This window comes from Flavobacterium chilense (genome assembly GCF_001602525.1).
GTDB lineage: Bacteria > Bacteroidota > Bacteroidia > Flavobacteriales > Flavobacteriaceae > Flavobacterium > Flavobacterium chilense.
Genome location: NZ_LSYT01000001.1, coordinates 115,343 through 230,685, shown reverse-complemented (window position 1 = coordinate 230,685; position 115,343 = coordinate 115,343). Strand labels below are relative to the sequence as shown.

The window sequence follows — 115,343 nt, the reverse complement described above, 5'->3', positions numbered from 1 at the left end:
TGCCGGTTCATTCATATCATTCCAGACTCCTTTTACGCCAATCTCTGAAATCAATTCTTTAAATAATCCTGCCCACCATTCTCTCACTACGGGATTTGTATAATCAGGAAAATTGCATTCACCCGGCCAAACTTTTCCTTTCATATAAGGTCCATCGGCTCTTTTACAGAAATAATCTTTTTCCAGAGCTTCCTGATAAACCCAGTAATCTTTATCAATTTTTATTCCCGGATCAATAATAACAACAGTTTTAAAACCATCTTCGGCTAATTCTGCCACCATTCTTTTTGGATCAGGAAAATAGTTTTTATTCCAGGTAAAACATCGAAAACCATCCATATAGTCAATGTCAAGATAAATAGCATCACAAGGAATTTTTAATTCTCTGAATTTTGACGTGATTTCTTTTACTTTACTTTCCGGATAATAACTCCATTTACATTGATGGTATCCTAAAACCCAAAGTGGCGGAAGTTCCGGTTTTCCTGTCAAATCAGTATATGTAGCGACTACATCCTGCATTTGAGGACCATAAATAAAATAATAATTCATTTCTCCGCCTTCTGCCCAAAAACTGGTTACATTTCTTCTTTCCTGACAGAAATCAAAGAAAGTTCTAAATGTATTATCAAAGAAAATTCCGTAGGATTGCTTGTTTTGTAAACCAATGTAAAAAGGGACTACTTTGTATAACGGATCTTGTTCTTTTTGATAAGCATATTGATCTGTGGCAAAATTTTCTACTCTTTTGCCTTTTAAGTTCATTTGCGTTGCTTTGTCTCCTAAACCGTAAAAACATTCACCATCTTTAGAGGATTTACTCATTTTTACGATATTACCTCCATATTCATAACTTTCTTCCCAGTGAAAACCAAGTTCATCTTCAAGAATCAAAAGATCATTTAAGTCATAAATAGACAAACGAAGATCAGCTTTCTGGATTTTACATTTTACCTTGCTGGTTCTTATCTGAAAATATGTTTCTTCCTCTGTAAGTTCAAGAAAATTATAACCATGAAGCTGGGTTTTGTCTATGGCATACGAAAAATCATTGCTAAAATAACCTTTTGTAGTAAAACGAAACCGGATTAGACTGTCTCTAAGAATGGTTACTTTTAATATTACTTTATTGTCTGTATTAAACAATATCGTATCTCCTTCTTGTTCATGCGAAACAATTTTTGATGGATATAAATCGCCTTTGTATTCTAATGATGTATTTGTAATCATATCACTAATGATTTAATTTTTATAAGCCTGATCTCTATTTTCAAACATACAAAAAAACTGGATAAACCTCTATGAATAAAAGGTTTATTCACGAAAACGTTTTTTCTGAATGAGTTCTGAATTACATCTCAAAAAATCAGGAATTCGATAATTTAAGAACGCTAAACTAATAAAATGATATTGCTGAAAATAATTCCTCTTTTGTTAAACAAAAGAATAAACCGTTACACTTAAAGGGGGTAAAAGTAATTCGACTGAAAAGTCTCTGCCATCATAAGATTTTGATTCTGTATTTAAGATTTGAGCACTTGCTACGCCACTACCGCCATAAATTACGGCATCACTATTAAAAATTTCTTTTAGTTTAGCTTTTTTAGGAATTCCAATTCTGTAATTTTCTCTTACTACCTGTGTGAAGTTGCAGACAACAATTAAATCTTCATCTGAATTATTTCCTTTTCGGATATAAGATAAAACAGCGTTTTGATGGTCTGAGTAATTAATCCATTCGAAACCCTCTCCGCTAAATTGTTTTTCATACAATGCAGGATGGAATTTATATAACTGGTTTAAATCTGTAATTAACTTTTTAACTCCTGAATGATAATCGTATTGAAGCAAATGCCAATCTAAACTACTTTCAAAGTTCCATTCATTACTTTGTCCAAATTCAGATCCCATAAATAATAATTTAGTTCCGGGATGTGTAAACATATAACCATATAACAACCTTAAGTTTCCAAATTTTTGCCATTCATCTCCGGGCATTTTATTGGCAATAGATTTTTTACCATATACTACTTCATCATGTGAAAAAGGCAACATAAAATTTTCTGTAAATGCATACGTCATCGAAAAAGTCAAGTCATTTTGATGGTATTTTCTATAAACCGTTTCTTTTTGAAAGTATTTTAAAGTGTCATGCATCCAGCCCATCATCCATTTCATTCCAAAACCTAAACCACCTGAAAATGTTGGTCTGGAAACCATAGGATAAGAAGTACTTTCTTCTGCAATGGTTTGAACTCCTTCAAAATTAGCATAGATTACTTCATTAAATTCTTTAAGAAAACTAATTGTATTGAGATTTTCTCTTCCGCCATAAATATTAGGTTCCCACTCTCCTTCTTTTCGGGAATAATCCAAATAAAGCATTGAAGCTACAGCATCAACCCTCAATCCGTCTACATGATAATGTTGCAACCAAAAAACGGCATTGCTAATCAAAAAAGCACGAACTTCATTACGTCCGTAATTAAAAACTAAACTTTTCCAATCCGGATGATAGCCTTTTCTGCGATCCGGATGTTCATATAAATGTGAGCCATCGAAAAATCCCAAGCCATGTGCATCATCAGGAAAATGCGACGGAACCCAATCTAAGATTACTCCAATTCCAGCCTGATGCAGCTTGTCTACTAAAACCATAAAATCCTGTGGTTTTCCAAAACGGGAAGTTGGTGCAAAATATCCGGTTAGTTGATATCCCCATGAAGGATCATAAGGATATTCCATAACAGGCATAAATTCTACATGTGTAAAACCAGTTTCTTTAAGATAAGAAACCAGATCTTCTGCCAGTTCTAAATAAGTTAAAAACCGATTATGATCACCACGTTTCCAGGAACCCAAATGAACTTCGTATACAGAATAAGGTTTATCCAATGCATTTTTTTCCTTTCGGGATTGCATCCAGTTTTCATCTTTCCACTTATAATCCACATCCCATACAACAGAAGCTGTGTGAGGTGGTTTTTCGCAGTATAATGCAAATGGATCTGCTTTTTCAGTTACAATTCCATCAATATTAGACTGGATTTTATATTTGTATAATGCCCCTTTTTCAATATTAGGAATAAAACCTTCCCAGATTCCTGATGAATCCCAACGTACTTGCAATAAATGTTCGCCTTGTGTCCAATAGTTAAAATCACCTACAACAGAAACTGATTGCGCAGTGGGAGCCCAAACTGCAAAATAAACACCTTTTACTCCATCAACCTCTATTAAATGTGCCCCTAATTTTTCATATAATCTGAAATGCTTTCCTGCTTTGAACAAATCTATATCAAAATCAGTGAATAGAGAATGCGTGATTACTTTAGTCATATTTGGTTTTTAAGGCAATAATTAATTTTGATTTTATTCAATTCTAAAGTTATCTGATAATGTAACTCCTTTTTTAATCACAACAATTCCATCTTTAATACTGTATAATTCATTGGTAAAATTATCCAGATGCTTTCCGCCACTAATGTGAACGTTGTTTCCAATTCGCACATTTTTATCAACTAAAGCATTTTTAATAAAACAATTTTCGCCAATACCTACATGAATTTTACTAATACTGCTCTCGTAATTTAATTCATCTAGATCCTGATAGAAATCATTTCCCATAACGTAGCAGTTTTCGAGAACAGTTCCTTCACCAATTCTGGAACGAATTCCTATCACAGAACTTTTAATTTCTTTTGCGTTAATAATACATCCTTCTGAAATTAAGGATTGATTGATAATTGAATTTCTGAATTTTGACGGAGGCAGTAATCGTGGTCTTGTAAAAATTTTATTTTCATTATCGAACAAATTAAACTCCGGAATATCAGCAGTTAAACCAATGTTTGCTTCGAAGAATGATTCGATATTTCCGATGTCTGTCCAATATCCTTCATACTGATAACTCAAAATCTTGTGTTTTCCAACAGCGTGGGGAATAATTTCTTTTCCAAAATCTTTCGTATCCGGATTCGCCATTAATTTTTCTAATAATGACTTATTAAAAATATAAATTCCCATAGAAGCGAGGTATTTTTTACCTTTCTCCTGCATATGTTCGCTTACTTCAGATTCCCATTGTGGCAATAACGAAGCGTCTGGTTTTTCAATAAAAGCATGAATATTATTTTCATGATCTGTTTTTAAAATTCCAAATTCCGGTGCATCTTTAGCATTGACGGGTAAAGTTGCAATAGAAATTTCAGCATCGGCAGCAATATGAGCTTCCAACATTTCGTTAAAATCCATTTGATATAATTGATCACCAGAAAGGATTAAGGCATGATCGAAATCGTGTTTTAAGAAATGTGACATACATTGTCTGACGGCATCTGCTGTACCCTGGAACCAGGTTGGATTATCAGGAGTTTGTTCAGCCGCTAAAATATCAACAAACGACTGACTGAAAATGCTAAAATTAAACGTGTTTTTAATATGAGCATTCAATGAAGCTGAATTAAACTGAGTTAGAACAAATATTTTAAAAATATCTGAGTTAATACAATTTGAAATAGGAATATCTACCAGTCGGTACTTTCCACCAATTGGTACTGCAGGTTTTGATCTTGTTTCTGTTAACGGGAACAAACGTGACCCTTGTCCTCCTCCTAAAATAATAGCAACTACATTTTTCTTTTTAAATTTCATTTTTCTCAATTATTAGGTTGTATATCTCGATATATTCTTGGCAAACACTTTCCCAGGAATGATCTGTTGCCATTCCCTTTTTTACTATTTTATTAAAATGTATTTTATCACTATACAACTTAACAGCACGATTTATAGAATAACAAATATCCCCAACCGAAGCCTGATCATGACAAATCCCGTTTCCGTCATCACCAAAATCAATTACAGTATCTCTCAAACCTCCGGTTCTTCTCACAATTGGGACTGTTCCATATCGCAATGCATACATTTGATTTAAACCGCAAGGCTCCACTCTCGAAGGCATTAAAATATAATCCGAGCCAGCATAAATTAAATGTGCTAATTCTTCGTTATAACCTATAAAAACATTGTAATTTCCATTATAATCATTGCGCAACTGAACCAACTGTTCTTCTATTGCTGAATTCCCAGATCCCAAAATCAGGATATTGATGTTTTCAAAATTTTCAGAAAGTGCAAGAGCTGAAGCCTGAGGCAATAAATCACCTCCTTTTTCTTCAAATAAGCGTCCAATAAAACTAAACAGAGGCTTTGTAGCATCCAGTTCAAATTGCTCGCAAAGCTTTTCTTTATTCTTTTGTTTTCCAGATTCAAAACTATCTATAGAATAGTTTTCTGCAATCATTTGATCTTTTGCAGGATCCCAAACTTCAAAATCAATTCCGTTTAAAATTCCTTTTGATTTACTTCTTACCGAATTAAATAAAGATTCAAGTCCATTTGCCGCATGATTGATTTCATCCAGATAACTTGGCGAAACCGTCGTTACTGCATGGGCACATTTTATTCCGACAGCTAAGGAGTTGATAGCATGATCCCATTCTAAAAAGCCTGCATGGATCAAATTAAATTCTGGCAAATAATGCAATTTATCAAATCCAAACCAACCCTGATATAAACCATTATGAATTGTAATAACTGTCCTTATAGATTGTAAACTCTCATATTTATAGGCAAATTTTATCATAAACGGAATTACTCCCGTATGATGATCATGACAGTTTATAATATCAGGAACTGTATTTCTAGCCAATATCCAGTCTAGTGTTGCAATTTGAAAAGATAAAAATCGTTCAATATCATCTTCATAATCGTAAACATTCGGACGATCAAATAATTCATTAATTTCGATCAGATATAATTCATATCCCAATTTATCTGTACTCTCTTTTAAAACACTAAAGGGAAAATTAAAATTTCCTAATATGACAGTTCCCCAATGAACACATTCAAAATCATTTTCCTTTCTAAATTTAGTATCATAACAAGGAACAACAACTCTAACCTTATGTCCTGCATTTGTCTGATATTTAGGCAATGCACCAACAACATCGGCCAAACCGCCCACTTTTGCCATAGGATAACATTCTGCACTGATATGAAATATTTCCATTGAAGATTTTATAAACACATTATTAAACTAAATTTTCGATCTGTTTTTTCTGGTAAACATCTCTTATTATGCTACTTTTATGTTTTCTAAATTTAGGAAAAAATAAGTAAAAGTAAGGCTCCAAATAAAAATTATTGAAATGGCAAAAAAGGCTAACAATCCTACAGAATCTTTAAAAATTCCACAGTTTATAATACTTTCCTGTAAAATATGCGCTTTAATCTCGACTAAATTGGTCACTTCTTATGCTGCCAGATTATTTACAACACCAATAAAACACAAGGTTCCTAAAAGAGAATTAGAAATGGAGCGTAACAGCATTCAAAAAACATTTTTTGTTCCTGCTATCCAAAAAAATGTAGTTGTTTATGAATATGGAAAAAGTAGCCGTAAAATCTTATTAGTACACGGCTGGTCTGGACGTGGAACACAACTTTTTAAAATCGCTGATGAACTATTAAAAGAAGGATATGCAGCCATTAGCTTTGATGCACCCGCACATGGAAAATCTCAAGGAAAAACAACAATAATGTCTGATTTTATTTATTCGATTCTAGAAATCGAAAAACAATATGGCCCTTTCGAAATTGCCATTGGGCACTCATTAGGCGGAATGTCTGTTTTGAATGCTATAAAAGATGGCTTAAAAGTAAAAAAAGCAGTAATTATTGGTAGTGGAGATATTGTTCAGGATATTTTAGATGAATTTGTTTCAAAATTAGGTTTAAAACAAGAAATAAGTATTCGCCTGCGTGATCAGTTTGAGGCTAAATATCAAACTAAGATGAATGACTATTCTGCCTATATTGCAGCACAAAAAGTTAAAACTCCCGTTTTGGTTATTCATGATGAAAATGATCCTGAAGTAGCTGTAAAAGCCGGAGTTCACATTAATGAACATTTAGAGAACGGGACTTTGTATTTAACTCATGGATTAGGGCACAGAAAAATTTTAGGAAATCAAAATGTGATAAAAAAAATCATGCAATTCATCAAAACTACCTAATTTTGTATGAGTTATGTTTTTATTATAAAACTTAAAGAAAAATTAAAATGGACTTATTTGGAGAAACATCTGATTGGGAGTCTAAATTAGATCCCATTTTAAAAAAATATAAGGGTAAAAAACATCCTTTGGAATATCAAAATACTTACCAATTATTGGTCATGGTAGTATTATCTGCACAAGATTCTGATGCCAATATCAATTCTATTGCTCCTGCTTTGTTTGAAAAATTTCCAACGCTTAATAGTTTGTCTAAAACTGATTCTGAAACTTTTAAAGCCTATATAAGTAAAGTTCGAAATTATCCCACAAAAGCAGAGTGGTTATTGGAAATCGCTAAAACTATTAAAAATGATGAAGCTATTCCTTTAACCATGCAGGGATTAACAGCATTAAAAGGAATTGGCAGAAAATCTGCTAATGTTATCTTACGGGAGACCCATAAACCTGCTGAAGGAATTATTGCTGATTTACATGTCATTCGAGTTGCTCCAAGAATTGGAATCATAAAAGAGAACAAAGACGGCAATAAAGTTGAAAAAGATCTAATGCAGGTATTACCTAAAAATATCTGGTCAGAAATTGGAATGGCAATTTCTTTTTTAGGAAGAGAAACCTGTAGACCAAAACCTAAATGTGACGAGTGTATATTGGCTGATATCTGTTATTATTATCTCACAGAAGTAATTTGAAAAGATTATTTTCTTCTTGTATCAATTAGATAGATAATTTTCCAAATATTACCTTCTTTAAATAAAGTAAAAGTATTTACACCCGAATGGCTCAATTTATCATTCAGATAAAACTCATATGGAGCCCAAACATGAGCCATTGAACCATCAATCTGGATATTATAATTTAATATCTTTTCCTGAAATTTCATACTTGACGGAATTGAAGCAATAGATTTATAAAATTCTTGTGCCATTTCGTCTGATAATTTATTTCCTTTAGTTGGGCTTTCGCTGATAGATTGTAGAATAATCCCTGAAGAACAAACCGATTTCATTTTTATAGTATCTTTTTGATGAAATCCTTCAAAGAATAATTCAATACTTTTTTGAACGTCCTGCTTTTGTGCGTGAGAGACCAATCCTAAGCAAATAAAAAAGAAGGTAAAATAAATTCTCATAAAAATTCAGTTTTAATTAAACTCCAAATTGTGTAAGATGATGATCCAAATGTTTTGAAAACATATTATTCCATTCAGTAGAAGTTAGCCTTCCAAAAGAATGAGATTCTTTTCCTTCAAATTCTTCTCTTCCTAGCTCCAGAGTTTTATTAATATATGCTATTAACCGGCCTTTCTCAATTTCGAAATCACGATCATTTTTAATGATAAACTGTGGTGCTGTACCAACATTTCTAGGATAAGGTTTGTCACCTACTACCGTTTTTTTTGCTAGCAATTTTAAAATAAATTTCATGAACCCATTAGGCTTCGGATGAATATTATCATAAACCATTTCGTAAGTGACATTACAATGTGCAAGCATTTGACCGACACTCATCTTACCCCAAAGTCCTTTTGAATCTGGTGTAAGCTCGTTTATTCTGTTTATTAATTGATTACAATCTTCTTTTTGAAAAATATTTTGCATGATAACGCGATTCGATTAGAAAACAAAAATATAAAATTAAATGAATACAGAATAAAAATACTTAGGGCGTTTCCCTTCAGGCCATCCCTAGGCTTTGGGATCTGCCGTATCTTTTAGGGAAGAGGTTACAGGCAAGACAATCAATTATCGGTTTTCCACAAAAGGATACCGCTAGCATCACTGGCGCACCCGGTTTCTGGAAGAAGCAAGAAGAATAAAAAAAATGTTATAAAACAAAAAACCCCGTTTCGTTAGAAACAGGGTTTTAAAAAGAAAGGCGACGACATACTCTCCCACATAACTGCAGTACCATCTGCGCAGGCGGGCTTAACTACTCTGTTCGGGATGGGAAGAGGTGAGCCCCGCCGCAATAACCACCTTAAGGTTTTTAGTCTAAAGTCACAAGTCTTAAAGTTTAAAAGTCTTTTGACTTTACCACTTTAATCTTTCGACTTAAAGACTGCTCGCGTCGAGCAAATATTTTAACATACTGAGATAAAGAAAAGAAGTATTTATTTAGAAAGTTTCCTCCCCCGACTTGCATCGGGGGAAAAGGGTGTACATAAGCTTACGGATTATTAGTACTACTCGACTATGACATTACTGCCTTTACATCTATAGCCTATCAACGTGGTCATCTTCCACGATCCTTAAAAGAAATCTCATCTTGTGGTGGGTTTCGCGCTTATATGCTTTCAGCGCTTATCCCTTCCCAACGTAGCTACTCTGCGGTGCCCCTGGCGGGACAACAGATACACTAGAGGTTAGTCCAATTCGGTCCTCTCGTACTAGAATCAGATCCACTCAAATTTCTAACGCCCACAGTAGATAGAGACCGAACTGTCTCACGACGTTCTGAACCCAGCTCGCGTGCCACTTTAATGGGCGAACAGCCCAACCCTTGGGACCTTCTCCAGCCCCAGGATGTGACGAGCCGACATCGAGGTGCCAAACCCCCCCGTCGATATGAGCTCTTGGGGGAGATCAGCCTGTTATCCCCGGCGTACCTTTTATCCTTTGAGCGATGGCCCTTCCATGCGGAACCACCGGATCACTATGCTCTACTTTCGTACCTGATCGACCTGTATGTCTCTCAGTCAAGCTCCCTTATGCCATTGCACTCTACGCACGGTTACCAAGCGTACTGAGGGAACCTTTAGAAGCCTCCGTTACTCTTTTGGAGGCGACCACCCCAGTCAAACTACCCACCAAGCAATGTCCCCCACAATATGGGGTTAGGCCTCAGATAAACAAAGGGTTGTATTTCAACAATGACTCCACAACGCCTGGCGACGCCACTTCACAGTCTCCAACCTATCCTACACATCATTTATCCAAGGTCAATACTAAGCTATAGTAAAGGTGCACAGGGTCTTTTCGTCCCACTGCGGGTAAACGGCATCTTCACCGTTACTACAATTTCACCGAGCTCATGGCTGAGACAGTGTCCAGATCGTTACACCATTCGTGCAGGTCGGAACTTACCCGACAAGGAATTTCGCTACCTTAGGACCGTTATAGTTACGGCCGCCGTTTACTGGGGCTTCAATTCAATGCTTCTCCGAAGATAACATCTCCTCTTAACCTTCCAGCACCGGGCAGGTGTCAGGCCCTATACTTCATCTTACGATTTTGCAGAGCCCTGTGTTTTTGATAAACAGTCGCCTGGACCTCTTCACTGCGGCCCTGATTGCTCAGGGCGACCTTTCTCCCGAAGTTACAGGTCTATTTTGCCTAATTCCTTAGCCATGAATCTCTCGAGCACCTTAGGATTCTCTCCTCAACTACCTGTGTCGGTTTACGGTACTGGTACTAATTACCTGAAGTTTAGAGGTTTTTCTTGGAAGCCCTTAGGCGCACTATCTCTTTGTCCGAAGACTCCGAGTACTATCGTATTTCACCAAAATCTACGGATTTGCCTATAGATCTTATAGCTAGGTACTTTAACGAACTATTCCGTCAGTTCGCGGCGCTTTCATCACTCCGTCACCCCATCACAGTAATTAGTAGTACGGGAATATTAACCCGTTAGCCATCGACTGTCCCTTTCGGGTTCGCCTTAGGACCAGACTAACCCACAGCTGATTAGCATAGCTGTGGAAACCTTAGTTTTTCGGTGTGCGGGTTTCTCGCCCGCATTATCGTTACTTATGCCTACATTTTCTTTTCTAACCAGTCCAGCATACCTGACGATACACCTTCAACCCTGTTAGAATGCTCCCCTACCACTTACAATTGCTTGTAAATCCATAGCTTCGGTAATATGTTTATGCCCGATTATTATCCATGCTCGTCCGCTCGACTAGTGAGCTGTTACGCACTCTTTAAATGAATGGCTGCTTCCAAGCCAACATCCTAGCTGTCTGGGCAGACAAACCTCGTTCTTTCAACTTAACATATATTTGGGGACCTTAGCTGATGGTCTGGGTTCTTTCCCTCTCGGACTTGGACCTTAGCACCCAAGCCCTCACTGCTGAGAAACATTATATAGCATTCGGAGTTTGTCAGGAATTGGTAGGCGGTGAAGCCCCCGCATCCAATCAGTAGCTCTACCTCTATATAACTTTATGCTCAGCGCTGCACCTAAATGCATTTCGGGGAGTACGAGCTATTTCCGAGTTTGATTGGCCTTTCACCCCTACCCACAGGTCATCCGAAGACTTTTCAACGTCAACCGGTTCGGTCCTCCACTGTGTGTTACCACAGCTTCAACCTGCCCATGGGTAGATCACACGGTTTCGCGTCTAACACTACTGACTAAAGCGCCCTATTCAGACTCGCTTTCGCTACGGATCCGTGACTTAATCACTTAACCTTGCCAGCAACGTTAACTCGTAGGCTCATTATGCAAAAGGCACGCCGTCACCCCACGAAAGGGCTCCGACCGCTTGTAAGCGTATGGTTTCAGGATCTATTTCACTCCGTTATTCACGGTTCTTTTCACCTTTCCCTCACGGTACTGGTTCACTATCGGTCTCTCAGGAGTATTTAGCCTTAGCGGATGGTCCCGCCAAATTCAGACAGGGTTTCACGTGCCCCGCCCTACTCAGGATACCACTATCTATTATACTTGTTACCCATACGGGACTATCACCCTCTATGGTCCGACTTTCCAGTCAGTTCCGGTTCCTTGTACATAAAATCTCGTGGTCCTACAACCCCAACGATGCCGTAACAACATTGGTTTGGGCTAATCCGCGTTCGCTCGCCACTACTTACGGAATCACTTTTGTTTTCTTCTCCTCCGCCTACTTAGATGTTTCAGTTCAGCGGGTTTGCCCACCTATCGGTGTACTATGTCTTCAACATAGTGGGTTGCCCCATTCGGATATCTACGGATCAATTCGTGTGTGCCAATCCCCGTAGCTTTTCGCAGCTTATCACGTCCTTCTTCGCCTCTGAGAGCCTAGGCATCCCCCATACGCCCTTATTTTGCTTATTGTACCAATCATAAAATTAATTATGACCGTTTTTTTTTTGTTTTTTACAATAAATTGTAAAAAACGCTTTCTACTTTTTATTATTTTCTTATCTCAATATGTCAATGAACTTTATTTAGCCGAAGGTCAAAAGTCTTAAAGTATTTTACTTTGGACTTTATGACTTTAATCTTTATGACTAAAATCGTGGAGAATAACGGAGTCGAACCGTTGACCTCCTGCGTGCAAGGCAGGCGCTCTAGCCAGCTGAGCTAATCCCCCATTTTAATTAAAAATTAAAAATCGTGAATTAAAAATTATGAACTTTTGATCCTAAATCTTTCAACTTCTAAAATTTCCTTGTTTTTTAAGCTTTTCAGTCTTTTTAATTATCAATTCTCAATTATTAATTGTCAGTTGATTTTTAAAAAGTAGTCCCGGGCAGACTCGAACTGCCGACCCCTACATTATCAGTGTAGTACTCTAACCAGCTGAGCTACGAGACTCTGTTTTACTTAAAAATTTATTATTTGAACTAACAGCAAGAGTAATACAATCTTCTTATTCAGAATTTCCTATATAATCGTCTTTTTTCCTCAGCGTGTCTTACAACTAACACTAAGGCTCTAGAAAGGAGGTGTTCCAGCCGCACCTTCCGGTACGGCTACCTTGTTACGACTTAGCCCTAGTTACCAGTTTTACCCTAGGCAGCTCCTTGCGGTCACCGACTTCAGGCACCCCCAGCTTCCATGGCTTGACGGGCGGTGTGTACAAGGCCCGGGAACGTATTCACCGGATCATGGCTGATATCCGATTACTAGCGATTCCAGCTTCACGGAGTCGAGTTGCAGACTCCGATCCGAACTGTGACCGGTTTTATAGATTCGCTCCTGGTCGCCCAGTGGCTGCTCTCTGTACCGGCCATTGTAGCACGTGTGTAGCCCAAGGCGTAAGGGCCGTGATGATTTGACGTCATCCCCACCTTCCTCACAGTTTGCACTGGCAGTCTTGTTAGAGTTCCCGACATGACTCGCTGGCAACTAACAACAGGGGTTGCGCTCGTTATAGGACTTAACCTGACACCTCACGGCACGAGCTGACGACAACCATGCAGCACCTTGTAAATTGTCTTGCGAAAGATCTGTTTCCAAACCGGTCAATCTACATTTAAGCCTTGGTAAGGTTCCTCGCGTATCATCGAATTAAACCACATGCTCCACCGCTTGTGCGGGCCCCCGTCAATTCCTTTGAGTTTCATTCTTGCGAACGTACTCCCCAGGTGGGATACTTATCACTTTCGCTTAGCCACTGAAATTGCTTCCAACAGCTAGTATCCATCGTTTACGGCGTGGACTACCAGGGTATCTAATCCTGTTCGCTACCCACGCTTTCGTCCATCAGCGTCAATCCATTAGTAGTAACCTGCCTTCGCAATTGGTATTCCATGTAATCTCTAAGCATTTCACCGCTACACTACATATTCTAGTTACTTCCTAATAATTCAAGTTCAGCAGTATCAATGGCCGTTCCACCGTTGAGCGATGGGCTTTCACCACTGACTTACTAAACCGCCTACGGACCCTTTAAACCCAATGATTCCGGATAACGCTTGGATCCTCCGTATTACCGCGGCTGCTGGCACGGAGTTAGCCGATCCTTATTCTTACGATACCGTCAAGCTCCAACACGTTGGAGTGTTTCTTCTCGTACAAAAGCAGTTTACAATCCATAGGACCGTCATCCTGCACGCGGCATGGCTGGATCAGGCTTGCGCCCATTGTCCAATATTCCTCACTGCTGCCTCCCGTAGGAGTCTGGTCCGTGTCTCAGTACCAGTGTGGGGGATCTCCCTCTCAGGACCCCTACCCATCGTAGCCTTGGTAAGCCGTTACCTTACCAACTAGCTAATGGGACGCATGCTCATCTTTCACCGTTGTGACTTTAATTATTAAGTGATGCCACCCAATAATACTATGAGGTATTAATCCAAATTTCTCTGGGCTATCCCTCTGTGAAAGGTAGATTGCATACGCGTTACGCACCCGTGCGCCGGTCTCTAGCTCCGAAGAACTATACCCCTCGACTTGCATGTGTTAAGCCTGCCGCTAGCGTTCATCCTGAGCCAGGATCAAACTCTTCATCGTATATTTTTTATATTATATTGCGACGATTTATCTAGTGGTTCTTTTTCGAATCTTACCGATTCTATTACTCTTATTCTTTTGTTTTAACATCTCTGTTAAAACGGCTGTCAATTCAATATGTCTACGAACGTGTTTCTTTTTTAATCTCGCTTGTTTCTCAAAGCGGGTGCAAAAGTAGAAAACTTATTTCTAACTGGCAAATGTTTTTTGAAGTTTTTTTTTAGAAAATTTACTTTCTTTTTCCTTCTCAAACCCTGCCAATCTATCAATGAACTTTCCCAGTATTTGCGGGGTGCAAATCTAAAAATTCCTTTCCATTCCCACAAGCTTTTTTAATCTTTTTTTTTCGAAATTTTATTTCCGTTTGATTAAACTATCTTGCCAGTATATCAGTGAACTTATTCGTTGTTGCGGGTGCAAAAGTAGCACCTTTATTCAGTTCTACAATACCTTTTACAAACTATTTTTATTCTTTTTTATAAGTCACTGGTTTGATGCTTCTTACAATACGAAGTTTTTTTGATGTTTGTCGGATTTTAGGTGGTTTTGCTCATTTTTGGCAGTTTTGGGTGGTTTTGCCACGAAAGCGCTAAGGCACGAAGGGTTGGTTTTGTTTGCTTTTTCTGGATTGGCACGGATCTCAATAAGGACACAAAGCTGGGTTTTATTCTTTTTTTTTAATCTCGCAGAGACGCGAAGTCACTAAGTTTTGATTTTTTTGGCGGTTTTTCTTTTCTTTTGTCTCGAATGTTTCTTTTGAAAACTGCTCTCCTAGCCCCGATAGTAGTGGAAATCCTTTTGTGACGGGGTTCGGCACAAAAGATTGAAACGAATAGCGGGATTAAGCTCCTGATCTTTATTTGAAAAACTCTCGGAAATTCAAAAAAGCTTCTCTTATATATATGTATAAAAAAACGGCTACTTATATAGTAGCCGCTTTTGGTTATTAGAAAAAACTCTTTTATTTAATAATTAGTTTTTGAATAGCTGTGTTACCATCCTGTTCAACCTTTATTAAATATACTCCGCTTGAAAGACCGGAAACATTTACTTCTTTTTTATCTGATTGAACTGAAATCAGTTTTTTACCAGACATATCAGATATTAAAATGTTTTTTGGACTACCAGAAGATGTTTCTATGTATACTTTTCCTTCTGTAACCGGGTTCGGATGCAATACAAAACCTTTAATAGTATTCTCCGGTAATCCTAAAGTACAGTTTGTAGCAGATACATTTACGGTACGTGTAACAACGGATTCGTTTTGCAACGCATCTTTTACTGTATAGGTTATTATATATTGTCCTGTTGTGTTTACATCAACATTACCTGAAACAATAACTGAAGCAGTAATATCTGTATTTAAATTATCTGTAGCCGTATAACCTGGCTCAGTAAATACACAACCTTTATCTATGGAAACTGTTGCATTGCCTAATAAAGTAATCGTTGGCTTAGCTGCCTCGATTGTTACTGTCCAATATTCTACAGTTCCGTTTTGAGCTGTTACATTATAAACAACCGGAGCGGTATAGCTTAATGCAGTTACCCCACTATTTTGAAGATAAGTACCTATACGTAATGTTGCAAAATCTGAAAGCTGTACATTAGGAATCAATGTGCTTAAATTTGCATTATTATTTACCAGAACTTTTACTGTTTTTGCTACAGGATCAATTACTGCAGCTCCTATCTGATTTGCGACTGTGTAATTAAGAATAGCTGCTTCAGAATTTTTCGCATTAATTGTAACAACATAATTGGTTTGAGAAAGTTTATTTTCTGAAACTACTGTTACAAAAAGACTATTTCTATAATCTGAAGCGGTTACTTTCGAGTTTAATTGTTTTACCCCGTCTACATAAAGTTCTGCTCCAGGAGAAACACTAAAATCTGCTATTAGATTTGAAACATTATAACCAAATGGTACTGTCTTACTTGCGTTGTTTCCAACAATATCTGTATTGATTTCCTGTACCAATCCAGGGTTTGAAACTGTTTTAAAATCATACGCCAGTAATTTACTTTCGTTACTCAAACCTGTAATAACTTTAATTGTATAGGTTTCAGAAATTCCCGTATTGAACCCAACACCTTCAACTGTTAAAGTAACAGGGTTTGTGTAGTTGTTTGGTGTTACTCCGTTAACTTGCGTGATACCATTTATTTTTGCAATACTTTTCATTCCTAAAGAATAATTGGCAATTGCAGTAGTTATATCTGCCCCGTCATTTAACAGAACTGAGAACGTTTTTGTTGCAGCATCATAAGATGACGATAACTGATTTACAAATTCTAATTTTTGCAATAATACTGGGATATTCCAGAATTTACCTGCTCCTCTGCCATCAGTATCTGCATTTGTAACTACAGCTGTATTATCACTTATAGTACTATCAAAAACAAACGGTTTGTCTCCTTCTGAAAAAGAATAGTAAGCTAATAAACCTGGTTCGTTCCCAATGTATCTTGTCGTAGAATTTGCAGCAATTGTAGCTTGATTTCTAACTCCTGCCCATATACGAACTTCATCTATGTTACCAATTAAACCACGAGCTAAACCTGCGTTATTACCAATGTAAGCTGGTGCTGAAGCATTACTAGAAGCTGCTCCGGCTGTACCAGTACTTGTATAAGGAACCGAAACTCCGTCAATATAAACAGTATAAACATTAGCAGCACTTACTGTATAAGCAATATGATGCCATGTATTTTGCTTAATAGAATTTAATCCTGTGTTTATAACATATGAGCCTGTAGCAGTTGTAATAGAAATTACTAAACTGTTTTCTTTATACAGTGACAAACTATTATTATTATGTATAAAAACCAGTGCTGTACTCTTATCTAATAATCTTCCAAAAACTGATGGTTTGTTTTGATTTACCCATAATTCATAGGTGTAATTATTAGTAAGATTTAAAGCAGGCGTAATATCTGTTTTAATAAAATCATTTACGCCATCAAAAGTCCCTGCTACATTTACAGAATAATTTGCAGCATGCGAAAGTGTAACTGATTTTAAATCATTTGTAGGATCAGTATCTCCTGATAGCTTTGTATATACATCAATTGTATAATCTCCTGGAGCTCCTAAATCTGCTTTTGTTGTAAATGTAAAGTTAGCTGTTGCAGCTGCTGCAATTGAAGCAGTGAAATTTTGCACAACCTCAGTACCATTATTAATTTTGTAAGCTACCGGGAAATTTGAAATTGCCGAATTTGAATAATTGCGAATCAAAGCAGTTACAGATACTGGTGCATTACCAGGTTTAATTGGTGCAACTATTCTTTCTACACTTGCATCAGCTGCTGTAAAAGGCAATACATTAATAGTATATTCTTCTACTTCAAAATCTCCTCTTGAGCTTGTTAATCCATCAATAGTAGGTCCCAAATTAACATTATAGTATTCAGATGGAGAACGGAACATATGTATTACACGCATTAACTTTTCACCTGAAGTTGTACCTGCCGGAATAGTTAATCCTCCTACCAAAGTAGAATTATTTCTAAAATAATGTGTGCTTGTTGTTGATGCTATCGCTGGTGATCCAGAAGTTGGGACTGTATTTACCCAAAATGTTCCTGCATAGAATTCGTCTGTTAAATTACCATCTCCATTTAAATCGATCACGATCATTGTAAATATTCCAGCTGTACTAGTTTGATCTTTATTAATTGGAGTTTCAGGTTTAGTAATTGTTACTTCTGGCTGATATGTAAAACCAGCATAAACCGGAATTTTTACATTTTTAAAATCAGAATAAGCTGTCGTTCCTGAATTGTTTACAACATCGTTCCATTTTAATCTTGAAATTGCATATCCATCTGTGTTTGTATGAACTGGTAATTCATTTTGATTGTATACAATTTTTTCACGTGTATCATTTGCAGGATTATCATCTGCTATATCAACTCCACTTTTAATCGTGTAAGTTGCACCAATGGTAGATAAATCCGCTTTAGTAGCAAAAGTAAAACTAACCGTAGAATAAGCAGCTATTAAAGGAACAATATCAGTAACTTTTGTTCCTCCGTTAACCTGATAAAATACTGGATGGTTTATTAAATCATTAGGCCCTAAATTAGTAACTCTGATTGTAATATCATTAGCATTTGTCTTTTTCCCTAAAACCTCAGGGGTTACAATAGAAGCTATAGTTGCATCATTAACAATTGGTTTTGCAACACAAGTAATATCTGCAATCCATCCTCTTCCGTTTTCAATCTGATCAGAAGTAAATCTAAAAGTCAATTCCCCTCCAAGAGCTGTAGAAGTTAATGACGCAGGCAAACTACTTCCTGTAAATGTACCTATTAAAGGAGAAGCCGTTGTTGGACCATTATAAACATATAAGAAGTCATAATCCTGTTCCAAATCAAAATCAGTAAAATCCACTTTAATACTGCTTCCAACTGTTCCCGGTTTAAAAGTAATAGTTTGTGTAAGCTGGTCTCCATAGTTTGTATAACGGGTTCCGCTATCTGTAAATACAGCTGAACATGTAGTTTCAGAAGCTTTAGACCCCATTACAATATCAGATCCAACATTATAAACTACTTTATTAATTGTATTATTTGTAATAAGAGCATCATTTGGATAGTTTACTTTTCCAATTACGTTATATACACCCGGAGCTGAAAAATCTGCTTTTTGCACGAAATCGTAAGAAACTTCACTAAGCGGATTTACCGGACCAGGAATCGTTTCAACTACTTCTGCCCCTCCATTAATTTTATAAGAAACCGGAATATTACTTACTGCAACAGGAGAATGATTGTATACTTTCACTTTCACAGTTTCTGCAGCTGTAAGCCCTGTATTGGTAGTAAATGAAGATAATTCAAGATCTGTAGCAGTTGCTTCAAAAATTGAAACATTGTCAATAAATACTGAACTATAAACATTATCATTGCTTACTACTATTACATCATTATCTATAACTGATTCAAAAGCTATATTAAATGTTGTTCCTGCATAAGCAGATAAATCATATATCAACTCTTTACTTCCTGACAAAACAGTTCCTCCATAAACTCCCACATTTTCATGACTGTTTAGTGGAATTCCGTTTACTGTAAGTCTAAAAAAGTTTTTATTTGCTGGCCCAACACTATTCCAAATCATATTAAATTTAACACGAATTGATTTTCCTGTAAGACTTGTTGCATCGATATTACAAAAAGATACTTTTTTAATAAAATTTGGGTTGTTTGCAAAAGCATTAACAGTAGTACTTGCTACCCATGGAGATGAAGACACATCGCCAGATCCTGCCATTTTTGCTCCGTCTAAAAATGTTGGGTCTATATATTCATACTTCACAACACCTGTTGTTCCTTTAGAAAACACATAATTGGTTGCTTTTCTTGCATTGAAATTTTCTGAATATGGTAAAGTTACTGCGCTTAGCACTGGTGCAGAAACCGGTTCTACATTTACAGCTCTAACTCTTTCAGAAACAATTCCGGTTGCAATATCTACAGTTCGCACTGAAAACCAGTTATCATTTCCTGAAGTTACATTAGTAAAAGTATATGTAGGATCTGTTACTGTTGCAACAACATCAAACTTATAGCCATTCATTTTAAGAACTTCATACTTTGCCCCTGCAATTGGATCCCAATCCATTTTATAAGAAGAAACACCACATGCAGAAGGTGCAATAACTAAATTTTTAGGCTCAGTAATAATATTAAAAACTGCTGTTGAAACATCTACCTTTGTACCAGCACTAACTCTTATTTTTGCATTGGCAACAATTCCTGCAGGTACTTTCCATGCAAAATTTCTTGCCGCTGAAGGAATATCTTTTGCTATTAACTGGTAAGTTACTCCGCCATCTACTGAATATTCAACTGTAAAGTTTTTTGGTTCACCTTCATAATCCCAACGAATATATTCTGTAGTCTCTGTATTAAATTTTTCTCCGCCTACAGGATAAGTCAAAATTAATTCAGGAGCTACATAATCATATACAACAGAGAATTCCTGAGTTGCCAGAGGAACTTTTGTACCTGTAATGATAATTTTATAAGTTCCCGGTGCAGGATTATCTAAAGTTACCTGCTCAATATTATTCATATTATCTACTCCGCGCACAGCATTTGCATTTGGCGTAGTTGGATTTAAAATCCATGGTAAAGTAGTTACTCCGTCTTTTACAATCTTGATATCTAAGTCATTTACCTGAATTGAAGTTGCTCCAGGAGTACCTTGTACATCAGAATAAGCAAGCATAACTTTTAAACCAACTAATCCTGCAGGAACTACAATATCCTTTTCAAAACTAGCTCCATTTGCGACTGTTCCGGTATAAAACATTTTGTTATCTAAAACTTTAACTGCTCTTAAACCATTCAGATTACCAAAACCGTATTTATAATCAGGACCTGGATTACCTGCATCTTTTGCTGTATTTGCAACCAAAGCTTTCATTAATGAAGCCAGAGGTTTTGTCCCGTAAATATTTTTATATCTTTCGTAAAGTAAAGCTACAGTACCTGTAGTTCCAGGTGTAGCCATTGAGGTTCCGCTCATTACCTGATAAGAATTGCTATAATCCAAAGAATATACATCTGTACCAACTGCAGCAATCTGAGGTACCAAACGACCATCAATAGTAGGTCCAAAACTACTGTAACTACTAATTAAATCATCTGGATTGTTTGCCGCAACGTGCAAAGCATTTTTTGAATTTTTTGTTGATGTATTAAACCCGCCCGGATAAGCTGTTTGCGCATTTCCGTTAGAATAAATCGTTAAAAGATAAGGGAACAAAGTTGTAAGATTATCATCTCCACGATCTCCGGTATTATATCTTCCTGTGTTGTATCCGGAAGTTAGATTTACTCCGAATGAATTTGATGTAATTTCAATACCATCCTGATTAGCAGCTATAACTCTCTCTTGTTGAACTGATAAACCATTAGACTGGGTATTAAAATTCCATCCGAACATTTGTACTTCCGGTGCCATACCTTTGGCTTTTGGATCTAACAAACCGGCACCGCCAATTGTTCCTGAAACGTGATCACCATGCGAAGAATTATATTCATACTCTCTATTGATTACTCTGCCTGTATGATCTTTATGTTGTTCAAGATTTCCATCCCAAACACCTATTTTCACACCTTTACCTGTTAATCCGTAACCAAGTCCAGGGATTAAAGAACCTAAAACATTTGCTTTGTGCGAACTTACGCCAGGTTTATTATCGCTTTCAACCGGTGCAGGAACTAACTCAATATTTTGCACCCAGCTAAATTTTGCTATTTCTTCCAGTTTTTCTTTGCTGGCCTGAACATAAACCTCGTTAAAAGTAGTGTCATTTTTACTGTCTCTTAAAAACAGACTCGCTAAATCCTGTGAAATAACTTTAGTATCTACGCCTTTAAAATAACTAATCACGACTTTAATTCCGTTTATACCTTCAGCAGCATAATCCGGTATCGCATTATCAACAATCATTGGATCTAATTTGTACGTAGGATCGATTGTTATTGCTGCTCTTATATTATCAGATGCACTGCTCTTATTGTAAAAGTCAGAATCTATCGCAGCATAATAAGCATTATTAGACAAATAACTCAATAAAGTTATTCCTTGTGATTTCAATTTCTCCTGTTCTTCTACTGAAGGAATTTTTGAGAACTGTAACAGCGTATACTCCGTTGTAGGATTTTGCTTGCTCGTACTTTTCTTTGCTTTAAACTGCTGTTTAAAGTTTGCTGTAGTAGTAATCTTATGTCCATTTACCGAGACTGTATAATCTGAATCAGATCCCTTTTGCGACCATAGATGAATGGCCAGTAATAGCATAAATACACTAAGTAATTTTTTCTTCATAAAGGTAATATTTTGGTTAATAAATGGTTGAGAGAAAGTAAACCTACAAATTAAACTATAAATAACAAATATTATTTACCAATTATTTGTTAAAAACAGAACATAAAACCATGAAATACGCTAAATATCTAACAAAAACACAGGTTTTTTATTTGTCGATCAAATGCATGAATTAAATAAAATAATAAGTTAATTCTTATATTTACAATTTAATGATCAAACCAAGAATATTCCCATAAAAAAAAAGACCCACAAATAATTTGTGGGTCTTTTTTTTGTAACAACGAAGAGTTTTAATTTGCAGATTTTTGCTGCTTTGCTTTTTCTTCCCAATGAGTCATTAATTCGTCATAATTAATTGGGTTAGCCGGCTTTTGATTTACCAGTCGACCAGACTCAAATGCCCGAAGAAGAATAGTCTCTATCAAATAATCTTCATTAGATTCAAAAGGTTTATATTCTGCTTTTAAAGTAATATCAAATAAGTTAGCTGTGGTATTCGAAACAAATGCTTTAAAACCACTTTTTAAAGTTTTTATTAATTCATAAGTTGTAATTCCGGTTTGTCTGTGGACCAGTTTCACTAAAATCTGTCCCTGTTTTCGGGATAATTTTTTAAGCCTGTCTTCAAATTCATTATTAAGATAATCTTCAACAATCTTAAAGTATTTTTTCTTTTCACGATTGGTTTTCAATCGGGCCATTCCCTGATTCAAAGCCGTCAGACGATCTGCGGCTAATTTTGCATAAGGATATACTTTATAGACCCGATTTTGAAGGATCAGAAATTGTTTCTGACTTTCGGGATCTAATTTTTCTTTTGAAATAATTATTTCAGGTAACTCGATTGTATCGTTTAAAATAGAATCCTGTTCCGTCAATATATAACCCATTTGCTGGTTTTCTTTTGGCTTTACCTGAGCCTGAGCAGAAAACGAAATCAATGCAAAGAATAAAATACAGTAAGTAAATCTCATCGAATCATAATTTAAGTGTAAAATTATATATTTATACACAACTCTAATACCAAATTTATAAATTAGCAAAAAAATATTTTTATGAGTACAGAATCTATCTTAAAAGATACCTCTATTGCTTTCCTGGAAAGCTATCTTAATAACGCCTCACCTACAGGTTATGAAAGTGAAGGGCAAAAACTTTGGATGAATTATTTAAAACCATATGTAAATACTTTTATCACGGATACTTACGGAACGGCTGTTGGAGTAATCAATCCTGATGCGCCTTTTAAAGTTGTTATTGAGGGGCATGCTGATGAAATTTCATGGTATGTAAATTATATTACTGATGATGGTTTGCTGTATGTAATAAGAAACGGGGGTTCTGATCATCAGATTGCACCTTCGAAAAGAGTTCACATTCACACCAAAAAAGGTATTGTAAATGGCGTTTTTGGATGGCCGGCAATTCATACCCGTTTGCGTGATAAAGAAGAAACACCAAAAATTAGCAATATATTTATTGATTTAGGCTGCGAAACCAAAGAACAAGTTGAAGCAATGGGTGTTCATGTGGGTTGCGTTATTACCTATCCGGATGAATTTATGATTTTAAACGAAAATAAATTTGTTTGCCGTGCTATCGATAACAGAATGGGTGGTTTTATGATTGCAGAAGTTGCACGTTTATTACATGAAAATAAAAAAACACTTCCGTTTGGTCTTTATATTGTAAATTCAGTTCAGGAAGAAATTGGTTTACGTGGTGCCGAAATGATTGCACAAACCATAAAACCAAACGTTGCTATTGTAACAGATGTTTGCCATGATACCACTACCCCAATGATTGACAAAAAAGTTGAAGGTGATCTTAAAATGGGAAAAGGTCCAGTAATTGCTTATGCTCCGGCCGTACAAAATAAATTACGTGATCTGATTGTTGATACTGCAGAGGAAAAGAAAATTCCGTTTCAGCGTCACGCTACGTCAAGAGCTACAGGAACTGATACTGATGCTTTTGCATACAGTAATGGCGGTGTAGCATCAGCATTGATTTCTTTACCGTTGCGATATATGCATACCACAGTAGAAATGGTTCAGAGAGAAGATGTAGAAAATGTGATACAATTGATTTATGAATCTCTACTGAAAATTGAAAATAACGAAACTTTTTCTTATTTTAAATAAAAAGAAGTTTTAAAAAATGCCAATTCGGTTATTTATAAAAATGACCGAATTTGCCAATAAACAATTAAATGAAAATACTATTACTCGAAGACGATTTTACTTTATCAAAAGAGATCTCAGTATTCTTTGCTTCAAAAGAATTCGAGTGTTTCCCCTACTATGATGGCGCTTTATTATTAAAAAAATATTTTCCGTATGAATATGATTTAATCATTCTGGATATAAATGTTCCCGGAATAAACGGAATAGATGTTTGTAAAGGGATTCGTGAAATTGATAAAAAAACGCCTATTATCATGCTTACCGCTTTTAGTGAGATTGATGATAAACTGGCTTCGTTTGATAATGGTGCAGATGATTATCTCGTTAAGCCATTTCATTTTCAGGAATTATACGCCAGAATTTCTTCATTACTGAGACGAAAAGAAATCCCGCAACAAGTTGAAAAAAAGATTATTGTTCAGGATCTTGAAATTTTCGAAACAGAAATGAAAGTATATCGTTCAGGTAAAGAAATTAAGCTTACTCCAAAAGAATTTAAATTAATTTTGATTTTGGCTCATGCCAAAGGAAAAATACTATCGAAACAATTTATAGCCGAAAAACTGTGGGATTATCATATCGAAACCAATCAGAACACGATTGAAGTCTACATCAATTTCCTTAGAAAAAAGATAGATAAAAACCACGACACAAAACTCATTCGAACCAAAATTGGTTATGGATATTATTTGAGCGATCGCGAATGACATTAAAAAACCGAATATCACTTTTAGTCAGTTTGCTGTTTACAATCCTTTTTGGGTTGGCATCTACCGTTATTTTCTTTTTATATTCTAATTTTAGAAAAGAAGAATTTAGGGATCGTCTGGAAATAAAAGCATATTCGAATATCAAACTTTTGGTAGATGTTAAAGAAGTAGACAATCAGCTTTTAAAGTTAATTGATCAAAACTCTATTAATGAACTCTATGACGAAAAAACATTAATATTCGATTCGAATTATAAACTCATTTATAGCAGTATTGATGACACCAAAATAAACTGGTCTGTAGAGGATTTAAAATTTCTAAAAGAAAACAACAGTTTTTTTAAACAAGAAGAAGACCATGAAGTTTATGGCGTTTACTACCATAATAACAATCAGGATTTTTATGCCTTAATTTCTGCTTCTGATAATTACGGTAAACGAAAACTCCTTTTTTTACGCTACACACTTGTTGCCTCTTATCTCTTTTTTACCTGTCTTTGCTGGATATTAACTTCTTTTACCATCAAAAAAGTAATGAGCCCTTTAAGTACTTTTCATCAAAGGATCAGAGATATTAACGAAAACAACCTCGATACACGTTTAGAATCAAAAAGCCGAAATAATGAAATCGATTTGATTGCCAACGAATTTAATTTTATGATGGACCGTATTGAAGTTTCCTATCAAAAACAAAAAGAATTCACCGCAAATGCCTCTCATGAACTTCGGACACCATTATCCAGAATTACGTCTCAAATAGAGAATATGGTTTTAGATCCTAATACATCGATTAAGGGTCAGACTTTTTTAAAAATAATTCTAAACGATATCAATCAATTAACAGAGTTGATTAATTCACTATTGATTCTATCCAAACTGGATAATAAAAAATATGAGAACAATGAGTTTCACAGAATGGATGAAATTCTTTTCTCAGCAATAGAGAAATTAAAAAGAAGTTTTCCTGACTTTACCATTTTATTTGAAATGGAAGAAAATGAAGACTTAGATACTGCACTCGAAGTTAGAGGTAATAAAAAATTATTAGAAGTGGCTCTCAGTAACGTGCTTAAAAATGCCTGTGTATATTCAAATAACAAACAGGCAAGAGTAAAAATAAGTACAAAAAATAATGACCTGATTATTTCTGTATCAAATACTGGAAATACACTAAACGAAAACGAGCAAAAAAATCTTTTTCAACCCTTTATGCGTGGCGAAAATTCAAAAGGAACATCTGGTTTCGGCCTTGGATTACGTATAGTTCAGCGTATTTTAACACTACACAACGCCACAATAACTTACAGTGTACCAAACATTAACACGAATTTATTTCAATTATTTTTTCGTTTATAAATTATTTTAAGGTATTTTTAAGGTAGATTTTAAGGAGTATTAAAGTCTGCTGATAGCATATTTGTGTAAAATAAAAAAATACCATGAGAAAACTATGTACATTCCTACTTGTACTTTTAGGTCCGGTAGTTTTGGCTCAAAAGACAGTTACTCTTCAAGACTGTGAAAGCCAATTTCTAAAAAATAACCTTTTTTTACTTGCATCGCAATACAATATCGATGCATCAAAAGCGCTTACCATTCAGGCTAAAATTTGGGACAATCCATCTATTACTGCAGAATTAAATGCTTACAATCCTGATCGAAATCAATATTTTGATATTGGAAAAGAAGGACAAAAAACATTTGGTATTGAGCAATTAATTTATCTGGGCGGAAAAAAACGCAATGAAGTAAAATTAGCTCAGGCTAATGAGAAACTGGCAGAATTACAATTTAATGACTTATTAAGGACATTAAAACTACAACTCCGAAAAAGTTTTTTTACGGTTTATTACAACACCAAAAGTCTTGAAACAACAGACAGACAACTTGTACATATTGAGGATTTAATTAATTCCTATACTGTTCAGGCTCAAAAAGGAAATATTCCTTTGAGGGATGTGGTACGTTTACAATCATTGTATCTCAACTTCAAAAATGAGCGTATGGAAGTAGTCAATGATAATATCGAAGAGCAGGCCAATTTAAAACTATTATTAAATTCTGCTGAGAATATAGTCCCGGAAGTTTCTAAAGAAGAGTTTAACCGTTATATCAAAGTTATTCCGTTTGATCTTAAAACTTTTCAGGATGAAGCCATTGCAAATCGTCCGGATTACTTGTCGAAACAAAAAGATATTGAAGCAAACGAAATCAATGTAAAATGGCAAAAATCGCTTTCTATTCCTGATATCACCGTTGGTGCAACATACGATCAGCGAGGCGGAGCATTTAATAAAGAAGCCAATTTAACTCTTGGAATCCCTTTACCACTCTGGAACAAAAACAAAGGGAACATTAAATATGCACAAACGATTTTAGAACAATCAAAAATTGAAAAACAAAATTTTGATTTGCAACTGCAAACCGAGATTACTTCGGCATGGAACAAATGGGAAGAATCCCGTAAAAACTATGTAGTCATAAAACCTACTGTTAACTCAGACTTTGAAGCCGTTTATAACGGAATCTTAACCAACTTTCAAAAAAGAAATATCAGTTTATTAGAATTTACTGATTTTATGGAAAGTTACAATCAGGCTTCTATTCAGGTAAATGAATTAAAGAAAAAAGTAGTCCTTTCAGGCGAAGAATTAAATAGTACCATCAACAAAGACTTATTCTAAAACTAAATAAAATGAAATATACACTAATTATAGGAATTGCTCTCGTGAGTTTATCAATCACAAGCTGCAAAAAAGAAGTTGAAAACCCTCAGACAAATACTTCTTTTGTTTTAAGCGATGCGATGCTAAAAACAACTTCCACAGCAGAAGCAAAAACAGAACCTGTAAAAAATGTACTGAGTTTTTACGGAAAAATTACTGCTGACAACAATAAAATGATTGATGTTTACCCGCTTGTAGGAGGAAATGTAATCAAAGTAAATGTTGAATTAGGAGATTACGTTCGTAAAGGTCAAGTTTTAGCTACCATAAAAAGTACTGATATTGCTGATTTCGAAAAGCAGTCTATTGATGCTAAAAATGATCTATTGGTAGCAAAAAATCATTTAAAAGTAGCTCAGGAATTATTTGATGGGAAGTTAAATTCTGAAAGCGATGTCCTACAGGCAAAATCAGAAGTAAATAAAGCACAATCACAATTAAGTAAAGTTCAGGAAACTTATAAAATATACAATATCAAAGCAGGATCAATCTACGAAGTTACTGCTCCTATTAGTGGTTTTATCATTCAAAAAAGCATCAATCAGGATATGCTTTTAAGAAGCGACCGTTCTGAAAACATTTTTGATATTGCAGAAATCAGCGAAGTTTGGGCATTAGCCAATATTAATGAAATCGACATTAATAAAGTAAAATTAGGAATCGATGCAGATGTAACCACATTAAGCTATCCTGATAAAGTTTTTAAAGGAAAAGTTGACAAAATCTTCAATGTTATTGATCCTGAAACCAAAGCAATGCAGGCACGTATAAAACTGGAAAATCCAGGTTATATGCTAAAACCGGATATGAACGCTAATATAAAACTATCATACAGCGAAGGCGAATCTATGATAGCTGTACCAAGTAAAGCAATTGTGTTTGATAAAAGTAAAAACTTTGTCATGATATTTAAAGATCGTAACAATATCGAAACAAGACAAGTAGATGTATACAGAGTTGTGGGAGATATCACATATATTTCTAAAGGATTAAAAGAAAACGAAAAAGTCATTACCAATAATCAGTTATTTATTTATCGCGCTTTAAACGAATAAATGAAATGGAAAAACCTGTAAACATATTGAGTTTTGCAGCGTTATTTATCTCGGCATTTGCATTTTCACAAGAAACAGATTCGATACGAAAATATAGCCTGAGATTTCAAATGACGTCTATATACCAGTATCATCCTAACTTTCATGCTAAATATTCAGGAACAAACAGTATGGATCCAAAAGAAGAAGGAGCTTTATCTTTAACATCAACATTGTATTTAGATGTTCCGCTCTGGAAAGGAGCAACTGTTACTTTTAATCCTGAAATGTCAGGAGGAGAAGGTTTATCGCAAGCCAGAGGATTAGGAGGTTTTCCTAATGGAGAAACGTTTAGAATTGGAGATCCCAAACCTGTTGTTTATGTCGCAAGAATGCTGTTAGAACAAAAGTTTCAGTTTAAAAACAATAAATCGTTACAATTGGTTTTTGGAAAATTCGGATTAGCAGATTATTTCGATAATAACAACTATTCTCATGATCCCAGAACTCAATTTATGAACTGGTCATTAATGACACATGGTGCCTGGGATTATGCAGCAAATACCCGAGGATATACAGACGGATTATATGCCAATTATCAATTTGACAGCTGGCAGGTTAGAGCTTCCTTAAGTGCTTTGCCAACTTATGCTAATGGACCAAACGTCGAGTTTAATTTTAAAGACTCTAATGCTGTAAACGTAGAAATTGAAAAACAAATCGTTTTTAATAACAATGATACGAGTACTATTAAATTATTAGGATTTCGAAATATAGCAGGAATGGGGAATTACGATGAAGCAAACACAAGTTTTACAACAATTCCGGATATTAAGAGCACCCGAAAAAGTGGTCGTACAAAATACGGAATCGGTTTAAACATGGATTATACACATGGTGATAACTGGGGACTTTTTGCCAGAATGAGTTACAATGACGGAAAGAATGAAACCTGGGCATTTACAGAAATTGATAAATCGGCACAATTGGGGATTAATCTCAAAGGAAAAATGTGGAACCGAAAAGATGATTTTGCTGGTATTGCTTTAGTTGCCAATGGACTGTCAAACCCACATAAAGAATATCAAAAGCTGGGAGGAGATGGATTTATGATTGGCGACGGGACTTTAAATTACGGAACAGAACAAATTGTAGAAGTTTTTTATTCCTTTTTAGTTCCTAATACCAAAATCACGCTTTCTCCGGATTATCAGTTTGCTATGAATCCGGCGTATAATAAAGACCGTGGTCCGGTTCAGTTTTTGGCTCTCCGTTTTCATACAGAGTTCTAAGGCACCACATCAATAAAAATATTTATGCTTAAAATAAAAGCATCATAATTATAAAATAAAAATTCATCATTAAAAATACTTTTTAAAATGAACAAATTCATAAGAAACATTATTGCTTTTTCCCTTAAGAACAAAGCGTTTACCTTTTTCTGGGTGGGAATATTGGCTGTTGCAGGATTCATTTCTTTCAAAAACATGCCAATTGATGCTTTTCCGGATGTAACGAATACACAAATTATCATCATTACACAATGGAACGGAAAAAGTGCCGAAGAAGTAGAACGTTTTGTAACCTCTCCTATTGAGATTTCTATGAACTCGGTGCAAAAAAAGACTAGTGTTCGTAGTATTACGATGTTTGGTTTATCTGTGATCAAAATTATTTTTGATGATGGAGTCGATGACACTTTTGCACGATTACAGGTAAACAATCTTTTGAAGAATGTTTCGCTTCCTGATGATGTAGAACCGGATGTTCAGCCACCATATGGACCTACAGGAGAAATTTTCAGGTATATTGTAAAAAGTAACAGCAGAGATAGTCGAGAATTATTAACTTATCAAAACTGGGTAATCGACAAACAGCTTCGCTCTGTTCCGGGTGTTGCAGATTTAAATGTTTTTGGTGGGCAAACCAAAACTTATGAAGTTGGAGTTGACCCTATAAAATTAGCCAAATATAACATCACGCCGCTTCAGGTTTATAATGCCGTAAATGGAGGAAACCTAAATGTTGGTGGAGATATTATTGAAAAAAACGGACAGGCTTTTGTCGTTCGTGGAGTTGGTCTGCTTAAATCTATTCAGGATATTGAAAATATTATTGTAGACGATGCCAAGGGAAACCCAATTTTAGTCAAAAATTTAGCAACCGTTTACGAAAGTGCCATGCCAAGAGTTGGACAAACCGGTTTAGCCAATAATGATGACGTTGTTGAGGGGATTATTGTAATGCGAAAAGGTGAAAATCCTCAGGAAACACTGGCATTAATAAAAGCAAAAATAAAAGACTTAAACGATAACATTCTTCCCAAAGATATCAAACTGGAGACTTTTTACGATCGTGATAATCTAATGAATTTCACGACCGAAACCGTAATGCACAATTTATTCGAAGGAATTATTCTGGTTACCTGTGTCGTGTTTCTTTTCATGGCCGACTGGAGAACTACTTTTACCGTTTCAATCGTTATTCCGTTATCCTTACTTTTTGCGTTTTTATGTTTGAAAATGATGGGAATGAGTGCCAACTTACTGAGTTTAGGTGCAGTCGATTTCGGGATTATTATCGATGGTGCTGTGGTTATGGTCGAAGGATTGTTTGTCGTCTTAGATCACAGGGCACATCAATTAGGAATGGAGGCTTATAATAAAATTGCAAAAGGCAGCCTGATCAAAAAGACCGGAGCCGAAATGGGTAAAGCTATTTTCTTCTCTAAATTAATCATTATTACAGCCTTATTACCTATATTCTCTTTTCAGAAAGTAGAAGGAAAAATGTTCTCTCCTCTTGCCTATACTTTAGGGTTTGCGTTAATGGGAGCATTACTTTTTACTCTGACATTGGTTCCTGTATTATCACACATTCTTTTAAATAAAAATGTAAAAGAAAAAAACAATCCGTTTGTTAATTTCTGGGACAGAATTGTAAGCAAAAGTTTTGCCTGGACCTTTAAACATAAAGTACAAACCCTTATTGGTTCTATTTCACTTCTGGCAGTTGTTTTCTTTTCGGCTACATTTTTAGGAACTGAGTTTTTACCCCAATTAAACGAAGGGGCTTTATGGGTAACCGCCGAGCTGCCAATGAGTACATCATTGCCCGAGAGTGTTAAAACTGCAGCAATAATAAGGAAAGATCTCGAAAGTTTTCCTGAAGTAAAAAAAGTGCTGTCGCAAACAGGACGAAGTAATGACGGAACAGACCCAAATGGTTTTGGTTTTATACAGCTTCAGGTGGATTTGAAACCAAAATCTGAATGGAAACGAAAGATTTCTATGGATGATTTAATTAATCAAATGGATGAAAAACTAAAAGTTCATCAGGGAATTACCTATAATTACTCACAACCTGTAATTGATAACGTTGCTGAATCTGTGGCTGGTTTTAAAGCCTCTAATGCCGTTAAAATTTATGGTGATGATCTGGATAAACTGGACGAATTATCAAATGAAGTTTTAGCACAAATAAGGAACATTCCGGGTATTAAAGATGTCGGAATCTTAAGAAACGTAGGGCAACCTGAAATTAGTGTAGTTTTAGACAGAGACAAAATGGCCGCTTACGGAGTTACATTAAGTGATGCTCAGGCAGTTTTAGAATTGGCTTTTGGAGGAAAAACTGCCACTCAAAAATATGAAGATGACAAAAAATTTGATGTGCGTGTTCGTTTTTCTAAAGAATATCGTAAAGATGAAAATGACATTGCCGAACTAAAAGTACCCACTATTAGCGGAATCAAAATTCCGTTAAAAGAAATTTGCGACTTAAAAACAATTACTGGACCGGCATTTATTTACAGGGATAATACAAAACGTTTTATTGGAGTTAAATTCTCAGTTCGTGACAGGGATTTAGGAAGTACAATTGCAGAAGCACAGGCAAAAGTAGCCAAAATGAAAATGCCAACCGGATATACAGTGGGCTGGACAGGTGAATTTGAAAATCAGGTTCGTGCCAGTGCCCGTTTAGCTCAGGTAGTACCAATAAGTTTAATAGGAATATTTGTTTTACTGTTTATTTTATTCGGAAATATCAAAGACTCTCTGTTAGTTCTGGCAAATGTTCCGTTTGCAGTTATTGGAGGAATTATCGCCTTACATCTTACCAGAATGAATTTTGGAATTTCTGCAGGTGTTGGTTTTATTGCCTTACTGGGAATCTGTATACAAAACGGAGTAATCCTGATCTCTGAATTCCATCACAACTTAAAAGCAAAATTCACCCTTGAAGAATCTATTTTTATGGGTGTAAAAGCCAGAACAAGAGCAGTAGTCATGACGGCGCTTATGGCGTCGATAGGTTTAATGCCGGCTGCAATTTCTACAGGAATTGGATCAGAATCGCAAAAACCATTGGCAATTGTAATCATTGGAGGATTAATCACAGCAACGATATTAACTCTTTTGGTTTTCCCAATTATCTTTTGGGTATTCAACCGCAGAAAACATATACCAATAGAATAAAGAAATTGAAGATAGATTAATTGGTTAAATTAATTTGATTAGGTTTTAACGAAAAAAGCATCATTATTTAATGGTGCTTTTTTTAATGGTATTCCTTACAGATATTTTTAGAAGCATAAAAAGAATATATGCTTAAAACAAAAAGTATAGAAATGAAAAACGACCTTCTGCTCAAGGAAGGTCGTTTACATATACTAACTCAAAAACTCGATTTAAACTCTTATTTTAAATCTTTTAATATCGCAATAGCTTCAGTTGCATTTGATAACTGTGCATATTTTAAAGCTGTAAAACCTTTTTCGTTTTTAGAACTTGGATTTGCTCCGCTTGCCAATAAAACTTTTAAGATATCAACTTTGTTGTAACGAGCTGCGATCATTAATGGTGAAAGATCCTCAGAAATCTCGTTTACATCTGCTCCGTATTCAATTAACTTTTTTACAAAGTCAAGATCTCCTTTACTAACCGCTACAGTTAACGGGCTTGTAAAATCGTATGCTACTTCCATTTGTGGTTTTACAAATGATTTTTGATTTGATGCTGTTGAAACATTTGCAAATGCTACTAAAGCAACTCCTAGGTAAATGATTGAATTTTTCATAATGATTGATTGTTATTTGTTGATTGATTAATGATGTTATTTAAATTCTTTGTAAATGTAATTCTATTTGATGTATTATGTATAACAAAGTACCATGTTTTAACTAATTCTTAACATTCGATTAATAAATGCCGGTTGAACTTAAAATTTATGTTACCTCATTCACAGCTTCCATACAATAGACGCGATTAAATCGAAAATGTTACAGTAAAATTGAAATTAATAGAAAAAATCTTCAAAAAAAATTGAATTTGATAAATTTCAATCTATAGTTTTTTAACTTTACAAAGACCTAAGTTCATTAAAACAAGTAAATTATGCTTTAACTTACCCACAAAAAACCAATTGATAACCTTAAAACCAATTATTATGAAAATCATTAAAAGAATTCTGATTATCCTGATTTTTATTCTTGCAATTGTATTAATAGCGGCTTATTTTATGCCGAAAAATTATGCTGTTGAAAGAGAAATTACCATTAATAAACCAGTTGACACTGTTTTTAAATATGTGAGATCTTTAAAAAACCAAAACGAATTTAGTGTCTGGGCGAATATCGATCCAAAAATGAAATCAACATATACCGGAACTGACGGTGCAGTTGGCTCCAAATCTGCCTGGGAAAGCAATGTTAAGGAAGTTGGAGTTGGCGAACAGGAAATTACTAATATAACCGAAGGGAAACGAATTGATTTTGCACTTCGTTTTAAAAAGCCAATGGATGATACTGCAGTAGGATTTATGTCTACAGAATCCGTTGCAGGAAATCAGACTAAAGTAAAATGGGGAATTAATGGTGTTATTCCCTACCCGATGAACATTATGCTACCTATGATGAAAATGGACCAAATGATTGGAAACGATTTACAAAAAGGTCTGGAAAATTTAAAAACCAAATTAGAGAATAATTAATATCTCAAAAAACAAAAAAAGCATCATTAATTATAATGATGCTTTTTTTATTACACTTATTTCAGGTTTTTCAAAATAGCAATAGCTTCATTTGCTTTTGCATATTCTGCGTAATTGAGTGCTTTAAACCCTTTTTCATTCTCAAGCGAAGGATTAGCTCCATTTGCAAGCAAAATTTTAATGATTTCAAATTTGTTAAAACGTGCTGCTAACATTAAAGGCGACATATCTCTGGACAATTTATTAGGATCGCTGCCGTATTTGATCAAGTTTTTCACTGTTTCAATATCTCCGGCACATACAGCGTAATGCAATGGTGACGCTGCATAAACAGAAGAATTAATTTGGTCTTTTACAGAGAACTTAAAATTTGAAGCTTCTAAAGCATTAGTAGATATAGCCAAAGCCATACCTAAAATAATTACTGATTTTTTCATTTTGATTGATGATTAGATGATTGATGATTTAAATAAAAATTAAATTAATATGACTTTTGAAATCGTTGATTACTTTAATAGACGAGTAAACTATCCAAAAGGTTGCATATAAAAGCTAAAAATTATAAATAAAAAAAAGTGCAATTCTGTAAAACCTTCATTGCACTTCTTTTACCATTATTTTAAACTAAATCTTTTAGTATAAATTCCCTTTAAATCATTTTCAAACAGCGTATATGGATCATCATAAAATTTTATAAAATCCGGTACACTCACCTGCCCCGGAAAAGGAGCGTAATAATGAGTTGGACTTGTAGCATCATTTCTCCAGACTAAAACATAAGCCAGTTCGAGATTTTCAGATTTTAAAACCTTTAGCAAAGTTTCGGTCCACCAGGTTTTATTTGGGATTGATTCTAAACCGGTTTCTGTTAAAGCGGCTAATTTTTTCTTTTTGATGGCTAAATCAGATATTATTTTTAAACGTTTACTCGCTGCATTTAAATCATACTTCCCGTCACGTCCAAAATCACCATAATCATCCATACCAAGCATATCTACATAATCATCGCCCGGATAACGCTCTAAATATTCACTTTCTGAATTAAATCTGACATCGGGCGAAAAGGCATAGATAAAGTTATGTACTCCTAAAGTATCTCTCAGATAGGTAATTGTAAACTGCCATACAGCAATAAAATCTTCACATGAAGTATGTGATTTTCCCCACCAGAACCAATCGCCATCAAATTCATGAAAAGGCCTGAAAATCATGGGTGCCAACGTTCCGTCTTTGGCTTTTACCGAATGTGCAAAATCTGCAATTGTTTTTAAAATTTCTTTGTATTGTTCATGATGTGATCCTCCTTTTTTGATCAACGACATTGCTGCAACAGAAGTAGTATCTTTCCAGTAAAAATTTTCCGAAGAAACAGGATTCATAAAATGCCAGGAAACAGTTGTGATTCCGCCTCGTTCATAAGTTGCTACAACATTCTTTTTTAAAATTGCTGCTGTCTTTTCAATTTCGTTTTTTGAATGTCCTGATAAACCGCTAAAATCTATTCCAATAACGGCAGGATGCGACCCTGTAACAGATTTTACATCTGATCTGTTTTCTTCGTTTGTCCATCCATGTCCGTATTCGAGTGCATGCTGATGTCCAAAAAGAATATGTTTTTTAGAAACCTTTTTTAAGTTTTCATATAAAGCTTTTGTTTCTTTTGTTGCCTTTTTATCAATTTGGGCAAAAAGAAAATGCCCGGCTATTGTACATACAAATAGCAGGGCATTTTTTTTATTAAAAATAAAGTTCATGGTTTAAATAGTTCGTTTAAACCTGAAAATTACTATTTCGATTTAAGGTAATCTAATACGTTTTTATCAATACGTTGATCAATATTGTCAATATCAGCCTTAACGAATTTTTCTCCTAAAATGTTCTCATATAATTCGATATATCTTTCAGAAACAGATTCAATATAAGCATCTGTCATATCCGGAATTTGTTGTCCGTCTTGTCCCTGAAAGCCATTTTCGATTAACCAGCGACGAACAAACTCTTTAGACAATTGTTTTTGCTCCTCTCCTTTTTCCTGTCTTTCCTGATATCCGTCAGCGTAGAAATAACGAGAAGAATCCGGTGTATGAATTTCATCGATTAAAACAATAACTCCTTCTTTGGTTTTTCCAAATTCGTATTTAGTATCTACCAAAATTAATCCGCGTCCGGCAGCAATTTCAGTTCCTCTTTGAAACAAAGCCCGGGTATATTTTTCTAAAACAAGATAATCTTCTTCAGAAACAATTCCTTTTGCTAAGATGTCTTCGCGGGAAATATCTTCATCGTGAGAACCATTATCAGCTTTTGTAGTTGGCGTAATAATAGGTTCAGGAAATTTATCATTTTCTTTTAAACCTTCCGGCATTGTTACACCGCAAATTTGTCTTCTTCCGGCAGCATATTCACGTGCAGCATGTCCTGAAAGGTATCCACGAATTACCATTTCTACTTTAAAAGGCTCGCATAAATGACCAACAGCTACATTAGGATCCGGAGTTGCAATCAACCAGTTTGGTACAATATCTTGTGTTAGCTCCATGAATTTTGTCGCAATTTGATTTAAGATTTGTCCTTTGTACGGAATACCTTTTGGTAAAACCACATCAAAAGCCGAAAGTCTGTCTGTTGCTACCATTACCAAAAGTTCGTCGTTTATATTGTAAACTTCTCTAACTTTTCCGCGATAAACTGATTTTTGATCTGGAAAATTAAAATTTGTAGTCGTGATTGTATTACTCATTATACTTAGTTGTGTTGTTTTTTATGATGGCAAATTTAAAACTAATTAAAAGAAAAAAGAATCTATTCAGATTCTTTTTTGTGTCTCAATTGCAGTTTTCAATTACAGTCCTGATTATATGTGGCTAGACTTTACTGTTTTTAATTGCTGCATATGTTAATTCCATATGTAAAATAGGATATGGTTTTCCGCAGCCGTCTACATCAGAAACAGATTTTACTTCAAAACCAAAACGTTTATAGAACTCTAAAGCTTGTAGGTTCTCTTTATTAACGTCAACTTTTGTCACCTTTAAATTTTCGATTCCGTATAATAAAAGTGCCTTTCCAATCCCTTTTCCAATTTCATTAGCTGAAACAAATAACATTTCTAAATTTTCGTCATTTGTGCCCATAAATCCAATAATCCCGGCTGCTTCATTTTTCATACAATGTAATGTTACATGGTCAAAAAAACTGGGAATTAATGCCTTATAAAATTCAAAATCTTCATTTTTCAAAAAATCATGTGTAGCTTTCACAGAAGATTCCCAAACGCTCATTAACGCTTTATACTCGGTATTTTCTACTTTGTAAATTACTTTATCCAAAACTTTTATTATTTATTTCTGGTTATTTCTTTCTTTTAATTTTTAAACACTTTTGCTCATATTAGCTAATAAAAGCTTTAATTATACTGTGTTTAAACGAATCTGCTAAGTTAGAAAAGTTTTTTATTTACAATCCTGATCAAAATATAAAGTCCCGTTTATAAATCATAAACGGGACTTTATATTTAGACGACTTATCTTTTACTTTTTCAGCAAAGTCGAATTAAACAAATTCAAAATTCTGCTGTATTCATCAATCCACGAATACGTTTCTTTAAATCCATGAGATTCAACCGGGAAAGAAGCCAGACTCCAGTTCTTTTTCTGTAATTCTATAAAACGCTGAGACAAACGTACAATATCTTTATACTCCACATTATCATCAACCATTCCGTGTAACATTACCAGATTTCCTTTTAAATTATCTGCGAAATAAATTGGCGAACTTTTCTTGTAAGCTTCGGGATCAGTTTCAGGAAAATTTAAAATATTTCCTGTATATCCATGATTGTAATGTGCCCAGTCAGTGACAGAACGTAACGCAGCACCTGAAGCAAATTCGCCCGGAGTAGTTAACATTCCCATTAAAGTAATAAATCCTCCGTAAGAACCTCCGTAAATACCTACTCTGTTTGCATCAATTCCGTATTTCTCTACTAAATATTTTTTACCGTCTAAATGATCTGATAAATCTTTTCCGCCCATAAAACGGTAAATTCCGGTTCTAAAATCACGTCCATAACCATCACTTCCTCTATAATCGATGTCTAAAACAGTATAACCTAAATCAGTCAGCATATTATGGAACATATATTCTCTGTAATAATTACTCCAGTAATTGTGGGCATTTTGCAAATAACCTGCTCCATGAACAAAAATTACAGCTGCTTTGTTCGCGTTTTCTGCTTTTGGAGTATACAATCTTGCATTTACAGGAGTTCCGTCCTGAGCTTTGAATGTAATTACTTCCGGTTCTCTCCATTTATAGCTTTTGAAATTTTCAGAAACCGAAGAAGATATTTGTTGTAAAGTAGTATTCTTTTTATTGTCTGCAATATAAAAATCCCAAGGAATGTTTTTATACGAATAACGAACTAAAAGCGACTTTTCGTCCAGAGAAAGTACTACTTCATGTGCTCCATCTTTAGTTAAAATTGGTTCTAAAGCGCCTCCGGTTACAGCAAGTTTATAAAAATTTCTGTTACCCGGATGTGTCATATTTGTTGTTAAATAAAATGCTTTTTTATCATTAGATAACGTTACATCACGAACTTCCCAGTTTCCGCTAGTAAGTTGTGTTTTCTTATTCGATTTTAAGTTATAGGTATATAAATGTGAATATCCTGTAGCCTCAGACTGAAAATAAATGGTTTCATTATCTCCCAGAAAACCAAGTGTTCCGGAATCAAAAGAATATGACGGAATTCCGGGACCTGCAATCCAGGCATCATCATGCTGGTATTCGATTTCTTTAAAAGTTCCGTTTTCAGGATTTAAACTTACCAGCCATCTGTCTTTGTTGTCCTGACTTCTGATTTCAACAATTCCAAAAGATCCGTCTTCGTTATAAACCGGTGGCTGCGCCATAATTAATCGGTCTTCTTTAGATTTGTTTTTTAAGTTCTCATAAGATTCATAATACTTTGGTGTATCCTGAATGTGACTTAAAGTCGAAAAATTCACATAATAAACAGTATCTTTTGCAACAGAATAAATTCCGAATTTAGTTTTTACCAGATTGGCTACAGATACTTTATTTTTTGTCTCCGGAGTTTGATTATAACCATCATCAGTTATAAAAACTTCCATTTTTTCTTTTTTATTATCTGATTCTTCTACCAGACTAAAAGTCGCATAATTTCCGTTTGGATTTGCTTTTAGGTTAAAAAAGTTGTCTTTTCCGTAGAAATATTCTTTTGCAAAATCAGATTTAACAGCTTTGCTTTTTGCCAGATTCCATTGTTTTTTAGCTTCTTTATCTCTGATAAACTGGAATAATTCTTTTTGCTGTGTTTTTAGAAATGAATCTTTTTCCGGTGTTTTTTCTTTTTTAGTTCCTTTGTTAAAGTTGGTGATTTGCAAAACCGTTCCTTCTTTAGTATTGTATTTAAAGATATTATCATTTTGCTCAAAGAACAGAACTCCGGCAGTTGCACCTAATTCCAGATTTGAAACCGGAGTACTTTGCTGAATAATTTTCTTAGTTGTTTTAATACTAATGGAGTATGAATACAAAGCTCCTTTCTCTGTATAGTAAACGATATCTGAATTTGGTTTTCTTTTAAAATCAAGTTTAGAAAAAGCCGCTTCTTTTGGCTCAACCAAAACTGGTTTCGCAGCTCCTTTTTGCCAGGAATAAGTACTTGCTCCTAAATCGTCTGTTGGGTTCCACTCAAAATAAACTTTTTTACCGTCTAAAGACCAGCGCCCGTTTGTTGGTTGATTTCCAATAAAAGATTCGCCTTTCATTATTTCTTCTAATTTCAATGTCTGGCTTTTGCCTGTAATCGAAAAAATCAAAAAGGCAAGGATAAAAATGTTTTTTGTCATAGCATTAGTTTTTTTGAGAAAACAAAAATACACTTTGAAAATTATTAAAAAAATGTTTTTGCTATTTGCTTGCGAAATTCTTTGCCAATTATTCATCTAACAAAAAAAATCCTTGAAGTATTATCTTCAAGGATCTTATTTTTATCAAAAGTCTAAAATTTTAATTTTAAGCTCGTGTAAACATTTACAATTTATTGGTACAGTTTTATTCGCTGGCAACAAATTCTTTGTTTAAAATTTTTGTGGCAAGATAATGGGCTACACCATCCTCGGCATTTGTTTTAATAACTTCTAAATGAGGCAGCGTTTCTTTTAATGAAGCCGGTGCGTTCCCCATGATTAATCCTTTTCCGGAGGCTGACAACATTTGAACATCATTAAAGCCATCACCAAAAGAAATCGCCTGATCTAAAGTAAAACCGGCTTTTTCTAATACCATCTCGATTGCAACTGCTTTATCGATCGTTTTATCCATGAATTCTAAACAGGTTGGCAAGCTAAAAGCATGATGCAAATGTTCTGATGAATTGGCTAAAATGGCATCTTTTAGTTTCACTAATTTTTCATGATTGTCGCAGGAGAAGAAAATTTTAATTGCTCCAAAATCTTCCAGTTTTTTGTAATCAACCAATTCCGGACGGTATTTTAATTCAGCCTGAAATGCGTTTAATCTTTCGTTTACTCTGTTGGTCTGCCAAACGTTTTCCTTAAATAAAACCACTGTAATTTCAGGGTCAATCTCTACATTTAATGCTGCTTTAACCACATCGCTGTCTAAATTAAAAGAAAATAATTCTTCTTTTTCTGGTGAATGAATTCTGGCTCCGTTTGAACTTACCAGATAAACGGGAACTTCCAGCGTGTCAATAATAGCCATAGCATCAAGATGATGGCGGCCTGTAGCAACAACGATAAGGTGATTTTGATTGTGAAGTTCCTGAAAAATGGATTTGGTGTATTCTGAAATTCTGTGTTGAGGGTTGAGTAAGGTTTCGTCTAAATCACTTACTACAACTTTTATATTTTTAAGTTTTGTCATCTTAATCGTCAAATATTTGTAAGTTGCAAATTTACGGGTTTAAGACCAGTTGAGCAAAGATTACACATCCTGAAAACCTAAAATGACGCAAGTTTATTATATATTTAACTATTTCATTAAGTATTGTGTTTTAAATTTTAATAATTCCGGATTTATACAAATTCAATGCTTTCTTAATAATTAGCTCTATTTTTTCTAATGGTAAATCTTCATCAGCATTGAGCATCATAATTTTCATTCTGGAACGGCTTTCCTGAATTAAAAAAGGTTCATCAAAATGTTTCCCCTCTACAATTCCAATATAAGGCTGTTTGATTTTTTTATGAATCCAGAGATAGCAGAACATTTTTCCTTTATAAGAAAAAAAAGGCATTCCGTATTTTAGTTCATTTGTAATATTATCATCTTGTTTTAAGATAAGATCACGCAAAGCAAGAAATGTCTCTTTTATGGGATTTTCTTGATTATAGTAGAAATCATGTAATTGTTTCATAAATTGTCATAATTTATTTTTCTCTTACATCAATATAAAAAATTCCACAGTCATTAGGATCTTGGTCAGGTACTTCGAAATCATTTCCAGCATATTTAAAGCTTAATTCAAATGTTTTTGTATGCTTTTTATCATTAAAATCTCTATAGTTAATTTTAAAAATAGGTTTTGGCATTTCTAAGAATTCTTCATAAACTAATTCTTTGTTTACTCCCACATTTATTTTATGCTTTAGAACAGTGTAATAAATATGACAATCCATGATTATTCTTGGTACTGTTTGACCTTTTCCATTTTCCCCATTACTCTCTGGCAATAAATAGTCAATACTTTGTTGTCTAGCTAAAGATTCAGAATCAAAAAATATCCAAACATCTTTTGCTTCATCTCTAAAATAAAACCCTTTATGATCTTCTTCAAACTTGAAATTATCTGGAAACATTTGCTTTAATATTTTAGATGCTTTTTTATAATCAAATTCCCAATGTCCCTCAACATATTTCGCTGTGCCAAAACCTATATTCTGCAACAAGTAATACACAGAAATATGCTTCTGAACTTCTTTTTTTTCTTTCTGATCATTTCTTGAATATTTGCATGTTTTGAATGCAAAATTATTTTTTTTACTCAGAAATTTATCAGCAAAGAAAAATGCTACAAAACTATCTAAAATGATTTCAGGTTTATAAGAACTTAATCTTTGTTTTTTTACTTGGAATATTGCTATTATTGCTATAATGGCAGTGAAAAATGTTGCCAAATTAGCTAGAATAGAAATTACATCTTTTGTATTGGATAAGTCAAAATTAATCACAGTGTAAATATTTAAATTATTAAAAAATTGATTAAAAAAATATTCGTTTTATACCTTTCTAAAAAAGAACAGATATAAAACGAATATTAATAAATGTTAAAACACATTTCACGATTTACATTTAACATTTCACTAAAATAAAACTTAATCGTGATTTTCAATTTGCTTGTAAGCATCGATTACCTTTTTGACTAATCTGTGACGAACAATATCTTTATCATCCAGATAAATAATTCCGATACCTTCAATGTCTTTAAGAACCAAAATAGCTTCTTTAAGACCAGAAATAGTACGTCGTGGTAAATCGACCTGCCCGGGATCTCCTGTAATCATAAACTTCGCGTTTTTTCCCATACGGGTTAAAAACATTTTCATTTGTGAATGTGTGGTATTCTGGGCTTCATCGAGAATTACAAAGGCATTGTCAAGTGTTCGCCCACGCATAAATGCCAAAGGCGCAATCTGAATAATTCCTTTTAAAATGTAATCTTCGAGTTTTTCGTTGGGTAACATGTCGCGCAAGGCATCATAAAGAGGCTGCATATATGGATCCAGTTTTTCTTTCATATCACCGGGTAAAAAACCAAGGTTTTCACCTGCTTCTACCGCCGGACGGGTTAGTATGATCCTTTTTACTTCTTTGTCTTTAAGAGCTTTTACTGCCATTGCAACACCCGTATAGGTTTTTCCTGTTCCAGCGGGTCCTATTGCAAATACCATATCATTTTTTTTAATGGTATCAACCAATAGTTGCTGGTTTGGCGTCATGGCTTTAATAATTTTACCGCCAACTCCGTGAACTAATATTTTGTCATGATCGTATGCTTTTTTTTCATCCTGACCATCACTCATAATTACGCGTTCTATTACATTATCATCAATGTTGTTGTATCTGGTAAAATGAAGCATGAGCCTCTGAAATCTCTTTTCGAATTCATCTAAAACTTCTTTTTCGCCAAAGGCTTTTAAAGTTGTCCCTCGCGCTACGATTTTAAGCTTCGGGTAGTACTTTTTAATTATTTCAAGATGAGAATCCTGCGCGCCCCAAAAGTCTTTTGGAGCGATGTCTATTAGCTCGATAATTCTTTCGTTCAAATGAGATAAATTTAAATTAAAAATAAATTTGTTTTGTAAATCTATTGCTGTCGGGTATTTTTTATAAGTCACAGTTTTTAGTCGCAGTCACACTTTTAAGTATCGATTAAAATCTCTTTTTGTTAAAAGACTGAAAACTGAAACTGAAAACTTAGACTACTATATATTTTATCGCAATTTGTCTTTTGTTTCTTTCAATTTGCATTTAGTATTCTTAGATTTGCATTTCTCAAATTTAATGAAAATTAGATTTAAATACTACCAATAGTTATAAACAAAATGATGTCAATAATTACCCTTACTACTGATTACGGCTTAAAAGACCACTTTGTTGGTTCGCTGAAGGGTAAAATTCTTTCTGAACTTTCAGATGCAAGAATCATTGATATTTCGCATGACATTGATCCATTTAACACTGCCGAAGCAAGTTACGTTATTGGTGCTTCTTATTTAAGCTTCCCAAAAGGAACTGTTCATCTTATTGGTGTCGATATTGAACGCAACAAAGAAAACCAGCATATAGCCATGCAATGGAACGATCATTACTTTATATGTGCTGATAATGGTATCTTAAGTATGCTTACGCAGAAAATCGTTCCGCAAAAAATTGTCGCTATCAATATACACGATCGTTTTCCTGCTGAATCCAGCGATTTGGACATTTTTATACAAGTTGCCTGCCATATTGCAAAGGGCGGATTACTGAATGTAATTGGTAAAGAAATTCCATCGGTTAAAGAAGTAACCGAATTACAGCCGGTTGTCGCCGCAGATGGAAACTCCCTAAAAGGATATGTGATTTATATCGATCATTTTGGAAACGTGATCACGAATATTTCTAAAAAACAATTTCTGGAAATTTCGCGTGGACGTCCGTATGAAATTGTGATGAAACCAAAAAGCATTAAAACCATTTTGCCTAATTATTCGGCTATTGCTACTTCTGAAAAATATCCAATTAAAACGTATGAGGGCGAAAAACTGGCTATTTTTAACGAAGCGGGTTTTCTTGAAATTGCCATTTTTAGAAGTAATCCATCAAAAGTAGGTTCTGCAAATAGTTTATTAGGACTGAATTATCGAGATGTGATTACGATTCAGTTTTTATAGAAATAGCCCACAGATTTAACTGATTAAACTGATTTTAATTCGTCTTTTTTATCATTTCGACGAAGGAGAAATCTCCACGAGTAGCTCTACAAAGATTGGCGCCATTTTTTGCGGAGTTTCTTGCGAAGATTTCTCCTTCGTCGAAATGACAATATTGTCTAAAAAACTATTAAAAATTTTTATAAAAACAACAATCAATTTTGGTACTTTTGCGCACCTGTAAGACTTTAGATATTCAAAAAATCTAAACGCTACAATCAGAAATCTAAAATTACAAATATGTTCGTTAGAATTGTAAAAATGAGTTTTCATGAAGACAAAATCCCGGATTTTCTGGAGAATTTTGAATCAGTGAAAGATAAAATACGAAATGCAGAAGGAAATCGTTTTTTAGAATTGTATCAGGATAAAAATAATAAATGCATATTTTTTACATACAGTTATTGGGAAACCGAGCAAGATTTGGAAAATTACAGACAATCTGAGCTTTTTGATACGGTATGGAGTTTTACAAAGAAATTATTCAATGCAAAACCTGAAGCGTGGAGCGTTGACAAATTGGTTAGTTTAAATTAGTTTCATGTTTCAAGTTTCACGTTTAGCGAGTAACTTGAAACATGAAACTTGAAACAATAAAAAACAAAAACACAAATGAAATCAATCATTTTAAGAGAGATAAAATCCTTTTTTGGTTCTCCTATTGGCTATCTGGTCATTGCTGTTTTCTTAATTAGCAACGGGCTATTTTTATGGGTATTTGAAGGAGATTACAATATATTAAATACAGGTTATGCTGATTTGACTCCGTTTTTCACTTTAGCCCCATGGATTTTAATTTTCCTGATTCCGGCTGTTACCATGAGAAGTTTCTCTGACGAAAAAAAACAAGGCACGCTGGAGTTGCTTTTAACCAAACCATTGTCAATTTGGGAAATTGTAAACGGTAAATTTTTAGGTTCGCTCCTTTTAATTGTTTTAGCCATAATTCCAACATTTATATATGTAAAAGTAATTTCAAATTTAGGCTCTCCTGAAGGAAATATTGATATGGGAAGTACTATTGGTTCTTATTTTGGATTATTATTTCTGATCGCTTCTTATTCTGCAATTGGAATTTTTACTTCTACCCTGTCCGAAAATCAAATCGTAGCTTTTATCATTGCAGTTTTCCTGTGTTTTATTTTTTATTTTGGATTTGAAGGTCTGGCTTCATTAATTCCGGGACAGTCCAGTATTATATCGGCATTTGGTATGCAGGATCATTTTAAAAGTATGAGTCGGGGCGTTATTGATACTCGCGATGTTATTTATTTTTTAAGCATCACAGTATTATTTTTGTCTTTTACTGTTTATCAATTAAAATCTTTTAAAGCGTAATGAAAGCATCTACTCAAAAAAATATCAAAACATTAGGTATTACTGTTTTTGTTTTAATCGTTTTAAATGTATTGGGAAGTTTATTTTTCCACCGATTTGATTTAACAAAAGACAAACGATATACTTTATCCGAAACCTCTTTGCAAATTGTAAAACAGGTTAAAAACCCTTTATCCATCAAAATCTACATGCAGGGTGATCTTCCGCCAGATTTTAGACGTTTACAGCAGGAAACCAAACAATTACTCGAAGAATTTCAGGCTTATAATAGCAATATTGTTTTCGAATTTGTTAATCCTCTTGAAAACGAAGACGAAAGCATGGATATGATAAAATCTTTGTATCAAAAAGGTCTTACTCCAATAAACATTACAGTTGACGATAAAGGAAAGCAATCTCAGGCTATGGTTTTTCCGTGGGCAATTGCAGTTTACAACAACAAAGAAGTCAATATTCCTTTATTGAAAAATATAATGGGCGCTTCGACTACCCAAAAAGTAATTGGATCTATTCAGCATTTAGAATATTCGATTGCCGATGCGATCAATAAAATCAGCAAAGACAAACAAAAGAAGGTTGCTATTATAAAAGGAAATGGAGAATTAAGTGAAATTCACATTGCCAAATTATTGAGACAAATTCGCGAAAGCTATTACATTGGACCTTTTACATTAGACTCAGTAGCTAAAAATCCAAACGGAACTTTAGAGGCGCTAAAAAAATACGATTTAGCAATTATTTCAAAACCTACTGAAACTTTTTCTGACGAAGAAAAACAAGTTCTGGATCAGTACATCATGAATGGTGGTAAAACGTTATGGTTAATCGATCAGGTTGCGGCTGATATGGACAGCTTATACAATCAGGCGGGCGCAACTTTAGCGTATCCGAGAGATCTGAATCTGAATGATATGTTCTTTAAATACGGATTCAGAATCAATCCTGACCTGGTAAAAGACGAAAACGGAAGTCCAATAAAATTAGCTACAGGCGAACAAGGCAGCGCAACACAATACCAGGATTTTATCTGGAAATATGCTCCGCTGGTTCAGCCAACAAGTCAGCATCCAATTGTAAAAAATCTAGGCGGAATCAGATTTGATTTTGCAAGTCCGATTGACACTCTTAAAAACGGAATCAAAAAAACAGTTTTACTGCAATCGTCTCAATATTCGAAAGTAATTGGAACTCCTGCCGAAATCAATTTAAATATTGTAACCGAGAAAACTTCTCCTCAGGATTATTTAAATAAAGGAAATATTCCACTTTCTGTTTTATTAGAAGGCTCGTTTCATTCGGCTTTCGAAAATCGTGTATTGCCTTTTAAAGAAAATTCATTTTTGGCAAAAGGAAAAGCTAACAAAATGATTGTGATTGCTGATGGTGACCTGGCGAGAAATCAATTAGACAAAAACATGATGCCTGTCGAACTGGGCTACGATCAGCGCACCGGAAACTTATACGACAACAAAGATTTTATGATGAATTGTATCAATTATTTGTTGGACGATACAGGACTTATTAACATTAGAAGTAAAGATGTTAATCTGCCATTATTAGACAAAGAGAAAGTTTACGAAAATTATAGTCTGACGCAATTCATAACTATCGGACTTCCAATTCTAATTTTATTGATTTTCGGATTCGTATTTACTTACCTACGAAAAAGGAAATACAGTAAATAGATGTTAATAAAAAAATTGCGAAACTAAGATTGTTTACGATATATTTGTAATCCGTATGTTTAGCTTCTAAATACTCAGGAATACAACAAAAAATAAAACAAAAGAGATGAAATTTATAGTATCGAGTTCGTACTTATTAAAACAATTACAAGTTTTAGGTAGTGTAATCAACAGTAACAATACGTTGCCTATTTTAGATAACTTTTTATTTGAACTAGACAATAATGAGTTGACAGTTTCGGCTTCGGATCTTGAAACTACCATGTCTGCTACATTATCAATTGATTCTACAAGTAAAGGAAGTGTTGCTGTACCTGCTAAACTTTTGCTTGAAATTTTAAAAACGTTTCCGGAACAACCTTTAACTTTTACAGTTGAAGAAAACAATACGGTTGAGATTAGTTCAAATTCTGGAAAATATGCTTTAGCCTATGCTGCAGGAGAAGAATTTCCTAAATCAGTAAGTCTTGAAGATCCTTCGGTAACTTTGGTTCCTGCTGATGTTTTGGCAACTGCAGTAAGCAAAACTATCTTTGCTGCCGGAAATGATGATTTACGTCCGGTAATGTCAGGGGTTTTCTTCCAGTTTTCACCAGAAGGATTAACTTTTGTTGCTACAGATGCTCATAAATTGGTAAAATATGCCCGTACAGATGTAAAAGCATCTCAGGTTGCTGATTTTATTATGCCAAAAAAACCTTTAAATATTTTAAAAAGTATTTTAGGAACTTCTGATGCTGAAGTAAAAATTGAATACAACGATTCGAATGCGACTTTCTCATTTGATAACTATATTTTAATGTGTCGTTTGATTGATGGAAAATACCCAAACTACGAAGCGGTAATTCCAAAAGAAAATCCAAACAAATTAATGATTGACCGTTCTTTGTTTTTAAGTTCAGTTAAGCGTGTTGCGATTTTCTCTAACAAAACGACTCACCAAATTCGTTTAAAAATTGCCGGAGCTGAATTGAATGTTTCTGCAGAAGATATCGATTACTCTAACAAAGCAGAAGAAAGATTAACTTGTGATTACCAAGGAGATGACCTTCAAATTGGTTTTAACTCTCGTTTTTTAACCGAAATGCTGACCAATCTGCAATCAGACATGATTATGTTAGAAATGTCATTACCAAACAGAGCTGGAATTCTTACTCCAGTTGATGGTTTAGAAGAAGGAGAAACTGTTACCATGCTGGTAATGCCTGTAATGTTAAATAGTTAACATCAAAACTTCTTTTTGTTACAGGGATTTTTTTTAATTTCGAATTAAAGACATATCATTGTAAAAAAAAATATCGCTATTAACCAACCATTTTTTATACCTAGAAACCGCAATTCTTTTTTTAAGATTTGCGGTTTTTTATTTGAGGTGTTTTTTATTTTTAAATCAATCAAAACAATAATCTAATTCAGAATACATTAAGATGATCGATAAAGATATTTTTTTGCAATTTATAAGTAATAATTTCAGTCATGATCAATTATATATAGAGAAGTTCAGACCCGAATTATGGTTTGTAGATATCGATTGTTTTCCAAATAAACCTTATATACTCGCTATATCTATTCTGGATGAAGAAATTCGATTTTCTACAATAGACAGAGAACCTGTTTTAGACTTTTCTTTATATGATTTTATATTCCAAGAAAACAAAGAAGCAGAGCTGTTTATTGAAAAAATTATACACGAGAAAAGTTTTCCTTTTCATCTCAAACAATAATTCTACTGTGATTTGTTCTATTTCACCTTTTGAAATATTTGCCTTCCTCCACAATTAAATACATAAGAATCAGTATGTTTTTTCTTTTACAGGTTTCAGATTGAAATGCGATTAGAATTGTGTTAATTTGCAAAGAACACAAAGTTTTTTTTAGTTCCCAGGGCTTTATAAAAACCGCAAAGCACACAAAGTTTTGTGTAAAAACTTTGTGTGCTTTGCTTACCTTTGTGCACTTTGCGGTTAAACAACACAATGCAGAAAACCTGAAACCTAAAACAAAGAAAACCTGAAACAAATTTTTCTTATTTTTGCACTATGAAAATAGAAATTTGGTCGGACATCATGTGTCCGTTTTGTTATATCGGAAAAAGACAACTGGAAACAGCTTTAGCTGAATTTCCAAATAGTGAATTCGAAATCGAATGGAAAAGCTTCCAATTAGATCCTACGATCACTCCACAATCAGGAAAAGATGTTTATACGTTTTTAGCGGAACGAAAAGGCATGTCTCTTGAACAATCCATAGAAATGCATAAAGGTGTCGCAGAACGCGCAAAAAGCGTTGGTTTGGACTATCATTTTGACAAAGCTGTTATTTCAAATTCTCTGACTGCACACAGAATTATTCATTTGGCTAAAAAGAATAATTTAGGAGATGAAATGGAAGAAATTTTCTTTAAAGCTTATTTTACCGAAGGAAAAGACTTAAATGACTCTAAAATTTTGATTGAACTTGGTGTTCAGGCAGGTTTAGATTCAAAAGAAGTAGAAGAAGTAGTAAATAATGAAAATCTTTACTTAAACGATGTTCATTCTGATATTCATGAAGCAAATCAGATTGGTGTACAAGGAGTTCCGTTTTTTGTTTTCGACAGAAAATATGCGGTTTCAGGTGCGCAGCCAGTTGAGGCTTTTGTGAATACTATTAAGGAAGGGCTGAAATAATAACATAATTTTATCATCCTGACGAAGGAAGGATGACAAATTGAAGGAAAAACCTGAACGCTCTTCGACTTCGTTCAGAGTGACAAGCTAATAAATCGTATTCATAATTGTAGAATAGTTTCTTCTAAATGAAAACGTATGCCCTAGCCCTGATAGAAGTGGAAATCCTTTTGTGGCGGGGTTCGCCACAAAAGATTGGAACGGATAGCAGGAAATAGCTCCTGATTCAAAAAAATTAAATTCCAAATTCCAAATTCCAGAAAATCTAAAATCTAAAATCCTAAATAACTCCCATTTTTTGCATTAAGAAAGTAGCACTTTTATTTTTACAGATTCCGTTACGAAGTTTGTAATCGAAATGAAGTTCGTTGTTTTGAATTTCTACCTCAAAACATTGATTGGTTAAAATATCAGGAAATTCGTTTGTCGTTAAACAAACTTCGATATCGTGTGTGGCGATGGCACCAATGGCTTTCTTAGCGATTATCTTTTTAACAACTTCAATTGTTCCGTTACGTTTGTCATCAGAGTTTGTTCCTCTTAAAATCTCATCTAATAAAACAAAAGCCGGCTGATCCTCCAATGCATCCATTATTTGTTTTAAACGCTTAATTTCGGCAAAGAAATACGATTCACTATCCGCTAAGGAATCGGACAAACGCATTGAAACTAAAACTGGAAGTGGATGTATATTAGCTTTTGAAGCACAAACAACTGAGCCTGCTCCGCCTAAAACCATATTAATCCCTAAGCTTCTTAAAAAAGTACTTTTTCCGGACATATTAGAACCGGTCAAAATCATAAATGATTGGGGATAAAAATGGGTGTCATTCCCCACTCTGGTTACAGGATTAAGCAAAGGATGACTTAAATCTGAAAAGCCAATTTTATATTCTGAATTGATTTCCGGAAAAACAAAATCAGAATTATTATAAGCCAGATTAGCAAAACTGTTTAAGGCTTCAAATTCTCCAATAATAGCAATCCATTTTTCAAGTTCAGTCGAATAATTCTCTTTCCATTTTAAAAGTGCTCTGAGAACGTGAAGATTAAACAAAAACGTTCCATTGAAAACAATTGCAGTTACAAAATTATTTATGGTATCCATTCTCGAAAACAACTCTGATAAATCTTTTAAATGCTTGCTTGCTGTAGCATTTTTAAAAACAAGCTGCTGCTGTAAATCGGTTAATTTCCTGGATTGAAATGTTTCGTTTTCAATTTTCTGAACTAATAAACTGTATTGTTTGATGATTTTATCGACATTATCTGCTTTGGCAATTTCAGATTGAATTCGCTTAAATGACTGCCCTAAAACTATCAGGTTTGCAATAAAAATATAAGTTAGATAAGATAATAAAATCGTTTTTGAAGTAATAAAATAGCCTGCCAAAAAGCCAAAAAACAAAGTTGGAAGAACGACAGAAAGTAAAACTAAAACTTTAGGTAGAATATTATTTTTAAATGAATTCCAATGTAATAACGAGTCATAAGAGTTTTTACTGTCATTACTAATTACTGCCAAAGCCAGGAAATCCTGACGCCAGTCGATTTTAGTTTTAAGCTCGTTGATGGCTTCCTGATTTTGCAGAATAGTTTCATTAGACGACAGGTTTAATAATTGACTGGCTAATGTTTTTTTTCCGACAAAAGTGGCTGTTCTGTTTATATTTTGAAATAAGGAATGATCTCCAAAAATATCCAGATCGTAAGCGTATGGATGATGGAAATCATTGAATTCAATTCCGTTTTCAAAAGGGATTTTTTCTCTTTTCAAATACGCAATTTCATTCTGGTTAATTTTTAAGATGGCTGTTGTAAGTTCTTTTTGAAAGGACAATCGGGAATGAACTCTCATTAAAAAAAGAAAACCAACAAAAGACAGAAAAGCAAAAACTACATAAAGGATTTCATTGGTTTTTATGTAGTTAAACATCAAAAACAAACAAAGAAAAACACTTAAAAGCCGCAGTATACTTATGCTATTGTATCTTTTATTGATTTTACTAAAAATTGCAGTATAGTGTTTAACCTTATTTTGATATGCTTCCATTTTTTTAATTTGAATGAAATACAAATATAGGTTTTACACTTTCATAATTGCTATTGTAATACGATAGATTTTATTCGGTTTCATGCATAACCAAAACCGGAATTGAAACTTCTTTTGCTATTTTTTTTGTAAAACTTGATTCGAATAAACTTTCAAAGAAAGATCTTTTATGCGTAATAGTAGTTAGCACATCTACATCTTTGTACAATATAAAATCAAGAATGGTTTCTTTGACTTCATCACTTGGCAATACCAAAAACTCTACATTTTCATTGGCAAACTCTTTTTCCCATTCTTTAATTGTTGCTTCTGAAACATCTGAATTTGAAGTTTTAACATACAGGCTTTTTACCTTTGCATTTGTCTTTTTAGCAATTGCTAAAACTTTTCTAAGTTCGGCTTTGTCTTTCTCACGGTAACGGGTTGTAAATCCGACCACTTTTATTTTTTTGAATTTTGCATCAGCAGGAATACATAAAACCGGAACTTTTACTTCTGAAATTACTGAACTTGTATTCGATCCGAAGAAGAACTTTGTCCAGTCTGTAACTCCTGATGTTCCCATTATAACAAAATCAATATGATCTTCTTCTACTGCATTTTTTAAATTATAGATTAAATCACCATCCATTAAACGGTGTTTTATTACAATATCATCTAGTTTTCGCTCTTCAGCAATAGCTCTTAATTTTGGAATTTCATCTTTGAACATTTCAAATTTTGCCAATTCTATAGAACTGTAAATTGCAGCATAATTTTCCGGAAAAAACTGGCTGTCGTAAACCGGAATCTCAAAAGTATGTAACAAAACAAGTTCGGCGTTGACAATTTTAGCAAATTCCAAAGCGTGTACAAATGCATTTGTGGCAGCTTCAGAAAAATCGGTTGGAAATAATATTTTTTTCATTTTGATTCGGATTTAGAAGTTATTCTCTCAAATTTAATCATTCTAAAAACAAAACAAACTGATAATTATCAGTATTTTAACATTTAATATTTTCTTAATAAATGATTATTTTAAGCGCTGCTAAAATATCCTGAGCACAACTTGACCTACACAACTTTATGGCTTTTTTTATACCTTTGCACCATGATAAATCAAGATTCTATAGTTGCACTGGCAACTCCATCTGGAGCTGGAGCCATTGCTGTCATTCGTATTTCAGGAGCTGATGCCATTTTAATAGGAAACTCCGTTTTTAAGTCTGTCAAAAACAAAGATTTAACGAAGCAAAAAACACATACTTTGCATCTGGGTCATATTGTGGATAGCCAAAAAACACTGGATGAAGTTCTGGTTTCTGTTTTTAAAGGTCCTAACTCTTATACCGGCGAAGATACGATTGAAATTTCCTGCCATGGCTCTACTTATATTCAACAGCAGATTATACAGTTGTTATTAAGAAAAGGCTGCAGAATGGCTGATGCCGGAGAATTTACGCTTAGAGCTTTCCTGAACGGAAAACTTGATTTATCTCAGGCTGAAGCTGTAGCCGATTTGATTTCGTCTGATAATGAAGCTTCTCATCAAATTGCCATGCAGCAAATGCGCGGTGGTTTTAGTAATGAAATTGCCAAATTACGTGAAGAACTTTTAAATTTTGCTTCTTTGATTGAACTGGAATTAGACTTCGCCGAAGAAGATGTAGAGTTTGCTGACAGAACACAGTTTCATGAATTGTTAAACCGAATTGAATTTGTTTTAAAACGTTTAATTGACTCGTTTGCTGTTGGAAATGTGATTAAAAACGGAATTCCGGTTGCGATTGTTGGTGAACCAAATGTTGGTAAATCGACTTTGTTAAATGCTTTATTAAACGAAGAACGTGCCATTGTATCGGACATTGCAGGAACAACCCGTGATACGATTGAAGATGAATTGGTGATTGGCGGAATTGGTTTCCGTTTTATTGACACTGCCGGAATTCGTGAAACTAAAGATGTGGTAGAAAGCATTGGAATCAAAAAAACCTTCGAAAAAATCGATCAGGCACAAGTTGTAATTTATTTGTTTGATGGTTTAAAGTTTCAGGTTTCAAGTTCTGAATTTGTTTCTGAGATTGAACAAATCAAGAATAAATATCCCCTAAAGCCTTTAGTAATTGTAGTGAATAAAAAAGATATTTTATCTGTTAATGAAGTTTCTAATATTACAACTAAGCTTGAAAATTTAAATGCAAAACTGCTATTAATTTCGGCTAAAGAAAAAATTGGTGTTGACGATTTAAAGAATGAACTACTTTCTTTTGTTAATACGGGAGCTCTTCGTAACAATGAAACAATTGTAACCAATACAAGACATTACGACTCTTTATTAAAAGCTTTGGATGAAATACAAAAAGTTAAATTTGGTCTTGAGACTAATCTTTCAAGTGACTTAATTGCACTTGATATTCGTGAAGCTTTATATCAATTTGGGCTTATCACGGGACAAGTTTCTAATGATGAATTACTAGGGAATATTTTTGCTAATTTCTGCATCGGGAAATAGAGCAATAAAAACACTACAGAATAAATACAACAAACGAGTTAACATATTTTCAAAAAGTATTTTAGCTCGTTTATTTTTTGTGATTCATTTGATGCTAGAAATCAATTGAGTAAACAAGCAATTGAGCTTTTAATCCTTATTTTTACAATGAGAAACAACTTATAATTTTCTGATATTGAAAAATCAAAACCATACTATTCAACAGTTTGAGCTTTCGCCACATGCGAAGGCAGGAATTATTATAGTAAAAATGGAAGATCAGAACGTTGAAGAACATGATATTTCTAAACCGCATCGGGATAATCATTGTCAATTGATGTTAGCGCTAAGCGGGACATACAAATTAAATATTGATTTTGTAAATGTTGAATTTTCCGGACCAGCACTATTATGTGTATTTCCAGAACAAGTACATCACATTATAGATGTAAAATCCCCGAAAGGATGGATGATTAGTTTTGACACATCACTTGTTAACAAGGAAGTATTTCAGCTTTTAGAAAATAAAATCGGGAATCCTTTTTTACTTCAGCAAGAGTCTGTTTTTTTACAACAGCTTAGTATTCTAATGGATTTAATTGAAAACATACAATTAGAGAACACCAATAACTACACTCAAAAAAGTATTCATTCTTTATTAAATGGGCTTTTAAGTCTAATTGCCGGAAAGCTTGTTTCAAATTTACTGATTGGTAAAGAGCCCGAAAACCGAAGTATTATAATCAAGGAAGCTTTTATAAACCTGACTAAAGAACATTTCAAAACATGGAAACAGCCTGCACAATATGCTTCGGCACTTTCTATTTCTGTTTCTCATTTAAATGATACGGTAAAATCATTAACAGGAAGTCCTGTATCTGTTCATATTCAGGAAGCTTCTATTATGGAAGCCAAAAGACTGCTTTATTTTACAGATAAAAACGTCAGGGAAATAGGTTATGAAGTGGGTTATGACGAACCTGTTTATTTTGGAAAACTCTTTAAAAAAATAACGACACTTACTCCTCTTGAATTTCGGAAAAAATTCCGTGATTAGAACTATCCTTCCCTTTATTGAAACTACATTAGAGCGCTGTCTTGCTCTTAATTTTGCATAGTAATTAATAACTAAATGATATGCAAAACGAAATCAACATTCCCATCATACTTGATGCGGTACGAAAAGTAGGCAGTACCTTTTTAAAAGAATACAAACAAAATGTCCTGCCGCAAAATATGAACGATCTCCTAAAACAATTAGAAGATATTGATATTCTGTGTCTTGGTTCATTGAAAACAGATTTAGCTGCGGAATTTCCGAATACACCCTGGCACATCGGAGACGAATTTGACACTGATTCACAAAGAAATCCTGCTGATCATGAAGAATACTGGCTTTGTGATGCCATGGATGGTGCTATACAATATCTTCAGCATATTCCGGGATGGACAATAAATCTGGTACTTGTACGTCATGGAAAACCTTTCTTTTCTGTAATTTATGATCCTTTGGCCGATGAAATGTTTTGGGCAAAAGATGGTGAAGGGGCTTATATGAATGATAAAGTACTGGAGCTTAGCCGTAAAACAGATTTGGCAATTATGCTGGCTGTTTTTGAGTACGGACATCAGGATAAATCTGATAATTCATTGAATGAAAAAATTGGTTCTACAATAACAAAACTGCTCGATAATTTTGGGATTGTTCGAAATTACGGACCACACGGCTTACAATTAGCTTATGTTGGTGCAGGAAGAATCGATTTGTTTGTACAGGAAGATATCGATACTTATAATTGGATGGCGGGATTACTTATAGCGAAAGAAGCGGGCGCAGAAATCCTGACAACAGAAGGAACTCCATGGAAATGGGGAAGCGAAAGTTTATTGGTTGCTCAAAAAAGTATTACTGAAAAATATCTACAAATTAAATCATGAAGATGAACATAGCCATTATAGGAGCCGGTGCGGGAATTGGATTAGAATCTGTGAAACAAGCACTTCAAAAAGGACATGTGGTAACAGCACTGTCTACGAATACAGATCAAATTCCAAATCATCCTAACCTTATTAAAATAAACGGAAGTGCTACATCGCCTATCGATTTGAGACAGGCTATAAAAGGTTCTGATGTTGTACTTATAACTGTTGGAACAAAAAATAAAAAGGCAACTACTCTGTTTTCTGACATTGCCAAAACGCTTATAAAGGTTACTGACGAATTAAATTATTCTTCGCCAGTTCTGGTAATTACAGGTTTTGGAGCCGGAGAAAGCAAAAAATATTTGAGCTTTTTTATGCGAGCGGTTATCTCTTTATTCCTTAAAGATCAGTATAACAATAAAACAGTAATGGAAGAATTAATTTCAAAAAGTGCCATTAAGTGGGAAATTATAAGACCAGGAATGCTTACAAATGAAAATAATGGTGCAGCATACAGCGTAATTTCAAAACTTCAAAAGGGAATAAAAGTTGGAAAGATTTCAAGAACGAATGTCGCGCACTTCTTAATTAATGAAGCCGAAAATCAAAAACTGCTTTATCAGTATGTAGCATTAACCAACTAGTTAAAATAAAAGAGATGGAATTTAACCTTCAGGCTCATCAGGATTTTCATAATAGTTGTATTGACAAACGCAAAGAATACAAAGCTCACTAGACTTTGTATTCTTTTTTAAACTATATCTAACTATAAAAATTCTGATGAACTTTTCGGTTGATTTTTTGTTGATGATTTTCTTAAATTATAAATATTTACTTTTAAAAACGGTTAGTTTTTCTCTTGTCATATCATTTATGGTATAAGAAATTCCACCCATTCCAAGACCAGAAGCATCTCTGCCACCAAACGGCATCCAATCTACCCTAAAAGCTGTATTATCATTCACCATAACAGCAGTAGCATTTAGTTTTTGAGCAACATCCAAAGCAATATCTATGTTTTTTGTAAAAACAGCTGCCTGAAAATGTACGTCTAAAGCATTAGCTTTTTTTATTGCTTCTTCTCTGTTTGTAAACGGATACACACATACAACGGGGCCGAAAATTTCATTAGTGGAAACTTTTGATTTTTCTGAAGGATTAAACAAAATTGTAGGCTGAAAAGTAGTATCCGAAATACGTTTTCCTCCGGCAATTAATTTAGCGCCCTCTCCTATTGCTTCGTTAACCCATTCTTCTACACGATTAACTTCTTTTGGGGTAATTAGTGAACCAACATCTGTTGTTTTGTCAAACGGATTTCCAACAATCAATTTATTAGTCGCCTCAGAAAACTCTTTTATAAAACGGTCACAAATTTCCTGATTTACATAAATTTTCTGAACTGAAACGCAAACCTGACCTGCGTGATAAAAACTTCCTTTTACCAAATCCGGAATCATTTCGCCAAAATCGGCATCACGCTCAACAATTACCGATGCTGCTCCACCATGTTCTAATGCACATCTGGTTCCCGGAGGCAATTTACTTTTTAAAGACCAGCCTACTTTTGCTGAACCTATAAAGGTTAAAAAATTAACCCTGGAATCAGTAACCAGCAATTCTGCCGTTTCATTATCACACAAAACGACTCGCAGCCATCCTTCGGGTAAACCTGCTTCTTTTAGAATATCTGCCAGCGCAAGACCAGATAAAGGTGTATTACTTGATGGTTTGAATATAACGGGACAACCTGCAGCAACAGCGGTAGCTATTTGATGCACGGCTAAATTTAACGGATGATTAAAAGCGCTAACTGCAACAACAACGCCAATAGGTTCTTTTAAAGTAAATGCAATTCTGTTTAGAGAAGCTTCTGTAAGCCCCATTGGAATTTGTTCTCCTTTTATCTGGGCTATATTTTCAGCTGCTAATTTTACCCCTTTAATCGCCCTAAGTATTTCTGCTTTAGTATCTTTATAAGGCTTACCTCCTTCGCTTATCGCTAAATGAATCAATTCTTCGCTTCTGTCATTCATTATAGAAGCTGTTTTTTCTAATATTTCAATTCTTTTAAAAGCAGGAATCCAATTTGACTGAGCTGCAAATAAATTTTGAGCGGTATCCAATATCGTATCAATATCTTTTTTACCGATCAAAGGCAATTCTTTTACCAGACTTTGATCGTAAGGGAATAGTATTTTTGTGGTCTTTTCCATAAATCTTTTGTTTTAATATATAAGCAAAAAATCACGTAATAATGATTTAAGGTCAATTTCTCGTGATTTGTTCTTTAAATTTAATTCAAATTATTGACCACCACAACGTTTTATATTAGTTTTCTCCGCTTTTCATAATTTACTTTTGCTTTTTTAAATGTATAAGACAAAAAGTATGAGGTTATTTGAAGAAATTAATCACTTGAAACTTTAAAACATTTACATGATTAAATGCTCATGCATTCCAAAATATGTCAATCGGGATTTTAAAAACTATCCAAGGTTAAAATATGACAATCAGGTAATTATACGTATAATTATAAAAATCAATTTAAATAAATTTGTCTGGATCAAACCTTTTCATTATAATTCAATTAAACAAAAGTATCAATCCAAATCTATAATTTTATGGGACAAGGCGGCTACTTAATGCTTAAAAACAGTACATCTTATCGATGGGTGAAAACTGATCATCATTCTTACCAAATGAAATCATGGGACAGTAAATTTCCAGGTATAATAGAGCCAGGCACTTCAGCCTCTATCTATATTGAATGGACTGAAGGCACTAAAAATAAAAAAGATGATTCAGGCGAAATTGATTATACTTTACAAGGAACCAATAACAAGTTTCAAATTCAGGCTCGTGCCAAAAATGGATTTGAAATTAAAGCCGCATTTCTACATATTCCCGGACTTGGTGGTGAGGTTTCACTTGGGTGGAATCATAACGGGGCAATATATTTCACTCTGATTGGGCAAAATCCAAAATTTAGTTTCATTGCCTCAAATCAGTCTCATCCAAATTGGATGGAATTTCTTCCTGATTCCTGTAGTATTGCTTCGCTTACGGTTCCCGGCACACACGACTCCTGTACATTTGGAATAAACGAAGGTTTGATAAAAGGACTTCCGAATGAAGTATTAGCAATGTTTCATACTGTCACGGCTCTTGCTGTACCTATCATTCTAGGACTAACCAAGTGCCAGGACTTGACTATAAGACAACAACTTGACCTTGGTATACGTTTTCTTGATATCCGAATACAAAAAAGTGGTAATAAACTTGAAGCTTATCATGGCGGTATACGCCTGCATATGAACTTCTCAGAAATCTTAACTGAATGTTACCGTTTTTTAGATCTTAATAAAAAAGAAACCATACTCCTGTCTGTGCAAAATGAAGGAAGCGGCAAAAATCCTATCAAGGATCTTGTTGAAGCAGAAATAAAGAAAAATATTAAGTATTGGGCTACACAGGAAAAAGGCACTGAAACAATTCCAAGAACAACCATACCTTCTCTTGGTCAGGTTCGTGGAAAACTTTTACTAATAAGACGATATTCATCTGATGAAGATTATGGGATAAATGCTTCAAGCTGGCCGGATAATTCAGACTACTTTGAACGTAAAATAAACAATATTGATGAAAAAATAGAGGTTCAGGATGCCTATAAAGTCGCTACTCTTTTTAACATTCATACTAAATGGGAAAAAGTTGAGAAACATTTTCAAAGATCTACAAGTCATCCTGATCATAAATCACTCTTTCTAAATTTTGCCAGTGGTTCGTCCACAGGAGCATATCCCTATACTGTCGCATATCAAGGTGACGGTGTGACTATTAAGGGGGTAAACAGCAGAATGCTGGAATATTTGAAAAATAATTATTACAAGCAGAAACTAGGTGTTATTCCCCTGGATTTTCCCGAAAAAACGACAAATTTGGTTACAGCCCTGATCAATTGCAATCCATTTTAATTTATTCTTTTCATTTTCAAAAATTTATAATCTTATTATTTTGTGCCAGATGCAACCTGTATTCGCGAATTCCAACTTTATAATTTAAATAAGGAACTCCCATTTTGTGGTTTTCTGCACTAATTTCATACATATATCGAATGTGACGTGCCAATTCTTTCCAGGCAAACCAAACAGAATGTTTAGGATCATAAATATGAGTTGGTTCACTTGCTGCTCCGTTAAGTTCTACGATTTGAAAATTTTCTCCTCTTTCTAATTCTTCAAAAGTGTTGTACATAATATCAAAACGTCCGAAATAAAATTCAGGGATTTGAAAGGCTATTTTATTAATCATGGCTGTTAATTTTGGGGTAATCAAATTACTGCCATCAAGAAATTTTGCTCCGCGTGCATGGTTTCCAAACGGAACTAAATTTATCATTTCACCATTTTGCAAAACCTGATGCAATTGTGTTCCATATTCCTGCTGTAATACTTCGAGCTGCAATTGAAATCTTGGTGTTTTACAAATCAAATCTTCAATCGTAGAAATTCCGTCACCGGTTACAATTAAAAATTCTTTAGAAACAATTCCTGTAATTTTGCCTTCTTTTTGATGTGGATGACGTACATAAAAAATACCTACTTCATTTTTAAACGGAATTAAATCCTGTATCAAAAAATCAAAGTTTGCTTTGTTTGCATATTCATTCAATTCATATACATTTTTGATTTTTTTTACACCAGAACCCCGCAAACCAATATCCGGTTTAGCAATCAGAGGAAAATAAACTCTGTTCTCAACTATCATACTTGCGATCTTTTTAAGATCTGTATTTTCCCTGATTAAAATGGTTTTTGGGTAATGTTCTTTGGGAAGCAAATCGTAAATCTTTTTTTTACTTTCCATGATAAAACCGCCATTTTTAATTTTGGGGTTAGAGGCATTAAAAAAGAATACAGATCTTGCTTTAATTGCATAATATGCCCAAAGAAAATAAATAGGAACATACAAAACCTGAAATGGCCAATACTCCCAATTGCTTACTTTATGGAAAAATAGTTTCATATTACTTGTTTTTAAATACTTAGAAATGATGTTGAAAAATCTTTTGTTTTAATCAAATCATGGTACGTCATAGTACATTTATTCTGCCTGATTACAACCTGTGTTACACTTAGTGTTTTTAAAGTATTTTCTCTGTTAATAATTAAGCCGTTTTCAGAATCATTACGTTGTGTGTTTCTATGAAAATCCAGCATATCCAGAGCTGTAATTTCATTCTTATCTTTCAAAAAATTAAAAAACCAATCTGAACGTCTTTTTCTAATTTCCTCAGGATATAAAGTAACTGACGACCAAATATAATTTTTGGTTTGATCCAGCAACTTCTTCCATTTAGAAAAACCATCCCAAATCAGTTCATACAATTCTTCTTTCTGGTACAAGACTAATGTAAATGGCTCAATGTGATCGAGATTAATTTCATTCCAAAAATCCTTTGGAGACAAACCAGAAATAATATCCAGAGCAATCAATCCGCGGCTTTTTCTATAAAGAGAGGCAGGATTGTGTTTTTTTATTCCGCCATTCAAAAGAACCAGTGCAACTCCATTTTCATCTACTGCAAACCAGGTTCCCCCTGCTTTTGAATCTTTTGGATAGGTTATATTTTTGCCATTCAGGCAATAATTTCTTGGGGCAAGGGCTTCAGGGCGAATTACTTTTTCGTCCCGATTTGAAGTTATTATTGCAACCCCATTATTATTTACAAAACTTACTGTACACATTGTTTTCTATATTCTATGGTTGAACGCGCCACACCAAAATTTTCACTAACAGAAATGTCTTTAAGCTGCAAAACCGCTACTTTTATCAATGCCTGATGATGAATACAGTGTTCCAGGTTATAAAGCAATTCTCTATAATAATTACTTTGAATCCTGATAGAAAATCCATCAATTAATTGCTCTAAATAGATGATTTTGTTTTCGCTTTTCAATCCTGTTTTTATCTCTGCTATAACCTGTTTTGCAAATTCAGTTTCGGTTTGAATACGAATATTTCTTTCGCGTTTATCGTAATTTAAAATTTCGGACTCATAACCATTTTCAAGACATTGATACATCTCCAAAATATGCCTTACATGTTCTCCAATTGTTGCTTTACTTAAAGCTTCACATGATTTTGCATAATCATAATCTGATAACTGATCTAATAGAGAAATTAATTCATCTAAACTATGGCGTATTGATTTTAGTAACATAGCTATTTTAAATTTAGAAGATTAAACAATTTATTTTTATTGAAATAAAGCAATGCTAAACAACATATTAAAGTAATAATGGCTAATAAAAACAGAAGACCTCCGTCATTTTCAACAACTATTCCTAAAACAAATAAATGCGACAAAATTGCTCCGGTCATTATTCCGGATCCGCCCAAAGCTCCAATCCATGTAGTACGTGGCATAAGGATTAAAACGGAACAAATCAATTCAGCAATCCCCGTCCCGATTCTTCCGTAAGGTTCTATTCCTAAAGCAGAAAAAATATAAACGCTTTCTGCTGCTCCGCTAAATTTGAAAAATAAGGTTTGCAACAAGATTCCTGCTGTTGCTACTCTTAAAATCCAGATTAATTTTTCTGTTTTCATGATTGCTTTTAATTATACCTGTTTTTCCAGTTCGTATCTGCTTGTGACTTGAGTTTAGTCTCTTCTTTATTCCAGCTTTTCAGCGTATTATTAAAATAAGCATTGTAAAACAAATAGAGTTTACCATCGATAATCTTAAAGGTTTCCGGATTTATTTCGACTTTCTCCCCTGCACTTCCCATTGCATAAGCACACCATCCGCCATATTGAGGCTCATATTTTGATGGATTTTTCAGGAAAGTTTCTTTGTTTTCGCCTGACGAAAATTTATAAGTTACACCTTGATAAGAGGCTGAAATTTCTTTTTTTCCTTTGATTGCTTTTCCCTGATTAAAATATCCTACAGGATCATAACCCTGAATGGCAACTTTATTTTCTAAATTATACTGCGCAATTCGTTTCACTTCGTTTTGAGCAAATGAAACACCGGAAATTAAAATCAGTACAAATAATAGTAGCTTTTTCATCTTATTTTATTTAAAGTGCTTTTAATACTGAAACAAGTAAATCTGTTGTAATACGGTGCTTAAAATCAGGAGCAATATATTCGAATAAGATATCCGCTTCTGTATTTAAGATAAAAACAGAAGGAACTGGTAACAAACTCGTATTGATGCCTTTAGAATGTACGTTTATTACTGATTTATAGTTTTCAGGTACTTCATAAGCAATGCCCATTGCTTTAATAAGTTCTCCTTTTGAGTCAGAAAGCAAAGTATATTTTACCTTATCTTTTTCTTCTGTAATTTTTAAGTTCTCTGGTGAATCAGGACTAATGGCGATAATTTGGTACCCCAGATCCAGGATTTGTTTTTCGGCTTCAGCCAATGCCTGTAAATGCAAATTACAATACGGACACCAACCGCCTCGATAAAAAACCAGAACTGTTTTTTTCTTTTGAAGTAAATCAGAAATTTTTACAGCAGTGTTTTCAGCTGTTTTTAAAGTAATCCCAGGAACTTTTTCTCCTATTAATAAAGGAGCAATATCATTTGCAGATTTAGGGATCGCAGTTTGTGCATTAGCAACCGTACTTAAGGCCACTAAAAAAATTAAAAATACTTTTTTCATAGTTTTTTGGTGTTACATCTTTTTGATGATGTAAAATTACTTTACTATGAAAAAGCAAAATGTCGGCTAATTTACACTTCGCCTAAAATAATTGTATTTTGGTAATATCCGGAATGATAATTTCTTTTCTGTTATAGGCTAAAAGATTATTGGCTTCCATTTCATTTAATAATTGTGTTGCCGTTTGTCTTGAGGTACAGATGATTTGAGCAATATCACTTTGAATTAAATAATTTTCGATTACAACCGAATTACCATCTCTAACACCTTCTCTTTCTGCCCAATCGTTTAGAAATTGATACAATCTGGTTTTGGCATCTTTAGAAATTAAATTGGCGTAACTATTTTTGATACGTTTCATTTTCAAGCCAACAAATTTGGTGTACGAAAGTGCCAAAGTTGGATTTCTAAGCAATAAATCTTCAAAATCAGACATTAAAAAACTACAAATGGCAACATCGTCAGAAAGGACTTTTGCATATTCTTCATTTTTAGTATCGGTTTCTAAAGTCAGTTCGCCAAACAAATCTCCTTTTTGAATGATATCTTTTATAACTTCATTCCCATCTTCATCAATGGCAACAATTTTTATGTTTCCTTTTTTAAGTAAAAAAATACGGGGCAAATCTGATGTAGAGAAATAAATAATTTCTCCTTTTGAAGCTTTTTTAAAACCTGTAATAATACACAATTGCTTGATTTGTGAGTAACTCAGGGTTCTAAACAATTTATGATCACGTAAATACCAATATTTTAAATCTTCGTACATAAAAATTTATTTATGTAAAGATAGCCAATTTAAAAAACTTAAGTTCTATTCTTAAATCACTACTCTGTATAAAATATACTCTTATTTGAGAAGCAATTCATTAAATTCTTAATTAACTACCTATTAAACATTTTTTTAGCATTTTTTACATCAATATTATTTTTAAAATCTAAAAAAAGTACACAAAATACACAATCAAGATTTTTTTGTACCCAAAAACGTACATTATTACCCCTCCTCTGAACTTTAATTAATCAACTTTACATCGTCAATTATGTATTGCCTTACAAATGTCGATTTGACTTTGTAATCAACAACAAAATATAATTGCAATTTACTATCTATTATTTACCAACTATTAATTATTTACTAACCTTTAAAATTTTAAAAATGAAAAAAACCTTAAAATTAACAAGTTTGCTATTTATTACAGCAGTAATGTTTAATTCCTGTGAAAAAGAACAAGATTTAAATGAGCGACAAAGCGTTAACAAAGAAGTGTCTCAAACCGCTAACAAAGAAGATGTTTCTCCTAATGTAGCACAAGGAGGAAATTCTACCGCAAAAGGAACTGCTACAGCCAGAACGATCACATTGCAAACCAACACACTATCATGTCCCGGTGGATTATGTACATCCTATGGGGTTTGGTCAACCGGAGTTTATACCGTTTGGTTCCAGATGAAATTTAATTCCGGATTTTATTGGAGCAGAGGCGGTAAATGCGGATATGGTATTTTAATTGGAGATCAGAATACCGGTGGCGATCCGGGATGGGATGGTAATGGCGGTAGTGCCCGATTTATGTGGTATTGCCCAAGTGGATCAAACACTGCAAAAGGAAGTGGTGCTTATCTACAACCATATGTATATTACAGAGATCAGCCTGGACAATTTGGTAATGATTTTGGAAAAAAGTATTACATACAGGAAGGCGTAACCTATAACTGTCAAATATCTGTGAAATTAAATACCGGTTCAAATACTGATGGATACGTTAAATATTATGTAAATGGTACTGAGATACTGAATCAAACCATTCGTTGGGTGACTAATGACTCTAAACGAAATGTAAATGCAGTAAGTCTTCATACTTTCCGTGGCGGCAGTCAGGATTACTGGACAGCTCCTGTAACCAGCTCTATTTATTATCCAAGTGCATCCTGGGATGCTCTATAGTATCAATATAATTTGATCTGAATAAAAAAATTACAACTTCGGTGTCGTTATTTACAAATAACCACGCCGAAGTTTTTACAGGCCAGAGTTAAATAGAGATATCTGATGTTACCAGAAAACAAATCGTTTCATTGAAAAAAACTTTTTTTAGTTTTATAAAAATGAATACATTTGTCGCTCATCAGGAAAAAAAATGAAAAACGTAATTAACATCACTATTATTAGCAGCATTATTATCATTTGATAATGATCAGGGATGTTATATAAATAAAGTACACAGATACCATTTAAAACCTCCCTTTTAGGGAGGTTTTTTTATTTAAACTATACATGAAAAATTCAGTACAAATTATCATTAGCGCAATTATCATTATTCGTCTATTTTGACGAGGCAGGATTCTTTTGTACTATAAAAAAAAACCTTTCTCACTCAAAATGAGAAAGGTTTTTTTATTTCCAGGGCACACACATTAATACTAATTCATTCAAATAATTCACTACAGCTTACAAATGAAAAAAGAATACACCTTAACCGTTTACACCGAAGATCAAATGGGATTACTTAATAAAATAACCATTATGCTTTCCCGAAGAAAAATTAGCCTGGAAAGCCTCAATATCTCTATCTGCGAAACGGATAAGATGTACCGTTGTACGCTTGTTATAAAAGAAACTTATGAAACCGTTCGGAACATAGTTCTTCAAATTGAAAAAATTATCGAGGTCTTTAGCTGTTACTGCAGCACAAACGAAGAAATTATATGGAAGCAAATAGCCTTATTTAAAGTAAAAACTTCCGGTGTAATCAGCCATGAAAACTCAGATCATGTGTTTAAAAAATATAACGTCAGATATTTAACAATCGAAAAAGATTACACCATACTTGAAGCAACGGGACAGGAAAACGAAATCAATAATCTGGCTGTTGAATTAAAGGGTTTTGAATTGATTGAATTTATAAAAAGTGCCCGAATTGCACTTACTCTAAACAGTGAAGCTTTTGAAGTATCGTAGTATATTAAATATATTTTTTACTTTTGGTTTGGTCATTGTGCGGATGTATTCTTTAAAAATTTGTATTCCTACTGTACATCGACATCTGTAAACCTCAGTAAACACTGACCTCTTAATTTCTACATCTGAAAATAAATGATAATACAAGATTTAATTGGCGATTATGCCATCTCCGGAAGCAATCAGGACGAAAACCAGACTATGACTTACAAAGGTGTTTTGAGTTTGTCTTTAGACAAAAACAACAGAATTATTGCGCACTGGCTTATTAATGATACACAAAAACAAAAAGGTCACGGTTTCTTTAAAGACAATATTTTGGTAATTATTTTTAGTTACAAAGGAGATGATCACGAAACTTATAAAGGAGTTGCTGTTTATCGTTGTATCACCAAAGATGTTTTAGATGGTTTCTGGTCTGAAAAACATGGAAATCCGCTTTATTTAGGAACTGAATATTGTTTGAGAATTAAGAGTACTGAACAATTAAACTAGCTGTTTCTCAATTCTTATATTATATCAGGTAATCAACTACTTATTGATAATAAAAAAATTCATAATAAAATAGTTCGATTGGTGTAACATTTATAGCTTTTATGTAGTCTATACTGTTGTATTCTAATTAAAGAATATTATTCAGGCACTAAACAAACTCAAATTATGAAAAGAAAATTTCTGTTGTATTTACTCGTATTACTATCACCTGCTTATCAAAAGGCTTTTAGCCAACAAGAAAAGAAGGCAATTTTACCTCATGAAGCTATAAAAACGGATACTGATGCTATTTTCGATAAACTAATTAGCATTAGAAGAGACTTTCATGAAAACCCTGAATTAGCAGGTAATGAAATACAAACACAAGAGAAAATAAAAAAATATTTACTTGATTTAGGACTTGAGGTTCAAACCAATATTTATGGTCACGCTGTTGTAGGGATATTAAAAGGCGGTCAAAAAGGAAAAAAAATAGCCTGGCGAGCTGACATGGATGCGCTTCCAAATGATTTACCAGATCCTGTTGATTTTAAATCTAAGATAAAAGGAATTCAGCATGGTTGCGGACACGACATACATATGACGATTGCATTAGGTATTGCTGAGGTACTGGCAAAAAATAAAAAATATTTGAAAGGAACGGTATATTTTATCTTTCAGCCTGAAGAGGAGACTTTTGTTGGTGCAAAGGCAATGCTGGACAATGGCTTACTTTCTAAAATACAACCTGATGAAATATACGGACTTCATGTAACTCCATTACCTGTGGGGCAAATAATGGTTAAACCAAATGAATTGTTTGCTTATCAAAAAAGAGTACAAATAAAGCTTAAAGATGAATTGACCAAGGATCAGGCTAAAGAACTGGCAAACAAGATTCACAATGCTTTATTTCGTATTACGGCAAACACTAAACCCTGGGAAGTACAAAATATTGCAGATCCAAAAGTAGGACTTGTAAATCCTGAAACAGATTTTAAAGATTATTTAATCATGGATGATAAATTTTCTATTAATTCTAAAAACAATGAACTGTTTTTGGAGGCTTATTTGTATGAAACAAATTCTTCTAATTTAAACAGTATCATACCTAAAATCAAAGATGTAATTGAAGCGAATAATTTTAAGAATCAGCTGATTTCAGTTTCTTTTGTGCAGGGAAATCCAACGGTTCTTAATGATCAAAAATTAACTGAGACTGTAATAAAAAAACTTAACGCCATTTATGGTAAAGCATTCGTTGCTCCTGATTATGGTCAGGCTCCTTTCTTTAATGATGATTTTGCCTATTTTCAACAGAAAATTCCGGGCGTATACTTTTTCCTTGGCGGTTCTAATATTGAAAAAGGAATTGTTGCTATGAATCATGCTCCGAATTTTTCAGTTGATGAAGCATGTATCAAAACAGGAGTAAAAAGTTTTTCGTCTTTAATACTTGAAAGGGCAAATGGAAATTAAAAGATAAACTGTTTTTTAAAACACAAAAAAGCTTCAAAGTCATTTGATTTTGAAGCTTTTTTGTGTTTATAGTTATTCCTCAGACCCTATCTCCCACTTCTTTCTTACATCTCTAACTATTTAAAAACTTCATTATTCTTAGACTATTGAAAAACAGGTATTTATACGTTGTTTGACTTTGTTTTATTATTGTAATTTTATTCTTACCAATTAAAATTCAGATACTTAATGATTTTTGGATATCCCAAATCTACAAATTGTTACATGCTGTTTATTAGTCATATACAAGTATAATTTTTACTAATATTTTAAACAACAAACAATGGACTTAAAAGAAAAACTTAACCAGATTGGGTCGCAGCCCGACATTATTCTGATCATTACGGATGAACAACGTGCGACACAACATTTTCCGCCTGGATGGGAAGAAAAAAATCTTCCAACACTCACATTTTTAAAGCAAAACGGCTTTAGTTTCGACAGGGCTTTTTGCAATACCTGTATGTGTTCGCCAAGTCGGGCAACCTTATTTACGGGAACTTATCCGGCCAAACACGGTGTAAGCCAAACATTAACCGAAGGAGGGCTTTTATCACCTCAGGAACCCACTCTTGACAATACTTTGCCCAACATCATGAATGTACTTTGGGCAGACGGATACGACGTGCAATACAGAGGCAAATGGCACATGAGCAAAGGTGTAGCACCCAATGGTACCAAAACAAATTATGAAAACTTAACCGCTGCTGACATTTCATTGTTTGGTGCAATGGGCTGGATCGCTCCGGATGCCGGCGAAGATGTAAATCCGCTTAATTTTGGTGGAGGATTTGCTAATCACGATGCCAGATATACCGCAGAAGCAATACAATACTTGAAAGAAGTAAAAGCCAACAGAGCTGCCGGAAACCACAAACCTTATTGTCTTATTCTTTCGCTCGTAAATCCTCATGATGTTCTGGCTTATCCAAAATCAGCAGCGACATCGGGATATCATCCTGATAGTTGGTCGGGTAGAGAAATTGGACTTCCGGCTACCGTAAATGAAAATTTACTTGAGAATAAAAAACCAATGGCACAGGAACAAATTTTAATTAATATGGCTTTAAGCCTGGGTGAAATTGCCAGTCCGGAGGAAAAACTCAATTACATTAATTTCTATGGTCATTTGTTAAGTCATGTCGACAACGAAATTGGCTATTTCATTAAAGAATTGTATAAAGAAGATGAAAACGGAAACAAACTGGCAGACTCTGCAATTGTTACATTAACATCTGATCACGGAGAAATGGGTTTGGCTCATGGCGGTTTACGTCAGAAAACTTTTGTTGCTTATGAAGAAGCATTAAGAGTTCCGCTGGTTATTTCAAATCCGGTTTTATTTAAAAATCATGGTTTAAAGCAATCCATGGCATTGGCAACACTGGCAGACATCATGCCTACTTTTATCGATATAGCCAATGTGTCTAATCCGCCTACAGGACTTGCAGGTACAAGTTTATTGCCAGTAATGGAGAACAATACTCCTGTTCAGCATAGTATATTGTTTACTTATGATGATATAAAAGCAGGCTCGAACAGCAATTGGACAATCGTAAAAGCAGCTAATCGTATTCGCTGCATCAGAACAGAAAAATGGAAATTCGATTATTATTTTGATGCTGCAACAGCATATTTCAAACAATATGAACTTTATGATCTGATAAATGACCCGTTAGAAATCACCAATCTTGCTTATGATCCGGCATACAGTGAAATCAGAAGAGATCTGGAAGAGCAATTGCATCAGCTGGAAGTAGAAAAACTTTGGGTAAATACACCTAAAGATATTTTCAGCACCACAACATTCAATTAAAACGATTCAAAAAAGTAATACTAATTAAACCCCAAACATCATGTCACAAAATATAAATTTAGAAGTAAATGCAGTTCATTATGCAAATTTTAATGATCCTGCCGGACAAACAACCATACAAGGAATCAGAGGAGTTTCAGGTTCTGACAATGTCTATATCACAGGAAGTTTATTAGGTCAGAACAATATTGTTCAGGGCGTTATTTACGAAGGCCCGCTAAAAGGAAATGGTACTGAAGGAAAATGGCATGTAGTCAATTTTCCAAGCACTCCAACAGCTGCAGTTATCAATACTTCTTGTTATGGACCTAATAATGGGCCTCATGGAACTATACAAATTGTGGGATCGTATAAAATAACTGCTTCTACCGGAAAAGCTCCAAGCGGAAATCTGGGATTTTATTACGAAGGACCTCTTGATGGTTCCGGAACATGGGTTCAGGTATCACCAAATGGAGGAAACACAAACAATGTCTTTGTTCACAGTATAATGGGCGGAATTGCGGTTGGAAATTATGATGTAGAAAATGATAAAAATGGATATGCCTTTTTATATGATACCACTACAAAAGAATATACTGAACTTAAATTACCCAATTCATTAACCAATACCCTATATGGAATTTGGCATAATGGTGGTGACAGCTATACACTTGCAGGAGGATATTCCAGTCCTGAATTAGGAAAAATAAGCCAGGCTTTTCTGGTTGATTATAATTCAAAAACTAAAAAAACCAGCAATTTAAAATCCTTTAGCTATAAAAATGAAACCGTTTTGTCTGTCATCACGCATTTTGAAGGCATTACAGTTTCAAAAGATAACGGATATAATATGCCATCTGACTGGATTGCCATTGATGGAAAACATACTGGTGCTTCGTTTGTTTCAGTAAGCAGAAATTCTGACGGATCATTTGGAGAAGCAAACTGGATAGATCTTGATTTCCCTAATTCAAGCGCTACAAGTGCCAACACTGCTTATAGAAATAATATCCTTGGAGTTTATGTAACGGAAAATAGTTCTGATACAAAAGCTGTTTCTTCTTTTGTTGCAAAAATAAATATTGAGAAATAAAATATTTTATCGATTTGCTTTTACAGTACTTTTTCAAACAAGTAAAATGCGAATGTTTTCCTTAAAACTTAAGGAACATTCGCATTATTATTTATGGAATAAAAAGTGGTTATAAATTAGCCTTAAGCTCCTCAACAATCTGATTAAAAATGGTACTGCCTTCTACACTATCAAGATAGTCTTTGGCAGTATTAATTAAAGATTCAATATTCGATTGCTGAATATTATCCATTTGCGATTGTGCCTGCGAAATTGTTGGCTCAAGTCGGTAATAAGATAAACCTGAATTTTGTAAGCCTATTATTTGTTGGTTTGAGACTAATTGTACCGCCTCAGTAATTATTTTTATAATAGCACCGTCACCATTTTCTACACCTTCTAAATCATACAAATCACTGGCTAGCCAAGGTGCGTCTCCCCAATTTCCATTATCAGGATCCAGATCTCCCTGACGTGTTGTAACTAAACCTGCTCCACCCGGATAAGAACCTGTACCTAAGGATACCAAAACAATATCGCTTAATGAACTTACTAATTGAGTTCTAAAAGCCTCACTAATAGCCCATATTGCAGGATTATTAGACATAACACCGCCATCTACAACCCATCTTTGATTCGCTTCTGAATTTGCTCCCTGAGCTCCTCCAACATTGGCAACAGGAAAATAAGTTGGAGCGGCACTTGTCGCTCTTGCTGCCTCCCAAACAAAATAATCATCCGATGCTGAAACCGATGCATCCCGCCAATTAAATAAATAAGGACCATAGTCACTTCCTTTTTGTGGGTTTGCAATTACACCTCCACTGCTATTTATCGTATAACTGGTTGTAAAGACATGTTTCGTTTTTCCATTCAGGTTTTCTGCCATGTTTTGTTTTGCATTGCTCAAAGAAGATGAACCATATATTTCTTGCAGGTAAGGTTCTATACCGTTTCCATTACCATCATCACCATAATAAAGCGATACATACTTTAGATCTGAGAATTCCTGAGAAACAAAAATCTTATCACCATTTTTTTTATAAATATCAAGTATTGATGCTGCCGACATAGGATATATATTATCCATTGGTGAAGTCAAACCTGTTGCGATAATACCTCCTGTAGATGTACCACCAACGATATCAAATATTTGATAACAAGACATTCCCATGGCGCTTTCTAATTGTTCCAGAAAATAGGATGGCAAAATTCCTTTTATTCCACCTCCGTCAATTGTTAAAATTAAAATCTTACTCATAGTTATTTTGATTTTATAGTTACTTTTTACTTTATCAAAGTAGTACAATTCTGATAATCAAAACTATAAAAAGTCAATCAATCTAATATAAGTAGAAATACCCTTTTAAAACAAAATCAATTATTTAGCTGTAATTTTATTAGCCGGGAAATAATTATTACGATAAAATGTTCTTTTTGTTTTTCCGAAACTGAATCCATACATACGTTAACGCCAAAAATACCATTCCGGCACTCCCATACATCAGCATTGGGATTTTTGCGATCACATCCTGATAAACCCATCCGGCAAAAAGAGCCCCAAGCCCGATTCCTGCTTCCAGCGCAATATACATAGTGGCCATTGCTTTACCGCGATGATCCGGAAAACTCATATCTACAGTCCAGGCATTTAAAGCTGGCGAAACGATTCCGGTGGATATTCCATAAATTGCAGCTCCAACCAGAAGTCCGGTAATTGAAGTTGAAAATCCAACAATCAGAAGCGATATAATTAAAAAGAAAAGTCCAATCGCAATTAAATAAAGCCTTCCATATTTATCAGATGCTTTTCCGGCACCAAAACGAATCATTACCGAAGTAATGGTAAAAACCACAAAAAACAAACCTTTATTCGCAATTCCTAAATGCTGGCTCCAGTCAGGAATCAAAGTCAAAATTACACCATAAGCCATATAAGACAGAAAAGTTACAATAGCAGCCGGTAATACTTCGAGAGCAATAATATCATTTCTGGAAATCTTTAAAATACGCAGACTAAAACGTTGTTTATGTTTTAAAGTTTCTTTCATATTCATCAAAATCGCAATAGACATCAATGCAAAAACCGAAGAAGCATAAAAGAGTATATTCATCGAAAAATACAATTTAATAGAGCTTCCAATTGCTGGCCCCAATGCCATTCCTATAGAAAAACAAAGTCCGTGTATTCCCAAAGCTTCGCCCCAGCGTTCTCTTGGAACAATATCTGCAACATAAGCTGCAGTTGCAGTTGGTTTAAATCCGGTAGAAAATCCGTGAATCAGTCTAAGAAATAAAAATCCGGAAACTGTTCCTAATACGGGGTATAAAATTCCACATACAAAACAAACAATAGAACCCACCGCCATTACCGGAACTCTTCCTAAAGTATCTGTTAATCTTCCGCTAAAGGGTCTGGAAATTCCTGCTGTTAATGTAAAAAGAGCCACAATTAATCCTTTATACTCTGCTCCTCCCATATTACTCAGGTATTCCGGAAGTTCCGGAATCAGCATATTAAAACTGGCAGAAAAAAGTAAGGAACTTAAACAAACTAATCCAAATTGAAGATTATAAATTGAGTCGACGGCTTTTACAGGGGAATTCATGAGGAGTATTTAAGAGTGCAAAAATAAATAAAATAAAAAGCTCCTCAAACAAAATTGTTCGGGAGCTTTTAAACCGTTGATTTCATCCAATTATTAGAATATAATACTATTAATCAAACTATTATAATTCAGGATTATTTAGAAAATGACACTTTAACAGTATCTCCTTCATTAATAAGCTTTTCAAACCAGATCTTTTTCTGATCAGAAACAATAACCTTTAATTTCTTGTTTACCCTTTTTACTTTAATATCGAAATCCTGACCGAAAGCATTAATTTTTCGTAAGCTCATAACAGGCCACGATACAGGAAGATGTGGTGTAAAATCAAAACTATTCAGGCTTACAGGGCGAATACCAAATAAACCTTCGGTGAAAATTCTGCAATACAAACCGCTTTCTGCAGATAAATGGCGTTGGTCACCTTCGGGAAAAGCTTCAACCGGATACGGAACATGATCTCCTAATAAACGACGATTGGAGTAATAGTGTAAAAAATCTATTGCTTGATCTGTTTCTCCTGCAGCTAATACTCCTCTTAAAGCGTATAAAGTAGATCTGTCCCAGAATATTTTATCACCAGCGACACTGGCAAGGCCATCTTTAGTCCATAATCTTGGTGAAAATAAAGCATCGATAGTTCCTTTTTTCCGATCGTAGATTCCCATTGTAAGCGGCGTACAAATCCACGCTCTTAAAATATCATTTTCTTTATAATATTTATAGGTTTCAAATCCTTCTACAGTTACACCAAAATATTTTTCGATAGCAGCTCTTAATTTTACAGCCTGATCTTTATAAGATTTCAATTGTACTTTATCTTTTCCCAGCGTTTCCCCTAAATAAACAGCCGAATGAAGTGCATCATAATATAAAGAGGATGTATTTAGATTGGCTTTTCCAGCAGGCAAACGTCCTTCTAACTCATCAGAATCTGATGTTACGACGCCTTCTGTATTTAATTTTATATGGCAATATTCCAGACACCATTCAATCAGTGGCCATAATTGTTTGGCTTCGTTTATATTTCCTCGTGAAAGAGCATAACGTGAGGCTCCATAAGCAATCATTGCAGCATCTCCCCGATCTCCGGCTCCATTCCAGATATCCGTTCCTTCAGCAACAATAGAACTCGGAATAGGTTTGTAATCTTTATTCATGAATCTTGCAAACTGAAGATACGCATTCAACGATGCCTGATTGCCATATTCATATCCTAAATAAGGAAAAAAAGGTCCTATATATTCTGCTTGATCATTAGCCCATATTGCAGCATAGTACGATTCTCCTCCCGGACCATGCATAGGGCCGCCTTTGGTTTCAAAAATACTTTCGGCAGCTCTTATTTTTGCAAAATCAAATTCTGTATTCAAAACCTGATCAGGGGTTTCTAATATAAGTTTATCCCATAGTTCATGAATCAGTTTCAGGCGTTTGTCTTTTTCTTCTTCTACATTTACAGTAAAAGTGGGTTCGTTTGCTTTAAGACCTGAATAAAAAACAGAAAAACGAATCGTTTCGTTTGTCTGAAGGTTAAAACTTCCGGAATTAAAGAGATCCACATGTACGGCATAACTGCCTTCAGTTCCTTTTGTGGGATCTGAAATGTAAACAGTATTTGATTTAGGAATTTCTACTATACAATTCTTATCAGATATATTTTTAAGAGTATAGATTTCTCCGTATCCGGATAAGGTGGTTGAAGGAAAAAATTGTCTGGTTAATTCAAGAGTATTTCCTGCTTTACTTTTAACATATAATGTGCCGTTAATAGCTATCGAAGTAACTTTTTCATCCCGTATGGGTTTGTAATTGACCATTACCAGATCAAAACCATCTTGCGCAAACTGACGTGTAAAACTCGCATGAGTATTATTGGGAATAGTTCGCAACATAGGCCAGACCAAACTGCGGGTAGCCTTAAACGAACCATCTGCAGTAACGCCGTATCTTAAAACACAAGAGATTCTTTTTCCGCTCATTTCTATATGATCGTTATGCGGAATATTGTTATTAATCTGCCATGAAACAGAACCATCCTGATCCATTTGCCAGCGGCGGTCATCCTGTGAAAACATTTTACTTGTTAGGATACAAAAAATAATAGCGGCAAATAAAAATTGGTTTTGTTTTTTTCGAAATGATCTCTTCATTACATTTTATTTTAAATTATTGTAATAGTGCAAAAAGCTTTTTAACTATTTAAATAATAAGTTCTGCTTGTTATTTAATTACCGCCAAAAAATGTCTATTTATCGTGTTAGTAGTATTTGTATGTGTTGCTTTAGATAAATATTTCACTTGTCTTATTAAGACTTAAAAGATGTTTTTGTTTGCTATCCTGAATTTATGGAGTCATCAACAAAAATGTGTATCTGCCCTATTTTACCATCTTTATCTTATTTGGCGGTAATTTTTTATGTTTTATAAATGTGTTGTTTTTGTATTCTGCCTTTTATAGTTATCTCTCCCTTTTACACCTGTTATTTTGCTGTTAATTATTTTTGGAAAGGGATAAATCTTCAGTCCAAAATTATAAATGTTAATCAATCATCGATACCGGTATCGACCAGTTTATGCGGAAAACATTCAAAAAATTATCCAGTTAAAAGACCATACAAAATAAAAGTGGATAATATTTTACAATAACTCACCAAACGAAAAAGCACTTCTTTAATACTCCCAAATACAAATGCTATTCTCTCAAATCTATCTTTTGTAAATATTACCTGAGACAGTTGCTTTTAGACATTTAAAAGTGGATAATATAGTATCAAAAATATTTTTGGACTATTTCGCTTTAGATTCAACTGCATTCTTTTTTTATGACCATACCAGTTTTTGAGATTTTTCTTCCTGAAATAGCATTTTTTCAGCTCCATTTTTCCGTACGAAATCAGTTGTATTTCTATTATCCGGGCTTTTTTTCATAACGCTGAAACTGACTTTTTTTATAATGATAAAATTCCATGAATTAAAAAACTGGTAGGTACCAGTATACCAACAAACATCATTATTCTATTTTTGAATTTCTGTTTTCACAAAAAATACACAAAACCTTTTATCGTGTATTCTTTAAAATGATTTTCATTTTGCCATTGAATTTTCATTTATAAATACCTGCCCAATCACTTTCACTCTTTGTTCTCTGTGTAAAAACGCCCCTTCAAAACTCATGTGTTTTTACGATTAAAACTGAGTCCTTAAAATAAAACCACTTAACAACACTATCTATACAATCCTATGAAAAAAAACATGCTTCTTCTATTATTTGCAATACTGTTTTGCAAAGTCAGTGCCCAGGAGGGACAAATCCAGATTGAAACCCAAAATACCGCTTTGATCCTGAAAGCAGGAAAAAATGGCTTATTGTACCAATCTTATCTGGGAACAAAACTTAAAGATAATTCCGGATATAACCTGCTCTCAAAAGAAAATACAAAATCATTTGTCATCAATGACGGGAATCCATTGGTTAATTTAAGACATCAGGCCTACCCTACGTTTGGAACAGATAATTTGTTTGAATCGGCTATCAGAGTTACCCATAATGACGGCAACCCTTCTCTGGAACTTTTTTATATAAGCCATCAAACAGAAAAAATAGACAGCAATGTCACGGAAACCATTGTGAACTTAAAAGATCCTGTTTATCCCGTAGAAGTTAAGCTTCATTACAAAGCTTTTTACAATGAAAATGTAATTGAACAATGGACAGAAATCCTTCACCATGAAAAGAAACCTGTTATGTTGTATGACTATGCTTCATCGATGCTGCACTTTGATGCAGATCAATACTGGCTTACCCAATATCATGGAGACTGGGCAAAAGAAGCCCGTATGCAGGAAAGCAAATTAACAAGTGGTACAAAAGTAATTGACTCAAAATTGGGCGTTCGTACTGATATGTATCAAACTCCGGTTTTCCTCTTATCACTTAATTCAAAAGCAGATGAAAATTCGGGAGAAATTATAGCGGGAACACTTGCCTGGTCTGGAAATTTTAAATTTTCTTTTGAATTAGACAACAAAAACTCACTTCGCATAAGTTCCGGAATCAATCCGTATGCTTCAGAATATACTCTCCAGCCCGGAAAAACATTTACTACACCCTCTTTTATATATACTTTTTCGAATAAAGGAAAAGGTCTGGCAAGCCGAAACCTCCATGCCTGGGCGAGAAAATACGGAATCAAAGATGGTGAAAAACCTCGTTTGACCTTATTAAACAATTGGGAAACTACTTTTTTTAATTTTGATGAAAAAAAACTAACCGATATGTTTTCGGATTCAAAAACATTGGGCGTTGATATGTTCTTGTTAGACGATGGCTGGTTTGGAAATAAATATCCCCGAAGCGGTGATAAATACGGCTTGGGCGACTGGCAGGCTACGAGAACAAAATTGCCAAACGGACTGGGATTTTTAATGCAGGAAGCCGGAAAAACAGGAGTAAAATTCGGAATTTGGATTGAGCCGGAAATGGTTAATCCCAAAAGCGAATTGTATGAGAAACATCCGGATTGGGTTTTAAAACTTCCTAACAGACCCGAAAGTTACTATCGTACCCAATTGGTTCTGGATTTATGCAATCCGCAGGTACAGGATTTTGTTTTTAAAACTGTAGATGATATTATGCAGACCAATACCGGAGTAGCCTTTTTTAAATGGGATTGTAACCGAATGATGACCAGTGCCTACTCTACTTATCTTAAAAATCAGCAGTCGCATTTGTTTATTGAATATACTAATGGTTTGTATAAAGTTTTAGACCGTATAAAAACAAAATACCCAAACTTACCAATGATGCTTTGTGCCGGTGGCGGTGGCAGAACAGATTATGGGCTTCTTAAATATTTTACAGAATTCTGGGCAAGTGACAATACAGATCCGTTCAACAGGATATTTATACAATGGGGCTACTCACAGTTTTTTCCGGCGTTTTCAATTTGTAATCACGTGACTTCATGGGGAAATCAGTCGATAAAGTTTAAAACAGATGTTGCCATGATGGGAAAATTAGGTTTTGATATTAACATCAAAGACCTCAAAGCAGATGAATTAAAATATTGTCAGGAGGCAGTAGCCAATTATAAACGATTAAATACCGTAATCTGGCATGGCGATATGTATCGCCTTATTTCTCCTTACGACGAGAGCCGGGCAGTTTTAATGTATGTAAATGAAATAAAAAGCAAAGCCATATTGTTTTCATATACACTACATCCGTTGTATGATCCGCAATATACTGCAGTACGTTTACAGGGTTTAGATCCTGATAAAATGTACAAAGTAGAAGAAATAAATGTAATGCCGGAAGCAAAAAAATCTTTTGAACAATCCGGGGATTCATTTACAGGAGATTACTTAATGAATGTAGGACTAAGAGTTTCTTCGTCTAAAGTAGAAACAAGCATTGTACTTGAAATTACCGAAATCTAAATTGTTTTATCGCAGGTATAAACCCTAAATAAAAAGGCTCTTCCTATTCGAAGAGCCTTTTTTATTAGAAATTATTTTCGCTGATTATGCTTTCTGTTTCCATTTCAGCTTTTGCGACTTTCTATAAACCAAAGGAGACATACCTTTAATTTCCTTAAACTTTCTGTTGAAATTGGAAATATTATTAAACCCGCATAATTCTGAAACTTCCAAAACCGAAAGCTCCTGCGACTTCGATAATAACTTTGCTGCTCTTTCGATTCTGATCTCAATCAAAAACTGAAAAAAAGTCTTATTAGTCCTGATTTTAAAATATTTGCAAAAAGCATTCTTAGTCATATTAGACAGTTCTGCAATTTCATCAAGCGTAATATTCTTTTGAAAATTGGTCATCACATATTCAAAAACCGTTTGCATTCTTTTACCTTCATTATCAGTAATCTTTTTATCATAGATATAACTTGAAAGCGGTTTCTTTTTTCCCTGCGACAGTTTTTTAGTGATTTCAAGAAAAAGAAGGAAACGATTAAATTCATTTGCCGATTTAATTTTCTTAAATGATTTAATGACTCTTTTAGATGGATTGTTCACTACAAACCCATTTTTACTGCTTTCCCAAAAAGGCTGAATCTCTTTTAAGGCAGGCAATGAAAAGAAATCTTTACCAAACGAATTTGGTGTAAAGAAAAGCGTGAGCATAACAGACAATTCGCCTGTATTATGATCGCTCCTAAACACATGAGGCAAATTACCTCCTATAACGACAACATCTCCTTTTTGATAAGGAGAAATAGTATCACCAACAAAAATGGTCCCTTCTCCATTCTCGATATAGCTTATTTGTATCTCTTCGTGTTGGTGTAATTTATCATAAAAAACAAACTCAATATCTTCCTGATAAATTAATGAATCTTCTTTTGTTTTCGGAATTTTAAATGGAAATACTTTCATAATTAATACAATTACATGCTATAAATATAAAAAAATACACAGATATTAAGTGATTATTTTAAAAATTAAGACTAAAAAGGATAATATAGTATCTTTTTGTGATAACATCCCTAATTACATATCTGTGGGTTATAAATACTTTTGAAAAAATTAAAATAGTAATTATGAGTATTCAATGGAAAGGCGTTATGCCAGCAGTAACGACAAAATTTACTGCCGATGACAAATTAGACTTCAACATGTTTGAAGTAAACATAAAAGCACAGTTAGAAGCAGGTGTATCCGGAATAATTTTAGGAGGAACGCTTGGTGAAGCAAGCACATTATTACAGGACGAAAAAAAAGAATTAATTCAGGAAACCATCAAAATGGTTAACGGACAAGTTCCGGTAATTATGAATATAGCCGAGCAAACTACAAGAGCGGCAATTCTTGCTGCTAACGAAGCAGAGCAAAACGGAGCAAAAGGATTGATGCTTTTACCTCCTATGCGTTACAATGCTGCAAGCCATGAAACTGTTACTTACTTTTCTGAAGTTGCAAAAAATACATCACTTCCTATTATGATCTACAACAATCCGATAGATTATAAAATAGAAGTAACTTTAGATATGTTCGAAGAGATTTTGAAATTCGACAATATTCAGGCAGTAAAAGAATCTACAAGAGATATTTCTAATGTAACCCGAATGATCAATCGTTTCAAAGACAGACTAAAAATATTATCAGGTGTTGATACACTGGCATTAGAAAGTCTTTTTATGGGATCTGACGGATGGGTATCAGGTTTAGTAGATGCTTTCCCGGCAGAAACTGTTGCTATTTATAAACTGGCAAAAGCCGGAAGAGCTCAGGAAGCTTTAGATATTTACAGATGGTTCCTTCCACTTCTTGAATTAGATATTAATTCATTATTAGTACAAAATATAAAACTGGCTGAAACAGCAACAAAATTAGGAACCGAGCATGTGAGAGCACCAAGACTTCCGCTTCAGGGAGCAGAAAGAGAAAGGGTTCTGGCAATTATTGCCGAAGGATTGCGTACAAGACCTGTGCTTCCTGACTATAAGTCTATAGTGCTTTAAACTATACATCAACAAGAGATTTACTTTTTTTTTAGAAAGCTTTATCTGGTTATTTTAGTTTTTTGTTTTTGGGCTGGTTATTCAGATAATAACCAGCACACAAAAACAAACTTTTAGGAATCCGGATGACTTTAATTTTAAAATATAAAAAATGATTACAGGAAAAAATTATGTCGGAAGCCAGCTTTTGGCAAGTGGGACTAAAACCTATAAAACAATAGACCCACAGTTGAATATTGAAAATCCCTGGACATTTACTGAAGCATCTGCAGAAGAGATTGAACAAGCAGTACATCTGGCGCATGATGCATTCAAAATTTATAAAGACTTTCCGGCAGAAAGAAAAGCAGCTTTTTTGAATGCTATTGCTGATGAGATCTTAGCTTTAGGTGATGCTTTATTAGAAATATACTGTACTGAATCCGGTTTCTTAAGAGGCCGTGCAGAATCAGAAAGAGGCCGAACTATTTTTCAATTACGCTCATTCGCAAACATGCTTTTAGAAGGAAGCTGGGTCGAAGCCACAATCGACACTGCAATTCCTGACAGAGCACCGCTTCCAAAAGAAGATTTAAGAAAAATGCTGGTTCCGCTGGGACCTGTAGTCGTTTTTGGATCCAGTAACTTTCCGTTTGCTTTTTCTACAGCAGGAGGAGATACTGCTTCAGCTTTGGCTGCCGGATGTCCTGTTATTGTAAAAAGCCATTCTATGCATATTGGAACAGGCGAAATGGTAGCATCAGCTATAATTAGTGCTGCCAAAAAACACAATATGCCCGAAGGTGTTTTTTCTAATTTAATTGGCGGAGGTGTAACACTTGGAGCAGCTTTAGTCAAACATCCGCTTGTAAAAGCAGTTGGATTTACAGGAAGTATTAACGGAGGCCGTGCTTTATTTGATCTTGCGGCGCAACGTCCTGAACCTATTCCGGTATTTGCCGAAATGGGAAGCATTAATCCCGTAGTGATTCTACCGGAAGCAATCGAAAAAAACAGCAAAAAATGGGCTGCAGCTTATGCAGGTTCAATCACCTTAGGAACGGGGCAATTTTGTACTAATCCGGGATTACTTTTGGGCATGAAAGGAAAAAATCTGGATCAGTTTTTAAAAGAATTGGCTGAGCAAATTGAAAAAATAACACCATCCTGTATGCTGCACCCATCTATTAAAGCAGATTTTAATAACGGAAGAGAAAAAATCAGGTCTCAAAACGGAGTCACAACAATTGCTGAATACAAGGAAGAAACCGCTCCTAACTTTGCACCACAGATCCTATTAAGTGTTGAAGGCAAAACATTTTTAGAAAATAAAATCCTTAGTCACGAAGTTTTTGGTCCGTTTTCTATCATCGTTCAATGCGAAAATATAGATGAACTTACCACAATTATTAATAAATTAGACGGACAACTTACTGGAACTATCCTAGCAGAGCCAGACGAAATTTCAAAATATAATTCGGTTATTAATGCTTTACAAAACAGAGTGGGAAGACTCATTTTTAATGGGGTTCCTACAGGCGTCGAAGTTTGTGCTTCAATGCTGCATGGCGGCCCTTATCCTTCTTCATCCGATTCCAGATTTACAGCCGTTGGTATCCATGCCGTAAAGCGCTGGGTAAGACCTTTTAGCTATCAAAACTGGCCTGACGAGTTGTTGCCGGAAGCACTTCAGAATAAAAATCCTTTAAACATAAACAGAACCGTTAATGATATAATAACAAACAAACCTATATAATTTATGCCAAGAAAAACTTTTTTTTGTGTCGATGCACACACTTGTGGTAACCCTGTGAGGGTGGTTGCCGGTGGCGGACCAAATTTGGTTGGTAACAATATGAGCGAAAAACGTCAGCATTTTTTAAAAGAATATGACTGGATTCGCAAAGGATTAATGTTCGAACCAAGAGGTCACGATATGATGAGCGGCAGTATTCTTTATCCGCCTAGTAATCCTGATAATGATTTTGGTATTTTATTTATCGAAACATCAGGTTGTTTGCCTATGTGCGGTCACGGAACTATTGGAACCATAACCATAGCTGTTGAGGAAGGGCTGGTTATGCCAAAAGTACCCGGTAAAATAAGAATGGAGGCGCCCGCTGGTCTGGTTCAGATAGAATACCAGCAAACAGGGAAAAAAGTAGATTGGGTTCGTTTAACGAATGTCAAATCATATCTTGCTGCAGAAGGACTTACTATTGAATGTCCGGAACTGGGAGAAATAACTTTTGATGTCGCTTATGGCGGAAATTATTATGCTATAGTAGATCCGCAGCCTAACTTTTCGGGAATACAGGATTTTACAGCTGCCAAAATTGTTCAGTACAGTCAGGAAGTTCGCAAACGCATTAATGCAAAATATCCTGATATGTTTATCCATCCTGAAAACAGCACGATCAGAGATGTAAGTCATATGCTTTGGACAGGAGATTCACTCGATCCTGCATCATCAGGACGAAATGCCGTTTTTTACGGAGACAAAGCCATTGACCGTTCCCCTTGCGGAACAGGTACTTCTGCCCGATTAGCACAACTGCATGCAAAAGGCAAACTAAAAAAAGGAGAAAATTTTGTTCACGAAAGTTTTATTGGCAGCAAGTTTATAGGAAAAGTTGAAGAAGAAACCACAATTGGAAACATCAAAGCCATCGTACCAAGCATTCAGGGATGGGCAAAAGTATATGGCTACAATAATATCATTATTGATGAAGATGATGATCCGTACGCATTTGGTTTTCAGGTAATATAATAAAAACATAATCTCAAAATAAATCACTGGCATTACAGGAATTTTATTCTAGCCGGTGATTTTTAAATTTATAATTATAATGAAAAAAGTAAGTATTATTGGAGGAGGAATAATAGGACTATGTTCAGCATATTATCTGGCAAAAGAAGGTTATGAAGTAGCTGTTTTCGATAAATCGGATATGACAGATGGTTGTTCTTACGGCAATGCCGGAATGATAGTTCCGTCGCATATTATTCCTTTAGCGCAGCCCGGCATGATTGCGCAAGGAATAAAATGGATGTTTGACAGCCAGAGTCCGTTTTATGTTAAACCAAGACTGAGCGCCGATTTAGCAAAATGGGGATTGCAATTTTACAAACACGCCAACAAACAGCATGTCGAAAAAGCCATGCCGGCACTTTGTAACTTATCCCTTTTTAGTAAAGAATTATATCAGGATTTTATTAAAGAAAACAATGCCTTCTTTTATGAGAAGAAAGGACTTTTAATGCTTTATAAAACCGACAAAACAGCCGAGGAAATCTACCATGAAGGAAAACTGGCAGAGTCTTTTGGATTAGAAGTCGATTTTTTGTCAAAAGATGAAGTTACAAAACTGGAAACCGGAACCCGTACAGATGTTATTGGCGGTGTGCATTATAAAAGCGATGCGCATCTTTATCCTCAAAAATTCATGCAATTTATCAAAGCAGAATTAAACAGGTTGAATGTAAAAATTCATAATCGTACCCTGGTACAGGATTTCGCCCAACAAGGTCAGGTAATTACGGATGTAATTACAGATGTTGGGTGTTTTGAAACTGACGAAGTAGTTTTGGCAACCGGATCATGGAGTCCTGCTATTGCAAAAAAACTAAATTGTTCTATTTCAATTTTACCGGGAAAAGGATATAGTTTTACTTTACAGGATGTAAAACAAAAACCCTCTGTTCCGGCTATTTTATGTGAAGGAAAAGTAGCAGTTACCCCTATGAATACTGATATTCGTTTTGGCGGTACTATGGAAATAACCCATACAAACGACACTCAGATTAATGCTAACAGAGTACAGGGAATCGTAAACAGTATTAACAGTTTTTATCCGGACCTAAAAATCGAAATGCCAAAAGAAAAAGAAACCTGGTTTGGTTTCAGACCCTGCACTCCATCCGGAATGCCAATAATTGCCAGAGACAAAAAAATAAAAAACTTAACTTTGGCAACCGGACACGCCATGATGGGATTAAGTTTAGCGCCGGCAACAGGTAAGCTGGTTTCAGAAATTATTGCTGAGAAAACTACTTCTGTTAATACCGAAATGTTTCAATTTTAAATTTATGAGATACGAATCGATACCCTCGTCTTTATTCATCGAAAACAGAAAACGTTTTTCTGAAAAAATGGATTCAAACAGCATTGCCATTTTAGTTTCTAATGATGTAATGCCTAACAATGCAGATGATGTAATGGGATTTGCCCAGAACAATGATTTATTCTATTTGTCAGGAATTAATCAGGATGAGACTATTTTAGTGCTTTTTCCAAATGCTTACAAAGAGGAAAATCAGATTATATTATTTATAAAAGAAGTAAATGAGCACACTAAACTTTGGGATGGAGATTTTTTAACTAAAGAAGAAGCCAGAGCAATTTCGGGGATAAAAAACATCAAATGGACTCATGAATTCGAAAAGACATTACAGCTTTTTGCCTTTGAAGCCGATACACTTTATTTAGGTCACAACGAGCATATTAAAAGGGTAACAAATGAAATGATAACACGTCAGGATCGTATGATTCAATGGTGTAAAGAAAAATATCCATTGCATAAATACGAGAGAGCAGCCAAAATAACACGGGAACTAAGACCTGTAAAATCTGAAGAAGAGATCGCTTTGATAGAAAAAGCGACAGCCATTAGCATAAAAGGTTTCGAAAGACTTCTGAAAGCAGTAAAACCAAACATCAAAGAGTTTGAATTGGAAGCTGAATTAATTTATGAAGTTGTAAAAAACGGAGCTTCGCGTCATGCATTCAGGCCTATTATAGCATCCGGTAAAAATGCCTGTGCCTTACACTACAATACTAATGATGCGATTTGTAACGAAAACGATATGATTTTGGTTGATTTTGGAGTTTGTTATGCCAATTACAACTCTGATACAACAAGATGTGTTCCTGTAAACGGAACTTTTTCAGCCCGTCAGCGGGAAGTATATGCATCTGTTTTACATTGTTTAAAAGAAGGTTCTAAATTATTAAAACCCGGAGTACATCATAGTGATTATGAAAAGCAAATGGCTGGTTTGATCGAACAGGAATTAATCAAACTAAAATTACTGACTCCCGAAGCAATTGCCAGTCAGGATCCTGATTATCCTGCGTATAAAAAATATTTTATGCACGGTACAGCACATCATTTAGGGCTTGATGTTCACGATGTAGGATTGTATTCACGTCCTCTCGAAAAAGGAATGGTGCTTACCTGCGAACCGGGAATTTATATACCGGAAGAAGGAATTGGCTGCCGACTCGAAAACGATTATCTGATTACCGAAGACGGAAACAGAAATCTTTCTGAGGCATTACCTATAGAAATTGAAGATATAGAAAAATTAATGCAGCATAAATAATCCGGAATTCAACTTATTTCATAACAAAAATGAACAGCTACAAGAGCAATTTTGTAGCTGTTTTTTTTATCTCAAAATCTAAAAAACAAAGACATAAAATCACACATAAAAATGTAAAATCATAAAAATTCCAACATGCTTTTTTATACAAAAAACTGATTGCAAATAAGTTAGTTTAAATTCATTTTAAGACCTTGATTTACATTTATTAATTCACATGAAGTAATACACTCTAAAATCCTACAAATCATTAAGATAAATAAAAACTTATAAACTCAAACTTATACAATAAACAATACACAAAACAAGATAATATAATCTGATTTTATGATAATATATTGGCATAAAAAAAACCATAAATGCAAAATATTTGCAGTTATTAATCATAAAACCAAAATATGAGAATTAACGTTTATTTTAGAAAATTTGCAATACTCTTTTTTGTATTTGCAGCACAACTAATCTTTGCTCAGGAAAGAATAGTTACAGGAATTGTTACCGATGACGCAGGAATCCCGTTACCGGGCGTGAGTGTATTAATTAAAGGATCCAAAACAGGAACACAAACAGATTTTGACGGGGCTTTCTCTATCAATGCAGCTCCCAATCAATTTTTGGTACTTAGCTATATCGGGATGAAACCTCAGGAAGTGGCTGCTTCTTCTACTAAGCTTCAGATTAAAATGTCGGCAGGATCAACAGCACTTCAGGAAATTGTAGTAACTGCATTAGGTGTAAAAAGAGAGAAAAAATCTCTTGGTTATGCTACTCAGGAAGTAAAAGGTGAAGATTTAACCAAGGTGAATACCGGAAATGTCGCAAACTCAATTTCAGGTAAAGTAGCAGGTGTTAATATTAGAAGAAATAATAACATTGGCGGATCTACAAACGTAATCATACGCGGATCATCATCTTTAACAGGAAACAACCAGGCATTATGGGTTGTAGACGGAGTACCGTTAAACAATGACAATACCAATACTGCAGATCAGAAAAGTGGTGGAAACACAGGAGGATACGATTACGGAAATGCTGCATCAGACATAAACCCGGACGATATCGAATCGATCAACGTTTTAAAAGGTGCTGCTGCATCTGCCCTTTATGGATCAAGAGCTGCAAACGGTGTAATTCTGGTTACGCTTAAAAAAGGAACCAAATCTAAAAGCGGATTAGGCATTACTTTTACCAGTGGAATAAGCGTTGGAGTGGCTGACAAAAAAACATTACCGCAATACCAAAATGAATACGGAAGTGGTTATGGCGATTTTTATGGCACTGTAGATTTAGGCAGTGGTGTACATCCTTATGCAGCAACAGATGATGCCTCATGGGGACCAAGATACGATCCTAATTTATTGGTTTACAACTGGAGCTCATTCTATCCGGAATTACCTTCATACGGTATTGCAAAACCTTGGACTCCGGTAAAAAAGAATCCAAATAGTTTCTACCAAAAAAGCCTTACATATACCAACAATATTACGGCTTCTGCATCAAATGAAAATGGTGATTTTAGATTTGGTTATACCAATTACAATCAGGAACAGGGAATCCTTCCTAACAGCAGTAATAAAAAAGACAACTTTAACTTTTCTGCCAGTTACAAACTGAGCCCGAAAACAAAAGTTTCTGCTTCTGCAAACTACCTGAAAGCATACGCTAAAGGAATGAACGAAACCGGATATGGTGATGGTGGAAACAACTACCTCAGCAGTGTAAGACAATGGTATAATATGAGTGCCGATTTTCAGGATTTGGAAGATGCGTATAACTTAACAGGGAAAAATACAACCTGGAGCGTTGCAGGACCAACAGACTTAACAGTTCAGTTTCATGACAACCCATACTTTCAGCGTTACAACAATTACAACTCTTTAAACAGAGATCGTTTCTTTGGAAATTTTGCTTTAAGTACAGATGTAGCAAGCTGGTTAAATATCGTAGGAAAAGGATCTGTAGACTACTATACACAATTACAGGAAGAGCGTATTGCAGTAGGTTCAAAAAGAACATCCAATATGTTAGGACAGTATTCAAGATATGATAAAACATTTAGAGAAATCAACCTTGATTTAATGTTAAACTTTAAAACAGATATTACAGAAGACCTGAAATTCAACGGATTATTGGGAGCAAACTCAAGACGTTCTGGTAAAAACATAACATATTCTGCCACAAATGGCGGTTTAATTGTGCCAGGTAAATATATGCTGAGCAACACTATAGCGCCTATAAACTATCCTTCAGAATATGTAGAAACTATTGGAACTAACAGTGTTTATGCTAATGCAACTTTAAATTACAAAGAAAAGTTTTTCCTTGAAGGATCTTACAGAGTAGACCAGTCTTCTACCCTTCCTAAAAAGAACAACACCTATACATATCCGTCTATTACCGGAACTTACATCTTTAGTAGTGACCTAAAAGCCGATTGGCTCTCATTTGGAAAACTGCGTGTAAATTATGCTGATACAGGTAATGATGCAGAGTTTGCTGTAATCGAATCTACATTTAATAAAAACAGCAATTTTGGTCCTGACGGAATTCGTTTTTCTAACGAAAACAACAAAAGTAATTCTAATTTAAAAAGTGAGCTTACAAAAGGTTTTGAAGCGGGTATTGAGCTTAAATTCCTTAAAAACAGAGTAGGATTAGATTTCTCCTACTATAAAAGCAATACCACTAACCAGATTTTGTCTATCGAAACACCTGTACAAACTGGTTACAGCAGATCATGGATCAATGGCGGAAACGTTGAAAACAAAGGATTTGAGGTGGTATTAAACATTGTTCCAATTAAAACACAGGATTTTTCATGGGAAACAAAAATTAACTGGGCAACCAATAAAAACAAAGTAATTGATCTTAATGGTGCCGACAGACTTTCTATTGGATCATTTCAGGGTGTAGGGTATATTGCAGAAGTAGGAAAACCAATTGGTCAGCTTATTGGAAGAGGTTATCAGTATCTAAATGGTGAAAGAGTTGTAAAAAGCAACGGAAGATATGAAGTGGTTGCCGGAGCAACAATTGGAGACATCAATCCGGACTGGACAGGCGGTATTAATAACGTTTTTCGTTACAAAGATTTATCGTTTAACTTTTTAATTGACATCAAAAAAGGTGGTGACGTTTACTCTTTAGACCAGCAATATGGTAATACAACAGGTATTTATCAAAGTACAGTAGGAACAAACCATTTAGGAAATCCGGTAAGAAATTCAATCGCAGATGGTGGAGGAATCATTCTGGATGGTGTAAAAGCTGACGGAACACGCAATACTACAGTGATTCCTGCAGATTATAATACATACAATTCTATGCCTCAGGAAACTTATGTATATGACGCATCATACGTAAAACTGCGCGAAGTAGGTTTGAGCTATAAATTTCCATCAAAACTTTTAGCTAATACATTTATCAATAGCATGATCTTCACATTAAACGGAAGCAACTTATGGATTATTAGCAAGAATCTTCCATATGCAGATCCGGAAGCAGGATCATCATCAGGTAACCTTCAGGGTTTCCAGACAGGAGTATTACCTACAACAAAAGAGTACAACTTTAATATCAAAGTTCAATTCTAAAAACAAACAAAATGAAAAAATTCAAAACTATACTCCTTGCCGGAACACTATTAATTTCTGTAGTTTCCTGTGAAGACATCGACAAATTAAACGAAAACACAAAAGCATATACTACTGCTCTTCCGGGAAGTTTAATGACAAGTTCTCAGGTAAACTATGCTTATTTCCTGACCAATGCATCAGTTAATGATAATAATTTCAGAGGATATGCTCAATACTGGACAACCTCTACTTATACAGATGAAGTAAATTACAATCAGGTTAGACGAAATTTAGGCAACTCCCACTCTGTGATACTTTACAGAGATGTTTTGGAAGATCTTGTAATTGCAAAAAAGAAAATCACTGATGAGCAGGCACTCGGGTCAGTTGAAACGGCTGTAAAGAAAAACAGAATAGCCGTATTAGAAGTTCAGATTGTTATGGCTTACCAAACATTAGTAGATCTTTTTGGAGATATCGTTTACTCACAGGCTTTGGATATCACAAATTACCCAACTCCAAAATATGATGATGCTAAAACAGTTTATTTAGATCTTGCCAATCGTCTTGATGCTGCCATTGCAAATATGGATGGTAATTACGACAGTTTCGGATCAGCTGATCTAATCTACAAAGGAAATGTGGCACAATGGAAAAAATTAGCAAACAGTGTGAAGCTAAAATTAGGAATGCACCTTGCCGATGTTGATCCTGCTAAAGCAAAAGCCATGGTAGAATCTGCTTACAGTTCAGGAATTATTGCCAGTAATGGAGATAATGCTTTGTTTCAATATTACAAAACAGCAGTAGACGAAAACCCTTTGTATAACACTCTCGTTAATGAAAGTCAAATTATGCCAACAGCGTTTTTTGTAAATGAATTAAACGGGAAATCAGATCCAAGACGTGATATCTTTTTTAATCCTGCTTCAAAAATTGCAGGCGAATACAAAGGAGCACCTTATGCACAGCAGGTTACCTATAAAAACTTTTCGAATGTAGGATTAAAATTAAGAGAAAGAACAAATCCGGGGGTAATCTTTGATCATACAGAAACCAGCTTCTTACTCGCAGATGCAGCCAACAGAGGTTTTAATGTAGGCGGTACAGCGGCACAGTATTATGAAGAAGGTATTCGTTCCAGCATGAGTTATTGGGGAGTTTCAAGTGCAGATACAGAAACTTACTTAGCCAGAACAGATGTTGCTTTTGCAACTGCTGCTGGAACAGACAAGCAAAAAATTGCCTACCAGCTATGGATTGCTTATTACAACCGTGGTTTTGAAGGCTGGACAGAATACAGAAGATTAGATTATCCGGTTCTGGTAGCACCTGTAACTGCTGTTTCTGAAGCCGAAGGTAAAGTTCCGGTTAGAAACATTTACTCTTTATTTGATGCTACTTTAAACAAAGAGAATTACAATGCAGCTGCAACAGCAATTGGTGGTGATAAAATGACAACAAAATTATTCTGGGATAAATTTTAATTTGAATTAGTAAACATTTTAATATCTCATTGAATTTAGACAGACACTCATAAAGTGTCTGTCTTTTTTTTGCCGTCAAAAAAATTAGAAGTGGCGTATTCTGTGGGCTTGCGCATAAAAAACAGACTTATTATAATATCAAAATATTACCAAAATAAAAACACATAATATAATTTTAAAGTTAATTTATAGATAATTTCCTATCAATACAGAATAAAATAGTATAACTATTTAATTTGAGATAAAAATACCTTTGGCTCCAACTAAACAAATACCTAAAATTATGAAAACAAAATTATTACTATTTTTGGCATTCATCTTTGTACTAAAAGTGAGTGCCCAGGGACTTCCCTGCCGGACGACCGAAGAGAACGAAAAAATGTATAAAGCAAATCCCCATGCTTTAAAAGAAAAAAAAGATTTTGATGTATTTAGCAAAAACTTCAGCGCATCAAGAAAATCAAAAACAGGAAAGGCTCTCGAAACCTCCTACATTATTCCTGTCGTATTTCACATTTATGGTGACATTCAAAGTGGAAAAACCATTACCTATCAAAAAATTGTAAACCATCTTCAACAACTTAATGACGATTTTAACGGCCGGAATGCCGATTTTCAAACCGTTGATCCGTTTTTTCAGGCCCGGAGAGGTACTTTAAAAATTGAATTTAAGCTGGCTAAAATCGACCCAAATGGCGGCTGTACTTCAGGAGTGGTATTTCATCCTGCCAAAAATGGTTACGGAAATGGCGGCGGTTACGATGATCAGATTGCAGCCGATGCCTGGGACAACACCAAATACATGAATGTTTACATTCAAAACGACTTATATGCTGACGGCACTTTAAACAACTCTGGCGTAGCCTGGTATCCTGATTCGGGAATGACTGCCAGTAATACGGCCAGAGTTGTTTTTAATGGAGCCTATCTTTATGACAACTCCTACAGCAAAGAATTTTCGGCTACACTAACTCATGAGTTCGGACATTTCCTGAATTTGATTCATACTTTTGAAGGAGGCTGTACAGGTACTGATGAAGTAGATGATACGCCTCTCGAAGACGGTAAACATACTTTGGCCTGTACTCAGGGAACCAACTGTAACGGAGACAGAGTAAACAACGAAAATTATATGGGGTACAATGGCGCTCAGGGTTGCTATAAAATGTATACTCAGGGGCAAATTGACCGAATGCTTGCGGCACTGGAACATCCTGCAAGAAAATCACTCTGGCAGGCAAGTAATTTAATTGCTACCGGAGTAAATACGACAGGAGGTTTACTTACTGTAAATTCAAGTTCATTTAAAGAAGCTGTTTCTAACGATGGTGCTTTTGACACGGCATCGATAGTTACCTTAACAGACAAAACATTTGCGCTCTCCTCCGGAACAATGGTTTCAGGTACACAGTTCACCCACACTTTTCCCGCAGGGATTACACCTGTACTAACCGTTAATTCTAATTCGCAATTAACAATCACCCTGACAGGAAAAGCAACAAACCACCTTACAACCAACAATACAAAAGGAGCCATTACATTTTTACCTGCTGCTTTTACCGGTGGAACTGCAAACCTGACTTGTACAAGTTTAAACTATGACTTTAAATTTGTAGATCCATACGGAATTTACTTTGTTGATATGCCAGACGCAACCGCTTCGGCATCTGTGAACTGGAAAGCCTTTAAAATAGACAAAGGAGATGATCCTGCTTTTGGTGCATGGCGCTATGCTGCCAATGCATTAAAAATAGAAACCTATGCCAAAAAATTAGTTTGTGAAACAGGAACGAGAAACATCTCATTGCTTGCTGCAAATTCACCTGTAGGTGCCACAAGCAATTTTACAGCTCCGGGAGCATATCCAAATCAACTCGATTTACGAACCTCATCTTATACAAACTGGGATGGAAAAACAGGATATGTAGGTTTTGATTTTCTTATTGACGGACTTACTTGTTATGGCTGGTTTAAAGTAACGGTGAATGCAAACGGAGATGGTTTCAGCATTACCGAGTATGCTTACAACACACAACCCGGAGCAACTATTTATACCGGAATGTCTCCAAAAACTGCTGTAGTAGTTTCTACCGATCTTTTGTATGAATCTGATACTAATGATGGAGCAATCACTTCAAATGCAGTAATTTCATTATCAACCAATAATGGCACTTTTACTAAAAGCAGTGGTACTTTTACTCCAAATACAGATTATACCATTACAGGTGTTCCTGCAGGTTTAACAGCAGTTCTTACCCTTCAGAGCAATTCGAAAGCAGCACTTACTTTTACCGGAAAAGCAAGTTCGCATTTGCCTGCTAACAATGCTGCCGTAATTGTAACTTTTAAAGATGCTGCCATAACAGGCGGAATCGCAACATTAGACAATCCTGCAAAAACAATAAATATAAAATTCGATGCGCCATACGGCATCTTTTATGTAAACAATCCTGATTATACGGTATCGGCAGCAGCTGTATGGCAGTATTTTAATTTGGGAATTGGAGACAACACTGAATACGGAGCATGGCAATATGCAGCAAATGCTTTAAAAATAGAAACTTATGACAAAAGACTGGTAACAGAAAGCGGTACAAGAAATATTACCAAAATCGCAGCCGGAACTTCTATTGGGGCGACAAGTAATTTTACAGCACCCGGAGCATATCCAAACCAGTTAGATTTACGTACAGCAACTTACACTGCCTGGGACAATCAGACAGCTTACGTAGGTTTTGAATATGCAAGCCGTGGAAGAACCTGCTACGGATGGTTTAAGGTAAAAGTAACAGCTAGCGGAGATGGTTATTCTGTTTTAGAATATGCTTACAACACACAGCCTAATCAGCCAATCATTGCCGGAGCAACAGGCGGAACAACAGTTGCCGCTCCAACAAATCTGGTAGCTACTGCCAATTCGGCTACACTACAGGCTGTTTTAACCTGGACAGACAATGCAACCAATGAAACAGGATATACAGTAGAAAGAGCTTCTGCAGATGGTATATACAGCAGCATTGCAACATTAGGAGCCAATGTAGTTACCTATACCAATACAGGACTAACAGCCGGAAATACTTATACTTACAGAGTAAAAGCCAATGCCAACGCTGTTTCTTCTGACTATTCGAATGTAGCAACAGCAGTTATTACAGCAACATCTGTTTATTGCACTGCTCAGGGAACAAATACTTACGAATATATTAAAGATGTAGTAATTGGATCTTTTACAAGTACATCCGGAGCTGATGCTTCTGGTTATGGAAACTATACAGCTAAAAACATAACCCTAACTCCTAATACAAGTGTATCTGTTAGCCTGACTCCTGGTTTCGCCAGTTCTAATTATACTGAAACATGGGGTATCTGGATTGATTACAACAAAAACAATACTTTTGAAGCTTCTGAAAAAGTAATCAACGGAATTTCGGCAAACGGAACTGCTACAGGCAATTTTACAGTAGCAAGTGCAACCGGAACAACCAGAATGCGTATTGTGATGAAATACAATGCAAACCCTGCATCTGCCTGCGGAAGTATTGGCGATGGAGAAGTTGAGGATTACACGGTAACTTTTGGAAATTCAAATCCAAATCCGGTAACTCTGGCAACACCTGCAAACATTGGGAATTCAGGAGTTTATTCTTCAGGGTTCTATGCTTCCTGGACAGAGGTTACCAATGCAACAAGCTACGAAGTGCAATTGTATAAAGCTGCAACAGGATGGGCAACAACCGGAACATCAAATACATATTATTTATGGATTCCAAAACAAGGCACTGAAACCGCTTACAGATTTAGAGTGAGAGCGGTAAATACTGCCGGAACCAGTGACTGGAGTAATTATCTGGACATCAACCTTACCTCTTCACTTTCCGGACCGGAAGCTCATGAGATACTAACCGGTAAAAAATCATTCTCTATGTTCCCGAATCCTGCGACAGAAGTGGTGAATTTTACTTTCGAAAATGTTAATATAGCCACTGCCGTACTTACTATTTACAATAATAGCGGCGACGTAATCGATACTGTTCGTAATACCTCTACATATACATTTAGAAATTTACCAACAGGAATTTACCATGTAATCCTTACAGATGGTACTTTTAAACAAAGTAAAAAATTGTTAGTGAAATAAGATTATAATAGTTATTACAAATGCAAAAACCCGCTGAAAGATATTCTTACAGCGGGTTTTCTTATTTTATGAATTTACCTTTTTAAATCAATATCCAAAAGGATTCTCCACACTTGCCATTGGCGTTGTAAACCATTTTGGACCATCAGCAGTCATATAGAAATGATCTTCATGACGAATACCAAATTTCCCCGGAATACAAATCATAGGTTCATTACTCACAACCATTCCTTCGCGAAGTTCAATTTCGCTTCCTCTAACCAAATATGGATACTCATGAATATCCAGACCTGTTCCGTGCCCTACTCTGTGTGGTAATCCAGGCAATTCATAATCTGAACCCAAACCTGCTTCTGCCAGTGTTTTTCTCGCAGCATCATCAACAGAACCACAGGTTGCTCCTATTTTAGCCGCTTCAAAAGCGGCAAACTGAGTTGCCTGTTCCAGATTCCAAATCTTTTTATAGTCTTCTGATGGAGTCCCGTAAGCATAAGATCTTGTAATATCAGAAAGATATCCTTCAAGTCTGCAGCCGGTATCGATAATAACAGCTCCGTTTTCTTTTAAATCCTGAGGAACAGAAACACCATGCGGATATTGTGTATCATCAGCAAACAAAACAATACAAAAATAAGAACCTGAGGCAATACCTGCTTTTATATGAGCTTCCTGTATAAACTTTGTCACTTCGGCTGCGGTAATTCCTGGTCTTAATATTTTAGCGGCAACACGCTGTACCACCATTGTAATATCTTTTGCTCTCTGGATAATAGCAATTTCATTGACTGATTTTTTCATACGACAGGCTGACGTAACTGGTAGTGCATTTACAATCGTATATGATGGATTTGCTTTGACCACACCATCAACCAGAAAATAAGGCGCAGATTCGTCTATAGCAATCTCACCGTTTACAATATTCTTATTCTTTAATAATTCCCCCATTAAAACATAAGGAGATTCATGCTCTTCCCAGCAATTGATTTTTCCGTTTAACTGCATGTATTTTTTAAAAGTACCTTCTTCAAATTTTGGTACAATATAATCCAGTGTTCCGTCATCATATAACAAAGCACCTACCATTCTTTCAGACGGATTCCATTTGGTACCCGTAAAATAATAAAGATTTGTGCCCGCATTAATATACAATGCTTTAAACTTACTTTCTTTTATAAAAGCAGTTGCCTTTTTTAATCGTTCTGAATATTCTTCCGGCTGAATTGGTTTTACATCCAGCGTCATATCTTTAATTTTTTCTAGCTCAACGGCAGCAGTTGAGCCTCCTATTCCAATTGTCATTTTTATATTTTTTTTATTGATGTGATTTATTATCTAAGGATAAAACCTTCTTTTAGCGGATCATTTGGATCTATTATGAACGTATTTATTCCAGTTACATAAGCTGTTCCTTCAACCTGAGGAATTACCGCTTTAAAAGAACCAAAATCTTCTTCTTTTGCAAGTGAACCTGTAAAAGTACTTCCTATTATACTTTCTATTGTAATAAAGTCGTTAAAATTTATGGCATTTCGGGCTTTTTCAATAGCAATTCTGCCCGAAACTCCTGAACCTGTGGGAGAACGATCTACTTCTCCATCAGCAAAAACACAAACATTTCTGCTGTGATTAGCAATATCCTGTGGCTCATCAATAAAAATAGTTCCGTACAAAAAGCTCAGATCTTCTTCAAACGGATGCAGAATTTCCTGATCCTGATCCATTACAGCATGTTTTATAGCAACACCATGCTGAATAATCGTACGATAATTTTCTTCGGTTAATCCAAAATTCAAATGTTTATTTTTTCTTAAATCAACATAAGCATAAAAAGCTCCGCCATAAGCCAGATCATAAACAATATCGCCTATACCTGAAACCTGTACCACACGATCTAAACCCACTACAAAACTCGGTACACAATGGAACCTTACTCCTGTCACTTCGCCATTTTGAACAGTAACATAAGATAAAATTCTGCCGCACGGAGCATCAATCTTTAATTCATTCTCTCCTTCTTTTACAGCTATCCAGTTCATCTTTGCTGCCAAAGTACTTATGGCAATAATCGCATGACCACACATACTGCTGTATCCTTCGTTATGCATAAAAAGAATACCAAAATCAGCAGTATCATCGTTTGGCGGAAGCAATATACAACCATACATATCTGCATGACCACGGGGTTCAAAGATCAGCGAAGTTCTAAGATAATCGTAGTTTTCTTTAATATCCCTGCGGTATTCTAAAATAGAATTTCCTTTAAGCTCCGGAAATCCTGAAACGATCACACGCAGAGGTTCTCCTCCGGTGTGCATATCAATTGTTTTTATGGCGACCCTATCGGCACCAATTGTATAGTCAGTATGAGTGCAGATATTGTGATACGTTTTAGACATTATTTTTGTTTTTTAAATTATACTCCTCATAAAAATATCCTGCCGCTATAAGATCTTCTATGGCATGCCCTACTGATTTAAAAAAGGTGATTTCTTCATCAGATGTTCTTCCGGTTTTCTTATTGCTGCATAGTTCAAATAAATCTGCCCTGATATCTTCTCTTGTAATTACTCCATTGGTTAGCGGAATCAAAATATCACCGCTTTCTTTTAATCCGCCCTGATACGTATCCAGAAAAACTGCCGATTTTAAGATGGCTTCATCATCAGCCTCACGCATATCTTTTTTATAAGCACCAACCAGATCTAAATGCTGTCCGGGTTTAAGCCATTTACCAAACACAATCGGGACAGGTGATAAAGTAGCCGATGAAATAATATCAACTTCAGATATTACTTCTTCTATAGTTGAAACTGCTGTACAGCTAAATACCGAATTACGAAGTTCATTGCACACCAATTGTGCCTTTTCTAAGGTTCTTCCCCAAACATATACTCTTTTAACAGGTCTTACACTTGCATGCGCCTGAATCAGATTTACGGCAAGTGCTCCTGTTCCTATCATTAGCATTGAAGAAGCGTCAGTTCGTGAAAGGTAACTGCTGGCTAATGCAGATGTTGCTGCGGTTCTTTTTCCGGTTAGCGATTTTGCATCAAGAATCGCCTTGATGTTTCCTTTATGACCATCAAGATAAATATAAGTTCCTTGTATAGAAGGCAGATCATATTTGCCATTGTTAGGACTAACAGTGACGATTTTTACCCCCAGATCTTTACCGGATTGAAAAGCCGGCATTAACAGCAAAGTAGAATCTTTGTTTTCTGCCGGATTAGGATAATCATGATGATGGCGTAAAGGGACTTGAATTGACGAAGTCGAAAATCCTTCGCGAAGTCTTTCTATAAGTTCATTGAAATTGCATTTTTCTTCAATGAAATTATCTGAAATAAGCTGAATAGGTTCCATGTATTTGATTGAAATTTTATTAAAAATAGAAGATTATTTTATCATAACACTATTTCAGCAAGAACCAGATAACATAAGACAAGTTAAGGTTAATATAGTACAAATTGATTAAGCATTAAGAACATATTTTTATAAAAAAACAATATCAAAATAATGAAAAAATTACAACACATTGCATTAGTCCTGACTGCGACATTTACATTTCTGACGGGTTTTGCCCAAACTGAAACAGCAATTAAAACCAGTCTGGAAAGTAAATTAGCGCAATTATTTCCCGGCGCAGAAATTACCAAAATGAAAGACCTTGAAGATTTTACAGAATCTTATCAATTAGTTCTAAATGAACCTCTGGATCATAATAATCCTAAAAAGGGGACTTTTAAGCATTATATCTATTTATCGCATCTGGATTTTAAAAAGCCCATGATTATCGAAACAGAAGGCTATGCTGCCCGATACAAAAAAACAGAATTGAGCAGCTTGTTGCATGCCAATCAGGTTATTGTAGAATACCGTTTTTACGGAAAATCCAGACCTAATCCCATTCAATGGCAGTATTTAACCAATGACCAGGCAATTGCCGATTATCATGACATTGTTACAAAACTGAAACAATTGTATACCGGAAAATGGATTTCGACAGGAATTAGCAAAGGCGGAGAAACAACCTTAATTTATAAATCTAAATATCCAAATGATATTGATGTTGCAGTTCCTTATGTGGCACCCTTAATAAACACACAGGAGGATCCAAGAATAGAACAGCACCTGGCAACTGTAGGAACTTCAGAATGCCGAAAAAAGATAATTGAATTTCAACGTACTTTACTGCAAAACAGAGCAAGTTTAATCAATGAAATTAAGGCTTACGCCGAAAAGGAAAAAATGACTTTTACAGAAGTATCTTTTGATGAAGCATTAGAATATGGTACACTCGAATTTCCTTTTTCTTTCTGGCAATGGGGAGGCAAATGCGAAGATATTCCGACTACTACAGCATCTCCAAAAGTACTATTTGATTATATGAACAAAATTGTAGGCATTGGTTATTATGATGATAAAAACTATTACGACCTGCTGCCATCTTATTATCAGCACATGAGTGAATTAGGTTATTATGGTTTTGATTTTACACCCGTAAAAGATTTGTTGACAACAGTAAAAAGCACTTCAAACAATCGATTTGCGCCAAAAGATGTACAAATACCATACAACCCTAAATACATCAAAAAAGTCAGGGATTATGTCGAGAATAACGGTTCAAAAATACTATATGTTTACGGAGGTTATGACACATGGGTATCTTGTTCGCCAACACCAAAGTCAAATCTTGATGCCTTAAAAATGGTTTTACCCGGAGGCAGCCATGCGACCAGAATAAAAAACTTTCCGGAGCAGGATCAGGAAAAAGCAATAAAACTGCTTAACAGGTGGCTGGGTACAAACTAATTTGAGGATATTGAACTAAAAAAACCGAGAATATTATAAATATTTTTATTTGTAAACCGGGAGATTTTTTTCAAATGCAGCACCAAATGAAAAGAATGAATCGGTGCTGCCAACTCCCTCAATCTGATGAATTTGTTCATAGAGCACTTTACGAAGCTCCTCATTATTAGAAGAAACAATTTTAATAAATAAGGCATATTTTCCGGAAACCCAATGGCATTCGATCACTTCAGGAATTTCTTTAAGTTTTTCGGCTATTGAATAAGAATAATGTGCCTCTTTAGTCACAATACCGGTATAAGTAATGGTTTCAAAACCCATTTCTTTAGCATTGAGTTCTACCGAAAAACCTGTGATTATTCCGGCTTCCGTTAGTTTTCGTACACGCAAATGTACCAATGAGTTAGATATGTTTAACTCTTTGGCAAGATCAGAAAAAGGTATTCTCCCGTTCTCGCTTAGTTTTTGTATAATTTCTTTATCTAAATAATCAATATTTTCATTCTTTCTGATGGTTGCCATAACTCATGTTGGTTTAAAGATTCTACTATTTTGACAATTCTAATCTTAAAATTTGGTTTTAAAGTGTCAAAATTACAAAAAAAAATACAAGTTATGTCTAATTATAAATAATCGTACCTATACTGTGTTATTATAACACTTTTATAGATAGATTTGTGTCATAATCACACTATTTTAACAAAACAACAAAATGAATAAAGATCAACTACTTACGAAGTTATGGGAGCAATATGCAGCGATTACCCCATCTGCCCAAAAAATACATGAATTGCTTGAAAACAGAGGTGAAGAAATTAAGAATGACCATATTGCAATTCGTACTTTCAATGATAAGCGCGTTAACATTACTGTTTTAGAAAAACCATTTTTAAATGTAGGTTATGTAGAAAAAGGCGAATATCATTTTGACACCAAAAAACTATACGCAAAGCATTATGAGCACTCAACTGATAAAGATGCCCCAAGAATCTTTATCTCTGAATTAGAATTAGAAAAATGCTCCGCTGAATTGCAGGAAACGGTTCAGAACATCTTGAACAGTTGTGATCAAAATGTATTTAATGATCCTGAGCTGGTTTTAAACGGTTCTGTCTGGAAAGGAAACTCACAAGCCATTTACAAATCATTATTAAACGAATCTGAATATGCTGCCTGGATGTATGTTTACGGTTTCAGAGCCAATCACTTTACCATAAATACCAATGCATTAAAAGAGTTTAAAACACTTGAAGAGTTAAATAACTTTTTAGAAGAAAGCGGATGGAAATTAAACGCATCCGGAGGAAAAATTAAAGGAACACCGGAACAATTACTGGAACAATCAAGTACACTGGCTGATTTATATACTATAGATTTTGAAGAAGGATCTCTGGAAATCCCATCCTGTTATTATGAATTTGCCCTTCGATACCCAATGGCAAACGGAGCGTTATATCAGGGATTTGTAGCTTCCTCTGCCGATAAAATATTTGAAAGTACAGATGTAAAACTACAAGAAGCAAAATAATAAAATCAACTTTTGATAAAAGCTGAATAACACATTAAAAAAAGTTGCAATGACAACAACAGAATTACGATTCGCCATAAAAGAAGCTTTAGACCAATTAGGCATAAAAGAAATTAACGAAGGAACTTCAACCGGATTAAACCATTTTTCGAGCGGAGACCTTCTCGAAAGCTATTCTCCGGTTGACGGACAATTAATTGCAAAAGTTAAAACATCGACTGCTCGGGATTATGAAAAAGTAATGGAATCAGCAACCGCCGCTTTCAAGACATTCAGACTAATGCCAGCGCCTCAGCGTGGAGAAATCGTACGTCAGTTTGGAGAAAAATTACGCCAAAATAAAGAAGCCTTAGGAAAACTGGTTTCTTACGAAATGGGTAAATCATTACAGGAAGGCTATGGCGAAGTACAGGAAATGATAGACATCTGTGATTTTGCAGTAGGTCTTTCACGTCAGCTACACGGGTTAACCATGCACTCAGAACGTCCGGGACACCGTATGTATGAACAATATCATTCGTTAGGAATTGTTGGAATCATTTCAGCATTCAATTTTCCGGTAGCCGTTTGGGCGTGGAATACCGCTTTGGCATGGATTTGTGGTGATGTTTGTGTTTGGAAACCATCCGAAAAAACACCACTTTGTGCCATTGCCTGCCAAAACATTATCGCCGAAGTTATTCAGGAAAACAATCTTCCGGAAGGCATTTCCTGCTTAATCAATGGCGATTACACCATAGGAGAATTACTAACAAGAGATAAACGTGTACCTCTAATTTCAGCTACAGGTTCGACCCGCATGGGAAAAATTGTTGCACAGATAGTTGCAGAACGTTTAGGTAAATCCTTATTGGAATTAGGCGGAAACAATGCCATTATTGTAACACCGGATGCTGATATTAAAATGACAGTTATTGGAGCCGTTTTTGGCGCTGTGGGAACAGCAGGACAAAGATGCACCTCTACCCGCCGTTTAATCATTCACGAAAGTATTTATGACAAAGTCAGAGATGCACTGGTTTCGGCATATCAGCAATTACGTATCGGAAACCCTTTAGACGAAAAAAATCATGTAGGTCCGCTTATCGATAAACAGGCTGTAGAATTATACCAGCAGGCTTTAGAAAAAGTAGTGCTTCAGGGCGGAAATATTCTTGTAGAAGGCGGTGTACTTTCCGGCGAAGGATACGAAAGCGGATGTTATGTAAAACCTGCCATTGCTGAGGCTGACAACACTTTCGAGATTGTACAGCACGAAACTTTTGCCCCTGTATTATACCTGCTAAAATATTCAGGAACTGTTGAAGAAGCCATTGCAATACAAAATGGCGTAGCACAGGGATTATCCTCTGCAATTATGACAAATAATTTAAGAGAAGCCGAATTATTCTTATCCGCTACAGGTTCAGATTGTGGTATTGCAAATGTAAATATCGGAACATCCGGAGCCGAAATTGGCGGTGCCTTTGGTGGCGAAAAAGAAACCGGCGGAGGAAGAGAATCCGGCTCTGATGCCTGGAAAGTTTATATGCGAAGACAGACTAATACCATTAACTACACTACAAGTCTGCCCCTCGCACAAGGAATAAAATTTGACTTATAAGCCGAATTAGAACTAAAGCTTACTACAAGTCTAAACAAAGAGAATACCTATTTACAGGTCAGTGTTTTCCACCACTGACCTCAATAAATTGCCTGCATACGAATGAAAAAAAACTAAAAAAGCTAAATTTTAATTAACCAAAACCGTTACCACAATGAAAAAACAACTAATTAGGAAACTAAATTTTATTCCTTTGTTATTATGCTTGTGCTTTCCAATCATCAACTTTGCACAAAGCAATCAAACCCAAAAAACAATTTCAGGAAAAGTTACTGATGATAAGAACAATACACTGCCGGGTGTAAGTATTTCTATCAAAGACACTAAGTACAATGCCGCAACTGATATTGACGGAAATTATACGCTCGTATATTCGTCAAATATTACAGACCCTGTTATCGTTTTTTCGTATATGGGATTCATAGGAAAAAGCGAAGCTGTAAATAATCGTACAGAATTTAATGTAGTCATGCAGGAAGAAACCAATAAACTAAACGAGGTCGTTATTATTGGATATGGCTCACAAAAAAAGAGCAATGTTACAGGAGCTATTTCTACAGTTAAAAAAGAAAGTCTCGAAACCAGAGCCACTACAAATCCTGCCGAAGCACTTCAGGGATTAGTTGCCGGAGTAAACGTGCAAAAAAGCGGTGGTATTGCAGGTGCTGGCGTAAGCGTAAAAATTCGCGGGGTAAATACTTTTGGAGCAACAGAACCACTTTACATCATTGACGGATTTCAGGGATCAATTAACACCATAAACCCAACCAATATAGAATCTATGGAGGTTCTTAAAGATGGTGCCGCAGCTGCAATTTACGGATCTGTTGCTGCTAACGGAGTCATTATCGTAACCACCAAAAATGGTCAGAAAGAAGGCGTAAAAGTAGATTTCAGCTCTTTTTTAAGCATTACAAACCCATCAAAAACATTAGATTTATTAGATGCTGACGGATATCGTACCGTGCATAAAAGAATGTATGATGAATACAACAAATATGCAACTTCACCAAAACCACTTCCGGCTTATATTACAGCACCATCTGATGCAAATACAAACTGGCAGGATGAGGTTTTCCGTTCCGGACTTACTCAAAACTATGGCTTAGGAATTCAGGGAAGACAAGGTGATTTTAAATTTGCTTTGTACGGGAATTTCGTAAAGCAAAAAGGAATTGTAATCGACAACGAATTTGCTCAGCAAACGGCAAGCGCCAGAGTAAGTTTCAAAAAATCGATTTTTGATATCGACGGTAAAATGGCGTATATCGGAACGCAAAATGCATTACCTAATTTTCAACTGAAAGAAGTCTACACCATGTCACCATTAGTTCCGGTTTATGATGCAAACGAACAATATGGTTACGGATTAGCCAATAAAAATGGTTTACCGGCAGGATCAAATCCCGTTGCCGAAGAACACTTTAGAAAAAGCAACGACGTAGGACAGGATTTAACTGCAAACATTGCCGCAACTGCCAATATTGCTTCCTGGATAAAATACAAATTAGCCTATTCATATCGTGTAAAAAACAGTCAGCAAACCGCTCACTTCCCTCCTTATATCTCAAACCCTAAAGAGGTGCATCTGTATCCAATGCAAAGCGAGCTTAGAACAACATGGACCGAGCAAATCGTAGACAATATTATTACTATTGATAAAACCTTCGGAAAACATGTTTTTGGTTTAATGCTTGGTAATACGTTCAACAGTCAGGCATCAAACTGGAATGATGTGAGTGTTGAGGGTAAAACAACAGATTATTCTGTAGACAACGGACAATTGGTTTCTATCGACCGTCCATCCGGATTTCTTGATCCCGGTTTTGAAACAATTGGTGCCGGAAGAGGCGGAACATACACTGCTGATGGTTCAAAATTTCAATACAATCGTGTCTCTTTCTTTGGCAGGTTAAACTATTCCTATAACGACCGTTATTTACTTCAGGTAACCGTTAGAAAAGATGGTTCTTCTAAATTTGGACAAGACAGCCGTTGGGGAACATTCCCATCTATTGCATTAGGATGGAAAATCGAACAGGAAGATTTCTTCCCAAAAGATATGATCCTTTCTACTTTAAAATTACGTGCAAGCTGGGGACAATTGGGTAACGAAGCTGCTTTAGGTTATTACTCTGCCAATACATTGATTAAAACTGGTAATACTTTGGGCTCAGGTTATGTACAAGGAATTGGAAGTAATCCTTGGCCGGGAAGTATTGCAACTGCATTAGAAAACAGAAACCTGCAATGGGAAACTACAGATTCTAAAAATATTGGTATCGATTATACCCTTTTAAAAGGCAAAATTAGCGGTTCGATGAACTACTATCACAATGTAACAGACAATTTACTGATTACCAAAAAACTGGCTCCGTCTGCCGGAATCGATAATCCAATTCTTAACGTAGGTAAAATTAGCAACAGCGGATTTGAATTTGAAGTAAACTATCGCGATCAGGTGAATGAGTTTAAATACAATGCCGGTTTAAACCTTACTACACTTAAAAATAAAGTACAGGAACTTGCAAACGAAGGACAAACCATTTACGGAGAAGGATTAAAATACGGAAACGAACACTTTCCAACTCAAGCTCGTGTAGGAAGTCCGATTAGTGGATTCTATCTGTACAAAACAGATGGTATTTTCCAGACTATGGATGAAGTAAATGCATACAATAAAAATGGCGTTTTATTACAGCCAAATGCTAAACCGGGAGATATCCGTTTCAAAGACTTAAACGGAGACGGTGTAATCGACGAAAGCGACAAAGCCTATTGTGGTACAGGATTACCTAAACTTGAAGTAAACCTTAGTTTAGGAGCCAGCTATAAAGGTTTCGATTTCTCTGCTTTAATAGGAAGCGGCTGGGGCAATAAATTATACAACGGAAACAGATATTTTTATGAATCTATGAATTCAGGAACCAACATGCTGGCTTCGACACTAAATTCATGGACACCTGAAAACCACAGTAACATTCCTCGTGCAGTATTACAGGATCCTAACGGAAACAGCCGCGAATCGGATCGTTTTCTGGAAAGTGGAGATTTTATCAGAATGCGTCAATTGCAATTGGGATATACTATACCAAGTAAAATGTTAGGCAAATCAAAAACAGACAAGCTTAGAATTTACGTAAGCGCCGAAAACCTGTTTACAATCACCAATTATTCAGGTATTGATCCTGAATTCTCACGTGCTTCTGTAATTGATACAGGTGTTGACCGCTTTGTTTATCCATTTACAAGATCGTTTGTATCTGGTATTCAGTATATATTTTAATTCCATTTAAAAAAGACATTATCATGAAAAAGATATTTTTATTACTATCCACTATAGGTCTGTTCACCATTACAAGTTGTAGTGATTATCTGGACCAACAATCTCCTGATGAACTTACCTCAGGTAATTTCTGGAGAAACAAAGCCGATGCCGAATCTGCTTTGGCAGCAACCTATTCCCAACTTGAGGCCGCTGTTGATCAGTGGGCTTTCGCCGAAGTTAAATGGCCTGTAGAAGCTTATCGCGAAGATATAAACGAATTAGGGAGCGATGCTTTGAACTATCAAAACTGGGTAGAACTTTCTACATTTACGTATACCAACGGAAACAGTCAGTTTACAACTTACTGGAAACTAAACTACAGAGGAATCAGTAATGCCAATCAGGTTATTGATAAATTACCGCAAGTTCCAACAGATAAACTAAACGAAGAAGACCGCAAGCAAATTGAAGCCGAAGCCCGATTTTTACGTGCTTATTACCACATGAAACTGCTTTTGAACTGGGATAAAATCTATATTAGAAATAAATATATTACCAAAGAAAGTGAATTAAGCATTCCGCTTTCTACACGTGCAGAAGCATGGGATTTTATTACCAGCGAATTAAAAGCTGCAGCACAGGTACTTCCTGCAAAACAGCCACAGGATAAAACAGGCCGTGCAACCAGCGGTGCTGCAAACAGTTACCTTGGATTTGCTTATTTAACAAGAGCATACGAAGAAACAGCTCAAAAGCAAACTTTCCTGAATGAAGCCCTTACGGCACTTAATAAAGTACAGGGATATGAGTTAGTTAAAGATTATGTTTCGATGTTTGATGGTACTGCCAAAAATACCAAAGAATCAATTTTCGAATTGCAATTTTCAGAAACAACAGCAAACGGAGCTTTCTACCGCAATGCACTGCATTATTGGATGGCTGCAGCCGAACTTGGCGGATGGGACGAAATACTTCCGAGTCCGATGTTAATAAGCGAATTTAAAAAAGAAGGAAAAATTGCCACTACAGGAAATTATGATACCCGTTTTTACAGCACTATTTTCTTTAAAGATCCTTATTTCAATGATCCTGCTAATCCAATGGTTTTAGGAACAACCTATGATGACAAATTTGGAGATACAGATAAACCGGTTTACCGCAGGTATATACCAAGTACTCAGGATAAAATGGATCAGGAGTTTACAGCCATCAATATTCCGCTTATGAGATATGCAAATGTATTGTTGATGCAGGCAGAAGCATTAAACGAACTAGGTCGTCCAACAGAAGCCATTCCATACATCAACAAAGTACGCAGCAGAGCTGATATGCCGGCAATGACAGGTACAACAAGCGCTGACGTAAAAGCTCAGATTGAACATGAGAGAATCATAGAGTTTCCTCTGGAAAACTATCGTTTCTATGATCTGCGTCGTTGGGGAAAAACCAAGGCTGCACTTGATGCCGTAGGACGCACCGGTTTTGATGCATCAAAAAATAATTTTTACCCAATTCCTTTGACAGAAGTACAAGCGAATTAATATTTAACAACGAATTCAATATAAGGTTTTAAACCTGCAAGGTCTCTTTTCTGACCTTGTAGGTTTACTTATAATTACAACTGACGATTTAATATTCGTTAATTATTACAATTATTTAGTCTATATTTCTAAATAAAAAAACACCCTAAAAACAAAATAACATGGACAAAAAGAAAATACTTTTTATTCTTGCATCCTTTATTATAGTACAATCAGGCTGGGCTCAAAAGAATTTTCCAAACTTAGAATCTGCCCAAAACAGTATCAATTACAAAGGAAACCCGGCAAATGCTACTGACAGAAAACCATTAGCTTTTTCAGATAAAGGCGCATGGTTTGGATTTGGTTTTTTAGAAGCATCAGAAATTCAGGCAGGATTTTCTGGTCCGTTTTTAATGACAGAACAAAACGGTGTCTGGTTAAGTCCTTCATTTGTTTCGCTACAGCTTCTGGACGAAAACAAACAGCAGGCAATCAACTGGAAAAACACATTAGTAACCCAAAACAGTTACAACAGTCATCTGGAACAGCAATTCAAAAATGAAAAACTAAATATCAAACAGCAATTAGTTTTTTTATCAGGACATTCTGCATTACAAAAAACAAGTATTACCAATACATCAGGAAAAACCATAACCCTTTTTCCTTCTTATAATTCGACTGTTTTTTTAGATGATTTACAATTATCCAAAGAAGATAAAACCCTTAAAATTGTTTCTTCAAAAAGCACCGCTGTAGGTTATATTCAGTTTCTGAATGCTAATCCTGAAATTGAAATTACCAAACAGGGATATAAAACACAAACCGAAAAACTGGTATTAAAACCAAATGAAACCAAAGAAATTGTCGTTTCCCAAACTTTTATTTTTGCTCAGTATTCCTGGAAAAATGAAAAAGAACAAATCGCAAAAACGGTATTTACTACCCTGCTCAACAATACACAAAAAGAAAAAGAAACGCAACTCGCACAATTAATTGCTAAAAAGAAAGCCATATACAAAGGCGTTGTTTATTCTAATCTGATTGCCAAACTTGTATTAACATTACAAAACAATACCCGAATCGCGGCTGAAGGATTAAAACACGGCGGACTTTTTCCGAGTTACAACTACGAATGGTTTCATGGTTTTTGGGCCTGGGACAGCTGGAAACATGCTGTAGCAGTTGCAAATTATGATTCGGAACTGGCTAAAAACCAAATGCATGCTTTATTCGATTATCAGGAACCCAACGGATTTATTCCGGATTGTATTTACAGAAATAATCTTCTTGAAGAAAATAATTATAGAAATACTAAAGCACCGCTTGCAGCCTGGGCAATCTGGAAAATTTATGAAAAAACAAATGATGCCAGTTTTATAAAAGAGTTTTATCCAAAATTAAAATTATATCACAATTGGTGGTATAAAGAACGTGACCACGATCAGGATGGTTTATGCGAATTTGGCTCAACAGACGGAACTGTAATTGCCGCAAAATGGGAAAGCGGAATGGACAATGCCGTTCGTTTTGATGATAGCAAAATCCTGAAAAACGGAGAAAAAGCCTATTCATTAGATCAGGAAAGCGTTGATCTAAACTCATTTTTATACGCCGAAAAAAACTATCTGCATAAAATGACAGAAGTTTTAAAACTTACAGCAGAAGCCAAAAAATGGCAGGAAGAAAGCATGGCATTAAAGACTAAAATTCAAAATCAGTTTTGGGATGCCGCAACAGGTTGGTTTTACGACACTACAATCGACGGAAAAACACTGATAAAAGCAATGGGATGTGAAGGCTACTCGCCTCTTTGGGCTGAAGTCGCAACAAAAGAACAAGTTTTGGCTGCAAAACAAAACATGCTCAATCCGACTAGTTTAAACACGCTTGTTCCTTTACCAACACTCGCAGCAAATCATCCTAAATTTAAACCCGATAACGGATATTGGAGAGGACCGGTTTGGCTTGATCAAAGTTATTTTGGCATCAACGGGTTAGAAAAATACGGATACACCAAAGAAGCCGATGAACTTGCACACAAACTAATACATAATGCCGAAGGTGTTTTAGACAAAGGCACTACGATTAGAGAAAACTATCAGCCCGTTACAGGAAAAGGATTAGAAGCCTATAATTTTAGCTGGTCAGCATCGCATTATTTAATGCTGCTGTTAGAAGATAAATAATGAAATCGCTGGATGCAATAATTTTTAGCACATAGAAGCATAGATCATTTTACCCGAAAATAAGACGTTTCACTTATTTTAAATAAACATTGCTGAACGATGAAAGAGAAAGATATTTCTTTTTGTATTCTTTACCAGGCATAGCATCTATGTTTTTATGAGTTTAATAAAATGACAGCATTCCATCCAACAGCTTAAAGTAACTATCTAAATTTGATTAACACACAACAATACAAAGTATGTTCAACCAAAATATATCATTCGCAAAAACTGTATTAATGACATTATTGATTGCAAATTGCAATTTAACACCTGTTTTTGCCCAAAATAAAAAAACGACAACTATAGAAAAAAAAGATCCTCAGCGTTTTTTTCCAAAACCGGATTTAATGCAAATTGGAGTCTACTATTATCCTGAACAATGGCCTAAAGAACAATGGGAACGTGACCTGAAAAACATTAAAAAGTTTGGGTTTGAATTTACGCATTTTGCTGAATTTGCCTGGACATATATGGAACCTCAGGAAGGCGTTTATGATTTTAAATGGCTCGATGATGCTTTGGCTATAGCCGAAAAACAAGGATTAAAAGTTATTCTTTGCACACCAACCCCAACGCCTCCTGCCTGGATGGGAGAAAAATATCCTGAGATCTATTTAGTTGATTCTAACGGACGCCGCAGAGAACACGGCAACAGGGCAAACGTATCGATAACAAACAAAAAATACCAGCAGTTTACAGATCAGATCGTAGCTGAATTAGGTAAAAGATACGGTAAGAATAAAAATATCATGGGCTGGCAAATCGACAATGAACCTTTGGCAACTCCAGATTTCAGTCCTTCTGCCCGCGAGGCATTTCAAATTTGGCTTAAAGCCAGATACGGAACAATCGAAAAACTAAACACAGAATGGGTGGGAAGTTTTTGGAGTACCCGATATAACAACTTTGAACAAATCGTGCTGCCAAATGCCGAGATTTATTCAGAAGATAAATTAAGTCCGCATGCTGTTTTAGATTTTAAAAGATTTACTTCTGATGCGCAGGCTGCTTACTTAAACAGACAAGCCGAAATACTGCGAAAATACATTGACCCAAAACAATGGATCACCACCAACTTTACCAATGTAATTTATGATGCAGACCCAAGAAGTGCGGACAAAATGGATTTCGTAACCTATACAATGTATCCGGTAAGCGGACAAAACCCTTTAGGCGGTAACAGTTTTAGAATGGGATCTCCAGGCAAAATCTCAGAAGCAAACGATTATTACAGATCAATAACCGGTGTTACGGGTGTGATGGAATTACAGCCGGGACAAGTAAACTGGGCAGGTATTAATCCGCAATTACTTCCGGGAACCGTACACATGTGGATTTCGCAGGCTTTTGGCGGAGGCTGTTCTTTTACCTGTACATACCGATACAGACATCCGCTGGGAAGCAGTGAAATGTATCACGACGGAATTGTAGGTACAGATGGCGTAACCCTGACTCAGGGCGGAAAAGAATTTGTACAATCAATCGAAGACATGAAATTGCTTCGTAAAGAGTACAATCCAAAAGCAGTAATACCTCAGGAAATTGCCAAAAGAAAAACAGGCTTTTTATGGAGCCATGAAAATCTTTGGGATTTAGAAAACCAAAAACAAACCAGATTCTGGAATACCTGGAAACACAGAAATACTTACACAGCCGCCATCAAATCGACCGGAGCACCAATGGATTTTATTACCGAAGAGGATAATTTTGATGATTACCCATTTATTGTTGCACCGGCATATCAGCTGATCGATCAGAAACTAGTGGCAAAATGGCAAAAATATGTAGAAAACGGAGGGAATTTAATTCTATCTTGCCGTACAGGACAAAAAGATAAAAACGGTCATTTTTTTGAAGCCAACTGGAGTGCACCAATTGTGCCTTTAATTGGTGCTGATGTAGACTTTTTTGATATGCTGGTTGCCGATGTAAACGGAACCATTAAAGCCGGAGACAACAATTACCAATGGAATTCATGGGCTGATGTTTTATCTCCTAAACCCGGAACAGAAGTTCTGGCAACTTTTGAAGATCAGTTTTACAAAGGCAAAGCAGCAGCTGTAACCCGAAAATTAGGAAAAGGGACAATTACTTATATTGGTGCAGAAAGCAACGACGGAACTTTAGAAAGACAAATTGTACGCAATGTTTATTCCCGTGCCAAAGTAGCTATCGAAGATTTACCAAAAGGAGTTTTTGTAGAATGGCGTGACGGTTTTTATGTAGGCGTTAATTATACCAATGAAGCAGTCACTTTACCCATTCCCCAAGGAAGTAAAATACTGGTGGGTCAAAACCCTTTACAGCCTGCACAAGCTGTAATCTGGAAATAAAAGTTTGCCACGAATTTTTAAAATAGCATACATAATAATTCGTGGCAAAAAATAAAATAATTTAATACAATAGAGCAATGACATTTTCAGAAGCAACTATTCAGGATTTAGTAAAAGAATATTACGGACAAACGGTAACCGTGAAAGCATTAAATGGATATGATGAATTGAATTTTCTTTTATCAGATGAGAAAAACCAGAAATATATTCTAAAAGTCTCAAATGAGAGTCATCCGTTTCCTTTTTTAGAAGCACAGATTAACATTATTCAGCATCTTAAAAACAGTAGTATTTCAGACTGTTTTCAGCACTTTAGTATCAACAAACAAGGCGAAGAATTAACCAAAATAGTTCGGGATTCCAAAATTTATTACATCAGGATCCTAAATTTCTTAGAAGGTACATTTTGGGTTGATGAAAAAAACAAGACAAGCGAATTACACCATCATTTAGGTTCTTTTTTAGGTAAGATGGATCATGCATTACAGGATTTTTCGCATCCTGCAATGCATCGCAGTTACACCTGGGATATTAGTCGT

The 115,343-nt window shown here is 35.0% G+C and carries 81 protein-coding genes, 2 tRNA genes and 3 rRNA genes (2 of these 86 running past the window's edge); 45 read left to right on the top strand and 41 right to left on the bottom strand.

Features of this window, described 5'->3' with window-relative positions; translation table 11 throughout:
- The 4 genes from A4F88_RS00815 to A4F88_RS00800 all read right to left on the bottom strand — a co-directional run.
- Positions 1-1,230, bottom strand: partial view of a glycoside hydrolase family 31 protein gene (locus A4F88_RS00815; protein WP_068840643.1) — the 5' portion only. 1,170 nt of this gene lie to the left of the window's left edge; only the first 1,230 of its 2,400 coding nucleotides appear in the window; the start codon lies at positions 1,228-1,230; the stop codon falls past the left edge of the window.
- Between the two features lie 204 nt (positions 1,231-1,434).
- Positions 1,435-3,339, bottom strand: coding sequence for a 1,4-alpha-glucan branching protein GlgB (gene glgB, locus A4F88_RS00810; protein WP_068840642.1), 1,905 nt, complete (start codon positions 3,337-3,339; stop codon positions 1,435-1,437).
- Between the two features lie 33 nt (positions 3,340-3,372).
- Positions 3,373-4,653, bottom strand: coding sequence for a glucose-1-phosphate adenylyltransferase (locus A4F88_RS00805; protein ID WP_068841421.1), 1,281 nt, complete (start codon positions 4,651-4,653; stop codon positions 3,373-3,375).
- On the bottom strand, positions 4,643-6,070 hold the full coding sequence (locus A4F88_RS00800) for a glycogen synthase (RefSeq protein ID WP_068840641.1): 1,428 nt from the start codon (positions 6,068-6,070) through the stop codon (positions 4,643-4,645). Before A4F88_RS00800 ends, A4F88_RS00805 begins: the two co-directional genes overlap by 11 nt.
- A 139-nt stretch (positions 6,071-6,209) precedes the next feature.
- Here A4F88_RS00800 and A4F88_RS00795 point away from each other — a divergent pair, with 139 nt between their 5' ends.
- Positions 6,210-7,076, top strand: coding sequence for an alpha/beta fold hydrolase (locus tag A4F88_RS00795; protein WP_068840640.1), 867 nt, complete (start codon positions 6,210-6,212; stop codon positions 7,074-7,076).
- A 47-nt stretch (positions 7,077-7,123) separates the two neighbouring features.
- Complete coding sequence (locus A4F88_RS00790) at positions 7,124-7,768, top strand: endonuclease III domain-containing protein (RefSeq protein ID WP_068840639.1); 645 nt, start codon at positions 7,124-7,126, stop codon at positions 7,766-7,768.
- 5 nt (positions 7,769-7,773) lie between these two features.
- Here A4F88_RS00790 and A4F88_RS00785 read toward each other — a convergent pair whose 3' ends face one another.
- The 9 genes from A4F88_RS00785 to A4F88_RS00745 all read right to left on the bottom strand — a co-directional run bounded on the left by A4F88_RS00785 (position 7,774) and on the right by A4F88_RS00745 (position 23,069).
- Positions 7,774-8,208, bottom strand: coding sequence for a 3-methyl-2-oxobutanoate hydroxymethyltransferase (locus A4F88_RS00785; RefSeq protein ID WP_068840638.1), 435 nt, complete (start codon positions 8,206-8,208; stop codon positions 7,774-7,776).
- Positions 8,209-8,224: 16 nt separating this feature from the next.
- Entirely contained in the window at positions 8,225-8,677 is a 453-nt protein-coding gene (locus A4F88_RS00780) for a DUF1569 domain-containing protein (RefSeq protein ID WP_068840637.1), read from the bottom strand.
- Positions 8,678-8,949: 272 nt separating this feature from the next.
- Positions 8,950-9,059 (bottom strand): 5S ribosomal RNA (gene rrf / locus A4F88_RS00775).
- 176 nt (positions 9,060-9,235) lie between these two features.
- Positions 9,236-12,119 (bottom strand): 23S ribosomal RNA (locus A4F88_RS00770).
- Positions 12,120-12,304: 185 nt separating this feature from the next.
- Positions 12,305-12,378 (bottom strand) — tRNA-Ala (locus tag A4F88_RS00765).
- 150 nt (positions 12,379-12,528) lie between these two features.
- Positions 12,529-12,602: transfer RNA gene (locus A4F88_RS00760), tRNA-Ile, on the bottom strand.
- A gap of 124 nt (positions 12,603-12,726) precedes the next feature.
- Positions 12,727-14,240 (bottom strand): 16S ribosomal RNA (locus A4F88_RS00755).
- The 16S, 23S and 5S rRNA genes sit together here with 2 tRNA genes alongside, the layout of an rRNA operon.
- Before the next feature lie 961 nt (positions 14,241-15,201).
- A complete protein-coding gene (locus A4F88_RS00750) occupies positions 15,202-22,092 on the bottom strand; it encodes a S8 family serine peptidase (RefSeq protein WP_082815666.1) in 6,891 nt (2,296 codons plus the stop codon).
- Positions 22,093-22,385: 293 nt separating this feature from the next.
- Positions 22,386-23,069: a DUF4294 domain-containing protein gene (locus A4F88_RS00745; RefSeq protein ID WP_068840635.1), complete on the bottom strand. Its 684-nt coding sequence runs from the start codon at positions 23,067-23,069 to the stop codon at positions 22,386-22,388.
- Positions 23,070-23,150: 81 nt separating this feature from the next.
- Between A4F88_RS00745 and A4F88_RS00740 the strand changes: the two genes are divergently transcribed.
- The 7 genes from A4F88_RS00740 to A4F88_RS00710 all read left to right on the top strand — a co-directional run bounded on the left by A4F88_RS00740 (position 23,151) and on the right by A4F88_RS00710 (position 33,228).
- Positions 23,151-24,239, top strand: coding sequence for a M42 family metallopeptidase (locus A4F88_RS00740; RefSeq protein WP_068840634.1), 1,089 nt, complete (start codon positions 23,151-23,153; stop codon positions 24,237-24,239).
- A gap of 68 nt (positions 24,240-24,307) precedes the next feature.
- A complete protein-coding gene (locus A4F88_RS00735) occupies positions 24,308-24,988 on the top strand; it encodes a response regulator transcription factor (RefSeq protein WP_068840633.1) in 681 nt (226 codons plus the stop codon).
- Positions 24,985-26,346, top strand: a complete 1,362-nt coding sequence (locus A4F88_RS00730; RefSeq protein ID WP_068840632.1) for a sensor histidine kinase — start codon at positions 24,985-24,987, stop codon at positions 26,344-26,346. The genes A4F88_RS00735 and A4F88_RS00730 overlap by 4 nt, the downstream gene beginning before the upstream one ends.
- Positions 26,347-26,429: 83 nt before the next feature.
- The gene (locus tag A4F88_RS00725) at positions 26,430-27,674 is read left to right on the top strand and encodes a TolC family protein (RefSeq protein WP_068840631.1); all 1,245 of its coding nucleotides are present in this window, start codon (positions 26,430-26,432) and stop codon (positions 27,672-27,674) included.
- Positions 27,675-27,685: 11 nt separating this feature from the next.
- The gene (locus tag A4F88_RS00720; protein ID WP_068840630.1) at positions 27,686-28,771 is read left to right on the top strand and encodes an efflux RND transporter periplasmic adaptor subunit; all 1,086 of its coding nucleotides are present in this window, start codon (positions 27,686-27,688) and stop codon (positions 28,769-28,771) included.
- Positions 28,772-28,776: 5 nt separating this feature from the next.
- On the top strand, positions 28,777-30,042 hold the full coding sequence (locus A4F88_RS00715) for a carbohydrate porin (protein WP_068840629.1): 1,266 nt from the start codon (positions 28,777-28,779) through the stop codon (positions 30,040-30,042).
- Positions 30,043-30,129: 87 nt separating this feature from the next.
- Positions 30,130-33,228, top strand: coding sequence for an efflux RND transporter permease subunit (locus A4F88_RS00710; protein ID WP_068840628.1), 3,099 nt, complete (start codon positions 30,130-30,132; stop codon positions 33,226-33,228).
- A gap of 220 nt (positions 33,229-33,448) precedes the next feature.
- On the opposite strand, the gene A4F88_RS00705 is transcribed toward A4F88_RS00710, so the two are convergent.
- Positions 33,449-33,829, bottom strand: coding sequence for an ankyrin repeat domain-containing protein (locus tag A4F88_RS00705; RefSeq protein WP_068840627.1), 381 nt, complete (start codon positions 33,827-33,829; stop codon positions 33,449-33,451).
- 369 nt (positions 33,830-34,198) lie between these two features.
- Here A4F88_RS00705 and A4F88_RS00700 point away from each other — a divergent pair, with 369 nt between their 5' ends.
- Positions 34,199-34,741 (top strand): SRPBCC family protein, encoded by a 543-nt coding sequence (locus tag A4F88_RS00700; protein WP_068840626.1) that lies wholly within the window; start codon positions 34,199-34,201, stop codon positions 34,739-34,741.
- A gap of 56 nt (positions 34,742-34,797) precedes the next feature.
- Here the strand turns inward: A4F88_RS00700 and A4F88_RS00695 are convergent, their stop codons facing one another.
- The 9 genes from A4F88_RS00695 to A4F88_RS00655 all read right to left on the bottom strand — a co-directional run bounded on the left by A4F88_RS00695 (position 34,798) and on the right by A4F88_RS00655 (position 44,061).
- Positions 34,798-35,178 (bottom strand): ankyrin repeat domain-containing protein, encoded by a 381-nt coding sequence (locus A4F88_RS00695; RefSeq protein ID WP_068840625.1) that lies wholly within the window; start codon positions 35,176-35,178, stop codon positions 34,798-34,800.
- A gap of 177 nt (positions 35,179-35,355) precedes the next feature.
- On the bottom strand, positions 35,356-36,495 hold the full coding sequence (locus A4F88_RS00690; RefSeq protein WP_068840624.1) for a glycoside hydrolase family 26 protein: 1,140 nt from the start codon (positions 36,493-36,495) through the stop codon (positions 35,356-35,358).
- Positions 36,496-36,527: 32 nt separating this feature from the next.
- Positions 36,528-37,481 (bottom strand): phosphoribosylaminoimidazolesuccinocarboxamide synthase, encoded by a 954-nt coding sequence (locus tag A4F88_RS00685; protein WP_068840623.1) that lies wholly within the window; start codon positions 37,479-37,481, stop codon positions 36,528-36,530.
- Between the two features lie 124 nt (positions 37,482-37,605).
- Positions 37,606-38,070 carry a GNAT family N-acetyltransferase gene (locus A4F88_RS00680; RefSeq protein ID WP_245178991.1) on the bottom strand — a complete coding sequence of 155 codons (465 nt, stop codon included), beginning with the start codon at positions 38,068-38,070 and terminating at the stop codon, positions 37,606-37,608.
- Positions 38,071-38,271: 201 nt separating this feature from the next.
- Positions 38,272-40,620, bottom strand: coding sequence for a S9 family peptidase (locus A4F88_RS00675; RefSeq protein WP_068841420.1), 2,349 nt, complete (start codon positions 40,618-40,620; stop codon positions 38,272-38,274).
- Between the two features lie 205 nt (positions 40,621-40,825).
- Positions 40,826-41,659, bottom strand: coding sequence for a Cof-type HAD-IIB family hydrolase (locus tag A4F88_RS00670; RefSeq protein WP_068840621.1), 834 nt, complete (start codon positions 41,657-41,659; stop codon positions 40,826-40,828).
- A 130-nt stretch (positions 41,660-41,789) separates the two neighbouring features.
- Positions 41,790-42,152 carry a DUF1801 domain-containing protein gene (locus tag A4F88_RS00665; protein ID WP_068840620.1) on the bottom strand — a complete coding sequence of 121 codons (363 nt, stop codon included), beginning with the start codon at positions 42,150-42,152 and terminating at the stop codon, positions 41,790-41,792.
- A 13-nt stretch (positions 42,153-42,165) separates the two neighbouring features.
- On the bottom strand, positions 42,166-42,966 hold the full coding sequence (locus tag A4F88_RS00660; protein ID WP_068840619.1) for a hypothetical protein: 801 nt from the start codon (positions 42,964-42,966) through the stop codon (positions 42,166-42,168).
- 144 nt (positions 42,967-43,110) lie between these two features.
- Positions 43,111-44,061: a PhoH family protein gene (locus tag A4F88_RS00655; protein WP_068841419.1), complete on the bottom strand. Its 951-nt coding sequence runs from the start codon at positions 44,059-44,061 to the stop codon at positions 43,111-43,113.
- A gap of 282 nt (positions 44,062-44,343) precedes the next feature.
- Here A4F88_RS00655 and A4F88_RS00650 point away from each other — a divergent pair, with 282 nt between their 5' ends.
- The 7 genes from A4F88_RS00650 (at position 44,344) to A4F88_RS00615 (ending at position 50,902) form a co-directional block, all read left to right on the top strand.
- Positions 44,344-45,171, top strand: a complete 828-nt coding sequence (locus tag A4F88_RS00650) for an SAM hydrolase/SAM-dependent halogenase family protein (protein WP_068840618.1) — start codon at positions 44,344-44,346, stop codon at positions 45,169-45,171.
- Between the two features lie 279 nt (positions 45,172-45,450).
- Positions 45,451-45,747, top strand: a complete 297-nt coding sequence (locus A4F88_RS00640; RefSeq protein WP_068840616.1) for a putative quinol monooxygenase — start codon at positions 45,451-45,453, stop codon at positions 45,745-45,747.
- A gap of 75 nt (positions 45,748-45,822) precedes the next feature.
- Positions 45,823-46,548, top strand: a complete 726-nt coding sequence (gldF, locus tag A4F88_RS00635) for a gliding motility-associated ABC transporter permease subunit GldF (protein WP_068840615.1) — start codon at positions 45,823-45,825, stop codon at positions 46,546-46,548.
- Positions 46,548-48,233, top strand: a complete 1,686-nt coding sequence (gene gldG / locus A4F88_RS00630; protein ID WP_068840614.1) for a gliding motility-associated ABC transporter substrate-binding protein GldG — start codon at positions 46,548-46,550, stop codon at positions 48,231-48,233. Before gldF ends, gldG begins: the two co-directional genes overlap by 1 nt.
- A 106-nt stretch (positions 48,234-48,339) precedes the next feature.
- Complete coding sequence (gene dnaN / locus A4F88_RS00625) at positions 48,340-49,458, top strand: DNA polymerase III subunit beta (RefSeq protein ID WP_068840613.1); 1,119 nt, start codon at positions 48,340-48,342, stop codon at positions 49,456-49,458.
- 202 nt (positions 49,459-49,660) lie between these two features.
- Positions 49,661-49,957: a hypothetical protein gene (locus tag A4F88_RS00620; RefSeq protein WP_068840612.1), complete on the top strand. Its 297-nt coding sequence runs from the start codon at positions 49,661-49,663 to the stop codon at positions 49,955-49,957.
- Positions 49,958-50,272: 315 nt separating this feature from the next.
- Positions 50,273-50,902, top strand: a complete 630-nt coding sequence (locus A4F88_RS00615) for a DsbA family oxidoreductase (RefSeq protein ID WP_068840611.1) — start codon at positions 50,273-50,275, stop codon at positions 50,900-50,902.
- A gap of 280 nt (positions 50,903-51,182) precedes the next feature.
- Here the strand turns inward: A4F88_RS00615 and A4F88_RS00610 are convergent, their stop codons facing one another.
- Both A4F88_RS00610 and A4F88_RS00605 read right to left on the bottom strand, forming a co-directional pair.
- Positions 51,183-52,955: a MutS-related protein gene (locus tag A4F88_RS00610; protein WP_068840610.1), complete on the bottom strand. Its 1,773-nt coding sequence runs from the start codon at positions 52,953-52,955 to the stop codon at positions 51,183-51,185.
- A 70-nt stretch (positions 52,956-53,025) separates the two neighbouring features.
- Positions 53,026-53,862, bottom strand: a complete 837-nt coding sequence (locus tag A4F88_RS00605) for a universal stress protein (protein WP_068840609.1) — start codon at positions 53,860-53,862, stop codon at positions 53,026-53,028.
- Between the two features lie 183 nt (positions 53,863-54,045).
- Here A4F88_RS00605 and mnmE point away from each other — a divergent pair, with 183 nt between their 5' ends.
- The 4 genes from mnmE (at position 54,046) to A4F88_RS00585 (ending at position 57,992) form a co-directional block, all read left to right on the top strand.
- Entirely contained in the window at positions 54,046-55,446 is a 1,401-nt protein-coding gene (gene mnmE / locus A4F88_RS00600) for a tRNA uridine-5-carboxymethylaminomethyl(34) synthesis GTPase MnmE (protein ID WP_068840608.1), read from the top strand.
- 175 nt (positions 55,447-55,621) lie between these two features.
- On the top strand, positions 55,622-56,482 hold the full coding sequence (locus A4F88_RS00595; RefSeq protein ID WP_068840607.1) for an AraC family transcriptional regulator: 861 nt from the start codon (positions 55,622-55,624) through the stop codon (positions 56,480-56,482).
- 80 nt (positions 56,483-56,562) lie between these two features.
- Positions 56,563-57,363: an inositol monophosphatase family protein gene (locus A4F88_RS00590; protein ID WP_068840606.1), complete on the top strand. Its 801-nt coding sequence runs from the start codon at positions 56,563-56,565 to the stop codon at positions 57,361-57,363.
- Entirely contained in the window at positions 57,360-57,992 is a 633-nt protein-coding gene (locus tag A4F88_RS00585) for an NAD(P)-dependent oxidoreductase (RefSeq protein WP_209442813.1), read from the top strand. Before A4F88_RS00590 ends, A4F88_RS00585 begins: the two co-directional genes overlap by 4 nt.
- Positions 57,993-58,169: 177 nt before the next feature.
- On the opposite strand, the gene A4F88_RS00580 is transcribed toward A4F88_RS00585, so the two are convergent.
- Positions 58,170-59,564, bottom strand: a complete 1,395-nt coding sequence (locus A4F88_RS00580; RefSeq protein ID WP_068840604.1) for an aldehyde dehydrogenase family protein — start codon at positions 59,562-59,564, stop codon at positions 58,170-58,172.
- Positions 59,565-59,972: 408 nt separating this feature from the next.
- On the opposite strand from A4F88_RS00580, the gene A4F88_RS00570 reads away from it, so the two are divergent.
- On the top strand, positions 59,973-61,325 hold the full coding sequence (locus A4F88_RS00570; protein WP_082815665.1) for a phosphatidylinositol-specific phospholipase C: 1,353 nt from the start codon (positions 59,973-59,975) through the stop codon (positions 61,323-61,325).
- Between the two features lie 16 nt (positions 61,326-61,341).
- On the opposite strand, the gene A4F88_RS00565 is transcribed toward A4F88_RS00570, so the two are convergent.
- The 7 genes from A4F88_RS00565 to A4F88_RS00535 form a co-directional block, all read right to left on the bottom strand.
- The gene (locus tag A4F88_RS00565) at positions 61,342-62,376 is read right to left on the bottom strand and encodes an ATP-grasp domain-containing protein (RefSeq protein ID WP_068840601.1); all 1,035 of its coding nucleotides are present in this window, start codon (positions 62,374-62,376) and stop codon (positions 61,342-61,344) included.
- Positions 62,377-62,387: 11 nt separating this feature from the next.
- Positions 62,388-63,098: an NRDE family protein gene (locus tag A4F88_RS00560; RefSeq protein WP_068840600.1), complete on the bottom strand. Its 711-nt coding sequence runs from the start codon at positions 63,096-63,098 to the stop codon at positions 62,388-62,390.
- Entirely contained in the window at positions 63,086-63,574 is a 489-nt protein-coding gene (locus A4F88_RS00555; protein ID WP_068840599.1) for a hypothetical protein, read from the bottom strand. The genes A4F88_RS00560 and A4F88_RS00555 overlap by 13 nt, the downstream gene beginning before the upstream one ends.
- Positions 63,575-63,576: 2 nt before the next feature.
- Positions 63,577-63,963: a DoxX family protein gene (locus A4F88_RS00550; protein WP_068840598.1), complete on the bottom strand. Its 387-nt coding sequence runs from the start codon at positions 63,961-63,963 to the stop codon at positions 63,577-63,579.
- Positions 63,964-63,971: 8 nt separating this feature from the next.
- Complete coding sequence (locus tag A4F88_RS00545; protein ID WP_068840597.1) at positions 63,972-64,430, bottom strand: YHS domain-containing (seleno)protein; 459 nt, start codon at positions 64,428-64,430, stop codon at positions 63,972-63,974.
- A gap of 10 nt (positions 64,431-64,440) precedes the next feature.
- Positions 64,441-65,034 carry a peroxiredoxin-like family protein gene (locus A4F88_RS00540; RefSeq protein WP_068840596.1) on the bottom strand — a complete coding sequence of 198 codons (594 nt, stop codon included), beginning with the start codon at positions 65,032-65,034 and terminating at the stop codon, positions 64,441-64,443.
- 82 nt (positions 65,035-65,116) lie between these two features.
- Positions 65,117-65,803: a Crp/Fnr family transcriptional regulator gene (locus A4F88_RS00535; RefSeq protein WP_068840595.1), complete on the bottom strand. Its 687-nt coding sequence runs from the start codon at positions 65,801-65,803 to the stop codon at positions 65,117-65,119.
- A gap of 390 nt (positions 65,804-66,193) precedes the next feature.
- On the opposite strand from A4F88_RS00535, the gene A4F88_RS00530 reads away from it, so the two are divergent.
- The 6 genes from A4F88_RS00530 to A4F88_RS00505 all read left to right on the top strand — a co-directional run bounded on the left by A4F88_RS00530 (position 66,194) and on the right by A4F88_RS00505 (position 72,879).
- Positions 66,194-66,982: a polysaccharide lyase gene (locus A4F88_RS00530; RefSeq protein ID WP_068841418.1), complete on the top strand. Its 789-nt coding sequence runs from the start codon at positions 66,194-66,196 to the stop codon at positions 66,980-66,982.
- A gap of 510 nt (positions 66,983-67,492) precedes the next feature.
- Positions 67,493-67,996 carry an acetolactate synthase small subunit gene (gene ilvN, locus A4F88_RS00525; protein WP_068840594.1) on the top strand — a complete coding sequence of 168 codons (504 nt, stop codon included), beginning with the start codon at positions 67,493-67,495 and terminating at the stop codon, positions 67,994-67,996.
- Between the two features lie 135 nt (positions 67,997-68,131).
- Positions 68,132-68,491, top strand: coding sequence for a hypothetical protein (locus A4F88_RS00520; RefSeq protein WP_068840593.1), 360 nt, complete (start codon positions 68,132-68,134; stop codon positions 68,489-68,491).
- Between the two features lie 165 nt (positions 68,492-68,656).
- Positions 68,657-69,949 (top strand): M20 metallopeptidase family protein, encoded by a 1,293-nt coding sequence (locus A4F88_RS00515; RefSeq protein WP_068840592.1) that lies wholly within the window; start codon positions 68,657-68,659, stop codon positions 69,947-69,949.
- A gap of 322 nt (positions 69,950-70,271) precedes the next feature.
- On the top strand, positions 70,272-71,804 hold the full coding sequence (locus A4F88_RS00510; RefSeq protein ID WP_068840591.1) for a sulfatase family protein: 1,533 nt from the start codon (positions 70,272-70,274) through the stop codon (positions 71,802-71,804).
- Positions 71,805-71,844: 40 nt separating this feature from the next.
- Positions 71,845-72,879, top strand: coding sequence for a hypothetical protein (locus A4F88_RS00505; protein ID WP_068840590.1), 1,035 nt, complete (start codon positions 71,845-71,847; stop codon positions 72,877-72,879).
- A gap of 109 nt (positions 72,880-72,988) precedes the next feature.
- On the opposite strand, the gene A4F88_RS00500 is transcribed toward A4F88_RS00505, so the two are convergent.
- From A4F88_RS00500 to A4F88_RS00490, 3 genes are all read right to left on the bottom strand, one after another.
- Positions 72,989-74,119, bottom strand: coding sequence for a patatin-like phospholipase family protein (locus A4F88_RS00500; RefSeq protein ID WP_068840589.1), 1,131 nt, complete (start codon positions 74,117-74,119; stop codon positions 72,989-72,991).
- Between the two features lie 157 nt (positions 74,120-74,276).
- Positions 74,277-75,467: an MFS transporter gene (locus tag A4F88_RS00495; protein WP_068840588.1), complete on the bottom strand. Its 1,191-nt coding sequence runs from the start codon at positions 75,465-75,467 to the stop codon at positions 74,277-74,279.
- Positions 75,468-75,601: 134 nt separating this feature from the next.
- On the bottom strand, positions 75,602-77,620 hold the full coding sequence (locus A4F88_RS00490; protein ID WP_068840587.1) for a hypothetical protein: 2,019 nt from the start codon (positions 77,618-77,620) through the stop codon (positions 75,602-75,604).
- A 1,090-nt stretch (positions 77,621-78,710) separates the two neighbouring features.
- Here A4F88_RS00490 and A4F88_RS00485 point away from each other — a divergent pair.
- A complete protein-coding gene (locus A4F88_RS00485) occupies positions 78,711-80,909 on the top strand; it encodes an alpha-galactosidase (RefSeq protein WP_068840586.1) in 2,199 nt (732 codons plus the stop codon).
- Between the two features lie 84 nt (positions 80,910-80,993).
- On the opposite strand, the gene A4F88_RS00480 is transcribed toward A4F88_RS00485, so the two are convergent.
- Positions 80,994-81,860 carry an AraC family transcriptional regulator gene (locus tag A4F88_RS00480; RefSeq protein ID WP_068840585.1) on the bottom strand — a complete coding sequence of 289 codons (867 nt, stop codon included), beginning with the start codon at positions 81,858-81,860 and terminating at the stop codon, positions 80,994-80,996.
- 164 nt (positions 81,861-82,024) lie between these two features.
- Here A4F88_RS00480 and A4F88_RS00475 point away from each other — a divergent pair, with 164 nt between their 5' ends.
- The 8 genes from A4F88_RS00475 to A4F88_RS00440 all read left to right on the top strand — a co-directional run bounded on the left by A4F88_RS00475 (position 82,025) and on the right by A4F88_RS00440 (position 97,509).
- The gene (locus tag A4F88_RS00475) at positions 82,025-82,945 is read left to right on the top strand and encodes a dihydrodipicolinate synthase family protein (RefSeq protein WP_068840584.1); all 921 of its coding nucleotides are present in this window, start codon (positions 82,025-82,027) and stop codon (positions 82,943-82,945) included.
- Positions 82,946-83,096: 151 nt separating this feature from the next.
- Complete coding sequence (locus tag A4F88_RS00470; protein WP_068840583.1) at positions 83,097-84,680, top strand: aldehyde dehydrogenase (NADP(+)); 1,584 nt, start codon at positions 83,097-83,099, stop codon at positions 84,678-84,680.
- A gap of 3 nt (positions 84,681-84,683) precedes the next feature.
- A complete protein-coding gene (locus A4F88_RS00465; RefSeq protein WP_068840582.1) occupies positions 84,684-85,694 on the top strand; it encodes a 4-hydroxyproline epimerase in 1,011 nt (336 codons plus the stop codon).
- 79 nt (positions 85,695-85,773) lie between these two features.
- Entirely contained in the window at positions 85,774-87,009 is a 1,236-nt protein-coding gene (locus A4F88_RS00460) for an NAD(P)/FAD-dependent oxidoreductase (RefSeq protein ID WP_068840581.1), read from the top strand.
- Between the two features lie 4 nt (positions 87,010-87,013).
- Positions 87,014-88,309, top strand: a complete 1,296-nt coding sequence (locus tag A4F88_RS00455; RefSeq protein ID WP_068840580.1) for an aminopeptidase P family protein — start codon at positions 87,014-87,016, stop codon at positions 88,307-88,309.
- 398 nt (positions 88,310-88,707) lie between these two features.
- On the top strand, positions 88,708-91,902 hold the full coding sequence (locus tag A4F88_RS00450) for a SusC/RagA family TonB-linked outer membrane protein (protein ID WP_068840579.1): 3,195 nt from the start codon (positions 88,708-88,710) through the stop codon (positions 91,900-91,902).
- Positions 91,903-91,913: 11 nt separating this feature from the next.
- Entirely contained in the window at positions 91,914-93,371 is a 1,458-nt protein-coding gene (locus tag A4F88_RS00445) for a SusD/RagB family nutrient-binding outer membrane lipoprotein (RefSeq protein ID WP_068840578.1), read from the top strand.
- A gap of 283 nt (positions 93,372-93,654) precedes the next feature.
- Positions 93,655-97,509 (top strand): M43 family zinc metalloprotease, encoded by a 3,855-nt coding sequence (locus A4F88_RS00440; RefSeq protein ID WP_068840577.1) that lies wholly within the window; start codon positions 93,655-93,657, stop codon positions 97,507-97,509.
- Positions 97,510-97,596: 87 nt separating this feature from the next.
- Here the strand turns inward: A4F88_RS00440 and A4F88_RS00435 are convergent, their stop codons facing one another.
- From A4F88_RS00435 to lhpI, 3 genes are read right to left on the bottom strand one after another with little or no spacing between them, the layout of a single operon-like run.
- Entirely contained in the window at positions 97,597-98,808 is a 1,212-nt protein-coding gene (locus A4F88_RS00435) for a M24 family metallopeptidase (RefSeq protein ID WP_068840576.1), read from the bottom strand.
- 29 nt (positions 98,809-98,837) lie between these two features.
- Positions 98,838-99,905 carry a proline racemase family protein gene (locus tag A4F88_RS00430; RefSeq protein ID WP_068840575.1) on the bottom strand — a complete coding sequence of 356 codons (1,068 nt, stop codon included), beginning with the start codon at positions 99,903-99,905 and terminating at the stop codon, positions 98,838-98,840.
- Complete coding sequence (lhpI, locus tag A4F88_RS00425; protein ID WP_068840574.1) at positions 99,898-100,872, bottom strand: bifunctional Delta(1)-pyrroline-2-carboxylate/Delta(1)-piperideine-2-carboxylate reductase; 975 nt, start codon at positions 100,870-100,872, stop codon at positions 99,898-99,900. The genes A4F88_RS00430 and lhpI overlap by 8 nt, the downstream gene beginning before the upstream one ends.
- A gap of 153 nt (positions 100,873-101,025) precedes the next feature.
- On the opposite strand from lhpI, the gene A4F88_RS00420 reads away from it, so the two are divergent.
- Positions 101,026-102,321 (top strand): S28 family serine protease, encoded by a 1,296-nt coding sequence (locus A4F88_RS00420; RefSeq protein ID WP_068840573.1) that lies wholly within the window; start codon positions 101,026-101,028, stop codon positions 102,319-102,321.
- A gap of 45 nt (positions 102,322-102,366) precedes the next feature.
- Here the strand turns inward: A4F88_RS00420 and A4F88_RS00415 are convergent, their stop codons facing one another.
- Positions 102,367-102,843 carry an Lrp/AsnC family transcriptional regulator gene (locus A4F88_RS00415; RefSeq protein WP_068840572.1) on the bottom strand — a complete coding sequence of 159 codons (477 nt, stop codon included), beginning with the start codon at positions 102,841-102,843 and terminating at the stop codon, positions 102,367-102,369.
- A 190-nt stretch (positions 102,844-103,033) separates the two neighbouring features.
- Between A4F88_RS00415 and A4F88_RS00410 the strand changes: the two genes are divergently transcribed.
- The 7 genes from A4F88_RS00410 to A4F88_RS00380 form a co-directional block, all read left to right on the top strand.
- Complete coding sequence (locus A4F88_RS00410; protein WP_068840571.1) at positions 103,034-103,849, top strand: DUF1338 domain-containing protein; 816 nt, start codon at positions 103,034-103,036, stop codon at positions 103,847-103,849.
- A 49-nt stretch (positions 103,850-103,898) separates the two neighbouring features.
- The gene (gene amaB / locus A4F88_RS00405) at positions 103,899-105,452 is read left to right on the top strand and encodes an L-piperidine-6-carboxylate dehydrogenase (protein ID WP_068840570.1); all 1,554 of its coding nucleotides are present in this window, start codon (positions 103,899-103,901) and stop codon (positions 105,450-105,452) included.
- 154 nt (positions 105,453-105,606) lie between these two features.
- A complete protein-coding gene (locus tag A4F88_RS00400) occupies positions 105,607-108,738 on the top strand; it encodes a SusC/RagA family TonB-linked outer membrane protein (protein ID WP_068840569.1) in 3,132 nt (1,043 codons plus the stop codon).
- A 23-nt stretch (positions 108,739-108,761) separates the two neighbouring features.
- The gene (locus A4F88_RS00395; protein ID WP_068840568.1) at positions 108,762-110,261 is read left to right on the top strand and encodes a RagB/SusD family nutrient uptake outer membrane protein; all 1,500 of its coding nucleotides are present in this window, start codon (positions 108,762-108,764) and stop codon (positions 110,259-110,261) included.
- Positions 110,262-110,422: 161 nt separating this feature from the next.
- Positions 110,423-112,429 (top strand): MGH1-like glycoside hydrolase domain-containing protein, encoded by a 2,007-nt coding sequence (locus A4F88_RS00390; protein ID WP_068840567.1) that lies wholly within the window; start codon positions 110,423-110,425, stop codon positions 112,427-112,429.
- A 278-nt stretch (positions 112,430-112,707) separates the two neighbouring features.
- The gene (locus A4F88_RS00385; protein WP_073075459.1) at positions 112,708-114,804 is read left to right on the top strand and encodes a beta-galactosidase; all 2,097 of its coding nucleotides are present in this window, start codon (positions 112,708-112,710) and stop codon (positions 114,802-114,804) included.
- 77 nt (positions 114,805-114,881) lie between these two features.
- Positions 114,882-115,343: the 5' end (the start) of an aminotransferase class III-fold pyridoxal phosphate-dependent enzyme gene (locus A4F88_RS00380; protein ID WP_068840565.1), read on the top strand. The gene runs 1,836 nt beyond the window's last position; only the first 462 of its 2,298 coding nucleotides appear in the window; its start codon is at positions 114,882-114,884; its stop codon lies beyond the right edge, outside the window.

Coding starts and splice junctions, on each gene's coding strand:
- A4F88_RS00570 (WP_082815665.1), top strand. CDS start 59,973: ATGGGACAAGGCGGCTACTTAATGCTTAAAAACAGTACATCTTATCGA.
- A4F88_RS00480 (WP_068840585.1), bottom strand. CDS start 81,860: ATGAAAGTATTTCCATTTAAAATTCCGAAAACAAAAGAAGATTCATTA.
- A4F88_RS00505 (WP_068840590.1), top strand. CDS start 71,845: ATGTCACAAAATATAAATTTAGAAGTAAATGCAGTTCATTATGCAAAT.
- A4F88_RS00565 (WP_068840601.1), bottom strand. CDS start 62,376: ATGAAACTATTTTTCCATAAAGTAAGCAATTGGGAGTATTGGCCATTT.
- A4F88_RS00685 (WP_068840623.1), bottom strand. CDS start 37,481: ATGAGTAATACAATCACGACTACAAATTTTAATTTTCCAGATCAAAAA.
- amaB (WP_068840570.1), top strand. CDS start 103,899: ATGACAACAACAGAATTACGATTCGCCATAAAAGAAGCTTTAGACCAA.
- A4F88_RS00495 (WP_068840588.1), bottom strand. CDS start 75,467: ATGAATTCCCCTGTAAAAGCCGTCGACTCAATTTATAATCTTCAATTT.
- A4F88_RS00485 (WP_068840586.1), top strand. CDS start 78,711: ATGAAAAAAAACATGCTTCTTCTATTATTTGCAATACTGTTTTGCAAA.
- A4F88_RS00585 (WP_209442813.1), top strand. CDS start 57,360: ATGAAGATGAACATAGCCATTATAGGAGCCGGTGCGGGAATTGGATTA.
- A4F88_RS00715 (WP_068840629.1), top strand. CDS start 28,777: ATGGAAAAACCTGTAAACATATTGAGTTTTGCAGCGTTATTTATCTCG.
- A4F88_RS00650 (WP_068840618.1), top strand. CDS start 44,344: ATGTCAATAATTACCCTTACTACTGATTACGGCTTAAAAGACCACTTT.
- A4F88_RS00460 (WP_068840581.1), top strand. CDS start 85,774: ATGAAAAAAGTAAGTATTATTGGAGGAGGAATAATAGGACTATGTTCA.
- glgB (WP_068840642.1), bottom strand. CDS start 3,339: ATGACTAAAGTAATCACGCATTCTCTATTCACTGATTTTGATATAGAT.
- A4F88_RS00410 (WP_068840571.1), top strand. CDS start 103,034: ATGAATAAAGATCAACTACTTACGAAGTTATGGGAGCAATATGCAGCG.
- A4F88_RS00750 (WP_082815666.1), bottom strand. CDS start 22,092: ATGAAGAAAAAATTACTTAGTGTATTTATGCTATTACTGGCCATTCAT.
- A4F88_RS00590 (WP_068840606.1), top strand. CDS start 56,563: ATGCAAAACGAAATCAACATTCCCATCATACTTGATGCGGTACGAAAA.
- A4F88_RS00545 (WP_068840597.1), bottom strand. CDS start 64,430: ATGAAAAAGCTACTATTATTTGTACTGATTTTAATTTCCGGTGTTTCA.
- A4F88_RS00465 (WP_068840582.1), top strand. CDS start 84,684: ATGCCAAGAAAAACTTTTTTTTGTGTCGATGCACACACTTGTGGTAAC.
- A4F88_RS00710 (WP_068840628.1), top strand. CDS start 30,130: ATGAACAAATTCATAAGAAACATTATTGCTTTTTCCCTTAAGAACAAA.
- A4F88_RS00530 (WP_068841418.1), top strand. CDS start 66,194: ATGAAAAAAACCTTAAAATTAACAAGTTTGCTATTTATTACAGCAGTA.
- A4F88_RS00730 (WP_068840632.1), top strand. CDS start 24,985: ATGACATTAAAAAACCGAATATCACTTTTAGTCAGTTTGCTGTTTACA.
- A4F88_RS00800 (WP_068840641.1), bottom strand. CDS start 6,070: ATGGAAATATTTCATATCAGTGCAGAATGTTATCCTATGGCAAAAGTG.
- A4F88_RS00740 (WP_068840634.1), top strand. CDS start 23,151: ATGAGTACAGAATCTATCTTAAAAGATACCTCTATTGCTTTCCTGGAA.
- A4F88_RS00790 (WP_068840639.1), top strand. CDS start 7,124: ATGGACTTATTTGGAGAAACATCTGATTGGGAGTCTAAATTAGATCCC.
- A4F88_RS00720 (WP_068840630.1), top strand. CDS start 27,686: ATGAAATATACACTAATTATAGGAATTGCTCTCGTGAGTTTATCAATC.
- A4F88_RS00440 (WP_068840577.1), top strand. CDS start 93,655: ATGAAAACAAAATTATTACTATTTTTGGCATTCATCTTTGTACTAAAA.
- A4F88_RS00560 (WP_068840600.1), bottom strand. CDS start 63,098: ATGTGTACAGTAAGTTTTGTAAATAATAATGGGGTTGCAATAATAACT.
- A4F88_RS00435 (WP_068840576.1), bottom strand. CDS start 98,808: ATGACAATTGGAATAGGAGGCTCAACTGCTGCCGTTGAGCTAGAAAAA.
- A4F88_RS00605 (WP_068840609.1), bottom strand. CDS start 53,862: ATGAAAAAAATATTATTTCCAACCGATTTTTCTGAAGCTGCCACAAAT.
- A4F88_RS00615 (WP_068840611.1), top strand. CDS start 50,273: ATGAAAATAGAAATTTGGTCGGACATCATGTGTCCGTTTTGTTATATC.
- A4F88_RS00665 (WP_068840620.1), bottom strand. CDS start 42,152: ATGAAACAATTACATGATTTCTACTATAATCAAGAAAATCCCATAAAA.
- A4F88_RS00415 (WP_068840572.1), bottom strand. CDS start 102,843: ATGGCAACCATCAGAAAGAATGAAAATATTGATTATTTAGATAAAGAA.
- A4F88_RS00420 (WP_068840573.1), top strand. CDS start 101,026: ATGAAAAAATTACAACACATTGCATTAGTCCTGACTGCGACATTTACA.
- A4F88_RS00700 (WP_068840626.1), top strand. CDS start 34,199: ATGAAAATCATTAAAAGAATTCTGATTATCCTGATTTTTATTCTTGCA.
- A4F88_RS00745 (WP_068840635.1), bottom strand. CDS start 23,069: ATGAGATTTACTTACTGTATTTTATTCTTTGCATTGATTTCGTTTTCT.
- A4F88_RS00510 (WP_068840591.1), top strand. CDS start 70,272: ATGGACTTAAAAGAAAAACTTAACCAGATTGGGTCGCAGCCCGACATT.
- A4F88_RS00805 (WP_068841421.1), bottom strand. CDS start 4,653: ATGAAATTTAAAAAGAAAAATGTAGTTGCTATTATTTTAGGAGGAGGA.
- A4F88_RS00515 (WP_068840592.1), top strand. CDS start 68,657: ATGAAAAGAAAATTTCTGTTGTATTTACTCGTATTACTATCACCTGCT.
- A4F88_RS00795 (WP_068840640.1), top strand. CDS start 6,210: ATGGCAAAAAAGGCTAACAATCCTACAGAATCTTTAAAAATTCCACAG.
- A4F88_RS00640 (WP_068840616.1), top strand. CDS start 45,451: ATGTTCGTTAGAATTGTAAAAATGAGTTTTCATGAAGACAAAATCCCG.
- A4F88_RS00400 (WP_068840569.1), top strand. CDS start 105,607: ATGAAAAAACAACTAATTAGGAAACTAAATTTTATTCCTTTGTTATTA.
- A4F88_RS00470 (WP_068840583.1), top strand. CDS start 83,097: ATGATTACAGGAAAAAATTATGTCGGAAGCCAGCTTTTGGCAAGTGGG.
- A4F88_RS00500 (WP_068840589.1), bottom strand. CDS start 74,119: ATGAGTAAGATTTTAATTTTAACAATTGACGGAGGTGGAATAAAAGGA.
- A4F88_RS00675 (WP_068841420.1), bottom strand. CDS start 40,620: ATGACAAAAAACATTTTTATCCTTGCCTTTTTGATTTTTTCGATTACA.
- A4F88_RS00385 (WP_073075459.1), top strand. CDS start 112,708: ATGACATTATTGATTGCAAATTGCAATTTAACACCTGTTTTTGCCCAA.
- A4F88_RS00445 (WP_068840578.1), top strand. CDS start 91,914: ATGAAAAAATTCAAAACTATACTCCTTGCCGGAACACTATTAATTTCT.
- mnmE (WP_068840608.1), top strand. CDS start 54,046: ATGATAAATCAAGATTCTATAGTTGCACTGGCAACTCCATCTGGAGCT.
- A4F88_RS00450 (WP_068840579.1), top strand. CDS start 88,708: ATGAGAATTAACGTTTATTTTAGAAAATTTGCAATACTCTTTTTTGTA.
- lhpI (WP_068840574.1), bottom strand. CDS start 100,872: ATGGAACCTATTCAGCTTATTTCAGATAATTTCATTGAAGAAAAATGC.
- A4F88_RS00490 (WP_068840587.1), bottom strand. CDS start 77,620: ATGAAGAGATCATTTCGAAAAAAACAAAACCAATTTTTATTTGCCGCT.
- A4F88_RS00520 (WP_068840593.1), top strand. CDS start 68,132: ATGATAATACAAGATTTAATTGGCGATTATGCCATCTCCGGAAGCAAT.
- A4F88_RS00550 (WP_068840598.1), bottom strand. CDS start 63,963: ATGAAAACAGAAAAATTAATCTGGATTTTAAGAGTAGCAACAGCAGGA.
- A4F88_RS00695 (WP_068840625.1), bottom strand. CDS start 35,178: ATGAAAAAATCAGTAATTATTTTAGGTATGGCTTTGGCTATATCTACT.
- gldG (WP_068840614.1), top strand. CDS start 46,548: ATGAAAGCATCTACTCAAAAAAATATCAAAACATTAGGTATTACTGTT.
- A4F88_RS00475 (WP_068840584.1), top strand. CDS start 82,025: ATGAGTATTCAATGGAAAGGCGTTATGCCAGCAGTAACGACAAAATTT.
- dnaN (WP_068840613.1), top strand. CDS start 48,340: ATGAAATTTATAGTATCGAGTTCGTACTTATTAAAACAATTACAAGTT.
- A4F88_RS00455 (WP_068840580.1), top strand. CDS start 87,014: ATGAGATACGAATCGATACCCTCGTCTTTATTCATCGAAAACAGAAAA.
- A4F88_RS00670 (WP_068840621.1), bottom strand. CDS start 41,659: ATGACAAAACTTAAAAATATAAAAGTTGTAGTAAGTGATTTAGACGAA.
- A4F88_RS00785 (WP_068840638.1), bottom strand. CDS start 8,208: ATGAGAATTTATTTTACCTTCTTTTTTATTTGCTTAGGATTGGTCTCT.
- A4F88_RS00705 (WP_068840627.1), bottom strand. CDS start 33,829: ATGAAAAATTCAATCATTTACCTAGGAGTTGCTTTAGTAGCATTTGCA.
- A4F88_RS00690 (WP_068840624.1), bottom strand. CDS start 36,495: ATGAACTTTATTTTTAATAAAAAAAATGCCCTGCTATTTGTATGTACA.
- A4F88_RS00735 (WP_068840633.1), top strand. CDS start 24,308: ATGAAAATACTATTACTCGAAGACGATTTTACTTTATCAAAAGAGATC.
- A4F88_RS00430 (WP_068840575.1), bottom strand. CDS start 99,905: ATGTCTAAAACGTATCACAATATCTGCACTCATACTGACTATACAATT.
- A4F88_RS00780 (WP_068840637.1), bottom strand. CDS start 8,677: ATGCAAAATATTTTTCAAAAAGAAGATTGTAATCAATTAATAAACAGA.
- A4F88_RS00620 (WP_068840612.1), top strand. CDS start 49,661: ATGATCGATAAAGATATTTTTTTGCAATTTATAAGTAATAATTTCAGT.
- A4F88_RS00535 (WP_068840595.1), bottom strand. CDS start 65,803: ATGTACGAAGATTTAAAATATTGGTATTTACGTGATCATAAATTGTTT.
- A4F88_RS00610 (WP_068840610.1), bottom strand. CDS start 52,955: ATGGAAGCATATCAAAATAAGGTTAAACACTATACTGCAATTTTTAGT.
- A4F88_RS00580 (WP_068840604.1), bottom strand. CDS start 59,564: ATGGAAAAGACCACAAAAATACTATTCCCTTACGATCAAAGTCTGGTA.
- A4F88_RS00390 (WP_068840567.1), top strand. CDS start 110,423: ATGGACAAAAAGAAAATACTTTTTATTCTTGCATCCTTTATTATAGTA.
- A4F88_RS00395 (WP_068840568.1), top strand. CDS start 108,762: ATGAAAAAGATATTTTTATTACTATCCACTATAGGTCTGTTCACCATT.
- A4F88_RS00725 (WP_068840631.1), top strand. CDS start 26,430: ATGAGAAAACTATGTACATTCCTACTTGTACTTTTAGGTCCGGTAGTT.
- A4F88_RS00540 (WP_068840596.1), bottom strand. CDS start 65,034: ATGAAAAAAGTATTTTTAATTTTTTTAGTGGCCTTAAGTACGGTTGCT.
- ilvN (WP_068840594.1), top strand. CDS start 67,493: ATGAAAAAAGAATACACCTTAACCGTTTACACCGAAGATCAAATGGGA.
- gldF (WP_068840615.1), top strand. CDS start 45,823: ATGAAATCAATCATTTTAAGAGAGATAAAATCCTTTTTTGGTTCTCCT.
- A4F88_RS00555 (WP_068840599.1), bottom strand. CDS start 63,574: ATGTTACTAAAATCAATACGCCATAGTTTAGATGAATTAATTTCTCTA.